Source organism: Rhodovulum sp. 12E13 (assembly GCF_003340565.1).
GTDB lineage: Bacteria > Pseudomonadota > Alphaproteobacteria > Rhodobacterales > Rhodobacteraceae > HLUCCA09.
In genome coordinates, this window is the sequence record NZ_QPLK01000015.1 from 1 (window position 1) to 106,398 (window position 106,398).

At 71.4% G+C, this 106,398-nt stretch carries 107 protein-coding genes and 2 tRNA genes; 56 read left to right on the top strand and 53 right to left on the bottom strand.

Going from position 1 to position 106,398, the window contains the following annotated elements; genetic code table 11:
* Positions 1 to 599 (top strand): IS256 family transposase (locus DLJ49_RS13355; RefSeq protein WP_115394057.1); only part of this gene is annotated, 599 nt, incomplete at its 5' end.
* A 91-nt stretch (positions 600 to 690) separates the two neighbouring features.
* Here DLJ49_RS13355 and DLJ49_RS22130 read toward each other — a convergent pair.
* The 6 genes from DLJ49_RS22130 to DLJ49_RS13375 form a co-directional block, all read right to left on the bottom strand.
* The gene (locus DLJ49_RS22130) at positions 691 to 855 is read right to left on the bottom strand and encodes a hypothetical protein (protein WP_199533373.1); all 165 of its coding nucleotides are present in this window, start codon (positions 853 to 855) and stop codon (positions 691 to 693) included.
* A 199-nt stretch (positions 856 to 1,054) separates the two neighbouring features.
* Positions 1,055 to 2,056 (bottom strand): type I glyceraldehyde-3-phosphate dehydrogenase, encoded by a 1,002-nt coding sequence (gene gap / locus DLJ49_RS13360; protein WP_115394058.1) that lies wholly within the window; start codon positions 2,054 to 2,056, stop codon positions 1,055 to 1,057.
* A 93-nt stretch (positions 2,057 to 2,149) separates the two neighbouring features.
* Positions 2,150 to 2,290 (bottom strand): hypothetical protein, encoded by a 141-nt coding sequence (locus DLJ49_RS22135; protein WP_199533374.1) that lies wholly within the window; start codon positions 2,288 to 2,290, stop codon positions 2,150 to 2,152.
* 87 nt (positions 2,291 to 2,377) lie between these two features.
* Complete coding sequence (trpE, locus tag DLJ49_RS13365) at positions 2,378 to 3,892, bottom strand: anthranilate synthase component I (protein ID WP_115394059.1); 1,515 nt, start codon at positions 3,890 to 3,892, stop codon at positions 2,378 to 2,380.
* 1 nt (position 3,893) lies between these two features.
* A complete protein-coding gene (locus DLJ49_RS13370; RefSeq protein WP_115394060.1) occupies positions 3,894 to 5,756 on the bottom strand; it encodes a peptidylprolyl isomerase in 1,863 nt (620 codons plus the stop codon).
* A gap of 30 nt (positions 5,757 to 5,786) precedes the next feature.
* Positions 5,787 to 6,989 (bottom strand): aminotransferase, encoded by a 1,203-nt coding sequence (locus DLJ49_RS13375; protein WP_115394061.1) that lies wholly within the window; start codon positions 6,987 to 6,989, stop codon positions 5,787 to 5,789.
* 83 nt (positions 6,990 to 7,072) lie between these two features.
* Here DLJ49_RS13375 and ligA point away from each other — a divergent pair, with 83 nt between their 5' ends.
* Both ligA and recG read left to right on the top strand, forming a co-directional pair.
* Positions 7,073 to 9,196, top strand: coding sequence for an NAD-dependent DNA ligase LigA (gene ligA / locus DLJ49_RS13380; protein ID WP_115394062.1), 2,124 nt, complete (start codon positions 7,073 to 7,075; stop codon positions 9,194 to 9,196).
* 19 nt (positions 9,197 to 9,215) lie between these two features.
* On the top strand, positions 9,216 to 11,306 hold the full coding sequence (gene recG, locus DLJ49_RS13385) for an ATP-dependent DNA helicase RecG (protein ID WP_115394063.1): 2,091 nt from the start codon (positions 9,216 to 9,218) through the stop codon (positions 11,304 to 11,306).
* A 401-nt stretch (positions 11,307 to 11,707) separates the two neighbouring features.
* Here the strand turns inward: recG and DLJ49_RS13390 are convergent, their stop codons facing one another.
* Complete coding sequence (locus DLJ49_RS13390; RefSeq protein WP_115394064.1) at positions 11,708 to 12,154, bottom strand: iron-sulfur cluster assembly scaffold protein; 447 nt, start codon at positions 12,152 to 12,154, stop codon at positions 11,708 to 11,710.
* A gap of 62 nt (positions 12,155 to 12,216) precedes the next feature.
* On the opposite strand from DLJ49_RS13390, the gene hisI reads away from it, so the two are divergent.
* A complete protein-coding gene (hisI, locus tag DLJ49_RS13395) occupies positions 12,217 to 12,597 on the top strand; it encodes a phosphoribosyl-AMP cyclohydrolase (RefSeq protein WP_115394065.1) in 381 nt (126 codons plus the stop codon).
* Here hisI and gluQRS read toward each other — a convergent pair.
* The 7 genes from gluQRS to purB all read right to left on the bottom strand — a co-directional run bounded on the left by gluQRS (position 12,594) and on the right by purB (position 20,005).
* On the bottom strand, positions 12,594 to 13,439 hold the full coding sequence (gene gluQRS, locus DLJ49_RS13400; RefSeq protein WP_115394066.1) for a tRNA glutamyl-Q(34) synthetase GluQRS: 846 nt from the start codon (positions 13,437 to 13,439) through the stop codon (positions 12,594 to 12,596). The two genes, hisI and gluQRS, sit on opposite strands and share 4 nt — an antisense overlap.
* Positions 13,436 to 14,047, bottom strand: coding sequence for a class I SAM-dependent DNA methyltransferase (locus tag DLJ49_RS13405; RefSeq protein ID WP_115394067.1), 612 nt, complete (start codon positions 14,045 to 14,047; stop codon positions 13,436 to 13,438). The genes gluQRS and DLJ49_RS13405 overlap by 4 nt, the downstream gene beginning before the upstream one ends.
* A 50-nt stretch (positions 14,048 to 14,097) precedes the next feature.
* Positions 14,098 to 15,447 carry a methylenetetrahydrofolate--tRNA-(uracil(54)-C(5))-methyltransferase (FADH(2)-oxidizing) TrmFO gene (trmFO, locus tag DLJ49_RS13410; RefSeq protein ID WP_115394068.1) on the bottom strand — a complete coding sequence of 450 codons (1,350 nt, stop codon included), beginning with the start codon at positions 15,445 to 15,447 and terminating at the stop codon, positions 14,098 to 14,100.
* A gap of 217 nt (positions 15,448 to 15,664) precedes the next feature.
* Positions 15,665 to 16,654, bottom strand: coding sequence for a lysophospholipid acyltransferase family protein (locus DLJ49_RS13415; RefSeq protein WP_115394069.1), 990 nt, complete (start codon positions 16,652 to 16,654; stop codon positions 15,665 to 15,667).
* A 303-nt stretch (positions 16,655 to 16,957) separates the two neighbouring features.
* On the bottom strand, positions 16,958 to 18,016 hold the full coding sequence (locus tag DLJ49_RS13420; RefSeq protein ID WP_115394070.1) for a flagellar motor switch protein FliG: 1,059 nt from the start codon (positions 18,014 to 18,016) through the stop codon (positions 16,958 to 16,960).
* A 350-nt stretch (positions 18,017 to 18,366) separates the two neighbouring features.
* On the bottom strand, positions 18,367 to 18,534 hold the full coding sequence (locus DLJ49_RS21790; protein ID WP_158547466.1) for a hypothetical protein: 168 nt from the start codon (positions 18,532 to 18,534) through the stop codon (positions 18,367 to 18,369).
* Between the two features lie 166 nt (positions 18,535 to 18,700).
* On the bottom strand, positions 18,701 to 20,005 hold the full coding sequence (gene purB / locus DLJ49_RS13425) for an adenylosuccinate lyase (RefSeq protein WP_115394071.1): 1,305 nt from the start codon (positions 20,003 to 20,005) through the stop codon (positions 18,701 to 18,703).
* A gap of 102 nt (positions 20,006 to 20,107) precedes the next feature.
* Here purB and DLJ49_RS13430 point away from each other — a divergent pair, with 102 nt between their 5' ends.
* Together DLJ49_RS13430 and DLJ49_RS13435 are read left to right on the top strand one after the other, a co-directional pair.
* Complete coding sequence (locus DLJ49_RS13430) at positions 20,108 to 20,626, top strand: DUF6314 family protein (RefSeq protein ID WP_199533375.1); 519 nt, start codon at positions 20,108 to 20,110, stop codon at positions 20,624 to 20,626.
* Positions 20,627 to 20,648: 22 nt separating this feature from the next.
* Complete coding sequence (locus DLJ49_RS13435) at positions 20,649 to 21,302, top strand: biotin transporter BioY (RefSeq protein WP_115394072.1); 654 nt, start codon at positions 20,649 to 20,651, stop codon at positions 21,300 to 21,302.
* Positions 21,303 to 21,462: 160 nt separating this feature from the next.
* On the opposite strand, the gene DLJ49_RS13440 is transcribed toward DLJ49_RS13435, so the two are convergent.
* Complete coding sequence (locus DLJ49_RS13440) at positions 21,463 to 22,059, bottom strand: hypothetical protein (RefSeq protein ID WP_147277313.1); 597 nt, start codon at positions 22,057 to 22,059, stop codon at positions 21,463 to 21,465.
* Between the two features lie 74 nt (positions 22,060 to 22,133).
* Here DLJ49_RS13440 and DLJ49_RS13445 point away from each other — a divergent pair, with 74 nt between their 5' ends.
* Both DLJ49_RS13445 and DLJ49_RS13450 read left to right on the top strand, forming a co-directional pair.
* Complete coding sequence (locus tag DLJ49_RS13445; RefSeq protein WP_115394152.1) at positions 22,134 to 22,778, top strand: DNA-3-methyladenine glycosylase family protein; 645 nt, start codon at positions 22,134 to 22,136, stop codon at positions 22,776 to 22,778.
* On the top strand, positions 22,775 to 23,440 hold the full coding sequence (locus DLJ49_RS13450; RefSeq protein ID WP_115394074.1) for an alpha/beta hydrolase: 666 nt from the start codon (positions 22,775 to 22,777) through the stop codon (positions 23,438 to 23,440). Before DLJ49_RS13445 ends, DLJ49_RS13450 begins: the two co-directional genes overlap by 4 nt.
* Positions 23,441 to 23,735: 295 nt before the next feature.
* On the opposite strand, the gene xth is transcribed toward DLJ49_RS13450, so the two are convergent.
* Complete coding sequence (gene xth, locus DLJ49_RS13455) at positions 23,736 to 24,518, bottom strand: exodeoxyribonuclease III (RefSeq protein ID WP_115394075.1); 783 nt, start codon at positions 24,516 to 24,518, stop codon at positions 23,736 to 23,738.
* A 257-nt stretch (positions 24,519 to 24,775) separates the two neighbouring features.
* Entirely contained in the window at positions 24,776 to 25,204 is a 429-nt protein-coding gene (locus DLJ49_RS13460) for an FKBP-type peptidyl-prolyl cis-trans isomerase (protein ID WP_115394076.1), read from the bottom strand.
* Between the two features lie 213 nt (positions 25,205 to 25,417).
* Between DLJ49_RS13460 and DLJ49_RS13465 the strand changes: the two genes are divergently transcribed.
* The gene (locus DLJ49_RS13465; protein ID WP_115394077.1) at positions 25,418 to 26,974 is read left to right on the top strand and encodes a BCCT family transporter; all 1,557 of its coding nucleotides are present in this window, start codon (positions 25,418 to 25,420) and stop codon (positions 26,972 to 26,974) included.
* 37 nt (positions 26,975 to 27,011) lie between these two features.
* Here DLJ49_RS13465 and DLJ49_RS13470 read toward each other — a convergent pair whose 3' ends face one another.
* Positions 27,012 to 27,329, bottom strand: coding sequence for a HesB/IscA family protein (locus tag DLJ49_RS13470; RefSeq protein ID WP_115394153.1), 318 nt, complete (start codon positions 27,327 to 27,329; stop codon positions 27,012 to 27,014).
* An 81-nt stretch (positions 27,330 to 27,410) separates the two neighbouring features.
* Between DLJ49_RS13470 and DLJ49_RS13475 the strand changes: the two genes are divergently transcribed.
* From DLJ49_RS13475 to scpB, 6 genes are all read left to right on the top strand, one after another.
* Positions 27,411 to 28,622, top strand: a complete 1,212-nt coding sequence (locus tag DLJ49_RS13475) for a deoxyguanosinetriphosphate triphosphohydrolase (RefSeq protein ID WP_115394078.1) — start codon at positions 27,411 to 27,413, stop codon at positions 28,620 to 28,622.
* 284 nt (positions 28,623 to 28,906) lie between these two features.
* Positions 28,907 to 30,652, top strand: coding sequence for an arginine--tRNA ligase (gene argS / locus DLJ49_RS13480; RefSeq protein ID WP_115394079.1), 1,746 nt, complete (start codon positions 28,907 to 28,909; stop codon positions 30,650 to 30,652).
* Between the two features lie 86 nt (positions 30,653 to 30,738).
* Positions 30,739 to 31,881, top strand: a complete 1,143-nt coding sequence (locus tag DLJ49_RS13485) for an SPOR domain-containing protein (protein WP_233489010.1) — start codon at positions 30,739 to 30,741, stop codon at positions 31,879 to 31,881.
* Between the two features lie 79 nt (positions 31,882 to 31,960).
* Positions 31,961 to 32,983 carry a glycoside hydrolase family 3 N-terminal domain-containing protein gene (locus tag DLJ49_RS13490; protein ID WP_115394080.1) on the top strand — a complete coding sequence of 341 codons (1,023 nt, stop codon included), beginning with the start codon at positions 31,961 to 31,963 and terminating at the stop codon, positions 32,981 to 32,983.
* Positions 32,964 to 33,812 carry a segregation and condensation protein A gene (locus tag DLJ49_RS13495; RefSeq protein WP_115394081.1) on the top strand — a complete coding sequence of 283 codons (849 nt, stop codon included), beginning with the start codon at positions 32,964 to 32,966 and terminating at the stop codon, positions 33,810 to 33,812. Before DLJ49_RS13490 ends, DLJ49_RS13495 begins: the two co-directional genes overlap by 20 nt.
* Complete coding sequence (gene scpB / locus DLJ49_RS13500) at positions 33,809 to 34,516, top strand: SMC-Scp complex subunit ScpB (protein ID WP_115394082.1); 708 nt, start codon at positions 33,809 to 33,811, stop codon at positions 34,514 to 34,516. Before DLJ49_RS13495 ends, scpB begins: the two co-directional genes overlap by 4 nt.
* 150 nt (positions 34,517 to 34,666) lie before the next feature.
* On the opposite strand, the gene DLJ49_RS13505 is transcribed toward scpB, so the two are convergent.
* The 10 genes from DLJ49_RS13505 to DLJ49_RS13550 form a co-directional block, all read right to left on the bottom strand.
* A complete protein-coding gene (locus DLJ49_RS13505; RefSeq protein WP_115394083.1) occupies positions 34,667 to 34,897 on the bottom strand; it encodes a hypothetical protein in 231 nt (76 codons plus the stop codon).
* 40 nt (positions 34,898 to 34,937) lie between these two features.
* On the bottom strand, positions 34,938 to 35,477 hold the full coding sequence (locus tag DLJ49_RS13510) for a hypothetical protein (RefSeq protein ID WP_115394084.1): 540 nt from the start codon (positions 35,475 to 35,477) through the stop codon (positions 34,938 to 34,940).
* Positions 35,478 to 35,634: 157 nt separating this feature from the next.
* Complete coding sequence (locus DLJ49_RS13515; protein WP_115394085.1) at positions 35,635 to 36,753, bottom strand: 2'-deoxycytidine 5'-triphosphate deaminase; 1,119 nt, start codon at positions 36,751 to 36,753, stop codon at positions 35,635 to 35,637.
* Positions 36,754 to 36,816: 63 nt separating this feature from the next.
* A tRNA-Pro gene (locus DLJ49_RS13520) sits at positions 36,817 to 36,893 on the bottom strand.
* A gap of 69 nt (positions 36,894 to 36,962) precedes the next feature.
* Positions 36,963 to 37,820 (bottom strand): MerR family transcriptional regulator, encoded by an 858-nt coding sequence (locus tag DLJ49_RS13525; RefSeq protein ID WP_115394086.1) that lies wholly within the window; start codon positions 37,818 to 37,820, stop codon positions 36,963 to 36,965.
* A 10-nt stretch (positions 37,821 to 37,830) separates the two neighbouring features.
* Positions 37,831 to 38,139 carry an integration host factor subunit alpha gene (gene ihfA, locus DLJ49_RS13530; RefSeq protein ID WP_115394087.1) on the bottom strand — a complete coding sequence of 103 codons (309 nt, stop codon included), beginning with the start codon at positions 38,137 to 38,139 and terminating at the stop codon, positions 37,831 to 37,833.
* A gap of 180 nt (positions 38,140 to 38,319) precedes the next feature.
* Positions 38,320 to 39,291 (bottom strand): beta-ketoacyl-ACP synthase III, encoded by a 972-nt coding sequence (locus tag DLJ49_RS13535; RefSeq protein WP_115394088.1) that lies wholly within the window; start codon positions 39,289 to 39,291, stop codon positions 38,320 to 38,322.
* 67 nt (positions 39,292 to 39,358) lie between these two features.
* Entirely contained in the window at positions 39,359 to 40,516 is a 1,158-nt protein-coding gene (gene plsX, locus DLJ49_RS13540) for a phosphate acyltransferase PlsX (RefSeq protein ID WP_115394089.1), read from the bottom strand.
* Positions 40,517 to 40,541: 25 nt separating this feature from the next.
* On the bottom strand, positions 40,542 to 40,748 hold the full coding sequence (gene rpmF, locus DLJ49_RS13545; RefSeq protein WP_115394090.1) for a 50S ribosomal protein L32: 207 nt from the start codon (positions 40,746 to 40,748) through the stop codon (positions 40,542 to 40,544).
* A 162-nt stretch (positions 40,749 to 40,910) separates the two neighbouring features.
* Entirely contained in the window at positions 40,911 to 41,462 is a 552-nt protein-coding gene (locus DLJ49_RS13550; protein ID WP_115394091.1) for a YceD family protein, read from the bottom strand.
* Between the two features lie 215 nt (positions 41,463 to 41,677).
* Between DLJ49_RS13550 and DLJ49_RS13555 the strand changes: the two genes are divergently transcribed.
* Positions 41,678 to 42,097, top strand: a complete 420-nt coding sequence (locus tag DLJ49_RS13555) for an outer membrane protein assembly factor BamE (RefSeq protein ID WP_233489012.1) — start codon at positions 41,678 to 41,680, stop codon at positions 42,095 to 42,097.
* A gap of 23 nt (positions 42,098 to 42,120) precedes the next feature.
* On the opposite strand, the gene msrB is transcribed toward DLJ49_RS13555, so the two are convergent.
* Positions 42,121 to 42,570, bottom strand: coding sequence for a peptide-methionine (R)-S-oxide reductase MsrB (msrB, locus tag DLJ49_RS13560; protein WP_115394093.1), 450 nt, complete (start codon positions 42,568 to 42,570; stop codon positions 42,121 to 42,123).
* A 143-nt stretch (positions 42,571 to 42,713) separates the two neighbouring features.
* Here msrB and DLJ49_RS13565 point away from each other — a divergent pair, with 143 nt between their 5' ends.
* Entirely contained in the window at positions 42,714 to 43,448 is a 735-nt protein-coding gene (locus DLJ49_RS13565) for a GNAT family N-acetyltransferase (protein ID WP_115394094.1), read from the top strand.
* 9 nt (positions 43,449 to 43,457) lie between these two features.
* Here the strand turns inward: DLJ49_RS13565 and DLJ49_RS13570 are convergent, their stop codons facing one another.
* The 4 genes from DLJ49_RS13570 to DLJ49_RS13585 form a co-directional block, all read right to left on the bottom strand.
* Positions 43,458 to 44,975 (bottom strand): tripartite tricarboxylate transporter permease, encoded by a 1,518-nt coding sequence (locus DLJ49_RS13570; RefSeq protein ID WP_115394095.1) that lies wholly within the window; start codon positions 44,973 to 44,975, stop codon positions 43,458 to 43,460.
* Positions 44,976 to 45,017: 42 nt separating this feature from the next.
* A complete protein-coding gene (locus DLJ49_RS13575; RefSeq protein ID WP_115394096.1) occupies positions 45,018 to 45,521 on the bottom strand; it encodes a tripartite tricarboxylate transporter TctB family protein in 504 nt (167 codons plus the stop codon).
* Positions 45,522 to 45,639: 118 nt separating this feature from the next.
* Positions 45,640 to 46,611: a Bug family tripartite tricarboxylate transporter substrate binding protein gene (locus tag DLJ49_RS13580; RefSeq protein WP_115394097.1), complete on the bottom strand. Its 972-nt coding sequence runs from the start codon at positions 46,609 to 46,611 to the stop codon at positions 45,640 to 45,642.
* A 191-nt stretch (positions 46,612 to 46,802) separates the two neighbouring features.
* Positions 46,803 to 47,654: a universal stress protein gene (locus tag DLJ49_RS13585; protein WP_115394098.1), complete on the bottom strand. Its 852-nt coding sequence runs from the start codon at positions 47,652 to 47,654 to the stop codon at positions 46,803 to 46,805.
* A gap of 291 nt (positions 47,655 to 47,945) precedes the next feature.
* Here DLJ49_RS13585 and purF point away from each other — a divergent pair, with 291 nt between their 5' ends.
* The 8 genes from purF (at position 47,946) to prfB (ending at position 57,434) form a co-directional block, all read left to right on the top strand.
* Positions 47,946 to 49,418, top strand: a complete 1,473-nt coding sequence (purF, locus tag DLJ49_RS13590; protein ID WP_369932550.1) for an amidophosphoribosyltransferase — start codon at positions 47,946 to 47,948, stop codon at positions 49,416 to 49,418.
* Between the two features lie 192 nt (positions 49,419 to 49,610).
* A complete protein-coding gene (locus tag DLJ49_RS13595; RefSeq protein WP_115394100.1) occupies positions 49,611 to 49,868 on the top strand; it encodes a hypothetical protein in 258 nt (85 codons plus the stop codon).
* A 25-nt stretch (positions 49,869 to 49,893) separates the two neighbouring features.
* Positions 49,894 to 50,319 carry a hypothetical protein gene (locus DLJ49_RS13600; protein ID WP_115394101.1) on the top strand — a complete coding sequence of 142 codons (426 nt, stop codon included), beginning with the start codon at positions 49,894 to 49,896 and terminating at the stop codon, positions 50,317 to 50,319.
* 189 nt (positions 50,320 to 50,508) lie between these two features.
* Entirely contained in the window at positions 50,509 to 51,183 is a 675-nt protein-coding gene (locus DLJ49_RS13605) for an SDR family NAD(P)-dependent oxidoreductase (RefSeq protein WP_115394102.1), read from the top strand.
* Between the two features lie 86 nt (positions 51,184 to 51,269).
* A complete protein-coding gene (locus tag DLJ49_RS13610) occupies positions 51,270 to 52,481 on the top strand; it encodes an N-acetylmuramoyl-L-alanine amidase (RefSeq protein ID WP_115394103.1) in 1,212 nt (403 codons plus the stop codon).
* A 122-nt stretch (positions 52,482 to 52,603) separates the two neighbouring features.
* Positions 52,604 to 53,590, top strand: coding sequence for an alpha/beta fold hydrolase (locus DLJ49_RS13615; protein WP_158547468.1), 987 nt, complete (start codon positions 52,604 to 52,606; stop codon positions 53,588 to 53,590).
* Between the two features lie 105 nt (positions 53,591 to 53,695).
* Positions 53,696 to 56,212, top strand: coding sequence for a penicillin-binding protein 1A (locus DLJ49_RS13620; protein ID WP_115394105.1), 2,517 nt, complete (start codon positions 53,696 to 53,698; stop codon positions 56,210 to 56,212).
* Between the two features lie 97 nt (positions 56,213 to 56,309).
* Positions 56,310 to 57,434: a peptide chain release factor 2 gene (gene prfB / locus DLJ49_RS13625; RefSeq protein WP_115394106.1), complete on the top strand. Its 1,125-nt coding sequence runs from the start codon at positions 56,310 to 56,312 to the stop codon at positions 57,432 to 57,434.
* A 74-nt stretch (positions 57,435 to 57,508) separates the two neighbouring features.
* Here the strand turns inward: prfB and DLJ49_RS13630 are convergent, their stop codons facing one another.
* The 3 genes from DLJ49_RS13630 to DLJ49_RS13640 all read right to left on the bottom strand — a co-directional run bounded on the left by DLJ49_RS13630 (position 57,509) and on the right by DLJ49_RS13640 (position 60,350).
* Entirely contained in the window at positions 57,509 to 58,462 is a 954-nt protein-coding gene (locus DLJ49_RS13630) for a phosphoadenosine phosphosulfate reductase (protein ID WP_115394107.1), read from the bottom strand.
* A gap of 102 nt (positions 58,463 to 58,564) precedes the next feature.
* Positions 58,565 to 59,110, bottom strand: coding sequence for a hypothetical protein (locus DLJ49_RS13635; RefSeq protein ID WP_115394108.1), 546 nt, complete (start codon positions 59,108 to 59,110; stop codon positions 58,565 to 58,567).
* 10 nt (positions 59,111 to 59,120) lie between these two features.
* Positions 59,121 to 60,350, bottom strand: coding sequence for an acyl-CoA dehydrogenase (locus DLJ49_RS13640; protein WP_115394109.1), 1,230 nt, complete (start codon positions 60,348 to 60,350; stop codon positions 59,121 to 59,123).
* Positions 60,351 to 60,512: 162 nt separating this feature from the next.
* On the opposite strand from DLJ49_RS13640, the gene DLJ49_RS13645 reads away from it, so the two are divergent.
* On the top strand, positions 60,513 to 61,274 hold the full coding sequence (locus DLJ49_RS13645; protein WP_115394110.1) for a dienelactone hydrolase family protein: 762 nt from the start codon (positions 60,513 to 60,515) through the stop codon (positions 61,272 to 61,274).
* A gap of 4 nt (positions 61,275 to 61,278) precedes the next feature.
* Here DLJ49_RS13645 and DLJ49_RS13650 read toward each other — a convergent pair whose 3' ends face one another.
* Both DLJ49_RS13650 and infC read right to left on the bottom strand, forming a co-directional pair.
* The gene (locus tag DLJ49_RS13650; protein ID WP_115394111.1) at positions 61,279 to 61,851 is read right to left on the bottom strand and encodes a TetR/AcrR family transcriptional regulator; all 573 of its coding nucleotides are present in this window, start codon (positions 61,849 to 61,851) and stop codon (positions 61,279 to 61,281) included.
* Between the two features lie 159 nt (positions 61,852 to 62,010).
* Positions 62,011 to 62,565 (bottom strand): translation initiation factor IF-3, encoded by a 555-nt coding sequence (infC, locus tag DLJ49_RS13655; RefSeq protein WP_233489014.1) that lies wholly within the window; start codon positions 62,563 to 62,565, stop codon positions 62,011 to 62,013.
* A gap of 261 nt (positions 62,566 to 62,826) precedes the next feature.
* Between infC and DLJ49_RS21795 the strand changes: the two genes are divergently transcribed.
* On the top strand, positions 62,827 to 62,964 hold the full coding sequence (locus DLJ49_RS21795; protein WP_158547469.1) for a hypothetical protein: 138 nt from the start codon (positions 62,827 to 62,829) through the stop codon (positions 62,962 to 62,964).
* A 293-nt stretch (positions 62,965 to 63,257) separates the two neighbouring features.
* On the opposite strand, the gene DLJ49_RS13660 is transcribed toward DLJ49_RS21795, so the two are convergent.
* Positions 63,258 to 64,160: a ferredoxin--NADP reductase gene (locus tag DLJ49_RS13660; protein ID WP_233489016.1), complete on the bottom strand. Its 903-nt coding sequence runs from the start codon at positions 64,158 to 64,160 to the stop codon at positions 63,258 to 63,260.
* A 292-nt stretch (positions 64,161 to 64,452) separates the two neighbouring features.
* On the bottom strand, positions 64,453 to 64,713 hold the full coding sequence (locus tag DLJ49_RS13665) for a DUF2849 domain-containing protein (protein WP_115394113.1): 261 nt from the start codon (positions 64,711 to 64,713) through the stop codon (positions 64,453 to 64,455).
* A gap of 210 nt (positions 64,714 to 64,923) precedes the next feature.
* Between DLJ49_RS13665 and DLJ49_RS13670 the strand changes: the two genes are divergently transcribed.
* On the top strand, positions 64,924 to 65,400 hold the full coding sequence (locus tag DLJ49_RS13670; RefSeq protein WP_115394114.1) for an Lrp/AsnC family transcriptional regulator: 477 nt from the start codon (positions 64,924 to 64,926) through the stop codon (positions 65,398 to 65,400).
* A gap of 88 nt (positions 65,401 to 65,488) precedes the next feature.
* A complete protein-coding gene (locus DLJ49_RS13675) occupies positions 65,489 to 66,613 on the top strand; it encodes a PQQ-dependent sugar dehydrogenase (RefSeq protein ID WP_115394115.1) in 1,125 nt (374 codons plus the stop codon).
* A gap of 63 nt (positions 66,614 to 66,676) precedes the next feature.
* Here the strand turns inward: DLJ49_RS13675 and DLJ49_RS13680 are convergent, their stop codons facing one another.
* Positions 66,677 to 67,696: a GlxA family transcriptional regulator gene (locus DLJ49_RS13680; protein WP_115394116.1), complete on the bottom strand. Its 1,020-nt coding sequence runs from the start codon at positions 67,694 to 67,696 to the stop codon at positions 66,677 to 66,679.
* Positions 67,697 to 67,892: 196 nt separating this feature from the next.
* On the opposite strand from DLJ49_RS13680, the gene DLJ49_RS13685 reads away from it, so the two are divergent.
* A complete protein-coding gene (locus DLJ49_RS13685) occupies positions 67,893 to 69,290 on the top strand; it encodes a class II 3-deoxy-7-phosphoheptulonate synthase (RefSeq protein ID WP_115394117.1) in 1,398 nt (465 codons plus the stop codon).
* Between the two features lie 491 nt (positions 69,291 to 69,781).
* Complete coding sequence (locus DLJ49_RS13690) at positions 69,782 to 70,486, top strand: DUF1194 domain-containing protein (RefSeq protein ID WP_115394118.1); 705 nt, start codon at positions 69,782 to 69,784, stop codon at positions 70,484 to 70,486.
* A gap of 6 nt (positions 70,487 to 70,492) precedes the next feature.
* Here the strand turns inward: DLJ49_RS13690 and DLJ49_RS22140 are convergent, their stop codons facing one another.
* Positions 70,493 to 71,320: a PAS domain-containing protein gene (locus tag DLJ49_RS22140; protein ID WP_233489017.1), complete on the bottom strand. Its 828-nt coding sequence runs from the start codon at positions 71,318 to 71,320 to the stop codon at positions 70,493 to 70,495.
* A gap of 299 nt (positions 71,321 to 71,619) precedes the next feature.
* On the opposite strand from DLJ49_RS22140, the gene gmk reads away from it, so the two are divergent.
* The 3 genes from gmk to DLJ49_RS13710 all read left to right on the top strand — a co-directional run bounded on the left by gmk (position 71,620) and on the right by DLJ49_RS13710 (position 74,099).
* Positions 71,620 to 72,261: a guanylate kinase gene (gene gmk, locus DLJ49_RS13700; RefSeq protein WP_115394119.1), complete on the top strand. Its 642-nt coding sequence runs from the start codon at positions 71,620 to 71,622 to the stop codon at positions 72,259 to 72,261.
* Positions 72,258 to 72,779 (top strand): gamma carbonic anhydrase family protein, encoded by a 522-nt coding sequence (locus tag DLJ49_RS13705; protein WP_115394120.1) that lies wholly within the window; start codon positions 72,258 to 72,260, stop codon positions 72,777 to 72,779. Before gmk ends, DLJ49_RS13705 begins: the two co-directional genes overlap by 4 nt.
* Before the next feature lie 105 nt (positions 72,780 to 72,884).
* Entirely contained in the window at positions 72,885 to 74,099 is a 1,215-nt protein-coding gene (locus DLJ49_RS13710; protein ID WP_115394121.1) for a trans-sulfuration enzyme family protein, read from the top strand.
* An 11-nt stretch (positions 74,100 to 74,110) separates the two neighbouring features.
* Here DLJ49_RS13710 and DLJ49_RS13715 read toward each other — a convergent pair whose 3' ends face one another.
* Positions 74,111 to 74,629 carry a hypothetical protein gene (locus DLJ49_RS13715; protein WP_147277314.1) on the bottom strand — a complete coding sequence of 173 codons (519 nt, stop codon included), beginning with the start codon at positions 74,627 to 74,629 and terminating at the stop codon, positions 74,111 to 74,113.
* Positions 74,630 to 74,824: 195 nt separating this feature from the next.
* On the opposite strand from DLJ49_RS13715, the gene DLJ49_RS13720 reads away from it, so the two are divergent.
* From DLJ49_RS13720 to phoB, 7 genes are all read left to right on the top strand, one after another.
* The gene (locus DLJ49_RS13720; protein ID WP_115394123.1) at positions 74,825 to 75,880 is read left to right on the top strand and encodes an ATP-binding protein; all 1,056 of its coding nucleotides are present in this window, start codon (positions 74,825 to 74,827) and stop codon (positions 75,878 to 75,880) included.
* A 150-nt stretch (positions 75,881 to 76,030) separates the two neighbouring features.
* On the top strand, positions 76,031 to 77,062 hold the full coding sequence (locus DLJ49_RS13725; RefSeq protein WP_115394124.1) for a substrate-binding domain-containing protein: 1,032 nt from the start codon (positions 76,031 to 76,033) through the stop codon (positions 77,060 to 77,062).
* Positions 77,063 to 77,148: 86 nt separating this feature from the next.
* Complete coding sequence (pstC, locus tag DLJ49_RS13730; protein ID WP_233489019.1) at positions 77,149 to 78,507, top strand: phosphate ABC transporter permease subunit PstC; 1,359 nt, start codon at positions 77,149 to 77,151, stop codon at positions 78,505 to 78,507.
* Between the two features lie 12 nt (positions 78,508 to 78,519).
* Positions 78,520 to 79,824 (top strand): phosphate ABC transporter permease PstA, encoded by a 1,305-nt coding sequence (pstA, locus tag DLJ49_RS13735; protein WP_115394126.1) that lies wholly within the window; start codon positions 78,520 to 78,522, stop codon positions 79,822 to 79,824.
* A gap of 16 nt (positions 79,825 to 79,840) precedes the next feature.
* Positions 79,841 to 80,638: a phosphate ABC transporter ATP-binding protein PstB gene (gene pstB, locus DLJ49_RS13740; RefSeq protein ID WP_115394127.1), complete on the top strand. Its 798-nt coding sequence runs from the start codon at positions 79,841 to 79,843 to the stop codon at positions 80,636 to 80,638.
* Between the two features lie 17 nt (positions 80,639 to 80,655).
* Positions 80,656 to 81,372: a phosphate signaling complex protein PhoU gene (phoU, locus tag DLJ49_RS13745; protein ID WP_115394128.1), complete on the top strand. Its 717-nt coding sequence runs from the start codon at positions 80,656 to 80,658 to the stop codon at positions 81,370 to 81,372.
* Complete coding sequence (gene phoB, locus DLJ49_RS13750) at positions 81,369 to 82,061, top strand: phosphate regulon transcriptional regulator PhoB (RefSeq protein WP_115394129.1); 693 nt, start codon at positions 81,369 to 81,371, stop codon at positions 82,059 to 82,061. The genes phoU and phoB overlap by 4 nt, the downstream gene beginning before the upstream one ends.
* Before the next feature lie 192 nt (positions 82,062 to 82,253).
* Here phoB and DLJ49_RS13755 read toward each other — a convergent pair whose 3' ends face one another.
* The gene (locus DLJ49_RS13755) at positions 82,254 to 83,432 is read right to left on the bottom strand and encodes an NAD(P)/FAD-dependent oxidoreductase (protein WP_115394130.1); all 1,179 of its coding nucleotides are present in this window, start codon (positions 83,430 to 83,432) and stop codon (positions 82,254 to 82,256) included.
* A gap of 65 nt (positions 83,433 to 83,497) precedes the next feature.
* Between DLJ49_RS13755 and aroQ the strand changes: the two genes are divergently transcribed.
* From aroQ to DLJ49_RS13770, 3 genes are all read left to right on the top strand, one after another.
* Positions 83,498 to 83,941 (top strand): type II 3-dehydroquinate dehydratase, encoded by a 444-nt coding sequence (aroQ, locus tag DLJ49_RS13760; protein WP_115394131.1) that lies wholly within the window; start codon positions 83,498 to 83,500, stop codon positions 83,939 to 83,941.
* A 16-nt stretch (positions 83,942 to 83,957) separates the two neighbouring features.
* Positions 83,958 to 84,548, top strand: a complete 591-nt coding sequence (locus DLJ49_RS13765; protein ID WP_115394132.1) for a hypothetical protein — start codon at positions 83,958 to 83,960, stop codon at positions 84,546 to 84,548.
* 70 nt (positions 84,549 to 84,618) lie between these two features.
* The gene (locus tag DLJ49_RS13770; protein ID WP_115394133.1) at positions 84,619 to 85,065 is read left to right on the top strand and encodes a GNAT family N-acetyltransferase; all 447 of its coding nucleotides are present in this window, start codon (positions 84,619 to 84,621) and stop codon (positions 85,063 to 85,065) included.
* Positions 85,066 to 85,113: 48 nt separating this feature from the next.
* On the opposite strand, the gene DLJ49_RS13775 is transcribed toward DLJ49_RS13770, so the two are convergent.
* Entirely contained in the window at positions 85,114 to 86,142 is a 1,029-nt protein-coding gene (locus tag DLJ49_RS13775; RefSeq protein ID WP_115394134.1) for an extracellular solute-binding protein, read from the bottom strand.
* 201 nt (positions 86,143 to 86,343) lie between these two features.
* On the opposite strand from DLJ49_RS13775, the gene DLJ49_RS13780 reads away from it, so the two are divergent.
* The 8 genes from DLJ49_RS13780 to DLJ49_RS13815 all read left to right on the top strand — a co-directional run bounded on the left by DLJ49_RS13780 (position 86,344) and on the right by DLJ49_RS13815 (position 94,005).
* Positions 86,344 to 87,522, top strand: coding sequence for a cytochrome P450 (locus DLJ49_RS13780; protein ID WP_115394135.1), 1,179 nt, complete (start codon positions 86,344 to 86,346; stop codon positions 87,520 to 87,522).
* A gap of 103 nt (positions 87,523 to 87,625) precedes the next feature.
* Complete coding sequence (locus tag DLJ49_RS13785; RefSeq protein WP_115394136.1) at positions 87,626 to 88,810, top strand: ABC transporter substrate-binding protein; 1,185 nt, start codon at positions 87,626 to 87,628, stop codon at positions 88,808 to 88,810.
* A gap of 105 nt (positions 88,811 to 88,915) precedes the next feature.
* Positions 88,916 to 89,710: an ABC transporter ATP-binding protein gene (locus tag DLJ49_RS13790; protein WP_115394137.1), complete on the top strand. Its 795-nt coding sequence runs from the start codon at positions 88,916 to 88,918 to the stop codon at positions 89,708 to 89,710.
* Positions 89,711 to 89,780: 70 nt separating this feature from the next.
* On the top strand, positions 89,781 to 90,623 hold the full coding sequence (locus tag DLJ49_RS13795) for an ABC transporter ATP-binding protein (protein ID WP_115394138.1): 843 nt from the start codon (positions 89,781 to 89,783) through the stop codon (positions 90,621 to 90,623).
* A gap of 254 nt (positions 90,624 to 90,877) precedes the next feature.
* Positions 90,878 to 91,291 (top strand): hypothetical protein, encoded by a 414-nt coding sequence (locus DLJ49_RS13800; RefSeq protein WP_115394139.1) that lies wholly within the window; start codon positions 90,878 to 90,880, stop codon positions 91,289 to 91,291.
* Entirely contained in the window at positions 91,246 to 91,629 is a 384-nt protein-coding gene (locus DLJ49_RS13805; protein ID WP_115394140.1) for a hypothetical protein, read from the top strand. The genes DLJ49_RS13800 and DLJ49_RS13805 overlap by 46 nt, the downstream gene beginning before the upstream one ends.
* A gap of 4 nt (positions 91,630 to 91,633) precedes the next feature.
* On the top strand, positions 91,634 to 92,647 hold the full coding sequence (locus DLJ49_RS13810; protein WP_115394141.1) for a branched-chain amino acid ABC transporter permease: 1,014 nt from the start codon (positions 91,634 to 91,636) through the stop codon (positions 92,645 to 92,647).
* A gap of 11 nt (positions 92,648 to 92,658) precedes the next feature.
* A complete protein-coding gene (locus DLJ49_RS13815) occupies positions 92,659 to 94,005 on the top strand; it encodes a branched-chain amino acid ABC transporter permease (RefSeq protein ID WP_115394156.1) in 1,347 nt (448 codons plus the stop codon).
* A 129-nt stretch (positions 94,006 to 94,134) separates the two neighbouring features.
* Here DLJ49_RS13815 and DLJ49_RS13820 read toward each other — a convergent pair whose 3' ends face one another.
* Genes DLJ49_RS13820 through DLJ49_RS13830 form a run of 3 tightly spaced genes read right to left on the bottom strand, consistent with a single transcriptional unit; the run spans position 94,135 to position 97,577 of the window.
* The gene (locus tag DLJ49_RS13820; protein WP_115394142.1) at positions 94,135 to 95,631 is read right to left on the bottom strand and encodes a carboxypeptidase M32; all 1,497 of its coding nucleotides are present in this window, start codon (positions 95,629 to 95,631) and stop codon (positions 94,135 to 94,137) included.
* Positions 95,628 to 96,785 (bottom strand): heme A synthase, encoded by a 1,158-nt coding sequence (gene ctaA, locus DLJ49_RS13825; protein WP_115394143.1) that lies wholly within the window; start codon positions 96,783 to 96,785, stop codon positions 95,628 to 95,630. The genes DLJ49_RS13820 and ctaA overlap by 4 nt, the downstream gene beginning before the upstream one ends.
* 24 nt (positions 96,786 to 96,809) lie before the next feature.
* Positions 96,810 to 97,577, bottom strand: a complete 768-nt coding sequence (locus tag DLJ49_RS13830) for an RNA methyltransferase (RefSeq protein ID WP_115394144.1) — start codon at positions 97,575 to 97,577, stop codon at positions 96,810 to 96,812.
* A gap of 134 nt (positions 97,578 to 97,711) precedes the next feature.
* On the opposite strand from DLJ49_RS13830, the gene DLJ49_RS13835 reads away from it, so the two are divergent.
* Complete coding sequence (locus DLJ49_RS13835) at positions 97,712 to 98,320, top strand: thiamine phosphate synthase (protein WP_115394145.1); 609 nt, start codon at positions 97,712 to 97,714, stop codon at positions 98,318 to 98,320.
* 309 nt (positions 98,321 to 98,629) lie between these two features.
* Here DLJ49_RS13835 and DLJ49_RS13840 read toward each other — a convergent pair whose 3' ends face one another.
* From DLJ49_RS13840 to DLJ49_RS13850, 3 genes are all read right to left on the bottom strand, one after another.
* Entirely contained in the window at positions 98,630 to 99,229 is a 600-nt protein-coding gene (locus DLJ49_RS13840; protein ID WP_115394146.1) for a CvpA family protein, read from the bottom strand.
* A gap of 101 nt (positions 99,230 to 99,330) precedes the next feature.
* The gene (radA, locus tag DLJ49_RS13845; RefSeq protein WP_115394147.1) at positions 99,331 to 100,722 is read right to left on the bottom strand and encodes a DNA repair protein RadA; all 1,392 of its coding nucleotides are present in this window, start codon (positions 100,720 to 100,722) and stop codon (positions 99,331 to 99,333) included.
* A gap of 195 nt (positions 100,723 to 100,917) precedes the next feature.
* The gene (locus DLJ49_RS13850) at positions 100,918 to 101,697 is read right to left on the bottom strand and encodes an SDR family oxidoreductase (protein WP_115394148.1); all 780 of its coding nucleotides are present in this window, start codon (positions 101,695 to 101,697) and stop codon (positions 100,918 to 100,920) included.
* A gap of 186 nt (positions 101,698 to 101,883) precedes the next feature.
* Here DLJ49_RS13850 and DLJ49_RS13855 point away from each other — a divergent pair, with 186 nt between their 5' ends.
* Together DLJ49_RS13855 and kynU are read left to right on the top strand one after the other, a co-directional pair.
* Entirely contained in the window at positions 101,884 to 102,924 is a 1,041-nt protein-coding gene (locus DLJ49_RS13855) for a Hint domain-containing protein (protein WP_115394149.1), read from the top strand.
* A gap of 20 nt (positions 102,925 to 102,944) precedes the next feature.
* Positions 102,945 to 104,144: a kynureninase gene (gene kynU / locus DLJ49_RS13860; protein ID WP_115394150.1), complete on the top strand. Its 1,200-nt coding sequence runs from the start codon at positions 102,945 to 102,947 to the stop codon at positions 104,142 to 104,144.
* 343 nt (positions 104,145 to 104,487) lie between these two features.
* On the opposite strand, the gene DLJ49_RS13865 is transcribed toward kynU, so the two are convergent.
* On the bottom strand, positions 104,488 to 105,372 hold the full coding sequence (locus DLJ49_RS13865) for a DUF2059 domain-containing protein (protein WP_115394151.1): 885 nt from the start codon (positions 105,370 to 105,372) through the stop codon (positions 104,488 to 104,490).
* A gap of 169 nt (positions 105,373 to 105,541) precedes the next feature.
* Here DLJ49_RS13865 and DLJ49_RS13870 point away from each other — a divergent pair.
* Positions 105,542 to 105,631, top strand: a tRNA-Ser gene (locus DLJ49_RS13870).
* A gap of 368 nt (positions 105,632 to 105,999) precedes the next feature.
* Here DLJ49_RS13870 and DLJ49_RS22470 read toward each other — a convergent pair.
* On the bottom strand, positions 106,000 to 106,398 hold a 399-nt coding region (locus DLJ49_RS22470; RefSeq protein WP_233489021.1), incomplete at its 5' end, for a cyclic nucleotide-binding domain-containing protein.

Genomic DNA, 106,398 nt, shown 5'->3' on the forward strand with positions numbered 1-106,398 from the left:
GGCGGGAGTTGCTGGTCGACATCAAGAAACGCGGCCTCAAGGTGCCACCCGAGATCGCCGTGGGCGATGGGGCGATGGGGTTCTGGAAGGCCCTCGACGAAGTCTTTCCGGGCACGCGTCACCAGCGGTGCTGGGTCCACAAGACCTCGAACGTCCTGAACAAGTTCCCGAAATCCATGCATCCGTCGGTGAAGGCCGACCTCCGGGAGATCTGGCAGGCCGAGACCCGCGCTGCCGCCGAGGCCGCCATGGACACCTTCGCGGACAAGTACGGGGCCAAGTACGAGAAGGCCGTGACCTGCCTGACCAAGGACCGTGAGGCGTTGCTGTCCTTCTACGCCTTCCCTGCCGAGCACTGGGACCACCTGCGCACCGGCAACCCGATCGAGAGCGTCTTCGCCACCGTCCGGCACCGAACGGTCCGGACCAAGGGCGCCCTGTCGCAGAAGACGGCGAAGCTGATGGTCTTCAAGCTCGTTCAGGCCGCCGCGAAAACCTGGCGCCGCCTGAAGGGCGCGAACCAGTTGCCAAAGGTCGTCGAGGGCGTCACGTTCAACGACGGCGTCGCCGCACGTGACACCGAAACCCGCGCCGCCTGATCAGGCCGTGTCACCCAAAATCGGGCATAGCTCCGTCAGTCCTTTCCTTGGGCTTTGGCCGGGGGCTGAAAGGAGATCCCCGGTCGCGGGATCAGGCGCCGTAGACGGCGCGGGCGGCAAGGCGGTCGGCCTCGGCACGGTCGAAGTCGAGGTCGAGCGCCACGTCGAGGGGCACCGCGCGCAGCTCGCGGCGGGTGCGGGCATAGCGGGCGCGGCGGTCGGCGATGTCACGGATGCGGATGATCAGGTCGGTCATTGGTCTGTCCTCACGGGCGGTGGTCAGTGCATTGCTGCGTCGCGGCATATGTTGGCGCTAACGCCCCTCGGAACAATCCCCCGATTACGTGATCCGGGCTTGCATCGACTGCATGGCTTCGACGCCGGCGGCGTCGCCAACGAGAAGCGCCGCGCTCAAGGGAGAGCGCGGCGCCGCCGTCTCGGATCGTCGCCCGAGTTCAGAGATGCTTGCCCATCTCGGCCGCGGTGTCGAGCATCCGGCAGGAAAAGCCCCACTCGTTGTCGTACCACGACAGCACGCGCACCAGCTTGCCTTCCAGCACCTTGGTCTGGTCCGTGGCGAAGATCGACGAATGCGGGTCGTGGTTGAAGTCGGTCGAGACGAGCTTCTCGTCGGTCACGCCGAGGATGCCTTGCAGTTCGCCCGACGCCGCCGCGCGGATCGCCTCGTTGATCTCGTCGGTCGAGGTCTCGCGCCCGGCCTCGAGCGTCAGGTCCACCACCGAGACGTTCGGCGTCGGCACGCGGATCGCCACGCCGTCGAGCTTGCCGTCGAGCTCGGGCATCACGAGACCCACGGCGCGCGCCGCGCCCGTCGAGGTCGGGATCATCGACATCGCCGCGGCGCGGGCGCGGTAGAGATCCTTGTGCATCGTGTCGAGCGTCGGCTGGTCGCCGGTATAGGAGTGGATCGTCGTCATGAAGCCGCGCTCGATCCCGAGCGCCTTGTTCAGCACGTAGGCGACGGGGGCGAGGCAGTTCGTCGTGCACGAGGCGTTCGACACCACGAGGTCGTCGGTCGTGAGCGTGTCGTGGTTCACGCCGTAGACGATGGTCTTGTCGGCGCCCTTCGAGGGCGCCGAGACGAGCACCCGCGAGGCGCCGTTCTCCAGGTGCACCTGCGCCTTCTCCTTGTCGGTGAAGATGCCGGTGCATTCGAGCACGATGTCGACATCCGACCACGGCAGCGCCTTCGGGTCGCGCTCGGCCGTGACGGCAATGGGCCCGCGGCCCACGTCGATGCCTTCGCCGGTGGTCCTGACCTCGAAGGGCGCGCGCCCGTGCACGCTGTCGTAGCGCAGGAGGTGCGCGTTGGTCTCGACCGGTCCGAGGTCGTTGATCGCCACGACCTCCACGTCGGTGCGCCCCGTCTCGATCAGCGCGCGCAGCACGTTGCGCCCGATCCGGCCGAAGCCGTTGATCGCCACCTTTACCGCCATCGTCGTCTCTCCCATGTCTCGCGCCGCGTCGTGCGGCCGGTCGCGGCCTTCCAATCGTCTCGCGCCGCCCGCGTCAACCGCGTGCCCTGCGGCCTAACGCCAGAAGGCCAGCCACTCGATCAGCCCCAGCAGGCGGCGCCCGAGGAACAGGTGCAACTCCCATCCGAAGAGGAAGTTCGCGGCGATCGTCAGCGCGAGCAGACCGCCGAGCCACAGCGCGATCCGGTCGGTCACGGCGCGGCGCCCCTCGCTGCTTTCTGTCGCAAATACGCGATCGCCACGGCGCCGTGGGGGGCGCCGAGTGGCCGGGGGCGGGCCGGCTCAGCCATTGCCCCGCCGCACGAAGCGGCCGGCATCCTCGGCCGCGGCGCGCAGGGCGCGGGCCTTGTTGACCGTTTCCTGCCACTCGGCCGCGGGGTCGCTGTCGTAGACCACGCCGCCGCCCGCCTGCACATACAGCGTCTCGTCCTTCACCACGGCGGTGCGCAGGGCGATGCACATGTCCATGTCGCCGTCGGCCGAGAAATAGCCGACCGCCCCGCCGTAGACTCCGCGCTTTTCCGGCTCCAGCTCGTCGATGATCTCCATCGCGCGCACCTTGGGCGCCCCGCTGACGGTGCCCGCGGGCAGGCCCGCGAGCAGGGCCGACAGGGCGTCGTGCCCGTCGGACAGCTCGCCCACCACGTTCGAGACAATGTGCATGACGTGGCTGTAGCGCTCGATCACGAACTCCTCGGTCGGCCGCACCGTGCCGATCTTCGCCACCCGGCCGACGTCGTTGCGCCCCAGATCGAGCAGCATCAGGTGCTCGGCCATCTCCTTTTCGTCCGACAGCAGGTCGGCCTCGAGCGCGCGGTCCTCCTCCTCGGAGGCGCCGCGGGGGCGCGTGCCCGCGATGGGGCGGATCGTGACCTCGCCCTCGCGGACGCGCACGAGGATTTCCGGCGAGGCACCCACCACCTGGAAGCCGCCGAAATCGAAGAAGAACAGGAAGGGGGAGGGGTTGGTGCGCCGCAGCGAGCGGTAGAGCGCGAAGGGCGGCAGGGGAAAGTGCTGCGCCCATCGCTGCGACGGCACCACCTGAAAGATGTCGCCGGCGCGGATGTAGTCCTTCGCCGCCTCGACGGCAGCGAGGTAGGCGGGGCGGGTGAAGTTCGACACGGGCTCGCCGACCTCGGCCGCCTCGCCAAGCGCGCGCGGCTCGCCCGGCACGCCGCCCTCGATGTCGCGCACCGCGTCGGCCACGCGCTCGGCGGCCTGCGCGTAGGCGGCCCGCGCCGTGAGGCCCGAGGCGGTGAAGGCCGGCGCGACGACGATCACCTCTCCCTTCACCCCGTCGAGCACCGCCACGACCGAGGGGCGCAGCAGCACCGCGTCGGGCAGGCCCAGCGGATCGGGGTTCACGTCGGGCAGGTGCTCGACCAGCCGCACCATGTCGTAGCCGAGATAGCCGAAGAGGCCGGCCGCGGCCGAGGGCAGGCCGCGGGGCAGGGCGATGCGGCTCTCCTCCAGCACCGCCCGCAGCGAGGCGAGCGGGTCGCGCGGATCGTCCACGAAGGCGTCGCCGTCGTACCGCGCCTCGCGGTTGAGCGAGGCTGTCGTGCCCCGGCAGCGCCACACGAGGTCGGGCTTGAGCCCCACGATGGAATAGCGCCCCCGCACCTCGCCGCCCGTGACCGATTCGAGCATGAAGGAGTCCGCCCGCGCGCCGCCGAGCTTGAGCATCAGCGACACGGGCGTGTCGAGATCGGCGGCGAGGCGCGCATAGACGACCTGGTTCTGGCCCGCCTCCCACCCGCGGGCGAAGTCGTCGTAGGCGGGCGCGAGCGCGACCATCCTAGTTGAAGACCTGGGAATGGACGGCATTGAGCGCGGGCTGGTCGAAGCTGACACCCTCGCGCGCCATCAGCCCCCGGACGTAGAACTGCAGCGCGTCGGTCGCCATGCCCTGCGCGGCCTGGCTCTCGAGCGCCTGCCGCAACAGCGCCACGCGCTGGTTCTCGTCGTCGGGGGGGGCGATCTCGCGCAACTCGAGCAGGTAGGCCGCGCCGTCGCCCTCCACCACCGCGCGCGCGCCTTCGTCCATCTCGAAGGCGCGGGCGATCAGCGCGGGCGGCACGCCCTCGAGCGTGGCGTCGCGCGTCACCCCCTCGGCCGTCTCCACCGCCGCGCCGGACGCGCCCAGCGCGTCGCCGCCCGCGAGATCGGCGCGCGCGTCCTCGGCCTGCGCGGCGAGGCGGCGCGTGCGCTCTGCGGCGCGCCAGTCGTCGGCCACGGTGGCGCGGATGTCGTCCAGCGGGGGCACGCGGGGCGGCACCACCTCGTCGACGCGCAGCGCGAAGAGCGACTCGTCGCCGAGGATCTCGATCTGCGGAAAGTCGCCCTCCTGCGCGGCGCGGGCCGCTTCGCGGAAGCGCTCGTAGCCCACGATCTCGCCCGCCTCGGTGCCGACCCCGGGGAACCAGTCGAGCCTGCCGACCTCCATCTCGGTCTCGTCGCCCAGATCCTTGAGCGTCGCGCCCGCGGCGAGGCGGTCGTCGAACTCGTCGACCATGCCCGACAGCATCCGGCGGGCCCGCTCGATCGAGGCCTCGCGGGCCAGCTCGTCACGCACCTCCGCGAGCGGGATGTCGCGCGCGTCGAGGATCGCGTTCACCCGGAACAGCGCGGGGCCGAGCGACGTCTCGACCGGCCCCACGACACCGGGGCCCTCAAGGGCGAACACCGCCTCGGCCGCCGCGCCCAGATCGTCGCGCGCCACGTCGCCGAGATCGACATCCTGCAGCGTCAGCCCCCGCTCGCGCACGAGCGCGCCGAAATCGGTCCCGCCGGCCTCGAGCGCCGCCGCGGCGCGCTCGGCCGCCGCCGCGCTCTCGAACACCAGCCGTTCCACGAGCCGGCGCTCGGGCTGCACGTATTCGTCGATCCGCTCCTCGTAGAGCGCCTCGACCGCGCCCTCCTCGGGCTCGATCGTGTCGGCCAGCGCCGCGGGCGTCAGCCAGGCATAGGTGAGGCGCTTGGTCTGTGGCAGGCGATAGGCGTCTTCGTTTTCCTCGTAGTGCGCCCTCAGGTCGGCGTCGGTGGGCTCGGGCAGCGGGGCGTCGAGGTCTTCGGGGCCGAAGCGCCGCCACGCGAAGCTGCGCCGTTCGCCCACGTAGGCCGTCACCGTGTCGGCAAAGGCGTCGGGCGGGGCGATGCCTCCCGCCGCGGCCGCCTGCAGGAGCGCGCGGGTCTGGTCGGCGCGCACCTCTTCCTCGTATTCGGGCACCGTCCAGCCGTTCTGCCGCAGCACGAATTCGTAGGTCTGCCGGTCGAACGCGCCGTTCGGCCCCTGGAACGCCTGCGTCTGCAGGATACGCTCGCCCACCACCTCGTCGCTGACCGACAGCCCCAGATCGGCCGCCTCGCCGTCGAGCGCCGCCTGGCCGGCAAGGCTGCCCTGCACCTCGGCCATCAGCCCAATCGCCTCGGCGCGCGCCCGCGTCACCGGCGCGCCAGTTGCCTGACGCTCGGCGCGGATCGCCTGGTCGAGCGCGCGGAAGTATTGCTGCGCCGTGATCTCCTGGCTGCCCACGCGGCCGACCGCCGTGGTCGAGCCGCCGAACGAGCCGATGCCGAAGCCCGCGAGGCCCACGATCAGCAGCGCGAGCAGGATCCACACGAAGACCTTGCTCGCCTTCTTGCCGACGCTTTCCGCCATGTGTTCCCTCCCGGCGCTGTTGGCGGCGTCCTAGACGCTGCCCGCCCGGCTCGCAAGGCGCGGGCCGGTCACGGCGCCGAGACGCTCGGCCAGTCGCCCGATGCCGGCCCGGTCGACATTGGCGAAGGCGATGCGCAGGTGCGCGCGCCCGCCGCCATCGGGCATGAACATGGTGCCCGGCAGGCAGAGAACGCCGGCCTCGCTCACCAGCCGCTTCGCCAGCGCATCCGACGGCGCGTCGAACGGGTGGCGGACATAGGCGAAATAGGCGCCCACCCCCTCGAGCCGCCAGCCCAGCGGGGCGAGAGCCGCGATCGCCTCGGCGATGGCCGCCCGCCGGTCGAGGATCTCGGCCCGCTCGCCCGCGAGCCACTGGCTCAGGTTCCGCATCCCCCAGAGCGCCGCGCGCTGGCCGATCTGCGGCGGGCAGATGGCGACCGTGTCGAGGAACTTTTCCACCTGCGCGAGCCGTGCCTGCGAGGCCACCATCGCCCCCACCCGGTGCCCGGTCAGCCGGTAGGCCTTGGAGAAGGAATAGAGCTGCAGCACCGTCTCGCCCCAGTCGTCGCGCTCGAAGAGGGCATGGGGTGCGCCGGGGCGCGAGTCGAAATCGCGGTAGGTCTCGTCGACGATCAGGGCGAGGCCCTTCGCCCGGGCAAGCTCGGCGAAAGCGGCGACCACCCCGGCGGGGTATTCCACGCCCGCCGGGTTGTTGGGCGTCACCAGCACGATGGCCCGGGTGCGGGCGGTGATCGCCACCTCGGCGTCCTCGACCCGCGGGATCAGGCCGGGGCTCGGGGGCAAGGGCACCGTCCGCACGCTCGCCATGTCGAGCCACATCTTGTGATTGAAATACCAGGGGGTTGGAAGGAGAACCTCGTCGCCCGGGCCCGCCAGCGTCGCCATTGCCGCCGCGAAGGCCTGGTTGCAGCCGGCGGTGATCGCCACCTGCGCGGGCGCGATCTGCCCTCCGTAGGCCGCCGAGAACTGCGCCGCCACCTCCTCGCGCAGCGCGGGCAGTCCCAGCACCGGCCCGTAGAGATGGGCGGCATCGTCTTCCAGCACCGCCTGCGCCATCGCCTCGCGCAGGGCCACGGGCGGCGGCTCTACCGGCGCGGCCTGGCTCACGTTGATGAGCGGGCGGCTCGCGGGAAAGGTCACCCCCTCGACCCAGCGGCGTGCCTCCATCACCGGCGGCGCCTCGCAGGCCGCCATCGCGGGGCTCACATGCATACCCGTCCCTCCGTCAAGCCGCGGCGACCCTAGGGCCTTTCGCGCCGCTGGACCAGCGCCCGCAACCGCCCTAAACCCGCCGCATGGGGCAGGCGCAGACAGACACCCGCGAGCTGACCGAGGCGGAGGCCGCCGCGGAACTGGCCGCGCTGCGCGCGCGGATCGAGCGGGCCAACGCGGCGTATCACCGGCAGGACGCGCCAGAGATCACCGATGCCGAATACGACGCGCTGAAGGCCCGCGCCCTGGCGCTGGAAGAGGCGTTCCCCGCCCTCGCCACGCCTGAGAGCCCGACGCGGCAGGTCGGCGCGGCGCCGGCCGAGGGCTTTGCCAGGGTCCGCCACCGGGTGCGGATGTATTCGCTCGCCAACGCCTTCGACGACGATGAGGTGGCCGATTTCGTCCGCTCCGTGCGGGCGTTCCTCGGGATGGGCGAGGATGCGCCTCTGGCCTTCACCGCCGAGCCGAAGATCGACGGCCTGTCGCTCAGCCTGCGCTACGAGGGCGGCAGGCTCGTGCAGGCGGCCACCCGCGGCGACGGGCAGGAGGGCGAGAACGTCACCGCCAACGCCCTGACGGTGAACGATATTCCCGAGCGGTTGGAGAGCGCGCCCGATGTGCTGGAGGTGCGCGGCGAGGTCTACATGACGCACGCCGATTTCGCCGCGCTGAACGCCCGGCAGGCGGCGCGCGGCGACAAGACCTTCGCCAACCCGCGCAACGCTGCCGCCGGCTCGCTCCGCCAGCTCGATGCCACGATCACCGCCGCGCGCCCCCTGCGGTTTTTCGCCTATGCCTGGGGCGAGGTGTCGGCGCCTCTCGCCGAGACCCAGTTCGCGTCAATTCAGCGTCTCAAGGCGCTGGGATTCCAGACAAACCCGCTGACGGTGCGCTGCGCGACGGTGCCGGAGATGCTCGATCATTACGCCGCGGTCGAGCAGCAGCGCGCCACGCTCGACTACGATATCGACGGCGTCGTCTACAAGGTCGACGACCTCGCGCTGCAGGGGCGCCTCGGCTATCGCTCCACCACGCCCCGCTGGGCCATCGCCCACAAGTTTCCCGCCGAGACGGCATGGACCCGGCTCGAGGCCATCGACATCCAGGTGGGCCGCACCGGCGCGCTCTCGCCCGTGGCGCGGCTGACGCCGGTGACGGTGGGTGGCGTGGTGGTGTCGAACGCGACGCTCCACAACGAGGATTACATCGCCGGGCGCGACGCCAAGGGCCAGCCCATCCGCGAGGGGCGCGACATCCGCGTGGGCGACTGGGTGCAGGTGTATCGCGCGGGCGACGTGATCCCCAAGATCGCCGATGTCGACCTGATGAAACGCCCGGAAGGCGCTGAACCCTACGAGTTTCCCACGCATTGCCCCGCCTGCGGCTCCGAGGCGATCCGCGAGGAGGGCGACGCGGTGCGCCGCTGCACCGGCGGCCTGATCTGCCCCGCGCAGGCGGTGGAAAAGCTCAAGCACTTCGTCTCGCGCGCCGCCTTCGACATCGAGGGTCTGGGGGCGAAACAGGTCGAGGCGCTCTACGCCGACGGCTGGATCAGGGAGCCGGCCGACATCTTCGATCTCGAAGCGAGGTACGGCTCCGGCCCCCGGCAGTTGAAGAACCGCGAGGGCTGGGGCGACAAGAGCGCGAAGAACCTCTTTCAGGCAATTGAGGAAACGCGCGAAATCGAGCTCAACCGTGTGATCTTCGCGCTCGGCATCCGCCATATCGGCGAGAGCGCCGCGCAGCTTCTCGCCCGCCACTACGGCTCGTGGGCGGCGTTCCGCAGCGCCGTCCGCGAGGCCGAGGATCGCCAGGGCGCCGCCTGGGAAGAGCTCATCGACATCGACGGGATCGGCGTGGTCATGGCCGAGTCGCTCGTCACCGCCTTCGCCCAAGAGCGCGAGCGCGCCTCGATCGACCGGCTGGCCGAGCGGCTGACCATCACCGACGTCGCCGCGCCCACGGCCGAGGGCAGCCCGGTGGCCGGCAAGACCCTGGTCTTCACCGGAACGCTGGAGAAGATGAGCCGCGCCGAGGCCAAGGCTCGGGCCGAGGCGCTGGGGGCGAAGGTCTCGGGCTCGGTCTCGGCCAAGACCGACCTCGTGATCGCCGGGCCGGGGGCGGGCAGCAAGGCGAAAAAGGCCGCCGAGCTGGGCATCGAGACGATCGACGAGGATGCCTGGCTGCGCCTGATCGGCGCCGGCTGAGCGCGCCCGCCGTGGACCAGTGAGCACGCGCCCCCCCGCCCTCTACCCGCTCTTCGCGGAGATCGAGACGCTGCCGGGGATCGGCCCGCGCCTCGCCGAGCGGCTCAAGGCGCTCGACATAACCCGGCCCCGCGACCTGCTGTTCACGCTGCCCCATTCCGGCATCGACCGCCGCCACGTTGCCTCGATCCGCGCCGTTCAGCCGCCCGCGGTCGCCACCGTCGAGGTGGTGGTCGGCCGCCACCGGCCGCCCTCGCGGCGCAACGGGCCCTACCGGGTCGAGGTGGAGGATGCGCAGACCACCTTTCAACTCGTTTATTTCAATGCCGATCCCCGCTATCTCGGGCGTCTTTTGCCGACCGGTCAGCGCCGTGTCGTCTCGGGCAAGGTCGAGCTGTTCGACGGGGTGGCGCAGATGGCCCATCCCGACCACGTCCTGCCCCCGGAGGAGGCTGGCGAGATCCCCCCCTTCGAGCCGGTTTATCCCTTGACCGCAGGGGTATCGCAGAAGGTGATGGCCAAGGCCGCGCAGGCCGCGCTCGACCGCGCGCCGAACCTCGAGGAGTGGATCGACGAGCCGTTGCGCGCGCGCGAGGGCTGGCCGCGCTGGCGTTCGGCGCTCCAGACTGCGCACGCGCCGCTGGGCCTCGAAGAGGTCGCTGCCCATGCGCCCGCCCGCCAACGCCTTGCCTACGATGAGTTTTTTGCCCACCAGTTGACGCTCGCGCTGGCCCGCGCGGGGCTGCGCCTCGGACCCGGCCGACCGACGGTAGGTGACGGCCGCCTTGCCGCCAAGATTCTGGGATCGCTGGAGTTTTCCCCGACCGGCGCGCAGGAGCGGGCAGTGGCGGAGATCACCGCCGACATGGCCGGCGACAAGCGGATGATGCGGCTTCTGCAGGGCGACGTGGGCGCGGGCAAGACGCTCGTCGCGGTGCTGGCGATGTGCGCGGCGGTCGAGGCCGGGGGGCAGGCGGTGCTGATGGCGCCGACCGAGATCCTCGCGCGCCAGCACCTCGACTCGATCCGCCCGCTGGCCGAGGCCGCCGGGATCGTCGCCGAGGTGCTCACCGGGCGCGACAAGGGGGCCGAGCGGGCTGCCAAGCTCAAGGCGCTGGACTCGGGCGATATCCAGATCCTGATCGGCACCCATGCCGTGTTCCAGGCCGACGTTACGTTCCGCGACCTGCGGCTGGCCATCGTCGACGAGCAGCACCGCTTCGGCGTGGCGCAGCGGATGGAGCTGGGCGCCAAGGGCGAGGCGGTCGACGTGCTGGTCATGACGGCGACGCCGATCCCCCGGTCGCTGGCGCTGTCGCAATATGGCGACCTCGACCTGTCGGTGCTCGACGAAAAGCCCCCGGGGCGCACGCCGGTCGTCACGCGCCTCGTCTCCACCGGCCGACTCGACGAGGTGGTGGAGCATCTGCGCAAGGCGATTACCGAGGGTAAGCAGGCCTATTGGGTCTGCCCGCTGGTCGAGGAAAGCGAGGCGACCGACCTTGTTGCCGCCGAGGAGCGCTTTCGCCACCTGCGCGCGCGGCTCGGCGAGGGGCAGGTGGCGCTGGTGCACGGCCAGATGCCGCCCGCAGAGAAGGACGCGGCGATGGCCCGCTTCGTGGCGGGTGACGTGCCGCTGCTGGTGGCGACCACGGTGATCGAGGTGGGGGTCAACGTGCCCAATGCGTCGATCATGGTGATCGAGCGCGCCGAATCGTTCGGCCTGGCACAGCTCCACCAGTTGCGGGGCCGGGTCGGGCGCGGCGCGGCGCAGTCGACCTGCCTGCTGATGTATCGGGGGCCCCTCGGCGAGACGGCCCGCAGGCGGCTGGAAACCCTGAGAGAAACCGAGGACGGCTTTCGCATCGCCGAGGAGGATCTCGCCCTGCGCGGCGCGGGCGACCTGATCGGAACGGCCCAGAGCGGGCTGCCGCGGTTCCGTATCGGCGACCTCGAGCGGCAGACCGCGCTCATGGCGATGGCGCAATCCGACGCCCGCCGCCTGCTCGCCGACGACCCCACGCTGGAGAGCGATCGCGGCCGCGCGGCGCGGGTGCTGCTGTGGTTGCTCGAGCAGGATCGAGCGATCCGAATGATCGCAGTGGGTTAGCGGCCGAGCCCCTCTCGGGACACGCTTTGTTCGCCAATGTTCTTAAAAAGTTCTTTACAGGTCGCCCGCCATATGAGAACAAAGGGGCAACTCAGGCGAGGGAGATGGCAATGCTCAACGATGTCAAGAGGATCGCTCTTTCGGGCCGCACGGCGGCCGACGCGCTCGGCGCCGTTGCCTTGATGGTGGCCCTCTATGCCGGGCTGCACCTGCCTGTCTTCGTCTGACCGGGTTTCTGCCTGCGGTCTGTCGTCCGGTCGCGCCGTGCCCCCAACCGCGGCGCCGCACCTGCCTGTCGTTCGCGCATGTCCCCGCGCGGAACGGTCGCCGGAGACGCAGATTCGCCACTTGCCGCCGCGGCCCCTCGGGCGCGGCGGCTTTTTCTTTTGGATCTAAGTCGCTTACGCGGCCTTTTCGGCCTCGGCCAGCGCCTCGCAGGCGGCATCCCACGCCAGCAGGATCGAGGGATGGCGGTTGGCGAAGTCGCGGGCCGCGACAAGCGTCTCGAGCGCCTCGAACGGGGCAGCGGGTGGCGGGGCGCCGTGCTTGAGCATGGCCGCAAGAGCGTCGCGCGCGGCCTCGATCTCGGGCCGCGTGCGGCCGATCGCGTGACGCCCGAGCACCGAGGCGGAGGCCTGGCCGAGCGCGCAGGCGCGCACGTCCTGCGCGAAGTTGGCGATGCGGCCCTCCTGCACCGTCAGGTCGACCGTCACCGTCGAGCCGCATTGCGGCGAGCGGCGGCGGGCGGTGGCCATGGGGCGCTCCAAGCGGCCGACATGGGGTATGTCGGCGGCGAGCGCGAGGATGCGCCCGGAATAGAGCTTGACGAGGTCGGTCTCGGTGGCCATGCGTCCCTCCCGCTTGCCCGCGAGAGAATAGGCGCGGGCGGCCCGATTGGAAAGGAGCGCCCATGCCTGAATCGCCGCACGGAGGCGTGTTCGATCCTGCGACGCTGGCCTGGGACGACCGCGGCCTGATCCCCGCCATCGCCCAGGACGCCAAGACGGGCGAGGTGCTGATGATGGCCTGGATGTCGGCCGAAAGCCTTCGTGCGACGCTTGAGACGGGGCGCGTAACCTACTGGTCTCGCTCCCGGAACGCCCTTTGGGAAAAGGGGGGCACCTCGGGCCACACCCAACGGCTGGTCGAGCTGCGGGTGGATTGCGACCGCGACTGCCTGCTGCTGCTGGTCGCGCAGACCGGCCCCGCCTGCCACACGATGCGGCGGACGTGCTTCTACACCTCGATCCGCGACGGGGCCGAGGTCGAGCTCATGGCGCCGGAAGCCTAGAGGCCGACCGCGCGCCGCACGTCAAGCGGCGTCCAGCCCTCGGCGCGCAGGGTAGAGAGGGCACGGGCGTCGTCGCGCTTCGCCAGGCGTTTGCCGTGCTCGTCGCGGATCAGCCGATGGTGGTGATAGGCGGGGGTGGCCAGGCCCAGCAGGTGCTGAAGGACGACGTGAATCGCGGTCGCCTCGAACAGGTCTTCCCCGCGCACGACCTCGGTGATCCCCTGCGCAGCGTCGTCGACCACAACGGCGAGGTGGTAGGCGGCCGCCCCGTCGCGCCGGCGCAGCACCACGTCGCCAATCCCCTCGATCAGGGTTTCCGGCGCGACGCTCACGGTGCCAAGGGGTGCGCGGCCTGTCTCTGAAAATCTAATTTGGCCAAGATCTTCAACGGCGTTTCTCATGTTCAGCCGCAGGGCGCCGCCGGGCGGCACCGGCCCCGCCGCGTCGGCGCGGCACGTGCCGGGATAGATCAGCCCGTCGGGCCCGAGGAGCGGGGCGCCCTCCTGCGGGGCGCCGGCCGCGGCCTCGATGTCGCGGCGCGAACAGGTGCAGGGGTAGAGCAGGCCCGCCTCCCACAGCCGCGCGAGCGCGTCGTCATAGGCGCCGCTACGCTCCGACTGGCGCATGACCGGGCGGGGCCAGGTCAGGCCGAGCCACGCGAGATCCTCCGCGATCAGCGCCTCCCACTCGGGGCGGGCGCGACTGCGGTCGAGATCCTCGATGCGCAGGAGCATCACGCCACCGGCGGCGTCGGCACGGGCGAAGGCGGTGAGCGCCGAGAAGGCATGGCCGAGATGCAGCGGCCCCGTGGGGCTGGGCGCGAAGCGCGTGACCGAGCTCACGCCTTCTCGAAGACGTAGACCGTGGCGTTGAGGTCGCGCGCCGGCAGATGGTCGCCGTACTCCTCGAAGATCGGGCGCAGGCCGCCGTCTTCCAGGGCACGCAGGGCGGCGAGGTAGTCGTCATCCGCCAGCGCATGGTCGTTGAAGGAAAAGGCGAGGCGGCCGCCAGTGTCGAGCAGTCCGGCCATGTCGCCCAGGAGCGAGGCCGGCGCCGCGCCGGGGCTGACCACGCCGGCGGCGACGATGGCGCCGTAGTCGCCGGGATTGACAGGGAGCGGCGCGGCGGGGTCGGTCTGCCAGAGCCGGCCGTAGATCTGCTTGGCTTCTGCCTCCGCCAGCATCGCGGCCGACACATCGGTCCCGTCGACGAGGGTAAAGCCGTGGGACACCAGCGCCTGCCCGGACAGCCCCGTGCCGCAGCCGATGTCGAGTACGCGCGTCTCGAGCGATGTGTCGGTTCCCGCCAGCGCGGCAGCTATTCGGTCGGGCGTGGCATAGGAGGCCTCGGCGAGCTCGGACTCGTAGGTATCGGCCCATTCGTCATACAGCTCGACGACCGCGCGCGGCCCATCGGCCGCGTAGACCTCGTCCAGAAATCTCTTGTGCATGGGAAAGCCCCTATCACGGACGCGCCGCGACAGAAACCCTTGCGCCCCGCTCAGGCCGCCGCCTGCCGGTCGGACGACAGCCAGCCCTGCCAGGCGGCCTTGGCGCGGTCGGTATAGGCGCGGTAGCGCTCGCGCCGGCCCTTGCGCCCGCCCTTCGCGTCGACCGGCGGGAACAGGCCGAAATTGACGTTCATCGGCTGGAACGTGCGGGCCTCGGCCCCCCCGGTGATGTGCGCGAGCAGGGCGCCGGTCGCGGTGACGTCGGGCACGGGCGGCAGGCTGCGGCCCTGCAGCTCGGCCGCGGCGAGGCGACCGGCCAGCAGCCCCATCGCCGCCGATTCGACGTAACCCTCGACGCCGGTGATCTGGCCGGCGAACCGGATGTGGGGCCGCGAGCGCAGCCGCATCTGGGCGTCGAGCAAAGTGGGCGAGTTGATGAAGGTGTTGCGGTGGATACCGCCCAGCCGGGCGAAGCGCGCCTCTTCCAGCCCGGGGATCATGCGGAACACCTGCGTCTGCGCGCCGTAGCGCATCTTGGTCTGGAAGCCGACGATGTTGTAGAGCGTGCCGAGCGCGTTGTCGCGGCGCAGCTGGACGACCGCCCATGGCTTCACGTCGGGTTGGTGCGGATTGGTCAGGCCGACCGGCTTCATCGGGCCATGGCGCAGCGTTTCGCGGCCGCGTTCGGCCATCACCTCGATCGGCAGGCAGCCGTCGAAATACTGGGCCGTCTCGCCGGGCTTGAAGGTCGTCACGTCGGCAGACAGCAAAGCGTCGACGAAGGCCTCGTACTGGTCGCGCGTCATCGGGCAGTTGATGTAGGCGGTGCGCTCGTCCTCGGTGTCGCCCTTGTCATAGCGCGACTGCCGCCACGCCACCCCCATGTCGATCGTGTCGGCGTAGACGATCGGCGCGATCGCGTCGAAGAAGGCGAGCGCCTGCTGCCCGGTCTCGGTGGCGATCGCCTCGGCCAGCGCGCCAGAGGTGAGCGGGCCGGTGGCGACGATGGCGGGCGCGTCGGGCAGGGCGGTGATCTCGCCCTCGACGACGCGCACGTTGGGGTGGGCACGCAGCCGCCGCGTCACCTCGGCCGCGAAGGGCTCGCGGTCGACGGCGAGCGCGCCGCCGGCGGGCAGGGCATGGGCGTCGGCCGTGTTCATGATCAGGCCGCCCGCCGCCCGCATCTCCCAGTGGAGCTGGCCGACGGCGTTGGTTTCGTCGTCGTCCGAGCGGAAGGAGTTGGAACAGACCATCTCGGCGAGGTCGCCCGTCTTGTGCGCGAAGGTGCCCACGCGGGGGCGCATCTCGTGCAGGACGACCGGCACGCCTGCCTCGGCCGCCTGCCACGCGGCCTCGGACCCGGCCATGCCCCCGCCCACGATGTGAAGCTCTCGTGTCATGCAGCGGAGGTAGCGGCCAAAGCCCCGCCTGTGAAGCCCCGGTCTGCCGCCGCCGCGTATCGCGGCCTTGCGCACCCCGGTGCCCCGCCCCGGTGCCCCGCCCCGGTGACCGTGGCCGGTGGCCCGCCCCGACGCGAGCGCCACGCCCCGGGCCAGTGCGGCGGACGCGCCGCGACGCCCTGCTTCTTTCTGGTCCAAATACGCACGAGGCGCGCGCTCAGAGGCGCGAGCGGCGGCTGGGCAGCTCGGCGGGGTGCAGGCCCGGCTCCATCCCCTCGCCGCGGTTCCACTTCCGTTTCCAGCGGCGGTGCATCCAGAACCATTGCTCGGGATGGGCGCGGATTCGCGCCGAGACGGCGTCGTTGTAGGCGCGTGTCATCTCGAGGGCGTCGGTGCGGGGCAGGGGCGCCTCGACCTCGACATCGAAGGACAGGCCGTCGGCGCGCCGCGTGCCGAAGACGCAGACCACCTCGGCCCCGGTGCGCAGCGCGATCTCGGCGGGGTGGGGAGAGGTCATGGCGGGGCGCCCGAGAAAGGGCAGCGCCACGCCCGTGCCGGTGTAGAGATCGTTGAGCATCATCGCCATGCCGCCGCGCTTGAGATGGGCGATCAGCCCCTTGGTGCCGGCGCGGCCCTGCGGAAAGATCGGGCCGCCGATCGCCTGCATCGTGGCGACGTAGTGACGGTTGACCAGCGCGTTGGCCATCGGCCTGTAGAGCCCGCCGATCACGTAGCCTTGCGCGACGAGGCAGGCGCGGGCCGCCTCGTAGTTGCCGAAATGCCCCGTCAGCAGCAGGACGGGCCGCCCCTCGTCTCGCGCCGCGGCGAGCGCCGGCAGGCCGGGGCCGGTTGGCACGACGCGGGCCATGCGCCGCGCGAGCTCGGTCGAGGAATAGTTCTCCATCAGAAGCCGCCCGGCCTGGCGGGCGGCGGCACGGGCGCGCTGCCGGCGGGCTGCGGCGGAGAGGTCGGGGTAAATGTAGGAGAGGTTCTCGTCGATTCGCGCGCCCATCCGCGTCAGCGGCGCCACGGCGCGGGCAAAGACCGCGCCGCCGAAGCGGATGCGCGCATCGTAGGGCAGTGTCCGCGCCACCCCCACGAGGGCGCGCAGCGCGAGATCCGCCGCCTGGTCGGCGGCATCGACACGCCCACCCTCGTTCTCGTCGGACGTCTGCGCGCCGCTGGCGGCGCCTGTCTGGTTTGCCATGTCCCTCTCCCGGCCGCGCAGGGGTAGGCCGGGGCCGCCGCGGGGGCAAGGGCAGGCGGGATCTCGACGGCATCGGCAGCGCGGTGCGCAGACGTCGGGCGAGAGCGTGCCGAGGCGACACGGGGGCGGGCTTGCAGGGGGCGAAACCGGAGAGGCCGGGAGCGGACGCGACGGAGGGCCACCCGCGGTGCCGGCGTAGGGTGCTATCCGGCGAAACGGCACGTCCAGGGGTGCCGGCGCGACGCCTGCCCGGGGCGGCCCCAACGCCCGAAGCGGCATCCGCGCCGGGAGAGGGGCGGGGCCTCAGCCCTCCTCGGCCACGAGCAGCAGTTCGCCCGCGTCGATCATGCGGCGGATCTCGGCGATGATGACCGCCATCGCCTCTTCGCCGGCATCGGTCGTGGGCGGGTCGGCCTCGGCCATCTCTTCGCGCAGGCCCTCGGCCATGCGCTTCGACATGTTGTCGAGCACGTAATCGCGGGCCGGCACGAGATCGTCGGACTGGCCGGCATAGGCGAGCGCGGTGCGCAGCGTGTCGGGATCGATCGCCTTGACGATGCGTGCCACATCGCGCCCGGCGATGCGGGTGCGGATGTTGGCGAAGGTGAAGATGGCACGGCGCACCTCGGCGGCGAACTCGGAATCCTGTTCCTCCAGACCCTCGAGCACGTCGTCGCGGGTCGTGGTGCGGGCGGCGTTGAGGATGTCGCCCACCTTCTGCACCGGGCCGTCGGGGAAGGCGCGCACCGGCTCGGCGTCGAGCTGGCCGGCGAGCGCAAGGCCGATCCGGCGCACCGTGTCGGGGTCGACCGCGCCCGTCTTGGAGATGGCGTAGGACAGCTCGCGCGCCCGTGGGCCCGGCAGCAGCGCGAGCAGTTCGGCCGCGCGCTTGGTCTCCAGCTTGGCGAGCAGGACGGCGCCGACCTCGGTGCTCTCCTCCTCGAGCACGGGGACGAGTCGCTCGGCCGAGAGGCCGGCGATCCGCTCCCACGGGTCGCCCTTGGCGGCGACACCGGCCTCGCGGCGCAGCCTCGCGGCCGTGGCGGGCGAGAGGTGATCCTCGAGCAGGCCGAGCGCGCCGGCCAGCCCGCCGGGAAAGTGCAGGCCGATCGAGTCGAGCTCGTCGGCGAACTCCTCGACCACGGCGCGCAGCGTGTCGCGGTCGATCCGGCGCATGGCGGCGAGCTGCGCGGTCAGCTCTCTCTGCATCTCGTCGGGCATCCGGTCGAGCGGCAGCTGCGCGCCCTCGGCGATCAGCAGGCGTACGATCACGGCGGCCTTCTGCTTCCGCGTGAGGGGGGCCGGCACGCCGTCGGGCGCGGCGGGGTCGGGAAGGGCGAGCGAGGGCAGATCCGACGGCAAGGCGACGCTCCGGGCGGTGGTCGCCCCTTGCTAGAGGGCCGGGCTTAACAGAGGGTTGGCAGGTGCCAACCTGCCGCAGCGGAACACGCCTTGACGAAGTCGCGGGTCGTGGTGGTCGCGGCCGGGCCGGGCCGCAAGCTCGGGGAATTCCGGCTGCATCCGGGTTGGCAGGCCGTGGCCGGCAGTGCGGTGGCCGCCCGGCCGCGCCGGTGTGTTCGCGGCCCGGACTGGTCGCGGCCCGGACTGGTCGCGGCCCGGACTGGTCGCGGCCCGGACTGGTCGCGGCGCGGAACGGACGCGCCCCGCCGGAGCCGACCGGCGGGGCGCTGGAAAGACTCGGTCGTGTGGCCTTACGACGTGGCCTGCGTCACGCAGGTGCCCGACGGCGCGTCGTAGGTCTGACCCTCCGGGCAGGTCGAGGCCGTCGAGGCCGGCGTCTTGTCCCAGCTGCACTGGGCGAAGCCCATCGTCGGCATCACGGCGAGGGCAAGGGCCACGGCAGTCGCTTTCAGCTTCATGGGTCGCTCCCGTTCTGTTGGCATGATGGAGGGTAGCACGCCCGCGGCACCTGCCAAGAAAGAATCTTGCTGCAGGTGCATGTCAACCGTAACGCGCGTTCAGCGACCGCCCGCTTTGCGGGCGTTTCGCCCCATGACCGGGCGCATCCTGCGCCTCGCCGCGCGGTCACTCCGGAAAGACGCGGGCGAAGATCGTGTCGACGTGGCGCAGGTGGGGGCCGATGTCGCACAGCGCGGCGAGTTCGGGGCCGGTGAACGCCGCGCTCACCTGCGGATCGGCCGAGATCTCGGTCAGGAAGTCGCCGCCCCCCTCCCAGACCCGCATCGCCGCGCCCTGCACCGCCGAATAGGCCGCCTCGCGCGACAGCCCCTTCTGCGTCAGCGCCAGCAGCACCTGCTGCGAGTGGATCAGCCCGCGCGTCGCCTCGAGGTTGCGCTTCATGTTCTCGGGGTAGATCACGAGCTGCTCGACCACCTGCGCCATCCGGTGGAGCGCGAAGTCGAGCGTCACGGTCGCGTCGGGGCCGATCACGCGCTCCACCGAGGAATGCGAGATGTCGCGCTCGTGCCAGAGCGCCACGTTCTCGAGCGCCGGGACCACCGCCGAGCGGACGAGGCGCGCGAGGCCGGTCACGTTCTCGGTCAGCACCGGGTTGCGCTTGTGCGGCATGGCCGAGGAGCCCTTCTGCCCCTTGGCGAAGAACTCCTCGGCCTCGCGAAGCTCGGTGCGCTGCATGTGGCGGATCTCGATGGCGATGTTTTCCAGCGAGGAGGCCACGACGCCGAGCGTTGCGAAGAACATCGCGTGCCGGTCGCGCGGGATCACCTGGGTCGAGATCGGCTCGGGCACGAGGCCCATCCGGTCGCAGACATGCTCTTCGACCGCCGGGTCGATGTTGGCGAAGGTGCCGACGGCGCCCGAGATCGCGCCGGTCGCAACCTCGGCGCGGGCGTCGCGCAGACGCGACAGCGCCCGGTCCATCTCGGCGAAAAAGCGCGCGAGGGTGAGGCCCATCGTGGTCGGCTCGGCGTGGATGCCGTGCGAGCGGCCGATGCGCACGGTATGGCGGTGCTCGAAGGCGCGGGCGCGCAGCGCGGCGAGCAGCCGCTCGGTGCCGGCGATCAGCAGGTCGGCGGCGCGGGTGAGCTGGACGTTGAAGCAGGTGTCGAGCACGTCCGACGAGGTCATCCCCTGGTGGACGAAGCGCGCCTCGTCGGGGCCGACGATCTCGCCCAGATGGGTGAGAAAGGCGATCACGTCGTGCCGCGTCTCGCGCTCGATCGCGTCGATGCGAGCCACGTCGAACTCGGCGTCCTTCGCCCGCCACACCGCCTCGGCGTTCGCCTTCGGGATCACGCCGAGTTCGGCCTGCGCGTCGCAGGCATGGGCCTCGATCTCGAACCAGATGCGGAACTTCGCCTCGGGCGACCAGATCGCGACCATCTCGGGGCGGGAATAGCGGGGGATCATGGCGCGCCTCTTTTCTTGCTGCGGCGTCGCTCCTAGACCGGGGGCGCGGGCACGTCCAGCGCCGCGCGGGTGGAGAGGGCGGATGCCTCCGGCGGGGATATTTTGAGCAAGAAGAAGCAGGGGGCAGACGCCGACGCGGCCGAGGCGCTGCTGGCCGCGCTCGCGGGGGCGTGGCGTCTGTCGCGCGAGATCGACGACCGGCGGGCGGGCACGGCGGGGCGGTTCGAGGGCGTGGCGACGTTCGTGCCCGACGGGGCGGGGCTGGCCTATTCGGAGGCGGGCGAGTTGCATCTGGCCGGGCAGCCACCGATGCGCGCGGAGCGGCGCTATCTCTGGCGGGCCGGCGCGGGGCGCGTCGGTGTGCTCTTCGCCGACGGGCGGGCGTTTCACGACTTCGACGCGGGGGAGCTTCAGCCCGGGGCGGTGCACGACTGCCCGCCCGACCTCTACCGCGTCGCCTATGATTTCTCCGCGTGGCCCCGGTGGGACGCCGTGTGGCAGGTGCGGGGGCCGCGGAAGGACTACCGGATGGTGTCGCGCTACGGTCGGGCCCAAGACACGGCGCTGCGGCCCGCGCTTGCGCGGGGGGCGGGTTTGCGGCAGGACACGCGAGGAAAGTGACACCGGCAAGGGAGGCGGGCCGATGGCGACCGCGACGGATCAGGGGCTTTACGGCAACATGGCGCTGGCGGAGGCGCTGGGGCCGCGGCAGGGGCTGGGGCTGCGTGCCAAGCAGGCGGCGCTGGTGGCCCTGGGCGTGGCGTTGCTGACGGTTGCCGCGCAAGTCAAGGTGGCGGTGCCGCCCTCGCCGGTGGCCGTCAACCTCGGCACCTTCGCGGTGCTGACGATCGGCGCCGCCTACGGGCCGCGCCTCGGCCTCACCACGATCCTTGCCTACATGGTCATCGGCGCGCTCGGCTTCGACGTGTTCCAGAGCTCGGCCGCCGGGCTTGCCGGCATCGACTACATGATGGGCACGACGGGGGGCTACCTCGCGGGTTACGTGCTGGCGGTGGGCGCGATGGGCTGGCTCGCCCGCCGCGGCTGGGACCGGTCGGTCCTGTGGATGGCGCTTGCCATGCTGATCGGCAACGTCGTTCTCTACGTCCCCGGCCTCGCCTGGCTCGGCCTGCTGATCGAGCAGGGGATGTTCCGTCCCGAGACCTACGCGAGCGTGTGGGAGCAGACGCTGGCCTGGGGCCTGGCGCCCTTCCTGGTCGGCGACGCGATGAAGCTGGCACTGGCCGCGCTGCTGCTGCCGGCCGCGTGGGCGGCGGTGGGACGGGCGCGCGCCTGACACGGTGCGCGCCGGGGCGCGCGCGGACGTTCGGGGAGGGGCGCGGCCGGGTGCGGCGCCCCGTCTTGCATGTCCGGGGGCAGAGTGACTGTCCGGGGTGAAGCGACTGACGGGGCCAAGCGACTGCCGGGGCCAGTGGCGACCGCGGCTCGCGCGCGCCTCAGCTCTCGGATACGCGGCGGAAGGTCAGGGTGAGAAGGCGGCCGGAGGGGAGTCCGGCAGGGTGCCCCGCGACCGTGACGTGCGGTTGCCCCCCTTCCGGAAGGCCGGTGGGCAGGATCGTGCGATCCCACGACCGGTCGAAGCGCTCGGTCAGCACCAGAAGGGAGCGGCGCGGCTGGCTGAGATGCCAGTCGCCCGAGCCCTCGCGCTTGCGGAAGCGCACCGGCAGGTCGTTGAGCAATGCCAGCGTCGCGACCGTGCGTCCCTCGCCCTTGCGCAACTGGGGGCTGGCGCCCGGCACCAGCTCCCGCACCACGAGGTGATCCGGGGCATAGTCGAACGGGGCGAGCACGTGCAGGCGGCTGACGAGCGGGGCGGCCCAGTCGGGCAGGGCGCCGAGGAAGCGGTCGGGCTGGCCCGACTGCGCCAGCAACTGCGGGCGCCACCAGCCGAATTGCTGCGAGCGGTGCCCGTCATCGCGTGCCCCGTCTTCCCACACGCCATCGTCGAGCGCCGCCACCAGGGCGGACTCCTGCTCTTCGGTGATGAGCTCGGGCAGCAGTCGGACGCCCGAGGGAAGCGCGTCGAACGCCATGACGATCACAACTCCGGTTGCCGCGTCAGGATACCACAGGCCATGACCGGTCGAAAAGGGCAGGTATGGAAACGATGCGAGAGAGTGACGGTATCGGCCGCGTGATCCGGGGACCGGCCTGCGTGGCCGAGGGGGCGGCGTGGCTCGCCGCCCGCGAGCCGCGCTTCGCCCACGCGCTTGAGAGGGCGGGCGAGGTGCCGCTGAGGCTGCGCGAGGACGGCTACGGCGCGCTCCTGTCGGCGATCGTGTCCCAGCAGGTCTCGGTCGCCTCGGCCCGCGCCATATGGGGCCGGCTCGAGGCCGCGGGGCTGACCGAGCCGGCCGCGGTGGCGGGGGCGGGCGACGACGCGCTGCGCGCCTGCGGGCTGTCGCGACAGAAGATCCGCTACGCCCGCGCGCTCGCCGAGGCGGAGATCGACTACGCCGCCCTGCGCGCGGCACCGGAGGCGGAGGTGGTCGCCACTCTCACCGCCGTTCCGGGAGTCGGGCGCTGGACGGCCGAGATCTACGCGATGTTCTCGCTCGGCCGCGCCGACGTGTTCGCCCCCGGCGACCTCGCCCTGCAGGAAGCGGCGCGGCTGCTGTTCGGGCTGCCCGAACGCCCCGCAGAGCGCGCGCTGCGCGAGATGGCCGAGGCGTGGTCGCCGTGGCGGGCGGTTGCGGCGCGGCTGCTGTGGGCGTACTTCCACGTGGAGACAGCGCGCGAGGGGGTGACATGACGCGGGACTTGCAGGCGGGGCGCCGGGGCGCGGCGGCGGGTGAGGCGCGTCAGGCGGTGGTCTTCCTGCACGGCTACGGCGCCGACGGTGCCGATCTGCTGGGCCTCGCCGACCCGCTCGCGCCGCACCTGCCCGGCACCGCCTTCTGGGCGCCCGACGCGCCCGAGCCCTGCGCGGCCGCGCCGATGGGGCGGCAATGGTTCTCGATCCCCTGGATCGACGGCTCGTCGGAGGCGGAGTCGCTGGCCGGGCTCGAGCGCGCGGCCGCCGATCTCGACGCCTTCCTGACCCATGTGCTCGAGGCGGAGGGGCTGACGGCCGACCGGCTGGCGCTGGTGGGGTTCAGCCAGGGCACGATGATGAGCCTGCACGTCGCCCCTCGCCGCGCCCGGCCGGTCGCGGCCATCGCTGCCTTCTCCGGGCGTCTGCTGGTGCCCGAGCGGCTGGGCGAGGCCGTCTCGAAACCGCCGGTGCTGCTCCTGCACGGCGACGCCGATGACGTGGTGCCCCACGCCTCGATGGACGAGGCGGCAGGCCACCTCGCGCGAGGGGGCTTCGAGACCTACACCTACACGATGCAGGGCACCGGCCACGGCATCGCCCCGGACGGGCTGGGGCAGGCCGTGGGCTTCCTTCGCGGCAAGCTCGGCCTCGAGGCCTGAGCCCGGGCCCCGCGCGGCGCCCGGGGCGTGCCCCGCGCACGCCCTGCGGTTCAGACAGGCGCAACACGGGGCGAGCCTGCGACGGAAAGACGCCAGGGCGGCGCTGCCACGACCGCGGCGGCACCCAGCCGGCGCGACTCGATCTCGATCCCCGTGCGCCGCCGGCTTCTTCTTGCTGCAAATATCCCCGCCGGAGGCATTCCCCCGCCGCAGGCGGGGCCACAAGGGGCGCGCGCCGAAGGCGCACCGTCAGAGCCGGACGGTCGCGGGCATGCGCCGTGTCGTCCCCGGCCGCTCAGGCGTCGAGCTCGATCCAGAGGGGGACGTGGTCGGAGGGCTTCTCGCCGCCCCGGACATCGCGGTCGATGCCCACACCCGTCAGAAGGTCGGCCGCCTGGGGGGTGAGAAGGGCGTGGTCGATGCGGATGCCGTCGTCGCGGTCCCACGCGCCGGCCTGGTAATCCCAGAACGTGTAGTGGCCCGGGCCCGGCACGCGGGCGCGGAAGGCGTCGGTGAAACCGAGGTTGAGCACCGCGCGGAAGGCGCGGCGGCTGTCGGGCAGGGCCAGCGCGTCTGCCCGCCACGCCTCGGGGCGGGCGGCGTCCTCGTCCTGCGGGATGACGTTGTAATCGCCCGCCATCACCGCCGGCACTTCGTCGGCCAGAAGCGCCTCGGCGCGCGCCTTCAGCCGGGCCATCCAGGCGAGCTTGTAGTCGTATTTGGGCCCCGGCGCGGGATTGCCGTTGGGCAGGTAGAGGCCGCACAGGCGCACCCGCCGGCTCTCGCCCGCCACCGTCGCCTCGATCCAGCGGGCCTGTTTGTCGGTCGCGTCGCCGGGCAGCCCGCGCGAGACATCCTCGAGCGGCCGCCTCGACAGGATCGCCACGCCGTTGAAGCCCTTCTGCCCGTGGGTGGCGACATGGTAGCCGCGGGCCTCGAGGGGCGCGGTCGGAAAGCTCTCGTCGACCGACTTGATCTCCTGCAGCAGCGCAACGTCGGGCGCCGCTGCCTCCAGCCAGTCGAGCAGCGCGGCCTGCCGCGCCTTGATGCCGTTGATGTTGAAGGTGGCGATCTTCATCGGGGCCTCCCGCGGGTCGCCCCCGTCATCCCCCGCCCGGACGGCGAGGGCAAGCCCCGGCGATCGCCGGCCCGTGCAGCGGAGCGCCTTCGGCGCACGCCTTCTGGATGCCCCGCCGGGGGCGGGGCGGTGCCTCCGGCGGGGATATTTTGCGCAAGAAGAAGCGGGGGCGGGGCGCGCGCAGGCGAGGGATCGCCGGGTGGGCGGGCCGTCGTGCCCGCGGGCACGCGGGTCGCGCTCCCGGCCCGGGCCGGCGTTCAGACCTTCTCGACCAGTTCGATGTCGAAAGTGAGATCCTCGCCCGCGAGCGGGTGGTTCATGTCGAGCACGACCGTCTCGTCGGTGACCTCGGCCACCTGCACCTGGGCGACGCGGCCCGAGCCGTCCTGCACCTGCAGCTGGGTGCCGATGTCGAGCGGGATATGGTCCGGGATCTCGCCGCGCGGGACGGACTGCATCGCCGCCGGGTCCTTCTGGCCGTAGGCCTCGTCGGCGGCGACCTCGACCTTCTTCTGGTCGCCGACCTCCATGCCCGGCAGGGCGCTGTCGAGGCCGGGGATGATCTGGCCCGAGCCCACGGTGAATTCCAGCGGATCGCGGCCCTGGCTGGAGTCGAAGGTGGTGCCGTCGGCGAGGGTGCCGGTGTAGTGGATGCGCACGGTGTCGCCTGCCTTGACGGTGGTCATGGCTGCCTCCGGTGTCTGTGGATGAGGGGTGGATTGACGCGGCCGCGTGTCTGCACGGGTGCGCGTAAGGGATGCCGTCAGCGTAAGGGCGCGGGCGGGGATGTAAACCGCGCCCCTGCGCCGCACCGTGGAGAGCGCCGTGGAACAAGGCGAGACGTGCCGCCGTTGCCGCACCCGTGCCGGACACCGGCACGGAAAGGAGGCGACGCAGGCATGGCCGATCTCGCGCGCAGACTGGTTTCGCGCATGCAGCCGACCGTGTTCTTCGGCTCGGCCGCGGTCGTGATCGCCTTCGTGGTGGCCGGGGCGGGCTTTACCCAGGCGACCGCCGCCGCGTTCGAGACCGTGCAGACGACGATCACGCGCTACGCGGGGTGGTACTATGTGCTCGTGGTCACGGGGTTCCTGATCCTGACCTTCGCGATCCTGGCCTCGCCGGCCCGGCGGATCCGCCTCGGCGGGCCGGACGCGGACCCCGAATTCGGCCGGGTGGGCTGGTTCGGCATGCTCTTCGCCGCCGGCATGGGGATCGGGCTGGTCTATTTCGGCGTGGCCGAGCCGCTCTTTCACTACCAGGATCCGCTCGAGGCGGAGCCGATGACCGAGGCGGCGGTGATCGAGGCCACGCGGCTGGCCTATTTCCACTGGGGTCTGCACGCCTGGGGCATCTACATCGTGCTCGCCCTCGCGGTGGCCTACGCCCATTTCAACCGCGGCCTGCCGCTAGCCCCGCGCTCGGTGCTGGAGCCGCTGATCGGCGAGCGCGTCCGGGGCCCGATCGGGCACGGGACGGACATCTTGTGCACCGTCGGCACACTGCTCGGGGTGGCCACCTCGCTGGGCCTCGGCGCGATGCAGATCAACACCTCGCTGTCCTCGTTCTTCGGCTGGCCCGACGACGTTCGGGTGCAGACGGCGCTGATCGCCGGCATCACAGGGCTCGCCACGATCTCGGTCGTCTCGGGCATCCATAACGGCGTGCAGATGCTCAGCCGGGCCACTCTCTACCTGATGGTCGCGCTGGGCACCTTCGTCCTGCTGGTCGGCCCCACGCTCTACGTTGTCGAGCTGTTCGTCTCGGCGCTGGGCCAGTACCTGCAGACGCTGCCGCGGATGAGCCTCTATCTCGATCCCGGTGCCGACAGCGACTGGCAGACGACATGGACGCTGTTCTACTGGGGGTGGTGGATTTCCTGGGCGCCCTTCGTGGCGATCTTCGTCGCCCGCATCTCCAGGGGGCGGACGATCAAGGAGTTCATCCTCGGCGTGCTGCTCGTGCCGGTGCTGCTCACCTTCCTGTGGTTCGCAATCTTCGGCGGCACCGGCCTCGAGGCGCAGCGCGCCGGAGACGGGGCCGACCTGATCGCGGCGGTGAACGAGAACGAGAGCGCCTCGTTGCGGGCGGTGCTGGAGACGCTGCCGCTATCCACGCTGTCCATCGCGCTCGCCACGCTGGTGATCCTGCTGTTCTTCGTCACTTCCTCCGATTCGGGCTCGCTCGTCGACGACATGGTGACGTCGGGGGGCGACCCGAACCCGCCGCGGGCGCAGCGGGTCTTCTGGGCGGTCTCGGAGGGCGCGGTGGCCGTGACGCTGCTGCTGCTCGGCGGGCTCACGGCCATCCGCAACGCCGCGATCAGCTTCGGGCTGCCGATGTCGGTGCTGCTGGTGCTCGCCTCAGCCGCGCTATGGCGCGTCCTGCAACGGGACCCGGAGGTGGTGGCGCGCAGGCGGGCCAGGCACCGGGGAACGGCGAAGGACGAGAGCTAGACGGAGAAGCGTGCGGCGCGTCCGACGCGGCGCCGGCTCAGATCGAGAAGGACGTGCCGCACCCGCAGGACGAGGTCGCGTTGGGGTTGTCGATGGTGAAGCGCGCCCCGATGATCTCTTCGGAGAAGTCGATCGTGGCGTTCTCGAGGAACGGCAGCGAGACCTCGTCGACCACCACCCTCTGCCCGTCCTTCTCGAGGATCAGGTCGTCGTCGGCCGGGTCGTCGAGCGTGATCTCGTATTCGAAGCCCGAGCAGCCCCCGCCCCGGACCGCGACGCGCAGCGCCTTTGGCGCCGCGCCGATCTCGGCCAGACGGGCATAGGCCCGGTCGGACACCTTGGGGGGCATGGTCAGCGTCAGGGACATGGCTCGCCTCGTCGCGTTCGGGTAATTGCCAAGATATATGAGGCGTGACGCGACCGAGCAAGGAGCCCCATGTCGCCCCCCAACTCGCCCCCTCCGGGCCCTGTCGGCCTGGCCCCCTATGCCTGCCATCCGGGGCGTTCGCGCGGACGGCTGCATGCCGAGCCCGAGGCCGCGTTCCGCTCGGCGTTCCAGCGCGACCGCGACCGGATCATCCATTCCTCCGCCTTCCGGCGGCTCAAGCACAAGACGCAAGTGTTCGTAGAACACGAGGGCGACTATTACCGCACCCGGCTCACCCACTCGATCGAGGTGGCGCAGGTGGCGCGCACCGTCGCCGGCGCGCTGGGTCTGAACCAGGAGCTGACCGAGGCGGTGGCGCTGGCGCACGATCTCGGCCACACGCCGTTCGGGCATACCGGCGAGGATGCGCTCGACGCCCTGATGGCGCCGCACGGTGGGTTCGACCACAACGCGCAGACGATTCGCATCGTGACATCGCTCGAGCGCCACTATGCCGGCTTCGACGGGCTGAACCTGACATGGGAGACGCTCGAGGGCATCGCCAAGCACAACGGCCCGGTCGAGGGGCCGCTCCCCTACGGGTTGGCCGGGTACCAGGTGCAGCACGACCTCGATCTCGAAACCTGGGCCTCGGCCGAGGCGCAGGTGGCGGCCATCTCCGACGACATCGCCTACAACAACCACGACCTGCACGACGGGCTGCGGGCGGGGCTGTTCACCGACGCCGAGCTCGCCGCGCTGCCGGTCGTGGGTCCGGCCTATGCCGCGGTCGACGCCGCATGGCCGGGCCTCGACCCGAAACGGCGCCGGCACGAGGCGCTCAGGCGCGTCTTCGGCGAGATGGTGGGCGACGTCATCGACACCGCCCGCGCCCGGCTCGAGGCGGCCATGCCCGGCACCCCCGATGCCGTGCGCGCGATGGGCGGGCCGGCCGTCGCCTTCTCGGAGGGCATGGCGCAGGCGGTGCAGGAGATCCGCGCCTTCCTGTTCACGCGGATGTACCGCGCGCCCCGGGTGATGGAGGAGCGCGCCCGCGTGACGGCGGTGATCGACGACCTCTTCCCCCTCTACATGCGCCGCCCCGACCTGCTGCCTGTCGCCTGGCAGGCCGACATCGCCGCCGCCCGAGGGCAGACCGCGCTCGCCCGGATCGTCGCCGACTACGTGGCAGGCATGACCGACCGCTTCGCCCTCCAGGCCCATGCCCGCCTCTTCGGAGGCGGCGCGGCGGCCGACGACGTCGCCGGCGCCCCGCGCTGACGGATCGACAGGCGGCGCCCGGGGAGCGCGGACCGCGTTCTGCGAACGACGGCCCACCCACCCCGGCATCCCTCGCCTGCGCGCGCCGTTCGCCGGCCGGCCCCGCCCCGCCCCGCCCCGCCCCCGCTTCTTCTTGCTCCAAGTATCCCGGGGGAGTCGCCGCGACTGCGGCGACGGGGGCAGCGCCCCCATCGGCCGGCGCCGATGGCGCGCATGGGCGGGGTGGTTGACCGCCTCCCCGGTCCTGCTACACCGCGCCTCGCCCTTCCATGACGAGGCCCCCCATGAACCTCTATGCAGACATCCGCAGCCTCGTCACAGACACGCTCGGCGCGATGGCGCGCGAGGGTGCGCTGCCGGAGGGGCTCGATACCGCCGCCGTCACCGTCGAGCCGCCGCGCGACCCCGCCCATGGCGACATGGCGACGAACGCCGCGATGGTGCTGGCCAGGCCGGCGGGGAGGAAGCCGCGCGAGATCGCCGAGTCGCTGGCACCTCGCCTCGCGGCCGACCCCAGGGTGGCGGCGGCCGATGTGGCCGGCCCGGGCTTCATCAACCTGCGCCTCGCCCTGCCGGTATGGGGCGACGTGCTGCGTGCCGCGCTCGCCGAGGGCGCCGGCTACGGCCGCTCGTCGATGGGGCAGGGCCAGAAGGTCAACGTCGAATACGTCTCGGCCAACCCGACGGGGCCGCTCCATGTCGGCCACACGCGGGGCGCGGTGGTGGGCGACGCGCTGGCCGCCCTGATGGCCTTCGCCGGCTACGAGGTGACGCGGGAATACTACATCAACGACGGCGGCGCGCAGGTCGACACGCTCGCCCGCTCGGTCTACCTGCGCTATCTCGAGGCGCATGGGCAGGAGGTGGCCTTCGCCGAGGGCACCTATCCCGGCGATTACCTGATTCCCGTGGGCCAGGCGCTGAAGGACGTGCACGGCGACGCCTTCGTCGGCCAGCCGGAGAGCGTGTGGCTCGACGAGGTGCGCGCCTTCGCCATCGAGAAGATGATGGAGATGATCCGCGAGGATCTCGCCGCCCTCGGCGTGACGATGGATCGCTTCTTCTCCGAAAAGTCGCTCTACGGCACCGGCCGCATCGAGGCCGCGCTCGATAGCCTGCGCGCGAAGGGCCTGATCTACGAGGGCGTGCTCGAGCCGCCCAAGGGCAAGGTGCCCGACGACTGGGAGCCGCGCGAGCAGACGCTGTTCCGCTCGACCGCGCACGGCGACGATGTCGACCGTCCCGTCATGAAGTCGGACGGCGCCTGGACCTACTTCGCCCCCGACATCGCCTATCACTATGACAAGCTCGAACGGGGCTACGACCTGCTGATCGACGTCTTCGGCGCCGATCATGCGGGCTACGTCAAGCGGATGAAGGCGGCGGTCTCGGCGCTGTCGGACGGGCGGGTGCCGCTCGAGATCCGGCTGACGCAGCTGGTGAAGCTCTTCAAGGGCGGCGAGCCGTTCAAGATGTCCAAGCGGGCGGGCACGTTCGTGACGCTGCGCGACGTGGTCGACGAGGTTGGCGCCGACGTGACCCGCTTCGTCATGCTCACGCGCAAGGCCGACGCGCCGCTCGATTTCGACTTCGACGCGGTGCTGGAGCAGACCAGGGAAAACCCGGTGTTCTACGTCCAGTACGCCCATGCGCGCGTGTGTTCGCTGCAGCGCAAGGCGCAGGAGGCGGGCATCGACGTCTCCGATGCCGCCCTCGCCGCCGCCGACCTGTCGCGCAACGCCCACGAGGCCGAGACGGCGCTGGCCGCCAAGATCGCGGAATGGCCGCGTCTGGTCGAGATCGCGGCACGCACCGGCGAGCCGCATCGCGTGGCCTTCTACCTCTACGATCTCGCCGGCCAGTTCCACGCGCTGTGGAACAAGGGCAACGACGAGCCGGCGCTGCGCTTCCTGCAGGAGGGCGACACGGCCACATCCCAGGCCAAAATCGCCCAGGCGCGGGCCGTGGCGGTTGTGATCGCGACGGGCCTGTCTATCCTCGGCGTCACACCGGTGGACGAGATGCGCTAGACGTCTCGCCGCCGCACCGAGCAGACCATTGGCCGCGGAGCAGGCCCCCGTCAGAGGGGCGGCGCGGCCGGCAGACGAGGCAGAGCATGAGCATGACCGCAGGCACCGGGCACCCGGCCGCCGTGGGGCGCAGGGCGCCCATGGCGTATCGGCAGGGCAACGACGCGCCGATCTCCGACTGGTCGGAGGCCGGCTTCGACGACACCCTCTACAGCACTGCGTCATCGCCCCGGGCGCCGATTGCGGCGGCCCTGCACGTGGGCGGTGCCATCGCCTCGCTCGCGCTTGTCGTGGGCATCGGCGTCTGGGGCTACGGGCAGGTGATGCGCGACGTCTCCGGCGTGCCGGTGGTGCAGGCGCTCGACGGGCCGATGCGCGTGGCGCCCGAGGTGCCGGGAGGGCAGATCGCCGACCACGCGGGGCTGGCCGTGAACGAGGTCAAGGCGGGCGGTGCGGCCGCGGCGCCGCCCCAGCGGCTGCGCCTCGCGCCCGAGCCGGTGACGCTTGCCGAGGAGGATCTGCCCGCGCCCGAGCTCGCCCCGGCGCCGCCTGCGCCCGGCCCGGCGACGGAGCGCGCCGCGCAAGCCGACGCGTCGCCGCCCGCACCCCGGCCCGCACCCGCGACGGCCGAAGGGCTGCCGGTGGTCGAGGCCCGTTTCGAGACCACCGGCATGTCGGAGGCCGACGCCGCCCGCGCCGCTGCGATCGTCGCCGCGATCACCGAGGAGATTGCACCGCTCGGAACCGATGGCGGAGATTCGCTGCCCGCGGCCGAGATCGGGGCCGGCTCCGACGAGGCGGCGGAGACGGTCGAGCTCGCGATGGCCGGCCCGGGCCTCGCCCGGTCGCTGCGCCCCGTCCCGCGGCCGGGCCCGCGGATGCGGCCCGCCTCGGTGCCCGCCTCATCGACCGAATCGGTCGCTCTCGGCGCCGAGGCCGCCCCCGAGCCTGCCGCGGGCGACATGGGGCCGGTCGAGCCGGGCACGCGGCTGGTGCAGCTCGGCGCCTACGACAGCGTCGAGGAAGCCCGCGCCGCATGGGGGGACATCGCCGCCCGCTTCGCCCCGATGCTCGACGACAAGGCGCGCGTTCTGGAAGAGGCCGAGGCCGGCGGCCGCGCCTTCTGGCGCCTGCGCGCGCAGGGGTTTGGCGACCTCGCGAGCGCCCGCCGCTTCTGCGCCGCGCTGGTGGCCGACCAGGCCGACTGCATCCCCGTGGTCGCCCGGTGAGGCGGCCCGGCGCCGCCCGTGCCACGCCACCTGCCGGCGCTCGCCTTTCGCCGGCACGCCCGCCCGCGGGGCGCCGGCCGTGACCCTCGCCGCCATCTTCGGCTGCGCCGGTCCGACGCTCTCGCCCGCCGAGCGGGCGCTCTTCGCCGAGGCGCAGCCCTGGGGCTTCATCCTTTTCGCGCGCAACGTCGAGACGCCGCTGCAACTCATGCGCCTGACCTCGGCCCTGCGCGAGGCGGTGGGGCGCGATGCGCCGATCCTGATCGACCAGGAGGGCGGCAGGGTGCAGCGCATGGGCCCGCCCCACTGGCGGCTCTGGCGCCCGCCGCTCGACCAGATGCGCGCCGCCACGAGCCCCGGCGCCGCGGCCCGCGCCATGACGCTGCGCTACCGCATCATCGCCGAGGAGCTGCGGGCGGTCGGCATCGACGTCAATTGCGCGCCGCTCGCCGACCTCGCCCGCCCCGACACCCACCCGATCCTGAAGAACCGCTGCTACGGCACCGAGCCTGTCGCCGTGATCGGCGCCGCCCGCGCCGTCGCCGAGGGGCTGATGGCGGGCGGCGTGCTGCCGGTGCTCAAGCACATCCCCGGACACGGCCGCGCCACCGCCGATTCCCATCTCGAGCTGCCGCAGGTCGAGACGCCCGCAGACGTTCTCGAGGCAGAGGATTTCGCCGCCTTCCGCGGCCTTTCCGACCTGCCGCTCGGCATGACCGCGCATATCGTCTATTCGGCCATCGACCCGCGAGCGCCCGCCACCTGCTCGCCCACGATGATCCGCCTGATCCGCGAGCGGATCGGCTTCGGCGGCCTGTTGATGACCGACGACATCGCGATGGCGGCCCTGACCGGCTCTCCCTCGGAGCGCGGGCATGCCGCGCTCGCCGCCGGATGCGATCTCGTCCTGCATTGCAACGGCGCGTTCGACGAGATGCGGGCACTTGCCGCCGATCTGCCGCCGATGACTGCCGGGGGCGAGGCCCGCGCCGCAGCCGCGCTGGCCGCACGGCGCCGCCCCGCGCCCGTTGACATCGCCGCGCTCGAGGTCGAACTTGACGGCCTTCTTGCAGGCGGAGCCCATGGCCGGGACCACGGATGACAGCTCTGGAGACAGCGCGGGCGGGGCAGAGGTCGTCCCCTTCGCGGGGCATGGCGGCGATGTCGCGGCGCGGCTGGCGGCCGAGACGCTGGTCATCGATGTCGACGGCTTCGAGGGGCCGCTCGACCTGCTGCTGACGCTGGCCCGCACGCAGAAGGTCGACCTGAGGCAGATCTCGGTGCTGCAACTGGCCGAGCAATACCTGCGCTTCGTGGACGAGGCGAGGGCGCTGCGGCTGGAGCTTGCCGCCGACTATCTCGTGATGGCCGCGTGGCTCGCCTTTCTCAAGTCGCGTCTGCTGCTGCCGCCCGACCCGGCCGAGGACGGCCCGAGCGGCGACGACCTCGCCGCCCATCTCGCCTTCCAGCTCGAGCGGCTCGAGGCGATGCGCGCGGCCGCGGCCAAGCTGATGGCGCGCGACCGGCTGGGGCAGGATGTCTTCGCCCGCGGCCTGCCCGAGGCGGTCGAGCGGGTGAGGCGCGTCAGCTACACCGCCACCCTGATGGACCTGATGCAGGCCTATGCCCGCATCCGCACCCGCGACGACTTCCGCCCCTACGTGATGGATCGCGAGAACGTCTTCACCATGGAGATGGCTCTGGACCGGCTGCGCGGCCTGATCGGCTTTGCCGGCGAATGGAGCGACCTGACGAGCTACCTGCCGCCGGGCTGGGAGGTCGACCCCGCGCGCCGCCGCGCGGCCACCGCCGCCACCTTCGCCGCCTCGCTGGAGCTGGCCAAGGAGGGCAAGCTGCACCTGCGGCAGGCCGACACGTTCGGCCCGATCCAGCTGCGGCGGGCCGAGCGCTCGGGGGGAGACGGGGCATGACCGACGAGACCGCGGGCGCCGAGGGCCCGCCGACGGACGACGAGCGCACGTTGTTCGAGGCGCCCCCCCTGGGCGAGCAGGAGCGCATGGTCGAGGCCATCCTCTTCGCCTCGGCCGAGCCGGTGACGGTGGCCGAGCTGAACGCGCGCATGCCGCACGGGGCCGACGCCGGCCGCGCTCTGCCCGAACTCGCGAGGCGCTACGAGGGCCGCGGCGTGCGCGTGGTTCGGGTGGGCGATGCCTGGGCGATCCGCACCGCGCCCGACCTCGGCTTCCTGATGCAGAAGGAGACGGTCGAGACGCGCAAGCTGTCGCGCGCGGCGATCGAGACGCTGGCCATCGTCGCCTATCACCAGCCCGTCACCCGCGCCGAGATCGAGGAGATCCGCGGCGTGGCCGTCTCGCGCGGCACCGTCGATCTGCTGATCGAGCTCGACTGGATCCGCTTCGGCCGGCGGCGCGAGACGCCGGGGCGGCCGGTCACCTTCGTCACGACCCGCGCCTTCCTCGACCATTTCGGGCTCGAGAGTGCGAAGGATCTGCCCGGCCTGCGCGAGCTGCGCGCCGCGGGCCTGCTCGACAACCGCCCCCCGCCGGGCATGGGGGCGGAGGACGAGGAGCGCGACGACCAGCCGGAACTGTTCGAGGACGATCCGGCCCCTGCCGGCCCGACCGCCGCGCCCGGCGAGGGGGGCCGGGAGTGAGGGCCGCGGCGCTGCCCGCCGACCGGCCGGCCTGTGGCCGCTGCCGGAGACATGCGTATTTGGAACAGAAAGAAGCCGCGCGCGCGCGAGCGGGCCGGTGAGGGGCGCGCATTGGCGGCGCCGGTGGCGCCGGTCGTGCGGGGGGCCGCCTCAGGCTGCGCGGCGCCGCGTGCGGCCTGACGCTGCGGCAAGGAGGCCGAGGCCGGCCAGCAGGGCGGGCAGGGCGCCTGGCAGCGGCACGGGCGTGATGTCGCCCAGCGTGAAGGCGACGCTGCCGCTGTCGGTCACGTCGCGCGTCGCGTTGCTCGCGGCCGCAGAGGCGCTGTTGGACAGGTTTACGAAATAGCTCTCGCCGGCTTGCAGCGTGACCTGCTGGTTCAATGCGCCGGACGTGGCCGCGCTGCCGTCGATGTCGACGAGTTCAAAGGGATTTGGAGGCATTGTTCGTGTAGCGCCCGAGCACGAAATCGAAGTAATCCACCGTGCTGATCCCCGGCAGGCCGCCCTCCCACGGACCGGCGAGAGTGACCGTCGTATCCTGGTCGACGGTGAAGTCGAATTCGAGCGTCGCCCCCATCTGGGCCGCAGGCGGGCAGGTTCCCGCGGTTTCGTTCACCACGCAAATGGCGCGGGCGAATACGGACAGGTCGATCGAGAAGCCGGTCGCCTTCAGCAGGGCCGTCAGTGCGCCCTCGACCTGGCCGGAATACTCCCGCGCAGCGCCGAGCGTGCCACCGCCGCCCGCAAGGTCGCCCACGAAGACGCTGCCCGATATGCCGCCCGCGTTCGGCGCGAGGGGGATGGTCACGGGCCCCGTGCCGGTGGGCTCTCCGGTGCTCGTCGAGGTCATCAGCGTCGCATCCCAGAAGAGCGAGCCGGTGACGTTCGAGTAGTCGAAGGTCGCCGCGGACGCAGCGGCAGGGGCCAGCCCGAAGGCGCAGACGAGGGGAACAAGACGCATCGACACGTCCTCCGTCATTCTTACCTAAAGTAACATATGCAGCCAGCGCATGGCGCTGCAAGCAGAAATGCGGCCATTGCAGGGCAGTATGGGTCATCCGCCTGGCATCGCGGCGCAGGGGACGTTTCCGGCGCCGCTCCCGGCGGGTGCGTGGCCCTTACGCGGCCCCGAAGTGCTTCGACAGCTTCAGCCCCTGGCCCTGGTAGTTGGAGGCGATGCCCTGCCCGTAGAGGCGAGCGGGCACCTCGGCCATTCGCTCGTAGACGAGCCGGCCCACGACCTGCCCGTGCTCGAGCGCGAAGGGGGCTTCGTGGCAGCGCACCTCGAGCACGCCGCGGGCGCCGGCCCCGCCCGCCGGCGCGTGGCCGAAGCCGGGGTCGAAGAAGCCCGCGTAATGCACGCGGAACTCGCCCACCATGGCGAGGTAGGGCGCCATCTCGGCGGCATGGTCGGGCGGGATATGGACCGATTCGCGGCTGACGAGAATGTAGAAAGCGCCGGGGTCGAGCACGATGCGCCCGTCCTCGGCGTGCACCTCCTCCCAGAAGTCGCGGGGTCGGTAATGGCCGATCCGGTCGAGGTCGATCAGGCCGGTATGGGGCTTGGCCCGCCAGCCGACGAAGCTGCCCGCGCCGGCGCGCAAATCGACCGAGAAGCCGAGGCCCCCCTCGATGAGCGGCTCGGTGTCGACCAGCCGCGCCGCGTCGTGCAGCGCGGCGAGCTCGGCGTCGGAGAGCACGCGCGCCCCGTTGCGCAGCCGGAGCTGCGTGAGCCGCATGCCCGGCCGCACCAGCACCGAGAAGGAGCGCGGGCAGATCTCGGCGTAGAGCGGGCCGGAATAGCCGGCGGGAATGCGGTCGAACTCGGTGCCGCCATCGGCCACGACGCGCGTGAGCAGGTCGAGCCGGCCGGTGGAGGACTTGGCGTTGGCAAGCGCGGTCAGCCCCTGCGGCAGCGCGAGCCGTTCCATCAGCGGGACGAGGTAGACGCAGCCCTTCTCGAGCACGGCGCCGCCCGAGAGATCGACGCGGTGCATCTCGAAATCCGCGAGGCGTGCGGAGACGTGGCGCCCCTTGCCCGGCAGGAACGAGGCGCGCACGCGGTAGGCCTGCGAACCGAGGCGCAGATCGAGGCTCGCGGGCTGGATCTGGCCCGGCTCGACCGCGTGCTCGGCAGCGATGGCGCCGGCCTCGACCAGCCGCTCGATCGCCTGGCAGGGCAATACGCCGGGCGCCTCGAGGCCGAGGGCAGCGGCGGCTGGCGAGGGATGAAGCATGCGCTCTCTCCGGCGCTCTGCCGCTGGGTCACGCGGCGCGCGCCGCGCGGGGGGCGGAGCGTTTGGTCGGGCTAGCAGGATTCGAACCTACGACCTCCCGTCCCCCAGACGGACGCGCTACCAGACTGCGCTATAGCCCGATGCCCGCGTCTTACCGGATTCGTGCGCGGGAGCAAGAGCGGATCGGCCCGCGGCCAGGAGGCCTACGCTCAGCGCCGCGGGTGGGCCGCCATGCGGGCGCGCAGGGCCTCGGCGCGGGCAAGGAGCGCGGCGAGCGCGCGGGTGTCGAGGCCGCCGTGGCGGCGCGCGACGATGGCCGCTGGCAGGGGCGCATCCGGGGGCGCATCCGAGTGCGCATCCGGGGCCGAACCGGCCGCCGCAGGTTCCGGCGTCGGCTCGGACGCGGGCTCGGGCTCGGGGTCGGGCGCGCCGGGCAGGGGCGGCAGGTCGCCAAAGAGGCCAAGCTGGCCGTCGGGCGCGCCCGGCAGGGGGGCGCGGGGGGGCATCGCGCGGTCGGGGGCCGCTGCAGGTGCCGCCTCCGCGCCGCCGCCGTCCGTCGCGGCCTCTGACCCGGCGGACGCCTCGACGTCGCGCCCTGCCTCTTCCGCCGTCTCTGCAGCCGGGGCGAGGGCCTCGCCACCGGGCTCGCTTTCGGCGGGCTCGCTCTCGACGGGCTCGGGCGACGGCGCCGTATGGACGGTCTCGGGCGAGATGTCGGGGGCGGCGCTGCCGGCCTGGGCCGCATCGACGTGCGCCGCCTCCTCCGCGGGCGCGCCCTCCATCCCCAGGAGCGGGGGCGAGAGGGCGGCAACGGACTTCACCCCCTTCTCGCGCAACACCTTCTGCGCGCCCTTGATCGTCAGCCCGTCCTCGTGGAGCAACTGTTTCAGCCCGCCGATCAGGGCCATGTCCTGCGGGCGGTAGTAGCGGCGGCCGCCCGCGCGCTTGACCGGCTTGATCTGGGGAAACTTCGTCTCCCAGAAGCGCAGCACATGCGACGAGACGCCGAGCCAAGCGGCGACCTCGCCGATGGTGCGGAACGCATCTGGAGATTTCCTGGCGGTCATGGGCGGCGGGTCATGCGTTCGCCTTGTTGCCCGCGGCCACCCTCTCCTTCATCAGGTGCGAGGGCCGGAAGGTGAGCACCCGGCGGGGATGGATCGGCACCTCTTCGCCCGTCTTGGGGTTGCGACCGACGCGGGCGGCCTTCTGGCGGACGCTGAAGGTGCCGAACGAGCTGATCTTGACCTGCTCGCCCCGCACCAGAGAGTCGGACATGTGCTGCAGCACGCTCTCGACGAGTTGTGCCGATTCGTTTCGCGAGAGGCCTACCTCGCGGAACACGGCCTCGCTCAGATCCATGCGGGTCACGGTGCGCTGGCCCATGCCGCCCTCCCTCGTCTCGTTGATATGCGAGGCTAGGGGAGCGCGGGAAGTCCGTCAATATCAAGGGCTTGAGCGGTGGGATTGAGGCAGGTATCGTCTGGGTGACGCAATCATGCATCACTCGCGTCACTTCAAGATCGTCCCGCAAGGTTTTGTTGTCAGGTGATTTTACCGCTTAAATCACCAGCGCAGCACGACCGATCCCCAGGCCAGGCCGCCGCCGATCGCTTCGGTCACGACAAGGTCGCCTTGCCGTATCCGGCCCTCGTGCTGGCCCACGGAGAGGGCAAGGGGAATCGAGGCGGCCGACGTGTTGCCGTGATCCTGCACCGTGAGGATGACCCGCTCCATCGGCAGGCCCATCCGCTGCGCGGTGGCCTTGATGATCCGCAGGTTGGCCTGGTGCGGCACGATCCAGTCGACATCATCCTCTGTCAGGCCTGCCTTGGCGAGCGCGGAATGAGCGGTCTCGGCGAGCTTTTCGACCGCGTGGCGGAAGACCTCGCGCCCCTGCATCTTCACCACGCCGGAACAGCCGGTCGAGACGCCGCCGTCGACGTAGAGAATGTCGCGGTGCCGCCCGTCGGAATGCAGGTCGGTGGCGAGGATGCCGCGATCGGCGGGCGTGCCGGCGCCTTCGGCGGCCTCGAGCACCAGCGCGCCCGCGCCGTCGCCGAAGAGCACGCAGGTGCCGCGATCTGTCATGTCGAGGATGCGCGAAAACGTCTCGGCGCCGATCACCATGACCCGCTGCGCCTGACCCGAGGCGATCAGCGCCTGCGCGTTGGCCAGCGCGTAGATGAAGCCGGCGCAGACGGCCTGCACATCGAAGGCGAAGCCGGTGCCCATGCCGATCTTGTCCTGCACCATCGTGGCGACGGAGGGAAAGGTCAGGTCGGGCGTGGAGGTGGCGACGATCAGCGCATCGAGATCGCCGGCCGTCAGCCCGGCATCTGACAGCGCGGTGCGGGCGGCATGGGCGGCGAGGTCCGACGTGGTCTCGCCCTCGGCGGCGAAGTGCCGCCGCTCGATGCCCGAGCGCGAGCGAATCCAGTCGTCGGTCGTGTCGAGGGTGGCCTCGAACTCGGCGTTTTCCACCACCCGCTCGGGCAGGTAGTGGCCGACGCCCCGCACCACCGCTCTGATCGTCATCTCTGCTCTGCCTGCTTCGTCATCGTTGCGCCCCTTCTGGCATCCGCCGGGGCAGAGGGAAAGGGCCTCACCCGCTCGCGCGAGAGCCCTGCGCCGCCCCCGTTGCAGCGCCCGTTGCAGCGCCCGGCGCGCCCGCCTCCGCCTCGCGCCGGATCTCCATCGCATCGGCGAGACGCGCGGCGAGACGGTCGGAAAAGCCCGCCTGGGCGAGCTGGAAGGCGAGCTTGATCGCGGCCGAGACGCCGGTCGCGTCGGCCGAGCCGTGGCTCTTGACGATGGTGCCGTTGAGCCCGAGGAACACGCCGCCGTTCACCCGCCGCGGGTCGATCCGCTTGGACAGGCGCCGCAGCGAGGTGTAGGCGAGCAGCCCCGCGATGCGCGACAGCGGCGTCTGCTTGAACGCCTCCTTGAGAAAGTCGCGGATGAGCGAGGCAGTGCCCTCGGCCGTCTTGAGCGCGACGTTGCCGGTGAATCCGTCGGTCACGATCACGTCGACCTCGCCCGATGGAATGTCGCCGCCCTCGACGAAGCCCACGAACTCGAACTCGGCCCCCGGCGCCGCCTCGGCCATCAGGTAATGCGCGGCCTTCAGCTCTGCCCGCCCCTTGTGCTCCTCGGTGCCGAGGTTGAGGATGCCGACGCGCGGTCGCTTCAGCCCCAGCCCGTTGCGGGCGTAGGACGTGCCCATCAGCGCGTATTGCAGCAGGTCCTCGGCATCGGCGCGGATATCGGCGCCCACGTCGAGCATGACGGCGAAGCCGGTGTCGGAGCGGCTCGGCCAGAGGCAGGCGATGGCGGGGCGGTTGACGCCCTCGAGCTTCTTGAGCCGCACCATGCCGAGCAGCATCAGCGCGCCGGTGTTGCCGCAGGAGACGGCGACGGTCGCCTCGCCGTCGCGCACGCTCTCGATGGCCGACCACATCGACGAGCCCTGGCCGTGCCGCATCACGCTCGACGGCTTCTCGCCCATCGTCACCACGTCGTCGGCGTGGCGGATCACGCAGCGGTCGGTCAGCTTGCGCTTGTCGATGAGCGGCGCGAGCTCGCCCTCGCGGCCATGCACGATGAACCCGATGTCGGGGTTCTTCTTTGCCGACAGAGCAAGGCCCGCCACGACCACCGCCGGCCCCTGGTCGCCCCCCATCGCATCGACGCTGATCACCGTCTTGCCGGCGAGCGCGGCGGGCGCGGAGAGTCTGGTCTCGGACGGGGGCGACGTGTCCATCAGGGGGTGGCGAAGGGAGGGGGCCTCAGGCCGCGTCTTCGTCGAGGTCGATCTCGTCGACCATCGCCACCACTTCCCGATCGGCATAGTGGCCGCAGGCGGGGCAGACATGGTGCGGGCGTTTCAGCTCGCCGCAATTCGAGCATTCCGCCGGGTTGTCGGCGGTGAGCGAATCGTGCGCCCGGCGCATGTTGCGGCGGGACTTGGTGACCTTGTTCTGGGGGACAGCCATGGTGCAACCTCGTATGGGGTGAGCCGCCGGCCGGGCCGGGGCGCGATTTCCGCGATGCGGCGCCACATACGCCGCCTGTTCTGGCCGTTCAAGCGCTGTCGGGAACAGGTCGGGCAAAATACGCCGATCGCACGACAGCGCAACCGCAAAGGCGCAAATATCTCAGCCGTCGAGCCTTTTTTTCAGCTCGGCCAGCGCGGCGAAGGGGCGCTCGGCCGGGTCGGCCTCGATGGGCGCGGCGCCGGGGGGGCGGGCCTCGATCTCGCCCAGCTCAACCCCCGGCGCGCGGGGAAAGGCGGGCAGGGCCAGCGCCAGCGCCTCCTCGAGCACGCGCATGAGGTCGACGCTGTCGGGCAGCGCCTCGGCGTCGTCATCGGCGGGCATCTCGGCCTCGGCCTCGTCGGGCTCGACCCGGTCGGCCAGGTAGCGGCGCGTCACGTCCTCCTCGATGCGCGTCGTGACCGGCTCCAGCGTCACCCCGCAAGGCTGCACGATGGTGGCGCCGAGATGCGCATCGAGGCGCCAGTCCTCGCGGCCCATGGGAGCAAGCTGCCCCGACAGGCGCACCTTGCGCAGGCCGTCGAGGCCGAGGCGCTCGCGCAGGGCCTCGAGCGCCGCGGCGTCGGGCACGATGTCGAACCCGGTCGGCTCGCGCGCGGGCAGGGCGCCGAGGCGCAGGCGGGTCGGGGTGCGTTTGCGGCCTTGTGACGTCATGATGCGATGCGTTCTGCCGGTCTCCGGGGCGGTCGCTTGCGGTGGACCATGCCATTGATATAACCGCGGGGGCAATCGTTGCCGCCGCGGTCCGTTCCGTGACTGGCGGCCAAGGTGCGGGGCAGGGCATGGTGCGTGAACGGGTCCTCGGGGCCGGGGAGAGCAGGGCGAAGGCACGGCAGGGCCGCCGGGCCTCTGGCCCGCTTGCGGTCGCGGTGGCCGCCTCGCTGGCCCTTGCCGCGTGCAGCCCGATCGTGCGCAACCATGGCTACGTCCCCCCCGACGAGGAGCTGGCCGAGATCGCCGTCGGTCTCGACACGCGCGAGACGGTCGAGGAGACGCTCGGCTCGCCGGGCGCCTCGGGTGTCATCGACGAGAGCGGCTTCTACTACGTGTCGCAGCGCATGCAGCAGCGCGGCTACCGCGAGCCCGAGGTGATCGACCGCGAGATCGTGGCGATCTCGTTCGACGCGCAGGGCGTCGTGACCAATGTCGAGCGCTTCGGCCTGGAAGACGGCAACGTCGTCGCTCTGTCGCGCCGCGTGACCGACAGCAACGTGCAGGGCATCGGCTTCCTGCGCCAGCTTCTCGGCAATCTCGGCCGGATCAACCTCGACAACCTCGGCGGCGGCTGAGGCCGGCCGCGCGGGCGGGTGACTCACGCGCCTCCGGTCTCGGGCTCGAAGCGCAGCGCCACGCCGTTGATGCAGTAGCGCAGGCCCGTGGGGGCCGGCCCGTCGGGAAAGACATGGCCGAGATGGCCGTCGCAGCGGTCGCAATGCACCTCCGTGCGTCGCATGAACCACGACGTGTCCTCGCTCTCGCCCACCGGCGCGTCTTCGCGCGGGGCATAGAAGCTGGGCCAGCCCGTGCCGCTCTCGAACTTGGTCGCCTGGTCGAAGAGCGGCGCGCCGCAGCCCGCGCAGAGGAATGTGCCCGGCTCCTTGGGAAAGTCGTCATGCGTGCCGGCGCGCTCCGTCCCATGGCGGCGCATCACCTTGAAGCCCAGGTCTCCCAGTTGCGCGCGCCACTCGGCGTCGCTCTTGACGACCTTGCCGCCGTCCGTGCGGCCCGTCCTCTCCGTCGCGGCGGAACCCGTGTCGGCCATTCGCCCTTCTCCCCTCAGTCATGCGCCCGTCACGGAGCGCGTCGCATCTTGCCGGGCGCCCTGTGCCCGCCTATCGACAGGTAGGCCGGGCGCGGCTCTCCGCCAAGGGCGGTCCGGCTGCAAGGATGAGGAGAGCGCCGCCCATGCCCGACCTCCGCCGCGGCCGCTACGCTGCCCGGTTCGCCGCGACCGCGGCCGACCGCGAGCGCTCTCTCGCGCTGCGTGCCCGCTGCTTCCGCGAGGGGGGCGACGACCGCGACGCCTTCGACGACGCCTGCCGCCACATGCTGGTGGAAGAGCCGGAAACGAAGCGGCTGGCCTGCACCTTCCGCCTGCTGCCGCTGTGCGGCGGGGGCGAGATCGGGCGCTCCTACTCGGCGCAGCACTACGACCTCGCGGCGCTCGAGGGCTTCGCGGGGCCGATGGTCGAGATGGGGCGGTTCTGCATCGACCCCGACCTGCACGACGCCGACATCCTGCGCGTGGCCTGGGGCGCGATGACCCGGTATGTCGACGAGACGGGCACGAAGATGCTCTTCGGCTGCTCGAGCTTCGCCGGCACGGAGACGGCGCGCTACCTCGACGCCTTCGCCATGCTGCGCGACCGCCACCTCGCGCCCTCGCGTTGGCTGCCGCGGGTAAAGGCGCGCGACGTCTTCCGCTTCGCGCGTACCCGCGCCGCCCCGCCCGACCCGGATGCACGGCGCGCGCTCAGGGGAATGCCGCCGTTGTTGCGCACCTACCTCGCCATGGGCGGCTGGGTGTCGGACCACGCGGTGGTCGACCGCGACCTCGACACGCTGCACGTCTTCACCGGGCTTGAGATCGCGGCGATCCCGCCCGCCCGCGCCCGCGCCCTGCGCGCCGTGGCCGGCTGAGCCGCGTGCTCACGCGGCGCGGCGTCTCGCGGCGCGGCGGCGGCGCAGAAGCTGGATCGCCGGCAGGAAGATCAGGATCAGCGCGATCACCGTGATCGGCCCCGCGATCGGGCGGGTGAAGAAGATCGACGGGTCGCCCGACGACAGCAGCAGAGACTGGCGCAGCGTCGGCTCGGCGATGGGGCCGAGCACGATCGCCAGGACCGCCGGCGCCAGCGGGTAGTCGAACCTGCGCAGGAAGAAGGCGCCCAGGCCGAAGATCACCATCAGCCAGACATCGTGCATGTCCCGCGTCGCCGCATATCCGCCGGCGATCGACAGCACGAAGATCATCGGCGCGAGGATGGTGAAGGGCATCCGCAGCATCCAGACGAAGAGCGGGATGAAGGCGAGGTTGATGATCACGGCGGCGAGGTTGGAGATGTAGAACGAGCCGATCAGGCCCCATACGAACTCGGTTTCGTCGACGAACAGGCGCGGCCCCGGCACCAGCCCCCAGATCACCATGCCGCCGAGCAGGATGGCGGTCGTGGGCGAGCCGGGGATGCCGAGCGTGAGCATCGGCAGCATCGAGCCCGTCGAGGCCGAGTTGTTGGCGGCCTCGGGCGCCGCGACGCCGTCGGGGTTGCCCTTGCCGAACTTCTCGGGCGTGCGCGACACCATCTTGGCCACCCCGTAGGACATCAGCGAGCCCGGGGTCGCCCCCGCCGCCGGCAGGACCCCCACGAAGAAGCCCAGAACAGAGCCGATCCACGTGCCCTTCCAGCCGCGGCGCACCGCCTCTTTCGTGTCGTCGACCATGCCGCGGGCCGTCATCCGCGGCGTCGTGGTGGTCACCTCGCCGCGCGATTGTTCGATCGTCCACAGCATCTCGCCGATGCCGTAGACTCCGATCGCCAGCACCAGGAAGCCGATCCCCTGCAGGAAGCCCTGCATCTCGAACAGGATCAGCCGGGGCTCGCCCGAGATCGTGTCGAAGCCCACCGAGGCGAGCACCAGGCCGAGGCAGATCGAGACGATGGTCTTGGGGATATCGTCGCCGCCGAGCCCGACGAAGGTGGCGAAGGCCAGCAGCATCAGCGCGAAGATCTCGGGCGGCCCGAACGACAGCGCGACCGAGGCGAGCGCAGGGGCGAACAGCGTGAAGAAGACGTTCGCCACCGTGCCGCCGATGAACGAGGCGAGGGCGGCGGTGACGAGCGCGAGGCTCGCCTTGCCCTGCATGGCAAGCGGGCGGCCGTCGAAGGTGGTGGCCACTGCCGTCGAGGCGCCGGGGATGCCGAGCGTCACCGACGAGATCGCGCCGCCATACATCGCCCCGTAATAGATCGCGGCGAGAAAGATGATGGCCGAGCCGGGCGGCACGAGGAAGGTGATGGGCAGCAGGATCGCCACGCCGTTGACCGAGCCGAGCCCCGGCATGGCGCCGATGAACAGCCCGACCGTGACGCCGATGAGGATGAGCGAGAGGTTGAGCGGCTGCAGCGCCAGCAGCATCCCGTCGCCGAGAAGCGCGAGTATTTCCATGTCTGCCCGATATTCCCTGGAGCCGGCGGCGTGGCCCGCCGCTCAGTAGATGATGTCGTAGAGCACGTCGAAGACCGGATCGGTGAAGGACATGCCCGACGGCATGGTGATCCGCATCGCGCCCTCGAAGAAGAAGAAGAAGGCCAGCGGCACGATCAGCGCCATGGGCAGCGTGAGCGCCCAGGAGTGGCGGCCGAGGAAGCGCATGTAATAGAGCAGGAACACCGCGATCGCCCCGTACATCGACACGACGTTGATCAGCCCCACGAACACGACGATCCCGCCGCCCACCAGCGCCAGCGTCCGCCAGCCGTAGGCGTCGAGGAGGGGCTCGTCGGATTGCGAGGGCGGCGAGGTGCCCCGCCACCAGTTGAGCGCGATCATCCCGCAGGCCAGCAGCATCACCGCCGACAGCCAGAACGGCCAGAAGCCGCCACCCGGGCCCTGGCCCGCGATGTAGCCCACCGGCAGTTCTGCCGACTTCCACATCAGGTAGAGAGAGAACAGGCCGAGCAGGCCCGCCGTCACGATTTCTCCGGTGCGCATTCCGGCCCTGCTCCGTCGTCGACGTCTTCGTGGTCAGCCTGCTGGCGGCGGCCAGCGGTCGCGGTCGCCCGCCCGTGCCGCCACGCGTGGGCCGGCACGGGCGGGGACGTGTCGGCGGTCAGCCCGCCAGGGCCGCGAGCAGCCGGCGGTGGTTTTCGACCTGCTGCTGCCAGTAGGCGCGCTGTTCGTCGGCGTCCATCCAGAGCGGCGAGAGGCTCTCCGACTCGAGGTAGCCCTGCCATTCCTCGGTCTCGTAGATCCGGGTGAACAGATCCTGATAGTAGGCCGCGGCCTCCTCCGACATGCCCGGCGCGCCCACGACGGCCCGCTGGTTGTAGTAGGAGAAGTCGTGGCCCTTCTCCTTCATCGTCGGCACGTCGGGGTAGGCGGGCATGCGCTCGTCCGAGAAGGCCAGCAGCGGCACGAAATCGCCCGCCTCGTAGAAGCCCTTGGCCTCGGCCGGGTTGTTGACCGTCGCCATGATCTGCTTGCCGGCGAGGTCCTTGGCCACGGCGCCGCCGCCGTCGTAGGGGATGTAGGTGATGTCGAGGCCGTAGGCGTCGGACATGAAGGCGATGACGATCGAGTCTTCCTGGCCCTGGCCCGTGCCGCCCATGACGTACTCGCCGCCCATCGACTTCACCTGTTCGACATACTCCTCGAACGTGGTGATGCCGCTGTCGGCGTGGACCCACAGCACGAAGGGATCGACGCCCATCATCGCGACGGGCGTGAACTCCTGGATGTCGATGCCGAGGTTCTCCTGCCGCAGCGGCGTGGTGAAGAACGAGTTGAGCGTCACGAGGATCGTGTGATCGGGGTCGCTGGCCTGGCCGACGTGCAGCAGCGCCTCGGCGCCCGAGCCGCCGCCCTTGTTGTTGGGCACAAGCGGCCGGCCCGTCATGTCGTGCTTTTCGGCCACCGACTGGATGAAGCGGGCGATCTGGTCGGCGCCGCCGCCCGGCCCGGCCATGATGACGAAGTCGATGGGGCGCCGCGGCTCCCACCCTTCGGCCGTGGCGGCCATCGGCGTCAGCGCGAGCAGACCGGCGCAGGCCGCGCCGAGCAACGATCGTTTGGTGATGGGCATGAATGTCCTCCCTGGGTCCGCCGGGCGCAGAGCGCCGCCGCGCCCTTGCGCCGCATGCGACACTTCCGCACTCCACCCGCGAGTAACTAAATTGCGTGGTGAAAAGTGCAAGGAATATTTTCTTGCAGCAACTGTTATGCTGTTGCCGTAGGGCAGGCGGCGGCAGCCCTTTGGCCGGGCGGGCGGCGCTCTCAGTGCACCAGCACGACGGGCAGCTCGGCGTGGTCGACGATCGTCTGGGTGTTGCCGCCGAACAGCGTTTCGCGCTCGTGGCTGTGGCCGTAGGCGCCCATGACAAGCAGGTCGGCGCCGACCTCGGCGGTCTTTTCCAGAAGCGCCGCGCCGGGGTTGCGCGCCTCGAAGCGCAGGGGCTGCGCGGTGACGCCCCGCAGGGCGTAGTACTCGACGAGTTCCTCGGTGGTGGCGCCGTGCGGCTCGCCCCGCCCGCCGGCGAGGATGGTCACCTCGTCGGCCGCCCCGGTGATGTCGAGCGTCAGCGCCACCGCGCGCGCCGCCTCGAGCGAGCCGTTCCAGCCCACCGCCACGCGCCCCCCGAGAGTGTCGGGCGCGCTGCCCTCGCGCGGGCACATCAGCACCGGCCGCCCGGTCTGGAACAGCGCGGCCTTGAGCGCCGAGACGCCGAGCTCGCGGTCGCGGTCGGGGCGGGCGACGACGATCAGGTCGGCCAGCCGCCCCAGATGCTTGATCGTGTCGGGCATCCGCTCCTCCTGCTCGATCACCTCCACGGTCGCCGCGCCCGCACGCGGCCCCGATTCGGCCAGACCCAGCCGACCGGCGAGGTCGTGCAGGTCGTCCCGCACCTTGCGCTCCTGCTGCTCGGCCAGTTCGTGGGCCTGCGACAGGATCGTGTCGCGCGCGAAGGCGGGCAGGAGGGTGGAATAGGGCAGCAGCTCGTCGGGCTGCGCCCGGCAATGCGCCACGACCACATGCGCCGAATGGCGCCGCGCGAGCGCCGCGGCATGGGCCAGCACGGCATCCACCAGCGTGTCGCCGCGTACCGGCACCAGGATCTTCTTCAACATTGGTCATCCCTCCCTTGGCCCGGCGGCTTGTGCCGCCGCTGTCCATCTTGCCGCGTGCGGCGGCGGCTTGGCACCCCTCTTGGAAATATTGTCGCGAGCGACCACCTCTCGCCGCCGCGGCACTCTTTCGTGACGAAAGGGTGACAGCGCGGGCACGGGGCGTTATGTCAGCCCCGCTGCCGCTGCCCCTTTCGAGGCCTGCCCATGTCTGCCGACGGTCCCGCGTTCGACGACCCCGTGCCCGACGAGTTCCTGCCCGACGACCCCGCGCCCGACGACCTGCATCGCCGCCTGCCGCCCGCCCATCCGTTCGACGATGACAAGCTGCGCGAGGAATGCGGCGTGTTCGGCGTGGTGGGGGCGGCCGACGCCGCCAACTTCGTGGCGCTCGGCCTGCATGCCCTGCAGCACCGGGGGCAGGAGGCGGCCGGCATCGCCGCCTATACCGCCGAGAGCGGCTTCCAGCTGGCGCACCGCTTCGGCTACGTGCGCGACAGCTTCACCAACCCCGCCCTGATGCGGACCCTGCCCGGAGAGCTGTCGATCGGGCATGTCCGCTATTCCACCGCCGGGTCCAAGGGGCAGACGGCGATCCGCGACGTGCAGCCCTTCTTCGGCGAATTCTCGATGGGCGGCGCGGCGATCGCGCATAACGGCAACATCACCAATGCCGCCGCGCTGCGGCGCGAGCTGATCGACCGGGGCTCGATCTTCCAGTCGAGCTCCGACACCGAGTGCATCGTGCACCTGATGGCGCGGAGCCTTCAGCGCGACGTGCCGGAGCGCATGAAGGACGCGCTGCGCCGGGTCGAGGGCGCCTATTCGATCGTCGCCATGACGCGCACCAAGCTGATCGGCGTGCGCGACCCGCTGGGCGTGCGCCCGCTGGTGCTGGGGCGGCTCGATCTGGGCGACCGCCCCGGCTGGGTGCTCTCGTCCGAGACCTGCGCGCTCGACATCATCGGCGCCGAATTCGTGCGCGAGGTCGAGCCGGGCGAGATGGTGGTGATCACGGCCGGGGAGGGGGTGCGCTCGTTCCGCCCCTTCGAGCCGCGCGAGGCGCGGTTCTGCATCTTCGAGCACGTCTATTTCTCGCGTCCCGATTCGAGCCTCGGGGGGCGGTCGGTCTACGAGACGCGGGCCGCGATCGGGGTGGAACTGGCGCGCGAGGCGCCGGTCGAGGCCGATCTCGTCTGCCCGGTGCCCGATTCGGGCACGCCCGCCGCCATCGGCTTCGCACAGGAGAGCGGCATCCCCTACGGCATGGGGATCATCCGCAACCAGTATGTCGGGCGCACCTTCATCGAGCCGACCGAGCAGATCCGCAACATGGGCGTGCGCCTGAAGCTCAACGTCAACCGCGCGCTGATCCGCGGCAAGCGGGTGGTGCTGGTCGACGATTCGGTGGTGCGGGGCACGACCAGCCGCAAGATCAAGGAGATGATCCTCGACGCCGGCGCGGCCGAGGTGCATTTCCGCATCGCCAGCCCGCCCACGGCGTGGCCCTGCTTCTACGGGGTCGACACGCCCCGGCGGGAGAAGCTGCTGGCCGCCACGATGTCGGAAGACGAGATGCGCGACCATCTGGGGGTCGATTCGCTGCGCTTCATCACGCTCGACGGGCTCTACCGCGCGGTGGGCGAGGCCGGCGGGCGCGACCCGGCGCGGCCGCGCTACTGCGACGCCTGCTTCTCGGGCGACTACCCCGTCGCGCCGTCGGACATGATCGAGCAGGGCTTCCGCCCGCGAGAGGCGGCGGAGTAACGACGGCGCCGCCGTGCGTGGGCGGCGGCCGCCTTCAAGGGCAACCGACGTTGCGTCGCGCCCCCGCAGGCGCCCCGCCGCCGATCCCGCCCGCCCTGTCGGCGGGTCGTCGCCGCGCCGCAGCGAGCCCCCTTTTCCCCGGCGCGGCCCTCCGGTAGCGGCAACGCTCGCGAAATCTCACGAGAATAGTCCATGGCCGCCACCGATACGCCCGCCGCGCCTCTGGCCACCCGGCCGGGCGCGCTCGACCTCGACCGTCTCACCGTGATCGGCGTCGCCGGCGCGCCCGGCGCGATGCGCGCGCTGGTGCGCGAGCCACGGGGCCGCGTGCGCACCGTCACGGCCGGCGACCGGCTGCGGCCGGGCAGGGTGCTGCGGGTCGAGCCCCGCGGCCTCGTGATCGAGACACGGCAGGGCCCCGCCCTGCTGCCCCTCGCCGCGCCCGGCTGAGGCGCGACGCTTGACGGAGACAGCCATGAGTACCGAAGACGACACGGCGGGGGCCGGGCGCGCCGCGCGCCTCGCCACCCTGCCGCGGGCGCTCGCCGTCGACGGCACGCACCTGATCGGCACGATGGGCGCGCCGGGGCTGCGGCGCGGGATCGTCCGCGACGAGAGGGGCACGGTGCGCACGGTTGCGCGGGGCGACATGGTCGACGGCGGCCGCATCGTCGAGGTCGAGGCCGACGCGCTGCGCCTGCACACGGGCGACCGCATCGCCCGGCTCGACCTTGCCGGGCGGGGCGAAGGTCTGGCGACCTCGCCCCGCCCGCGCGCCCGGCCCGACGCTGCGGCGAGCGAAGCGCCCGACGCCATCCCCCACACCGGGCCGGACGAGGCCCTGTCGCACGCGCGCCCGCGCCCCCGCAGGTACACCGGGCCGGACGGCACGATGGGCTGAGCCTGCGGACACTGCCCGCGCCGTGCAGGCGGATGCCGCCTTGCCCCACGCCCCCGCCAATGGGCGCAGCCCCCCGACTTGCGCGCCGCGCGAGCGGCACGGCCCGGCGAGTCGCGCCCCTCCCCCTGGGTGCCTCGCGCGCTGGCCGGCCCTTGACCTCGCCCCCGGCCCGGCGCAGGGGAACAGGCCATGACCGACACGCCTTCCTCCGCCCCCCGGCTCGCCCTTGTCACCGGTGCCTCGCGCGGTCTCGGCGCCGCGATGGCCGAGGCGCTGGCGCCCGAGCACCATGTCGTTGCCGTCGCCCGCACCGTGGGTGCGCTGGAAGAGCTCGACGACCGCATCCAGGCGCGCAGCGGTCAGGCGACGCTCGCCCCCCTCGACGTGACCGACGACGGCGCGATGCAGCACCTCTGCCGGTCGATCTTCGAGCGGTGGGGGGGCGTCGACCTGTGGGTGCACACCGCCATCCACGCCGCACCGCTGACACCCACGCCGATGATCGACGGCAAGGACTGGGAAAGGAGCTGGCAGACCAATGTCGAGGCGACACGGCGGCTGATCGCCTATGTCGCGCCGCTGCTGGTCGCGCGGCAGCAGGCGGGCGGGACGGCGCGGGCGCTGTTCTTCGACGATTCCCGCGCCGGGGCCGCCTATTTCGGCAGCTACGGCGCGACCAAGGCCGCGCAGGTGGCGCTGGTGCGGTCCTGGGCGGCCGAGACGGTGCGCACGGGCCCCGAGGTGCGGCTGCTCGCGCCGCGGCCGATGCCCACGGCCGTGCGCGCCCGCTTCCACCCCGGAGAGGACCGCGCTCCGCTCGCCGCCCCCGCCGACGAGGCCGCCCGCCTGCTCGCCGGTCTTTGAACGTCGCCCCGGCCGCCGCCGCTTTCCACGGGCGCTGCGCTCGGGTAGTTTGCGGCCAACGAGGCCGAGGTCGAGCAGGGCCCGCCATGATCCGACGCTTTCTCGCCGCGGCGCTCGCGCTGGCGTTTTCCGGCGCTGTCGTGCGGGCGCAGGATGCCGCCGCCCCGGCACGGCTCGATCCCGCACGCTCCGCGGTCACGGCCACGCAGGAGGGGCTGTCGCTCTCGCTCGGGCTGACGCGGCCCGTACCGTGGCGGGTGCGGGCCTTGGCCGACCCGCCGCGCCTGGTTGTCGACCTGCGTTCCGCCGCGCTCGACCCGCCGGACGCGGCCGCCCTCGCCGTGCCGGGGGCCGTGACGGGCCTGCGGGCCGGGCCGCTCCGGGCCGACTGGTCGCGGCTGGTCCTCGACCTCGACCGCCCGCACGAGGTGGTCGAGGCGGGCATGGCGACCGGCGACGGCGCCGCCCGCATCGACATCCGCCTGCGCCCCGCGCCGGCCGGGTCGCTGGCGGCGGCGCCCGACTGGGCGAGCCCCGCCTTCGCCGACGAGGCCGAGACGCTGGCGCCCCCGCCGCGCCGCGGCCCGGCCGACGACCGGCCCGTGGTGGTGCTCGATCCCGGCCATGGCGGGATCGACCCCGGCGCGGTGCGCGACGGCCATCTCGAGGCCGACATCACGCTCGCCTTCGCCCGCGAATTGCGCGACGCGCTGCGCCGCGACGGCCGCTTCCGCGTGGCGCTGACCCGCGACGCCGATCTCTTCGTCTCGCTCGACGGGCGCATCGCGGCGGCCCGACGGGCGGGGGCCGACGTCTTCGTGTCGATCCACGCCGACGCGGTGGCCGAGGGCGTGGCGCGCGGCGCGCAGGTCTACACCCTGTCCGACGCCGCCTCGTCGCGTGCCGCCGCCGAGCTCGCCGAGCGGCACGACCGGGCCGACCTTCTCGCCGGCGTCGACCTGACCGAGCAGGACGACCGCATCGCGCGGGTGCTGATGGACATGGCCCGCACCGAGACCGAGCCCCGCACCGAGGCGCTGGCCGGCACGCTGGTGGACGCGCTGCGCGGGGCGGGCATCCGGCTGCATGCCCGCCCGCGCGAGAGCGCCGCCTTCTCGGTGCTCCGGGCGCCCGACATCCCCTCGGTGCTGGTCGAGATCGGCTTCATGTCGACGCCTGCGGAGCTCGAAAAGCTGCTCTCGGAGGCATGGCGGCGCCAGGCGGCCGAGGCGCTGGCCGCGGGCCTCGCCGCCTGGGCCGAGGCCGACGCGGCGCGCGACGCGCTGCTGGGGCGCTGAGGCGCGTGGGGCGCGGCGTCGGCGGGGACGAGCGCGCAGGTGGCGGCTGCCGCTCGGGAACCCGGCGCCACGCGCCCGGCGGCGCTGGCGGCCGGGGCGCCGGCCCGCTAGCGTCGCCCGCGATGCGCGACGATCCCGCTCTCCCCGACCGGCCCACACGGCGCCGCGCGCTCGCCCTCGCGGCGGGCGGCGCGCTGGCGCTCGCCGGCTGCGGCGGGCGGCCCGCGCCGCTGCCGGAGCGGCCCGCGGCCGAGACACCCGCCGTCGCGATCCGCCGGGGCGCGCGCAACGTGGCCGGCGCCGACGGCACGCCCCTTGCCGCGACCGCCTGGAGGCCGGCAGGGCGGCCCCGCGCGGCGATCCTGGCGCTCCACGGCTTCGGCGAGACCGCACCCAACACCTGGGGCGCCGCCGCGCGGCACTGGGCCGCGCGGGGCATCGCGGTCGAGGGCTACGACCATCGCGGCTTCGGCCGGAATCCCTCGCGCAAGGTCTGGCCCGGGGCCGAGGCGCTGGTGGCAGACGCCGTCGCCGTCTCGCGGCAGGTGCGCGTGCGGCATCCCGACATGCCGCTCGTGGTGGTGGGGCACTCGATGGGGGGCGGCGTGGCGCTCGCCGCCGCCGCGGCCGGGCTCGAGGCCGACGCGCTGGTGCTTGCCGCCCCCGCCATAGCCGGCGGTGCCCAGATGTCGCCCGTCTACCGGCTGGGGGGCTGGGCGCTCGGCACCTTCGCGCCCGACCGGCGCTTCACGGGCGGCGACGCGGTGACGCTGGTGCCCACCGACAACCCCGACGCGCTGGCGGCGGCCGCCGCCGACCCGCTCCACTTCGCCGACGCCTCGGGGCGCGAGCTGTGGGGGCTGGTGCGGGTGTCCGACCTCGCCGCCCGCGCCGCGCCGCGTGTCGGGATCCCCGTGATGACGGTGATGGGGGCGCACGACGATTACGTGCGCGCCGCGGGCGTGCGCGCGGTGCACGAGAGCATCCCCGGCGCCGCGCGCTTCGAGTTCTACCCCGAGGGCTGGCACTGGCTGTTCCGCGACCGGCAGGCGCGCGCCGTGTGGGAGGACGTGGGCGACTTCGTGCTGGGCCTGCCCGCCCCGGCCTGACCCCCGCGCCCTCGAGGGGCCGCGCGGTGCGGCGCCCGGCCGCCCGCGCCTTTTCAGGCGTCCGGGTCAAGGGTATATTCACCACGACGCAACAGGATTCCGTTCATGATCCGCTTTCTCTTCTCGGGCCTCGGCGCCCTCTTCGCCATGCTCACGACCGGCGCGCTCTTTGCGGCGCTGATGGCACTGGCCGTCCTGTGGATGTATGGGCGCGAGCTGCCCGACCACGAGGAGCTGGCGAATTACGAGCCCAGGACGATCAGCCGTGTCTACTCGACCGAGGGGCAGATCATCGACGAGTTCGCGGTCGAGCGGCGCCTCTTCGTACCGTCGGAGGACATCCCCGATCTCGTCAAGGCGGCGTTCATCTCGGCCGAAGACAAGAATTTCTACACCCATGCCGGCTACGACCCGCGCGGCATGGTGGCGGCCGTCGTCGACATGGCGCAGGGCGGTGCGCTGCGCGGCGCCTCGACCATCACCCAGCAGGTGATGAAGAACTTCCTGCTGTCGGGCGACCGCACGGTCGAGCGCAAGCTGAAGGAGATCATCCTCGCCGCCCGCGTCGAGCAGGCGCTGACCAAGGAAAAGATCCTCGAGCTCTACCTCAACGAGATCTACCTCGGGCAGAACTCCTACGGCGTGGCCGCAGCGGCGCAGACCTTCTTCAACAAGACCCTGTCCGAGCTGGAGCCGCACGAGGCGGCCTATCTCGCCGCGCTGCCCAAGGCGCCCTCCGACCTGCACCCGGTGCGCGCGAAGGAGCGGGCGACCGACCGGCGCAACTTCGTGCTGCGCGAGATGTACGAGAACGGCTATCTCGACGCCGCCACCTTCGAGGCCGAGCGGGCGATGCCGTTGCGCTCGGTGCAGAACGGCGATTTCGACAGCTTCCGCCGGGCGCTGCCGCCGCGCGGCTATTTCACCGACGAGATCCGCCGGCAGCTGTCGTCGGAGTTCGGCGAGGAAGAGTTCTTCGGCGGGGGGCTGGCGATCCGCGCCACCGCCGATGCCGAGTTGCAGAACGCCGCCGAGCAGGCTCTGCGCCGCGCGCTGGAAGACTACGACCGGAGCCAGGGCATCTGGCGCGGCACCGGCCGGAGCCTGCCGCAGGAGGCGCTGGCGAGCGAGGCGGCGTGGCGCGCCGCGTTGGCCGAAACGGAGGTCGCCCGCGACATCGTGCTCGAGGGCAAGGCCTGGCTCCCCGCCGTGGTGCTCGACGTGGCCGAGATGGCGCTGACGCTCGGTGTGGAGGACATCGACGGCACGGTGAGCGTGCCGCGCGAGGATATTCGCTGGCTGCGCGGCGACTTCTTCGCCAATTTCGAGGCCGGCGACGTGGTGCATGTCCGCCGCGTGACCGACGAGGGCGGCCAGACCGTGCGCTGGTCGCTCCGGCAGGTGCCCGAGGTCGAGGGCGCGTTCATGGCGATGGACGTGCATAACGGCCGGGTGCTCGCCCTGCAGGGCGGCTTTTCCTACCAGCACTCCGTCTTCAACCGGGTGACGCAGGCCACCCGCCAGCCCGGCTCGGCGTTCAAGCCGCTGGTCTACGCCGCAGCGCTCGATTCGGGCTACACGCCCGCCACCATCGTCGTCGACGCGCCGATCGAGGTCGACACGCCCGACGGCGTCTGGCGCCCCAAGAACGCCTCGAACCGCTATTACGGCCCGACGCCCCTTCGCACCGGGATCGAGCAGTCGCGCAACCTGATGACGATCCGCCTCGCCCAGGAGATCGGGATGAGCACGGTCGGCCGCTACGCCGAGGATTTCGGCGTCTACGACGACCTCCAGCCCTTTCTCGCCAATGCGCTCGGCGCGCAGGAGACGACGCTCTACCAGATGGTCGCGGCCTACGCGATGTTCGCCAACGGGGGCGAGCGGGTGGAGCCCACGCTGGTCGACCGCGTGCAGGATCGCTGGGGCGCCACCGTCTACAAGCACGACCAGCGCCGCTGCCCCGAATGCGAGCTCGCCGCGCTGGCGCCGGGCGAGGCGCCGCGCATCGTGTCGGACCGCGACCGCGCCATCGACGCGATCACCGCCTACCAGCTCACGTCGATGCTGCAGGGCGCGGTCGAGCGCGGCACGGGGCGCAGCGCGGTGGGTTCGGCGGGCCTCGGCGTGCCGCTGGCGGGCAAGACCGGCACCACCAACGACGCCAAGGACGTGTGGTTCGTGGGCTTTTCCTCCAACATCGCGGCGGGCTGCTACATCGGTCACGACCAGCCGCGCTCGCTCGGCCCCGGCGCCTATGGCGGCACGCTCTGCGCGCCGGTCTTCGCCGAGTTCATGCGCGAGGCGATCGCCAAGTATGGCGGCGGCGCCTTCGCGGTGCCGCCGGGGGGCTATTTCGTCAAGATCGACCGCCGCTCGGGCGCGCGGCTGCCCGACAGCGCGTCGGGGCCCAACGTGGTCGCCGAGTATTTCCGCGAGGGCGAGCAGCCGGTCTTCGGCATCGCGCTCGACGGCGGCTTCCGGATGGGCAACGACGTGGCGCTCTTCGCGGCGGGCGAAGATCCCACGACGAGCCGCGAGGTGACCACCTCGACGGGCGAGCGCGTGCGCATCGCGCCCAAGGCGTCGTTCGGGTCGCTCTCGTCGGGCGGCCTTTACTGATCCGCGCCGCCGCCCCCGTGCCCCGCGCCACGCTTGAAGGCGCCGGGCGCGGCGCCTATACCCCGTCTCTCACCCACCCGAGCGAGGGAGCCCGACCATGCGCGCCGAGACGCAAGCCACCGTCGAGAAGGTCCGCAAGTCGCTCGACCTGCTGGGGCAGCGACTGGGGCTGGAGACGGCCGAGCACCGGCTGGAAGAGTTCAACGCCCGCGTCGAGGACCCGACACTGTGGGACGATCCCGCCGCGGCGCAGAAGCTGATGCGCGACCGACAGGCGCTGGTCGACGCGCTTGGCACCTACCGCGAGATCGCGCAGGAACTCGAGGATCAGGTCGACCTGATCGAGATGGGCGAGGCGGAGGACGACGCCGAGGTCGTCTCCGAGGCCGAAGCCGCGCTCAAGGCGCTGGCAGAGAGGGCCGCCGCCAAGGAGATCGAGGCCCTGCTCGACGGCGAGGCCGATTCCAACGACACCTTTCTCGAGATCAACGCCGGCGCCGGCGGCACCGAAAGCTGCGACTGGGCGGCGATGCTCGCGCGCATGTATGTCCGCTGGGCCGAGAAGCGCGGCTACAAGGTGGAGCTGCAGGCCGAGAGCGCGGGCGAGGAGGCCGGCATCAAGTCGGCCACCTACAAGATTTCTGGCCACAATGCCTATGGCTGGCTCAAGAGCGAATCGGGCGTCCACCGGCTCGTGCGCATCTCGCCCTACGACAGCTCGGCCCGGCGGCACACCTCGTTCTCGTCGGTCTGGGTGTACCCGGTCGTCGACGACAACATCGAGATCGAGGTGAACCCGGCCGACATCCGCGTCGACACCTACCGGTCGTCGGGCGCGGGCGGGCAGCACGTCAACACGACCGACTCGGCGGTGCGGATCACCCACATCCCCACCGGCATCGTGGTGACGAGCTCGGAGAAGTCGCAGCACCAGAACCGCGACATCGCCATGAAGGCGCTGAAGTCACGCCTCTACCAGATGGAGCTCGACCGCCGCAACGAGGCGATCCAGGAGCAGCACGAGCAGAAGGGAGAGGCCGGCTGGGGCAACCAGATCCGCTCTTACGTGCTGCAACCCTACCAGATGGTGAAGGATTTGCGGACGGGGCACGAGACCTCAGACACGCAAGGGGTGCTCGACGGCGACCTTGACGGCTTCATGGCGGCGACGCTGGCGTTGCAGGTGTCGGGAAAATCGCGCGCCGAGGCCGCTGCCGAGTAAATCCACCGCCGGTGAAGGGTCGGGGGCCTGCGCCCGCCGGTCGCCGCCGTCCGCCCATCGGGGGCCGCTATCGGTCAGCCCGTGCCGCTCTCGCGGGGCTGGCGGTGCCAGAGCGGCGGGGGCAGGGCGCGATTATCCCGCTCGAGAGTCTCTTCCGCCTCGGCCAGCGCGCGGTGAAAGGCGGGGCGGTCGATCTCCTGCAGCACGCGCCGCGCCCAGAGACCGCTGAGGAACGGACGGTCCTGTGCCGCGAGCACCCTGAGCACCGACCGCAGGTAGGGGCGGTGCCGGTGCCGCTTCCGCCAGATCCGCGCGAACGAGCGCCGGTCGAGCCGCCCCAGCGCCGCGGCACGCACCAGCGGCCAGGTCACCCCCATCTCGGCCAGCGCCTGGTCGGTCTGCCAGCCCAGATGCGCGGTGCGGAAATGCTGCGCCCGCGGCCCGAAGAGCGCGGCATGCATCGCGTCCTCGCTGACGGTCGGGTCATAGATCAGCGACACGCGCTCGGCGGCCTCGACCATCGCGGGCGCATAGCCGTATCGGCCCGTGAAATCCAGCCGCCGCGCGCCCATGAAGCGATGGTCCCACACGGCGCGGGCCGGATCGAGCGTCGCCTGCGGCCGGATCGCCAGCACCGCCGCGCCCGGGGCGGCGACCGAGAAGGCGCAGGCGGCATAGCCCTCGGCCCCGGCGCCGTAGAACAGCACGCGGTCGAACAGATCGAAGAAGCCGTCGTCCACCAGGTCGTCGAAGAAGGCATAGACCTCGGCATCGCGGAACCACGTCGTGCCCTCGGAATAGAGGCAGAGCTGCGACCAGCCCTCGCGCCCGGCCAGGCGCAGGCCGGCGGGCAGCTTCTCGCCCTCCTGCGCGCGGATGTCCTCGGCGTTCTCGAAGGTGACGAGCAGAACCTCCTGATCCTCCTCGGTGTAGAGGGCGCCATGGCGCTCGGCGAGCCGCGCGTGGAAGCCGTGCTCCATCGCGTGCTGATCGAGCCGGGAAAGCCAGGCTGCCGTCGTCGTCGTCATCGTGCCTCCGCTCGGGGTCCCTTTCACCTTACCGCGACTTGGTAAACCGGGAATGGGGCGGAATTGGGAGCGCGCGGCGGCGCGCGGGCCGCCGACGCAAGGTCATGGGCGACGAAAGACGCAGGCGCCGTCGCGCGTGAGGTCGGCGTCGGGGGCGAGGCCCGCCGCCGATGCGGCCTCGGTCACGGTGTCGGGCGGCCGGCCCGCGTCACCGCCCGCGGCGGCGAGGGCGCTGAGGGTCGGTAGCGCCGGGAGGCGGGGCAGGGGGCTGGTCGTCGCGTCGAGGAAGAGCAGGGCGGGGGCAAAGTCCGGCAGAGCCTGCGCTTCGAGAAGGGACAGGCGCGGCAGGCCGTTGAGGCGGGCGAGCGCCGCGAGATGCGCGCGGCGCTCAGGGTCCGGCTCGACGATCGCCAGATGGGGCAGGCCGAGCTTGCCCGCCAGCAGCGCCACGATGTGCCCGCATCCGCTGCCGATCACGGCCGCCCTGGCGTCTGCTCGGGCGAGGGCGAAGGCGGCCGCCGTCAGGCCGGGCTGCCACGCGCCGGCCTCGAGCGCGGCCGCCGTGCCGACGTCGATCACGCCGGTATCCCGCGGCAGGTGCAGGCCGCGCCAGCGCAGCGGCCGCGTGCCCGTGGCCTGTGCGCCCATGCGCCGGCGCTCAGCCGAACGCCTGCAGCCCGGTCTGCGCGCGCCCGAGGATCAGCGCATGGATGTCGTGGGTGCCCTCGTAGGTGTTCACCGTCTCGAGGTTGGCCATGTGGCGGAAGACGTGGAAATCCTCGCTGATCCCGTTGCCGCCGTGCATGTCGCGCGCCTCGCGCGCCACGGCGAGCGCCTTGCCGCAATTGTTGCGCTTCATCAGGCTGATCGCCTCGGGCGCGGCGGTATGCGCCTCCATCATGCGGCCGAGCGCCAGCGCCCCCTGCAGGCCCAGCGCGATCTCGGTCTGCATGTCGGCGAGCTTTTTCTGGAAGAGCTGGGTGGCGGCGATCGGCTTGCCGAACTGCTTGCGGTCGAGCCCGTAGGCGCGGGCGGCGTGCCAGCACGCCTCGGCCGCGCCCATCACGCCCCAGGCGATGCCGTAGCGGGCGCGGTTGAGGCAGCCGAACGGCCCCTTCAGCCCCTCGACGCCGGGCAGAAGCGCGTCCTCGCCCACCTCGACCCCGTCCATCACGATCTCGCCGGTGACCGAGGCGCGCAAGGACAGCTTGCCGCCGATCTTGGGGGCGGTCAGCCCCTGCGCCCCCTTCTCGAGCACGAAGCCCTTGATCTTGCCGTCATGCGCGTCGGACTTCGCCCAGACCACGAAGACATCGGCGATCGGCGCGTTCGAGATCCACATCTTGGAGCCGGTGATGCGGTAGCCGCCCTCGACCTTCTCGGCGCGGGTCTTCATGCCGCCGGGGTCGGAGCCGGCATCGGGCTCGGTCAGGCCGAAGCAGCCGATCAGCTCGCCCCTGGCGAGGCCGGGCAGATACTTCCGCTTCTGGGCCTCGGTGCCGTAGGCGTGGATCGGGTACATCACCAGCGACGACTGAACCGACATCATCGAGCGATAGCCCGAGTCGACCCGCTCGACCTCGCGGGCGATCAGCCCGTAGCTGACATATCCCGCGCCGAGCCCGCCGTATTCCTCGGGGATGGTGACGCCGAGCAGGCCCGCCTCGCCCATCTCGGAAAAGATCGACGGCTCGACCGTCTCGGCCGCATAGGCGGCGGTCACGCGCGGCTGGAGGCGCGACTGCGCGAACTCGTGCGCGGCATCGCGCAGCATCCGCTCGTCCTCGGTCAGCTGCGACTCGAGGCCCAGCGGATCCTCCCAGACGAACGGGGCGAGGTTGGGGCGGTCGGCCTCGGCGGCGGCGGCGACGGGCGTCTCGACGTTCATGGCATCTCTCCTCACGCTTGGCCCTGATCTATGGCAACAGGCGCCGAGGGGCAACGCCGGCCCGTGGCGCCACCCGCACCTACCGACGATCGGCGCGCGCGCTTGCCCCGCCCGTGACGGCGCTAGGTCATGGAGGCGCACTTACCGAAGGGAGAGAGAGAGATGACCCGCACGCCCCTCACCGCCACGCTGGCGATCGTCGCCGCCGGTACCCTCGTCACGCCGGCCGCCGCCGAGCTCGTCATGCAGGATTTCGACTACGAGGTCGGCGGCGTGCCGATGCAGGGCCACGTGGCGCGCAATACCGCCGTCGAGCCGCGCGGCACGGTGCTGATCGTCCACGACTGGGACGGGCTGACCGACTACGAGGAGACGCGCGCCGGGATGCTGGCCGCGCTCGGCTATACCGCCGTCGCGATCGACGTGTACGGGCGCGACAACCGTCCCACCTCGATGGAGGAGAACCGCGCCCGCTCGGGCGAGCTCTACGCAGACCGCGAGCTGTTCCGGCAGCGCCTGACGGGCGCGCTCGAGGCGGCGCGGGGCCTCGACGGCGTGGACGACGACATCGCCCTCATCGGCTACTGCTTCGGCGGTGCCGCCGTGCTCGAGGCGGCCCGCGCCGGCATGGACGTCGACGCCTTCGTCAGCTTCCACGGCGGGCTGCCGACGCCCGAGGGGCAGAGCTACGAGGGCGCCTCGGGGCCGGTGATGTTCTTCCACGGCTCGGCCGACCCGGTCTCGGGCCCCGGCGACCTCGCGCAGGTCATGGCCGAAATGCTGGAGGCGGGCGTCGAGCACCAGGCGCACATCTATGGTGGCGCTCGGCATTCGTTCACCGTCTGGGGGTCGAACGACTACGATCTGGAGGCCGACACCGCGTCGTGGAGCGCGCTGCAGGCATTCCTCGCCGAAGAGCTCTGAGAGCTCAGCCGCCGCCCGCGAGACGACGCGCCAGCGACTCGATCATGTCGACGGGGTCGTGCGGGGGCGGCGTTCCGGCATCCTCGGCGCGCACGAGCGTCAGGACGAGGCCGAGCACGGCGGCGTGGATCGCGGCGGCATCGGCGCTGCGCGCGTCGCTTTCGCCGTCGAGGCTGGCGGCAAGGTCGGCGAGAACCGGCGCGGCGATCCGGCCCGGCCGCGAGTCGGCCGCCCCCGAGGTGGCGGGCGGCGTGAGGTAGACGAGCCGGAATCGGTCGAGATCCTCGAGGTGAAAACCCGCCACCGCCTCGACGAAGGCGCGCACCGCCTCGGGCCCGCGCCGCCCCCGCAGCGCTGCGCGCGCCGCCCCCGCCTCGGCCGCGACGTCGGGCAGGAGGGTCTCGGCCAGCAGCGCATCCTTGGTCGGAAACCAGTATATCACGGCCTGTTTCGACTTGCCGAGGCGCCTGGCCACCGCGTCGAAGGTCAGGCCGCGCGGCCCGTTCGCGCGGAGCACGTCGCGGGCGATGCGCAGGATTCGCTCGCGCGTGTCCGCCCTGCCTGCCTCTGTCGACATGATGCGCTCCCGTGCTCGCCTACCGGCGGTAGGCTAGGCGCGCGCGCCGCGTGCGGGCAAGGGCAATGGCAAGGGCAGGCGACACGCAAAAGCCCCGTCGCGGTTGCGGCGGGGCTGGGGCTGGGCGGGCCGTGATCCGCAGGAGGCCGGCTCAGGGGGTCATTTGGCGATCGGGCCGATCATCATCACCATCTGGCGCCCTTCCATCTTGGGCATGTTCTCGACCTTGCCAAGGGTCTTCACGTCTTCGGCCACGCGTTCGAGCAGGTCGCGCCCGAGGTTCTGGTGGGCCATTTCCCGGCCGCGGAAGCGCAACGTGACCTTCACCTTGTCGCCAGCCTCCAGGAAGCGGGTGACGTTGCGCATCTTGACGTCGTAATCGTGGCTGTCGGTGTTGGGGCGGAACTTCACCTCCTTCACCTCGATCGTCTTCTGCTTCTTCTTGGCCTCGGCCTCGCGCTTCTGCTGCTCGTACTTGAACTTGCCGAAGTCCATGATCTTGCAGACGGGCGGGGTCGCGTTGGGCGAGATTTCCACCAGGTCGAGGCCCACCTGCTCGGCAAGCTCGAGAGCCCGCTCGGGCTTGACCACGCCGACGTTCTGGCCGTCCGGGCCGATCAGGCGAATCTCGGGGGCGCGGATGCGTGCGTTGACGCGGGGGCCGGTGTCGCGCGTGGGGGGCGCGTTGTGAGGTCTGCGGGCTATGGCGATCATCCTTCGGTGGTTGGGGAAAAGTGGTCGCAACATACCGTTTTCGCGGGGTCCTTTCAAGGCGCGACAGGCGACGCAGCATCCTCGTCCGACGCGGGGCCCGGGGCCGGCGTCGCGGGGCCGGCGTCGCGGGGCTGGCGCCTGACGATCGGGCGTTTCCCATGCGCCGGACCCGTGGCAAGGGAGAGGGGTGGCCCGGGCCGGCCGAGTCGCCCGTTTCTCCGGCCAGGCCGCGTTGTGTTTTCCGTCGACCGGAGGCCCGCCATGACCCGCGTGACCGCCCTCATCATAGCCCTCGTCGCCATCGCCACCGGCGCATGGCTCTACTGGGACAGCCTCGACACGGCGCCCGAGGCACCCGCAGTGGCACCAGCCGAGGCGCCCGCCACGCCGGCGGACTAGCCGCCCCCGCGCATGCTCCCGACGCGGTGACGGGGGGCGGCCGCGTGTCGGAAGCGACGGGGGTCGCGGCGCTCGGCGCGGCGACGTCACTCCCGGACGACAGCCCGCAGGAGGCGCGACTGCACACAAGGGCGATCCGGGCCGACGAGGCCCGGCCTCTCGCCTGCTTCCCCATCGTGAAGGGCGGCATCAGAGAGCGTTCGGCGGGGCCGCTGGAGGAGGGGCCCGCCACCGAGGCGGCCCGCACAGCAAGCGGCCAACGCGCCGGCCCTTTCGGGGCGGGGCAGACGATGTCAGCCGACGAAGGCCTTTTCCACCACGTATTCGGCGGGCTCCGAATTGGCGCCCTCGCGCAGCCCGTGACCCTCGAGAAAGGCCTTCATGTCGAGGTTGAAGGGCAGCGATCCGCAGACCATCGCGCGGTCGGTCTCGCGCGAGAGCCCGCCCTCGATGCCGAGATCGCGGAACACGGTGCCATCCTCGAGCAGCGTGGTGATCCGGCCCATGCGCGGGCTCTCCTCGCGGGTGGTCGTGGGGTAGTAGAGCAGCTTGTCGGCGAAGCCTTCGCCGATCAGCTCGGCCAGCACCTCGTCGCGGCGCACCTCGTCGACGAGGCGCCGGCCGTATTCCAGCTCGGCCACCTCGCGGCAGGTATGCGTGAGGATCACCTGGTCGTAATCATGGTAGGTCTGCGGCTCGCGGATGAGCGAGGCATAGGGAGCGATGCCGGTGCCGGTGGCGAAGAACCACAGCCGCTTGCCGGGCAGCAGCGCGTCGTGGACGAGCGTGCCCACCGGCTTGGGCTTGAGGATGATCTCGTCGCCCGGGCGGATGTGCTGAAGGCGCGAGGTGAGCGGGCCGTCCTGCACCTTGATCGAGTAGAACTCCAGCTCGTCGTCCCAGTCGGGCGAGGCGATGGAGTAGGCGCGCAGCAGGGGGCGGCGCTTGCCCGTCTGCGGGTCGGGCTCGCCCATCAGCCCGATCATCACGAATTCGCCCGAGCGGAAGCGCAGCGAGCGCGGCCGTGTCGTGCGGAACGAGAACAGCCTGTCCGTCCAGTGCGCCACATGGGTGACGGTGACAGTGTCGGGCCAGTCGATCGTCGCCGGATCGGGCGCCGGCGCGACGAGGCGCGGCAAATCGGCGAGGGAGGAAGAGGCGGCCGCGAGGGCCTCTGGCATCTGGTCTTCGGGCATCCCGTGTCTCGCTCGTGGTCTTCGCGCTCCGTGGCTAGCGCGCGCCCGCGATGCCGGCCTTGATCTGGGTCAGGCGGGGGCGCGCGGCAGCCCGGGCATGCGCTTGCCGTCGACTAGAGGTGACTGCACGGGCGCGGAGGGTCAAGCGCGACCCATCGCCCCCGTGCGCCGTCCGGCAGGTGCGGTGTTGCGCGATCCGGGGGCCGGAGAGCCCGCGGCGCGGCCCCGATCGGCGCCAAGCCCAGACGAGCGCCAAGGCCAGACGGGCGCCAAGGGCAGACGGGCGCCAAGGTCAGACGGGCGCGACCGCCTCCCGGATCGAAACCGGGCCGTGCGGGCCGATGCGCACCTCGACGAGCCGAACGTCGCTGCCGCGCGGCCCGGCGCCGACGCACGCGGCCTCGAGCAGACGGATGTCGCCATGCGCCTCGTCCTCGATAAGCTCCGCCTCGGCCAGGTCGGACGTCCAGCCGCCGGCCTCGGTCAGAAACACGCAGCGGCCGGCAGGACCGCCCTCGGCGACCACGACGCTGGGTCGGAAGGAATGGGGCATCGGCTCGTCTCCTCTTCGGACTGCCAAGGTCTGACCACCCGCGCCCGGATCGGCGCCGCCTGTGGCAGCCCTGCACCGGACACCCCCTGATCCGCACCCCTTATAGAACAGGTTCCTTGAGTCGCGCCAGAGCAAGCTACAAATCAAAATGCTTGTTCTGCGTTGCGGCATGATTCGGAGCGCAGGTCTAGCCCCCGGGGAGCCAGCGATATGCCCGTTCGCCTCGACGCGATGGACAGGAAGATTCTCGCCGAGCTGCAGCGCGATGCGGGGCAGTCGCTCGACGAGATCGCGCGGGCGGTGGGCTCGTCGAAGACGCCGGTGTGGAACCGCGTGCGCAAGATGCGCGAGGCGGGCGTTATCCGGCAGAACACCGTGCTGCTCGACCCCGAGGCGCTCGGGCTCGAGGCGTGCTTCTTCGTGCTGATCCGGACCGCGGCGCACGAGACGGAGTGGCAGGCGCGCTTTCTCGAGGCGTTGCGCACGCGGCCCGAAGTGCTCGAGGCACACCGGCTGGCGGGCGACGTCGACTACATCGTCAAGGTGCGGGTGCCCAATGCGCGCGCCTACGACCGTTTCTACCAGGCGCTGATCGGCGAGGTATCGATCCACACGGTGACGGCGCTGCTGTCGATGGAAGAGATCAAGGCCACGCCGAACCTGCCCGTGGTCGAGTTCGGCGGCTGAGGCCGCGGCCTCCCGTCGACAGGCAGCCTTGATCCCCAACCGGAGACGCCCATTTTTGCCCGGCTGGCCCGAAGAAGAGAGAGGTAACATGCCCGCTCGCCTCGCCCTCGCGCTCATGTTCGCCCTCGTGGCGCCCGGTCTTGCGGCCCACGCCGAGACGCGACAGACCGACGAGACCCCTGTCGAGATCGAAGCCGTCGTCACCGGGCTCGACGCGCCGTGGGCGGTGGGCTTTCTGCCCGGGGGAGGGCTGCTGATCACAGAGCGCGACGGGCGTCTGCTGCATGTCGGGCCGGAGGGCGCCCGCCGCGAGGTCGCCGGCGTGCCCGAAGTGCGGGCCTCGGGGCAGGGCGGGCTGCTCGACGTGCTGGTGCCCGCCGACTTTGCCGCGCGGCGGGAGATCTTCCTCAGCTTCGCCAAGCCTCAGGGCGGGCGCGAGGGCACCGCGGTGGCCCGTGCGCGGCTCTCGGACGACGCCGCGCGGCTCGAGGACATGACGGTGATCTGGGAAATGGCGCCGGGCTCCTCCGGCGGGCGGCATTTCGGCTCGCGCCTCGTCGAGGGCGAGGGCGGCGCGCTCTTCGTGACCGTGGGCGACCGGGGCGACCGGCCCTCGGCGCAGGACGTGCGTATCGAGAGCGGCAGCATCGTGCGCATCACGCGCGACGGCACGATCCCCGCCGACAACCCGCTGGTGGGGCGGCAGGGCGCGCGGCAGGCGCTCTGGACATGGGGCCACCGCAACCCGCAGGGCATGGCCCGCGACGGGCAGGGCCGGCTCTGGGCCGTGGAGCATGGCGCGCGCGGGGGAGACGAGGTGAACCTGATCGAGCGCGGCACCAATTACGGCTGGCCGATCATCAGCTACGGCCGCCACTATTCCGGCGCGCGAATCGGGGAGGGCACGGAAAGGGAGGGCATGGCCCAGCCCGCCCATTACTGGGATCCGTCGATCGCGCCCTCGGGCATGGCCTTCGTCACCGGCGGTTTCTTCGCCGAGGTCTGGGGCGGCGACATTCTGGTGGGCTCGCTCAATTCCGACCTGATCTCTCGGCTTGAGGTCGACGGCGAGCACGTCCGCGAGGTCGAGCGGATCGCCACGCCCGAGACGGCGCGGGTGCGCGACATTCGCCTCGGCCCCGACGGCGCGATCTGGTTTCTCTCCGAGGGCAACGGCACCCTCTACCGGATGACGCCGGCTCCCGGCGGCTGAGGGGGGCCAAATCCCTTCAGGAAGGGATTTGCAAAAGCCTTCCCGAAGGCTTTTGGGTGGCGCCTACACCGGCAGTTTCGCGCCGCCATGCGCACCGCGCTCGCGGTAGGGGGTGGTTTCGTACATCGCGCGGTAGCACTTGGAGAAGTGCGAGGGCGAGGTGAAGCCGCAGGCGAGCGCCACGTTGATCACGCTCATGTCGGTCTGCAAGAGCAGGTTACGCGCCTTCTGCAGGCGCAATTCCATGTAATAGCGCTTTGGGCTCCGGTTCAGGTAGCGCCGGAACAGCCGCTCGAGCTGCCGGGTCGAGAGGCCGACGTCGCGCGCCAGAAGCGCGGGCGAGATCGGCTCCTCCAGGTTCTGTTCCATGATCTGGATGACCTGTCCGAGCTTGGGGTGGCGGACGCCGATGCGCGAGGGGATCGACAGGCGCTGGGTGTCCTGGTCGGTGCGGATGGCCGAATAGATCAACTGGTCGGCCACCGCGCCGGCCAGTTCCTCGCCGTGATCGTCGGCGATCAGCTTGAGCATAAGGTCGATCGAGGCGGTGCCGCCGGCGGTCGTCATGCGGTTGCCGTCGATCACGAAGACCGACTTGGTGAGCGTCACCTCGTCGAACTCCTCGGAGAAGCTGTCCTGGTTTTCCCAGTGGATGGTGGCGCGCTTGCCGTCGAGCAGGCCGGCCTTGGCCAGCGTGTGGCCTGCGGTGCACAGCCCCGCCACGGGCAGCCCCCGCCGGGCCTCGCGCCTGACCCAGGAAATGACCCGCCTGGTCGTGGCCTTCTGGATGTCGAGGCCGCCACAGATCATCAGCGTGTCATCGCGCGTGATCTCGTCCAGATCGCCGTCGAGCACGAACTCGGTGCCGTTCGAGCAGCGCACCGAGCCGCCCCCTTCTCCGAGGCTGATCCACGAATAGAGGTCGCGGCCGGCCATCCGGTTGGCAATGCGCAGCGGCTCGATCGCGCAGGCGAAGGAAAGCAGCGTGAACTCCGGCAGCAGCACGAAAACGAACCGGCGCGGCTTTGCCCCGGCGCCTTTCGCGGGGACGGGCTCGGGGGCGGTGCGGTGCAGCTGGTCCATGGGTCCGCGATCATGTCTGGCGCCCAACCCAATGCAAATTCGGGACAGCGCCGCAATACCTAATGTATCACGTTCATGACGATGGAACACGCGGTGCGGCCGGGTGCTCCGCGGCGCGGCGATTTGCCGTGGCGGCGCGTGGCGCCAGCCGCTATAGAGCGCGGCGCGACCGCCACCGCGAGGGAGAGAGACCGACATGTCCGCCGCACCGCAGAACGCCCCGACAGAGACCGCCCGCTGGAGCAAGTCCGGCTGGCGTGCCAGGCCGCGGGTGCAGATGCCGGACTATCCCGACCAGGCGGCGCTGGCGCGCGTCGAGGCGCAACTCGCCCAGTACCCGCCGCTCGTCTTCGCGGGCGAGGTGCGCCGGCTGAAGGGCGAGCTCGCCAAGGCTGCCCGCGGCGAGGCGTTCCTGCTGCAGGGCGGCGACTGTGCCGAGAGCTTCGCCGAGTTCTCGGCCGACACGATCCGCGACACCTTCAAGGTGATGCTGCAGATGGCGGTCGTGCTGACCTACGGCGCCAAGGTGCCGGTGGTGAAAGTGGGCCGCATGGCCGGGCAGTTCGCCAAGCCGCGCTCGGCCCCGACCGAGACCGTGGAGGGCGTCGAGCTGCCCTCCTACCGCGGCGACATCGTGAACGAGATCGATTTCACGCCGGAGGCGCGCGCGCCCAAGCCCGAGAAGATGCTGCAGGCCTACACGCAGGCCGCGGCCTCGCTGAACCTGCTGCGCGCCTTCTCGACCGGCGGCTTCGCCGACATCCACCGGGTGCATGCCTGGACGACCGGCTTTGCCGCCGAGGACAAGGCGCAGGCCTACCGCGACGTGTCGAACCGGATCGCCGACGCGCTCGACTTCATGCAGGCCGCCGGCCTCGACGCCGACAATATCGAGGCGCTGGCCTCGGTCGACTTCTACACCAGTCACGAGGCGCTGCTGCTCGAATACGAGGAGGCGCTCTGCCGGGTGGATTCGACCTCCGGCCTGCCGGTGGCGGGCTCGGGCCACATGATCTGGATCGGCGACCGCACCCGCCAGCCCGACGGCGCGCATGTCGAGTTCGCCCGCGGCGTGCAGAACCCGGTGGGGCTGAAATGCGGCCCCTCGATGGAGACGGAGGACCTCAAGCGGCTGATGGCCACGCTCAATCCCGACAACGAGGCCGGGCGGCTGACGCTGATCTCGCGCTTCGGCGCGGGCAAGGTGGCCGAGCACCTGCCGCGCCTGATCGAGACGGTGCGGAGCGAGGGCGCCGACGTGGTCTGGGTATGCGACCCGATGCACGGCAACACCATCAAGTCGGCCACCGGCTACAAGACGCGCCCCTTCGAGCGGGTGCTCTCGGAGGTGCGCGAGTTCTTCGCCTGCCACCGCGAGGCCGGCACCATTCCCGGCGGCGTGCATTTCGAGATGACGGGCCAGGACGTGACCGAGTGCACCGGCGGCCTGCAGGCGGTCTCTGACGAGAACCTCAGCGACCGCTACCACACCGCCTGCGACCCGCGGCTCAACGCCACGCAATCGCTGGAGCTCGCCTTTCTCGTGGCCGAGGAACTGTCTCAGCGCCGCGACGCCGCCCGTGCCGTGGTCTGACCGGCGCGCAACCACAGGGGCAGGCTGACCGGCGGAAGCTGACCGGCGGAAGGGGACCGGCGGAAGGGGACCGGAGCGCCTGCGGCGCATTCCTTCCCACTGGGCCCCGCCATTGGCGGGGCCGGCCTCCGGCGGGGATATTTCGGGCAAGAAGAAGCATGCTCGTGAGCGGCCCCGGTCGCGGCACGCCGAGGAGACGGGGCGCCCAACGACAGGTCGGCGACGATCGGCTCGTCGCATCCATGGGCGCCGCGCGCCGCGATCCGGTGCGCAGGGCGATGCGCGAGCGCAGGATGGCCCTGCCCTGGACGACGCGCGACGCCGTCATGCGTCGGGTTCCTGTCACCCTCAGGGCGATGATCCTGCACGGGCCGCGCTCGCCTCTTGTCGGGACCACGGTCGCTTTCGCGTCGTCCCGCGGTGGGGCGCTCCACTTTGCCCTGCGGCAGGCGGGGGCTAGCTCCTCCTGCGGGACATCGTGGGGAGGGATCATGCGCGCGCTTCTGTTCGCCTTGGGTCTGGCGCTGCCGGGGGCGGCATCGGCCCAGGATACCGATCTCGAACTCGTGCTGCTCGCAGATGCGTCGGGCTCGATCGACAGCCGGGAATACGATTTGCAGCGCGAAGGGTATGCCGCCGCGATCGTCGATCCCGAGGTGCTGGAGGCCATCGCCAACACAGCCTACGGCTCGATCGCGGTGACCTATGTCGAGTGGGCCGCGAACCAGGTCGTGGTGGCTGAGTGGACGCGCATCGCCGACCGCGAGGATGCCGAGCTGTTCGCCGCGCGCGTGCTCGCGCCGCCCCGCCGCGCCATCGGGCGCAACGCCATCGGCTCGGCCCTCCTCGAAGGGCTGGCGCTGATGGAGGAGAACGACATCGACGGCTGGCGGCGGGTGATCGACTTTTCCGGCGACAGCGTGAACTCGTATTCGGGGCCTCCCATCGCGGCGGCGCGCGAGCGGGTTCTGGCGGCGGGGGTGACGATCAACGGGCTGCCCATCCTGCGGCCGGGCGACCCGGGGCGCGCGATGGGCGGGCTCGAGGCGCTCTTCGCACAGCGCATCGCGGGCGGCCCCAATTCCTTCGTCGTGACGGCCGAGAGCCGCGCCTCCTTCGCCGAGGCGATCAAGCGCAAGCTGATCCTCGAGATCTCGGGCGAAGTGCCGCCGCGGAGCGTCGCGGCGGCAAGGTGAGGCGCGTCACTCGTCCGTGTCGGACTTGACGATGTAGAGATGCGGCCGCCCCTCGGCGCGGGGCGGCCGGGCGGGCTGGCCCGTGCTGCCCTGGACAGGGTCGGGAACGTAGGGCGCGGCCGGATCGAAGAAGCCGGGCCGCGGGGCGTCGCCCGGCGCCCGCTGCCGGGGCGCCGGCCCCGCCCCGGTGCCGCCGCGCGAGGGATCGTCCGGCGTCGCGGAGGGGCGCCGGCCGCGCGACCAGCCGCCGATGCGCCGGTCGCCCCGATGCTCGGGCCCCGCGATGCACTCGACCTGCTCTGTCGTGATCGTGAAGCGGCGGGGCGCCCGGCCCACGGGCCCCACCGTCGACAGGCAGCCGAGCGCGCGGCTCACGTCGCCGAAATCGCTCTTCAGGGGCAGGAGCAGCAGCCGCGCGTCGAGGCCGGGCCGGCCGATGCCGGACTCGCCCGCAAGCGACATGCGCGCGATGGCGGGCGCGTCGAAGACCTGTTCGAGCGCGGCCGAGACCCGCTTGCGCGCCTCGGGCACGAAGAACGAGGTCAGCGGCATGCCCCGCACCTCCATCCCCATCAGGTCGTTCAGGTGCATCCCCGCGAGCCGGAACCGCGCCATGCCCGGCGCGATGCGCTCCAGGATGAAGGCGTATTCAAGCGCGTCCTCGATGCGCCGCGGGTCGACCTCGGAGCGGGCAGGAAGCAGCCTGTCGCCGCGCAGCCCCTGCCAGTAGCTTTCCAGATCGCCCAGAACGGGGAACCGCATGTCCTTCGCCACCTCCGCGAGCGAGACGACCTCTGCACCGTCGCGCTCGCCTTCCGCGCCCTGATCGGCCATCGCGGCCTCCTTGCCTGCTGTTCGCGCCCGCGGCCTGCACGGCCCGGCGCCTGCGCCCCCTGCCAACCGCACGTCGGGGTCGTGCGCCCCGTGAAGCGATTGGTTACCCGGTCTTTAACGTGCCAGATTCTTCATGGCTTGTGCGAAAAATCCTGCCAGAGGGTTAACGCGCCCTGCGGGCGCCGGCGCCGTCGGCGAGCCTTTGCCGAGGCCTGCCCGGGCTTGACCCCGCCCGCCCGCTGGCCCACGGAAAGAGCGGCCCGGCAGGGTCGGGAGGGCGACCGGGGAGGGGCGTGCACATGGCCGAGCGGCGGGGATTGCTGATCATCCTGTCCTCGCCCTCGGGGGCGGGCAAGTCGACGCTCGCGCGGCGGCTGATGGGCTGGGACCCGACGCTGACCTTCTCGGTCTCGGCCACCACGCGGCCGCCGCGGGCGGGCGAGGTGGACGGGTGCGACTACCACTTTCTTGCCGAGGCGCGCTTCAAGCAGATGGTGGCCGACGGCGCGATGCTCGAGCATGCCTTCGTCTTCGGCAACTTCTACGGCTCGCCCGCCGCGCCCGTGCGCGAGGCGATCGAGGCGGGGCGCGACGTGCTGTTCGACGTCGACTGGCAGGGCGCCCAGCAGATCCGCAATTCCGAGCTCGGCCGGCACACGCTGTCGATCTTCATCCTGCCCCCCTCCATCCCCGAGCTGCGCCGCCGGCTGGTGGAGCGGGGGCAGGATTCCGACGAGGTGATCGCGCGGCGGATGCAGAAGAGCTGGGACGAGATCAGCCACTGGGACGGCTACGACTACGTGCTCGTCAACGACGAGCTCGACGCGACCGAAGCGCGCCTGCGCACCATCGTCACCGCAGAGCGGTTGCGCCGGCCCCAGCAGCCGGGCCTGGCCGGCCACGTGAGAAAGCTGCAATCGGAATTCGAGGAAACGCTATGACCATCTACGCGTTCGAGGGGCAGGCGCCCGAGATCGGGGAAGGGGCTTGGGCCGCGCCCACGGCGCAGCTCATGGGTCGGGTGCGTCTCGGGGCGCGTGCCTCCGTCTGGTTCGGCGCGGTCCTGCGCGGCGACAACGAGTGGATCGAGCTCGGCGAGGGCACCAACGTGCAGGAAAACACCGTCTGCCACACCGACATGGGCTTTCCGCTCACCGTCGGCCGCGACTGCACGATCGGCCACCGCGCCATGCTGCACGGCTGCACGATCGGCGACGAGAGCCTCGTCGGCATGGGGGCGACCGTGCTGAACGGCGCGGTGATCGGGCGCAACTGCCTGATCGGCGCCTGCGCGCTGGTCACCGAGGGCAAGGAGATCCCCGACGGCTCCCTGGTGATCGGCGCCCCCGGCAAGGTCGTGCGCGCGTTGACCGCGCCGGAGATCGAGGGCCTGCGCGCCAGCGCGCTCGGCTACCAGCGCAACGCGGCGCGATTCCGCGCGGGGCTGACCGCCCTCTGACCGGGACGGACGTGGCAGGGGGCGTGGCCTTGCCTGCTTCTTCTTGCCCGAAATATCCCCGCCGGAGGCAGGCCCGGCAGGGGCCACGCATCGAAGGAGGGGACGATGAGCGAACGCCGCAACTGGCAGCCGCAGCCCGGCCGGCGGGCCGACTGGCCCGAGAGCGCGAGCCGCCCCGTGGCCACGCCGCTCCAGCCGAGCGTGGTCTATGCCGCAGAGAGCCCCGACGCGCTCGACGCGCAATACGAGGGGCGGCTTGCGGGCTGGACCTATGCGCGCGAGGGGCACCCCAATGCCGCGCAGCTGGCCGGCATGATCGACGCGCTCGAGGGCGTCGCGGGGGGCGTGATGACCGGCTCTGGCATGGCTGCGGTCGGGGCGGCCATGCTGGGGCTCGTGCAGGCCGGCGACCACGTCGTGGGGGCCGACCAGCTCTATGGCCGCTCGCTGCGGCTGCTCGCCGAGGATCTGCCGCGCCTCGGCATCGCGACCACGCTCGCCGACGCGACCGACGCGGGCGCCATCGAGGCCGCGCTGCGCCCCGAGACGCGGGCGATCCTCGTCGAGGTCGTCTCTAACCCGACGATCCGCGTGGCCGATATCGAGGGTCTCGCCGCGCTCGCCCGCGAGCGGGGCGTGGCGCTGGTGATCGACAACACCTTCACCACGCCGCGGGGCTTTCGCGCGGGCGAGGTGGCCGACGTGGTCGTGCATTCCGTGACCAAGCTGCTTGCCGGGCACTCCGACGCGACGCTGGGCTGGGTGGCGGCGCGCGACGCTGACACCGCCGCGCGCATCGCGACCGCGGTGCAGACCTGGGGGATGACGCCCGCGCCCTTCGACTGCTGGCTCGCCGAGCGCGGGCTGCATACCTTTCCGCTGCGCTACGACCGGGCCGAGGCGACCGCGGCCCGGCTGGCCGACGCGCTGGCGCGGATGGAGGGGGTGGCGCGCGTCCTCTACCCGGGCCGCGCCGAGCACCCCGACCATGCCCGCGCCGGCCGGCTCCTGCAGGGGCGCTTCGGCAACATGGTGTCGTTCGAACTCGCCGGCGCGGCTGCGGCCGGGGCCGGGCGCGAAGCGGCCAATGCGCTTGTGCGGGCCATGCCGGCGCTGCCCTTCGCGCCGACCCTCGGCGACGTGGGCACGACGCTCTCTCACCCCGCCACCTCGTCGCACCGGGGGCTGTCCGCAGAGGGGCGCGCCGCGCTCGGCATCTCCGAGGGGGTCTTTCGCGTGTCGGTAGGGCTCGAGGAGCCCGACGCCCTGATCGCGGAGTTCGAGGCCGGCGTGGCCGCCGCGCGGGCGGCGCTGCGCTGAGCTGGGCAACCCTATCCTTCGTGGGGGCCTCCGCCGTCGTTACCGTCCCAGGTATCGTTTCCGTCCTGGTCGTCGGGGCCGTCCTCGTTCCCCTCCGGCTCCGCGTCGCCGTCTCCCTCACGGCCCTCGGCACGGCGGCGAGGCGTGCCGGCCGGCCCGCCGTAGGGCGGTGGCAACTGGACGAGGGCGATGTCGAGCCCGGGAAAGTGCGCCAGAACCTCGTCGATCACCATGCCCGGACGCGGCAAAGGCGGCGAGACGATGCGGTAGGGGCCCGAGAACTCCAGGCACCACAGAAGCCGCGCGGCCTCCATCACGTCGCCGTCCTGCCAGAAAAGCGGCGAGAGCACCCCGTCAGGGGGGGCCTCGACGGCGAGCCGCGTCTCGAGGGCGCGCAGGCTGACGGGCTCTATGCCGCCCTGTGGCGGCAGGCCCGGCAACGTGCGGGTAAGCGCCGCGATCGGCAACCGGGACACCGTCTCCGACGGGCCGAGCCAGAAGAGACGTGCCGCGAAACGGCGCGCGGACAACGGCCCGTCGCGCTGTCTGAACGGTCCCTGCGTCATGCAGGGTTACGTTAGAACAACCAAAGCGCGTAAAGAAAGGGATTTGATCTTCCTGACGTAGAAACGCGCGGCAGGGTTGCCTTGGCGACCGAAAGTTGGGCATGGCCGTCGCGCCCGGGCGCGGTTGCGCCGCCCTTTCCAAACAAGGCAGTCCGGACGATGCCCGACAACGCCGCCGCTTCCCTCCTGATGGCTGTCCCGATGCCGCTTGTGCTGATCGGGCCCGACGCGCGCATCGCCGCCATGAACGCCCGCGCTCGCGCGCTGTTCGGCGCCGACGGGACGGGACGGCACCATGTGACGGTGCTGCGCCAGCCGGCGTTGCTCGATGCGATCGAGGCGGCCCTCGGGGCAGGGCGGACGGGCGAGGCGCGCTATCTCGATCCCTCTCCCGGCAGCGAGGGCGCCTACCGCGTCACGGTGGCGCCGGTCGAGGCGGCGGGGGGCGTGCTCGTCTCGTTCCAGGACGTCACCGACCTCGAGCGCGCCACGCAGATGCGCCGCGATTTCGTGGCCAATGTCAGCCACGAGCTGAAGACACCGCTCACCGCGCTGCTCGGCTTCATCGAGACGCTGCGTGGCCCGGCGCGCGACGATGCGGCTGCGCGAGAGCGCTTCCTCGCCATCATGCAGCGCGAGGCGGAGCGGATGGACCGGCTGGTGTCGGACCTGCTGTCGCTCAACCGTGTCGAGAGCGCCGAGCGCCAGCGCCCGACCGACCCCGTCGCGCTCGACGAACTGGTGGCCTCGACCGTCTCGGCCCTGCGGCCGACGGCCGAGGCGGCGGGCGTGGAGCTCGCGGTCGAGGGCGAGGCGGGCGAACGCATGGTGGTGCCGGGCGACGCGGACCAGCTCACGCAGGTCTTTGCCAACCTCATCGAGAACGGCATCAAGTATGGCGGCGCAGGCGGCCGGGTGACCGCGCGGCTGACCTATTCGCCGCGCGAGCTGGCGGTGCGCGGCCCGGCCGTGACCGTCGACGTGATCGACAGGGGCGAGGGCTTCGACCCCATCCACATCCCCCGGCTGACCGAGCGGTTCTACCGGGTCGATGCCCACCGCTCGCGCGAGAAGGGCGGCACGGGCCTCGGCCTCGCCATCGCCAAGCACATCGTGAACCGTCACCGCGGCCGCTTCCGCATCGAGAGCGCGCCGGGGCAGGGCGCGACCTTCACCGTGACGCTCCCGGCGCTGCATGGCGAGATGATGCGCTGACGCGAGGTTCCGCAGCGGAACTCGACGGCGTGCCGCGCATTGTCATGAAACCGTTACGAAAGCTTTACAAAAGGCGCATGCGGCGCGTCTAGGCAGCGCGTCGAGGCTGCCCGGGGGGGCGGCCCTGAACCCAACACCATGGAGAATCACATGTCTCTCGTGAAGCTGTCCGCCTCAGCCTTGGCGATCACCGCTCTCTGCGCGACCGCCGCCACCGCGCGCGACGAAATCCGCCGCGTCGGATCGTCGACGGTGTTCCCCTACACGCAGGCCGTGGCAGAGCAGTTCGCCAACAACACGGGCTTTCCCTCGCCAATCGTCGAATCGACCGGCACCGGCGGCGGCATGCAAATCTTCTGCGGCGGCATCGGCGAGCAATTCGCCGACATCACCGGTGCGTCGCGTCGCATGAAGCCGTCCGAATACCAGCTGTGCATGGATGGCGGCGTGACCGACATCACCGAGGCGCGCATCGGCTCAGACGGTCTTACCATCGCGGTCTCGCGCGACAATGAGTTCGCGTGGGACATGTCGCTGTCCGAGGTCTACCTCGCGCTCGCCGCGATGGTGCCGGTCGACGGCGAGTGGGCCGAAAACCCCTACACCACCTGGAACGAGATCAACCCGGACTTCCCGGAAACCGAGATCGAGGTTCTGGGCCCTCCGCCGACTTCGGGCACGCGTGACGCCTTCGTCGAACTGGCGATGGTCGCGGGCTGCATGGATCTCGACTATGTCGCGCAGAACCATGACGAGGACTGGGCCGAAGAGAACTGCGCGCGCATGCGCACCGACGGCCCGTTCATCGAGGCCGGCGAGAACGACAACCTCATCGTGCAGCGCCTGCAGGCCAACAGCGACGCGATGGGCATCTTCGGCTATTCCTTCCTGTTCGAGAACCAGGACACTCTGAAGGCCGTCACCATCGCCGGCGTCGAGCCGACGCCGGACACCATCGGCGACACCTATCCGATCTCGCGTCCGCTGTACTTCTACATCAAGAACGCGCATCGCGGCGTGATCCCCGGCTTCGAGGAATTCCTGGCCGAGTACATGTCCGAGGACGCGCTGGCGCCCGGCGGCTACCTGGAAGAGCGCGGCCTCGTTCCGCTGTCCGAAGAGCGCCGTGCCGAGCTCCGTGAGCGCGTCGAGAACGGGGTCGCCATGGAAGCGCTCAACTAAGCGCGCCTTCAACCAATGCGACCGCCCGGCCTGCTCGGGCGGTCGTTCCTTTTCCTAGGTGGTTCCCAATGACACTAGCGCCTTTCGTGATCCTGTTGCTGGCAGCCGCCGTCGGCTACGCGATCAACATTCAGGCCGCCCGGGCAATCCGGTCGAACGGCGTCCGGCTGCACTCGCTCGAGGGCTTTCACGGGCTTTTCTCGCTGTTGCTCGTGATCGTGCCGGTGCTGACGCTGGTGCTGCTCTGGCTGGCGCTGGAAGGCGGTGTGATCAATCGTCTGCTTATGGCGTCATTGCCCGACGGGGTGCTCGACGGCCTCGACTCCGGCGCGGTGCAGCTGATCGGGGCGGAAATCCGTTCCATCGCCGGGGGGCGCATCTTCGGCACGCCCGAGGACTGGAAGCTCGAGGCCGCCGACCGGCTGATTGCTTATCGGCAGACCTCGGCCTGGCTTCTGGTGATCGTCGTCGTGCTTGTTTCCGCGGCGCTCGTGTTCTTCGCGCGCGGCAAGGTCGCGGCCGAGTTCCGCGCCCGCCAGGGGGTGGAGCGTATCACCCTCGGGCTGATGGTCTTCTGCGCAGTGGTTGCGATCTTCACCACGATTGGGATCGTCGCCGCGCTGACGTTTGAGACGATCAAGTTCTTCCAGCTCGTTCCGGTCACGGAGTTCCTGTTCGGCACCAACTGGGAACCGCAAATCCCCATCCGCGAGGACCAGATCGCGGCCGAGGGTGCATTCGGCGCGGTTCCGGTCTTTCTTGGCACCATCGTGATCGCGACTGTCGCTCTGGTTGTCGCCGTGCCGGTGGGGCTGCTGTCGGCCATCTACCTGAACGAGTTCGCGCCGCACGCCTTCCGCAAGGTGGTCAAGCCCATCCTCGAAGTGCTCGCCGGCGTCCCGACCGTCGTGTACGGATTCTTCGCCATTCTCGTGGTCGCGCCGGCAATCCGGCAATTCGGGCAGTCGATCGGGCTGGACGTGGCATCGAATACCGCGCTGGCCGCGGGCGGCGTCATGGGGATCATGCTGATTCCGTTCATCTCGTCCTTCGCCGACGATGCTCTTTCGGCGGTGCCGCAAAGCCTGCGCGACGGCGCGCTGGCGCTTGGCGCGACGCGCGGTGAAATGATGATGAACGTGGTCTTTCCTGCCGCCATCCCCGGCATCGTCGGCGGCGTCCTGCTGGCCGTCAGCCGCGCCATCGGCGAGACGATGATCGTTGTGATGGCCGCCGGTCTGATCGCCAGGATGACGATCAACCCGCTCGACAGCGTAACAGCCGTGACGGTGCAGATCGTCACCCTGCTGATCGGTGACACCGCCTTCGACAATCCCAAGACGCTGGCAGCCTTCGCGCTGGGCATGATGCTGTTCCTCGCGACGCTGGTGATCAACGTCTTTGCCCTGCGCATCGTGCGCAAGTACCGCGAAATCTACGATTGAGGCCCGGCAAACATGACCGACATAACCCCCTCCGATGCCCGCCCGACGTCCCGTGGTACCGCGACCGAGGCCGTGCGCCGCAGCCTTGCCCGGCGTAATCGCAAGCAGCTTGTCCTGCAGGGGTTCGGCATCGCCGCGATCATTCTGGCAATATCGATGCTCCTGATCCTGCTGACCTCGATCATCAGCACTGGATATCACGCTTTCACGCAGACCCACATCCAGCTCGAGGTCTATGTCGATCCGGAGGAAATCCCGGCGGAGGGGCTGCCGCGGGGCGGCTTCGACGACGTGCTCGCGGCCGCGATGGGGGCGCACTTCCCCGCGGTCGACCTGACGGACCGTGCCGCCACGCGCGAGCTGACGTCGATCCTGTCGAACGGTGCCCAGTTCATACTGCGCGACAAGGTCGTGGCAGATCCGTCGCTGATCGGCCAGACCGTCACGCTTAAGGTGCCCGTCTCGGACGCCTACGACCAGCTCAACAAGGGCCTCGTGCAACGGGACACGGCCGAGCAGTTCCGCCGCGTGGACGACGCGGCGATCGCGCGCTTCGACAGGCTGGATGAGTTGGGACTCATCTCCACGCCGCTGAACACTGCGCTGATCACCAACGCGGATTCGCGCTTTCCCGAACTGGCTGGTCTGAAGGGCGCGCTGATCGGCTCGTTCTGGGCGCTGCTCACCTGCTTCCTGATCTCCTTCCCGCTCGGCATCGGGGCGGCGATCTATCTGGAGGAATTTGCGCCGAAGAACCGCTTCAGCGACTTCATCGAGATCAACATCAACAATCTCGCCGCCGTGCCGTCGGTGGTATTCGGTCTGCTGGCGCTAGCGGTGTTCATCGGCTGGTTCGGCCTTCCGCGTTCGGCCCCCTTCGTGGGCGGGCTGACCCTGGCGCTGATGACGATGCCGACGATCATCATCGCCACCCGCGCTGCGCTCAAATCGGTGCCGCCCTCGATACGGGAAGCGGCCCTTGGCGTCGGGGCCTCCAAGCACCAAGTCGTGTTTCAGCATGTTTTGCCATTGGCGATGCCGGGCATCCTGACCGGGACGATCATCGGCCTCGCGCAGGCTCTGGGCGAGACCGCGCCGCTTCTGCTGATCGGCATGAACGCCTTCATCACGTCGGCCCCCGGATCACCGTTCGACAGCGCCACGGCGCTGCCGACGCAGATCTTCATCTGGGCCGACAGCCCGGAGCGCGGCTTCGTCAGCCGGACGTCTGCCGCGATCCTTGTGCTACTGACATTCCTCATCATGATGAACGCGCTTGCGATCTTCCTCCGCAACCGCTTCGAGCGGAAGTGGTAACGTGAAAGGACGCGAAATGGACGATCTCCGTCAACACCTCCAGGTCGCCGGCGACGAGGAGGTCAAGATCTCGGCCCGCAACTGCCAGGTGTTCTACGGCGACACCCATGCCATCAAGGACGTCGACGTCGACATCCTCGACAAGACGGTGACCGCCTTCATCGGCCCGTCGGGCTGCGGCAAGTCGACCTTCCTGCGCTGCCTCAACCGCATGAACGACACCATCGACGTCGCCCGCGTCGAGGGCGAGATCCTGATGGATGGCGAGAACATCTACGACAAGAAGGTCGACCCGGTGCAACTCCGCGCCAAGGTCGGCATGGTGTTCCAGAAGCCGAACCCGTTTCCGAAGTCGATCTACGACAACGTGTCCTACGGGCCCAAGATCCACGGCCTCGCCCGCAACAAGGCAGAGCTCGACGAGATCGTCGAGCGCTCGCTCCGCCGTGCCGCCCTGTGGGACGAGGTGAAGGACCGGCTTCAGACGCCCGGCACCGGCCTGTCGGGCGGCCAGCAGCAGCGCCTGTGCATAGCCCGTGCCGTGGCCACCGAGCCAGAGGTTCTGCTGATGGACGAGCCGGCCTCGGCGCTCGACCCGATCGCCACCGCCCAGATCGAGGAGCTGATCGACGAGCTCAAGCAGAACTACTCGGTCGTCATCGTCACGCACTCGATGCAGCAGGCGGCCCGCGTCAGCCAGAAGACGGCCTTCTTCCACCTCGGCAATCTCGTCGAATACGACGACACCGGCACGATCTTCACCAACCCGCAGGATCCGCGGACCGAAAGCTACATCACCGGCCGGATCGGCTGAGCGGGGAGGGAGCACACATGAGTCAGGAACACATCGCCTCGGCCTACGATCGCGATCTGGAAGCGGTCCAGGCCATGATCATGAAGATGGGCGGGCTCGTGGAGGCCGCGATCCTGCGCGCGGCCGAGAGCCTCGAGAAGCGCGACGAGGAAGAGGCCGAGGCCGTCCGCCGCGCCGATGCCGCCATCGACGCACTGGAACAGCAGGTCAACGAGGATAGCGCCCGCCTCATCGCGCTGCGCCAGCCCGCGGCAGGCGACCTGCGCACCATCCTCACCGTGATGAAGATCGCCTCCAACCTCGAGCGGATCGGCGACTATGCCAAGAACATGGGCAAGCGCACCTCGGTGCTGGTGCAGATGCAGCCCGTAGAAGGGTCGGCCGGCTCGATCCGGCGGATGGCCAAGCAGGTCGAGCTGATGCTCAAGGACGCGCTCGACGCCTACATCCAGCGCGATCCCGAACTCGCCGAAGACGTGCGCCAGCGCGACATGGACGTCGACCAGATGTACAACGCGCTGTTCCGCAACTTCCTGACCTTCATGATGGAAGACCCGCGCAACATCACCGCCTGCATGCACCTGCACTTCATCGCCAAGAACATCGAGCGCATGGGCGACCACGTGACCAACATCGCCGAGCAGGTCATCTATCTCGTCGAGGGCGAGATGCCGGCCGACGACCGGCCCAAGCGCGACCGCACCGCCTTCGAGACGGTGGGGCCCGAGGCATGACACGGCACGAACGGCCGACCGTGCTCGTCGTCGAGGACGAGCCGGCACAGCGCGAGGTTCTGGCCTACAACCTCGAGGCCGAGGGCTTTCGCGTGGCCCGGGCCGAGAACGGCGAGGAGGCGCTGCTCCTGGTCGAGGAGGACGCCCCCGACGTGATCGTGCTCGACTGGATGCTGCCCAACGTCTCGGGCATCGAGGTCTGCCGCCGGCTCAAGACGCGGCCCGACACGCAGGGCGTGCCGATCATCATGCTCTCGGCCCGCTCCGAAGAGGTCGACCGCGTGCGCGGTCTCGAGACCGGCGCCGACGACTACGTGGTCAAGCCGTATTCGCTGGTCGAGCTGATGGCGCGCATCCGCGCCCAGCTGCGGCGCACGCGGCCCGCCGCGGTGGGGCAGCGGCTGACCTTCGAGGACATCGTGCTCGACGCCGAGACGCACCGCGTCTTCCGGTCCGACAAGCCTCTGAAGCTGGGGCCGACCGAGTTCCGTCTGCTCTCGACCTTCATGGAAAAGCCCGGCCGCGTCTGGTCGCGCGAGCAGCTGCTCGACCGGGTGTGGGGGCGCGACATCTACGTCGACACCCGCACCGTCGACGTCCATATCGGGCGGCTGCGCAAGGCGCTGTGCCAGAACGGCGGCCCGGACCCGGTGCGCACCGTGCGCGGCGCGGGCTACGCCCTCGGCTGAACATGCTTGCGCGCCCGGGGGTTCGACAGGGCGTTCGAGCTGGTTGTTAACGATCCGGCCGCGAATCTCGCGATCCTGCGTCGGCGGGACGGCGCGGGCTAAGGGCGAGAGCGCTGCCGCGCCAGCAGCCAGAAGTCCGATAATCAGTATTATGTAAAATGAACGGATGCGCCGCGGGCCAGGCGAAGGGCCTCAGACCACCGCCTTTTCCCGAACGCGCGCGCCCGTGTGCAACCGGTCGGGCGCTAGCTCCGACAGGTCGAGCGTCTCGAACCGGCCGGCGGTCAGCAACTCGGCCATGCCGCGGCCCATCGCCGGCGCCTGCTGCAGCCCGTGGCCCGAAAAACCCGTCAGCGCGTAGAGGTTGGGCCAGCCGGGCCAGCGTCCGACGAGTGCGTTCGCGTCGAGCCTGTTGAAGTCGTAGTGCCCGGCCCAGGCGCGCAGCACCTTCACGGCGGCAAAGACCGGCGCGCGCGCGTGGAGGCGCGGCCAGATCAGCTCCTCGAACTGGGCGAGATCGGGCTCGAAGTCGCCGGGCGCGCACGGCCCGTCGGCGTCGGGCACCGTGGCGGTGATCCAGTGATCGCCCTCGGGCCTGAGGTAAAAACCGCCATGGTCGACCATTAGCGGTGCGCGCGGGTGTCGCGCCTCTGGCGCGTCGATCACGAAAACCGTTCGCTTGCGGGGCTCTACCGGGCTTTCCTCACCCAATCCGGCAAGCAGCGGCGTGACCCCGGTTCCGGCAGCGAGCACCACCGCGCCGGCCGCGATCTCGGAGCCGTCGGCCAGCCGTACCCCGTGCGCCGCACCATGCCCGACCATGACCGCGACGACCTCGCCGCGCCGCGACTCGGCGCCGGCCGCCATGGCCGCGCCGCGCAGCCCCGCAAGCAGGCCCATGTTGTCGAACCAGCCCTCGTCGCGCGGGCCGAACGAGGCGAGCGCCACGTCGCCGACCGCAAGCCACGGAAAGCGCACCGCAAGATCGTCGGGCGCGAGCACCTCTGTCGCCGCGCCCTCGGCGCGCTGCATCGCCGCCGCCATGCGCAACACCTCCGCACCGGCCTGCGAGCCGGCCAGAAACAGGTAGCCCTGTTCGCGCAGACCGAGCGATGCCACACCGGAGGCGCCCGCCGCATACGCCTCGAAATTCCTCAGAAAATCAATTCCGAAGCGTGAGATCTTCACGTTGATCCGGCAGGTGAATTGCTGCCGGATCGAGGCGACCGACAGCGCCGTGGCGGCCTGCGCATGGCTCGGATCGCGCTCCACCACCGCGACGCGCAGGGCCGGGTCGCGGCGCATCAGCCAGAAGGCCGTCGACCAGCCCATGGCGCCCCCGCCCACGATCGCCACGTCTGCCGCCGTCATCCGCTTCCCCTCGACAGGCGCCCTGCCCCGCTCTATCCCCGGGCCGCGCCGCACGGAGCCCGCCCATGCCCTCGATCCTCGTCCTGAACGGCCCGAACCTCAACCTGCTCGGCACGCGCGAGCCCGGAATCTACGGCCGCACGACGCTGGCCGAGATCGAGGCCGACTGCGTCGAGACCGGCCGCGCGCTGGGGCTCGAGGTGACCTGCCGGCAGTCGAACCACGAGGGGGCGCTGGTCGATGCGCTGCACGCGGCCATGGGGGTGCAGGACGGTGTGGTGCTCAACGCCGGGGCCTATACGCACACCTCCGTCGCCCTGCGCGACGCGGTCTCGGGCACGGGTCTGCCGGTGGTCGAGGTGCACCTGTCGAACGTGCATGCGCGCGAGCCCTTCCGACAAGTCAGCCATCTCGCCCCCGTCGCGCTGGGGGTGATCGCGGGCTTCGGGCCGGCGGGCTACCGGCTGGCCCTGCGCGCGCTCGCCGGCCACCTCGACGCCCGCGGCTGAGGGCGGCGGCGCGGGCATGGAGCGCCCCGTCCTGACCTTTCCCGACGAGGTGGCAGAGCGCGTGCGCGCCGAATATGCCCGCGCCTCGGTCGTGCTCGAATACGGCTCGGGCGGCTCGACCGCGCTCGCGGCCGAGACGCCGGGGCTGACCTGCTTTTCCGTCGAGAACGACCTTGCATGGGCCCGCGCGATGGCGGCGTGGCTCGCCGCGCACCACCCCGCGGCCGACGTGCGCCTGCACCGGGCCTGGATCGGACCGACGAAGACATGGGGCCGACCGCGCTGGCCGCGCCTGCCGCTGCTTTATCCGCTCTTTCGCCGCTACCCCGCCGCCGTCTGGGCGCGGCGCGACTTCCGCGCGCCCGACCTGATCCTCGTCGACGGGCGGTTCCGCGTCGCCTGCTTCCTGACCGCGCTGATGCATGTGCGCCGCCCGACGCGACTGCTGTGGGACGACTATACGAGGCGCCCCGACTATCATGTTGTCGAGCGCTACTGCGCGCCCGTCTCGGTCGTGGGCCGGATGGCGGTGTTCGACATCACGCCGACAGGGTTTTCGCCTGCCGAACTGGAGCGGCTGCGCGCGGCGATGCTCGACCCTGAATGACCATTGCAGGGGCTTCCCCTGCCGGCGGGCCGCGCTTACCCATGGTCGGCACGCGACGAGGACCCTCGAGATGCCCGATACCTTTTCCATACGCGCCCTGACGCAGGACGACGAGGCCGCATGGCGCATCCTGTGGGAAGGCTATCTCGCCTTCTACGAGACGGAGGTGGCGAAGTCGGTGAAGGACGAGACGTTCCGCCGGCTCCTCTCGCCCGACCATGCCGACCAGAACGCGCTTGTGGCGGCCGACGCGACGGGGCCCATCGGCCTCGTCCACTACATCTTTCATGCGCATTGCTGGCGGATCGAGCCGGTCTGCTACCTGCAGGACCTGTTCACCGCGCCTCAGGCGCGCGGCCAGGGCGTCGGCCGGGCGCTGATCGAGGCCGTCTACGGTGCCGCAGATGCGCGCGGCGCGCCGTCGGTTTACTGGATGACCCAGCATTTCAACCACACGGCGCGCCGGCTCTACGACGATGTCGGTCAGCTGACGCCCTTCATCAAGTACGTCCGCTGACCGACGGTCGGGCGCCGAACACCGCGGTGCCCGATCCCCGGCAAGGGATCACTCCCACCCGGCCTCGTTGAGGATCCGCGTGGCGGTGTCGACGTTGGCCGCGATGTCGGACAGGTCGATCGTGTCGGGCCGGAAGATGCCGAGCTCGGCCACCGAGGGGGCCAGACCCACGCCCGGCACCGCCGGATACTCGTCGTTGCCGGCCGAGAAATACTCCTGCGCCTGGTCGGAGGCGAGGTATTCGAGGAAGCGCACCGCATTGTCGCGGTTGGGCGCGTTGGCCGCGATGCCGCCGCCCGAGATGTTCATGTGGGCGCCGATGTCGTTCTGGTTGGGAAAGACCCAGCCGATGTTCTCGAGCTGCTCGGGCGTGATCTGCTCGTCGCCCTTCCGCACGATGCGGGCGTAGTAATAGGTGTTCGACATCGCGACGTCGCACTCGCCCGATGCGATGCCGCGCAGCTGGTCGGTGTCGCCGCCCTGCGGGCTGCGCGCGAAGTTGCCGACGACCTCCTCGGCCCACTCCGCCACCAGCTCCTCGCCGAGATGGGCGACGAGCGCCGCGACGATGTTCTGGGTGTAGACGTTGGTCGACGAGCGGATGCACACCATCCCCTCGTATTCGTCACTGGCGAGATCCTGGTAGGTCTGCGGCGGGTTCTCGACGTCGCTCTTGTCGTAGAACAGGATGCGCGAGCGCTGCGAGAAGCCGAACCACTGGTTGTCGTCGTCCTGCAGGTAGGCCGGGATGCGGCGCTCGAGCACGTCGCTGTCGACCGACTGCAGCAGGCCGAGTTCCTTGGCGCGGGCGAGTCGCACGGTATCGACGGTGAGGAACACGTCGGCGGGACTGTTGGCGCCTTCGGCCTCCATCCGGGCGATCAGCTCGTCGGCGTTGCCCTCGATGCGGTTGATGGTGATCCCCGTCATCTCCTCGAAGTCGGAGTAGAGCCGCTCGTCGGTGTCGTAGTGGCGCGAGGAATACAGGTTGAGCTCGTCCGCGAACGCGGGAACTGCGGGCAGCGCGACCGCGGCGGCGAGGCCTGCGGCGAGCAGCTTGGATGTGGGCTTCGGCATGGATCACTCCCTATCGGCTTTCGTCATGCGACGGTTCGGTCATTCCTGACCTGTTCGCTCAACTACCCGATCACGCCTGTGGGTCAACCCATTTCCGACAGAAATACTCGGCCAAGATGTCGCTCGCCGTCGCGGGGCCTGCCGGCGGCGCGTCTGCGCCGGGTCTTGCCGCGCGCGCGCCGGCGCGCGATGAGGCGGGTCATGGAGCGCCTGTCGCAATCGCCCGCCGAACCCGCCTTCGTGCAGGATCCCTATCACTTCTACGCCCGCGCCCGCGCAGCCGGCGACCTGGTGTGGTGGCAGGACTACGGGATGCCGGCGGCCACGACCGACCGCGCGGTGAACGCGATCCTGCGCGATCGGCGCTTCGGCCGCGAGCCGCCCGAGGGCGCGCCCCGGCCCGAGGCCCCGGCCCGCCTCGCCCCCTTCTACGCAGTCGAGGCGGATTCGATGCTCGAGGCCGAGCCGCCGCGCCACACCCGCCTGCGCGGCCTCGTCCTGCGTGCGTTTACCACCGGTCGGGTGCAGGCATTGGCGCCGGGGATCGACCGGCTGGTGGCCGAGCTGATCGCGGCCTTCCCCGATGGCCCGTTCGACCTGCTCGACGCGCTGGCCCGTCCCTTGCCGGTTACCGTGATCGCCCGCCTCATCGGCGTGCCCGACGCCCGCGCGACCGACCTGCTGGCCTGGTCGAACGCGATGGTCAGGATGTATCAGCCCGGCCGGACCCGCACCGACGAGGATGCCGCGGTAGCCGCCACGCGGGCCTTCACCGCCTTCCTCGACGAGGTGATCGCGGCGCGGCGGCGCGCGCCCGGCGACGACCTGCTCAGCCAGCTGATCGCGGCCGAGGCCGCGGGCGACCGGCTGAGCGCCGAGGAACTCGTCTCGACCGTTATCCTGCTGCTGAACGCGGGCCACGAGGCGACGGTCCACACGCTGGGCAACGGCGTGAAGGCGCTGATCGAGACGGGCACGCAGGACGCGCTCGCCGACGACCCTGCCCAGGCGGTCGAGGAGATCCTGCGCTTCGACCCGCCGCTGCACGTCTTCACCCGGATCGCGCGGCAGGAGGTGGAGGTGTTCGGCCACCGCTTCGCGCCGGGCGACGAGGTGGCGTGCCTGCTCGCCTCGGCCAACCGCGACCCGGCGGCCCATGCCGACCCAGACCGCTTCGACCCGACCCGCGCACCGAAGCCCAACGCCAGCTTCGGCGCCGGCATCCACTTCTGCCTCGGGGCACCGCTCGCGCGGCTGGAACTCGCCCGCGCCCTGCCCGCCCTCTTCGCCGCGCGGCCCGGCCTGCAGCTGGCAGAGCCGCCCGCCTATGCCGACATCTACCATTTCCACGGGCTGGAGCGCCTGCTGGTGACCGACTGACCGCCGGTAAGGAGCCGCAAGGCGCCCCCCAAGCCCGCTTTTCAAAGGCGCGCGCCAACATTAGGGTCGCGCCGGGACGAACAACCCAACAGGGAGATTACCAATGAAAAAGCTGCTGCTCGCAAGCGTGGCCGCGCTCGCCGCCGGCCCGGCGCTGGCCCAGGAAGGGATCAAGATGGGCGTGATCTTGGGCTTCACCGGCCCGATCGAATCGCTCACGCCCGCCATGGCCACCGGCGCCGAGATGGCGATGGAAGAGGTGACGGAATCGGGCGGCCTGCTCGACGGCGCCACCGTCGTGCCGGTGCGCGCCGATTCGACCTGCGTCGACAGCGCCGCCGCCACCGCCGCCGCCGAGCGCCTGATCACGGCAGAGGGCATCAGGGGCATCATGGGCGCCGACTGCTCGGGCGTGACCGGCGCCGTTCTGGCCAACGTCGCGGTGCCGAACGGCATGGTCATGATCTCGCCCTCGGCCACGTCGCCCGCCCTGACCGACGCCGAGGACAACGGCCTGTTCTTCCGCACCGCGCCCTCCGATGCCCGGCAGGGCGAGGTTCTGGCCAACGTTCTGATGGACAAGGATATTTCCGAGGTCGCCGTCACCTACACCAACAACGATTACGGCAAGGGCTTCGCCGACGCGTTCCAGGCCGCCTTCGAGGGGATGGGCGGCACGATCACGCTGTCGGCCAGCCACGAGGACGGCAAGGCCGACTATACCGCCGAGGTCGGCGCGCTGGCCTCGGCCGGCGGCGACGCGCTGGTGGTGCTGGGCTATGTCGACCAGGGCGGTGCCGGCGTCATCCAGGCCGCGCTCGACACCGGTGCGTTCGACATGTTCGCCTTCGGCGACGGCATGATCGGCGACGCGCTGACCGACAATTTCGGCTCCGACATCGAGGGATCGGTCGGCACCGCGCCCGGCTCCGACAACGAGGGCGGGGCGATGTTCGCTGAGATGGCCAGCGCGGCGGGCATCGACGGCACCTCGGTCTATGCCGGCGAAAGCTACGACGCGGCGGCGCTGATGCTGCTGGCGATGCAGGCGGCCGGCTCGACGGTGCCCACCGACTATGCCGGCGAGATCATGGACATCGCCAACGCGCCCGGCGAGCCCATCCTGCCGGGCCAGCTCGGCATGGCGCTCGAGATGATCGCCGCGGGCGAGGACGTCAACTACGAGGGCGCGACCGGCGTCGAGCTTGTCGAGCCGGGCGAGGCTGCCGGCTCCTACGCCGAGTTCGTCGTCGAGGACGGCGCGCTGAGCATCGTCGGCTACCGCTGATCCCCGCCGCCCGACGGCGCGACGACACCGGACCGGCCCGGGGGGCTTCCCCGGGCCGGTTCTTTGCTTTATGCGCCCTTGTCCAATGGGTGTAAGGGGCGGGCGATGATCGAGGTGCACGACCTGCACAAGCATTTCGGCGGCTTTCACGCGGTCGACGGCGCGAGCCTGCGCATCGAGACGGGCTCGATCACCGGGCTGATCGGGCCGAACGGTGCCGGCAAGACGACGCTGTTCAACGTGATCGCCGGCAACCTGTCCCCCACGTCGGGCCGCGTGACGATGGCGGGCGAGGACATCACCGGCCTGCCCCCGCACGAGCTGTTCCACAAGGGCCTGTTGCGCACCTTTCAGATCGCGCACGAATTCTCGTCGATGACGGTGCGCGAGAACCTGATGATGGTGCCGCCCGGCCAGTCGGGCGAGCGGCTCTGGAACGCCTGGGTCGGCCGCCGCCGGATCGCCGAGGAAGAGCGGGCGCTGGCCGCGCGGGCCGACGAGGTGCTCGAGTTCCTGACCATCGACCACCTCGCGGACGAGCGCGCGGGCAACCTCTCGGGCGGTCAGAAGAAGCTGCTGGAGCTCGGCCGCACGATGATGGTCGACGCGAAGATCGTGTTTCTCGACGAGGTGGGCGCGGGCGTGAACCGGACGCTTCTGAACACCATCGGCGACGCGATCCTGCGGCTCAACCGCGAGCGTGGCTACACCTTCTGCATGATCGAGCACGACATGGATTTCATCGGCCGGCTCTGCGACCCGGTGATCGTGATGGCCGAGGGCCGGGTGCTGGCCGAGGGCACGATCGACCAGATCAAGGCGAACGAGCAGGTGATCGAGGCCTATCTCGGCACCGGGCTCAAGAACAAGACGGCCGCGCAGGCCGAAGCGGCGCAGTAGGGGGCGCTGCCCCCGTCGGCCGTTCCGGCCGACTCCCCCGGGATATTTGCAGCAAGAAGAAGAGGCGGGCGTGGGCGAGGATCGGTACGAGGCGCTGAGAGACGACCGTGGCAACAAGGACCGGTCGATCGCCCGTCCGGGCGGCGGGACGCTGGCGTCGGCGGGCACCGAGACCGAGGCGCGCGCCGTGCCCGGGCACGCCGGAGAGCCGATGCTGATCGGCGACGCGATGACGGGCGGCTACGGGCGGGGCGCCGACATCCTGACCGAGTGCACCATCGCCGTCGACCGGGGGAAGATCAGCGTGATCGTGGGGCCGAACGGCGCCGGCAAGTCGACGGCGATGAAGGCGGTCTTCGGCATGCTCGACGTGCGCGCGGGCCAGGTGCGGCTGGGCGGGCGCGACATCACCCGGCTGACGCCGCAGGCGCGGGTGGCCGCCGGCATGGCGTTCGTGCCGCAGACCTCGAACATCTTCACCTCGATGACGGTCGAGGAGAACCTCGAGATGGGCGCGTTCCTGCGGCGCGACGACATCGGCGAAACGATGGAGCAGGTCTACGACCTGTTTCCGATCCTGCGCGAGAAGCGGCGGCAGGCGGCGGGCGAGCTGTCGGGCGGGCAGCGCCAGCAGGTCGCCGTGGGGCGGGCGCTGATGACCAGGCCCACCGTGCTGATGCTCGACGAGCCGACCGCGGGGGTGAGCCCCATCGTGATGGACGAGCTGTTCGACCGGATCATCGAGGTGGCGCGCACCGGCATATCCATCCTGATGGTCGAGCAGAACGCACGGCAGGCGCTCGAGATCGCGGATACGGGCTACGTGCTCGTGCAGGGGCGCAACGCCTATACCGGGACGGGCGCCGAACTGCTGGCCGACCCGGAGGTGCGCCGGTCTTTCCTGGGCGGGTGAGGCGATGTCGTCCCGCGTGATCGACACGATCTGCCGCCGCCCGGGGCGGCGGCGCGCCGGGCGCCCGATTTGCGGGCGCTTGCTGCGCCCGGCGCCGGGAATGATGCAATTTCTCCACGTTCGGCACGCGGTATCCATGCCTCCCCTGCAATTGTTCCTTCGCGATGCCCGGATTCGGCCACAGGCTGCTCGGGCCGGCGCGGCGGCGGGCAGCCCCGCCCCCTGCCCCGCCGGCGGGGATCGAGGGGACCGCCATGATACTGCCGATCGTGATGTCGCTCGCGCTGGCGACGACTGCCGAGATGGAGCCCAGCCGCAGCTTCTGCGCCTTTCCGAACGGGTCTGCGGGTGGGGACGCCGCGGCCGGGGAGATGCTGCAGGTCAGCCTGGAGGCCGACCGCGCCCGACCACGCAGCCGGCTGGTCTGGCTGGAGGTGGGGGCGCACCGCATCCGGGGTCGCTCGATGCCGCTCAGGGCGGGGGAGATCGACGGCGCGGCGAGCCTCGTCATCCTGTCGGAGGAGATCGCGGGCGAGCTGACGATCCGGCTCTCGGCCAACGGCAGCGCGGTGCTCGTGATCCTGCCCGAGGGCAGCGACGCGCCGATCGAGCGAACGGGGCGTTGCGGCGGGGTCTCGTCGCTCATGGCGGCACTGTCGTCGCGCTGATCGCGCTGTCGATCGGGGCGGCCGGGGCCGCCACGGCCGGCACCTATTCCTGCGCCTTCACGCGCGAATGCGTCGACGCCACGCCCTGCGCCGCGACCGACTACGCCTTCGCCGTCGAGACCGAGGAATTCGCCGCCCGCCTCGTGACGCCCGCCGAGACGGTGCGCGGCTCGCTCGGCCTGACGCCCGGCGGCGCGACCTTCGTGCTGGGCATCGCCGAGGGCGGCGTGCACCTGCTGACCGTGATGGACGCGGCCGGCACCGCCCGCTACACGGTGCACCTGCCCGCCCCGGGCCTTTCCATCACCTATCACGGCACCTGCACCGCGTCGGAGTGAGCGCATGGACCTGTTGAACGCCTTCGTCGCCTTCGCCAACTTCGTGCTGATCCCGGCAACCGCCTATGGCGCGCAACTGGCGCTGGGCGCGCTGGGCGTGACGCTGATCTACGGCATCCTGCGGTTCTCCAACATCGCCCATGGCGACACGATGGCCTTCGGCACGATGGTGACGATCCTCGTGACCTGGGGCCTGCAGGGCATGGGCATGGACGGGATCGGGCCCCTGCCCACGGCGCTGCTCGCCCTGCCCGTGGGCATCGCCGCCTGCGCGCTGTGGCTGCTGGCCACCGACCGGGTCGTCTATCGCTTCTACCGGGCGCAGAAGGCGGCGCCCGTGATCCTGGTGATCGTGTCGATGGGGGTGATGTTCGTCACCAACGGGGTAGTGCGCTTCGTCATCGGCACAGACGACCAGCGCTTTTCCGACGGCGAGCGCTTCATCATCTCGGCCCGCACCTTCCGCGAGATGACCGGGCTGGAGGAGGGGCTGGCCTTCCGCACCAGCCAGGGCCTCACCATCGTGGTCGCGGCGGTGGCGGTGGCGCTGCTGTTCTGGTTTCTCAACCGCACGCGCACGGGCAAGTCGATGCGGGCCTTTTCCGACAACGAGGACCTGGCGCTGCTGTCGGGCATCAACCCCGAGCGAGTGGTCATGGTCGCCTGGCTGATCACGGCGGCGCTGGCGACGACGGCCGGCGTGCTCTACGGCCTCGACAAGTCGTTCATGCCGTTCACCTATTTCCAGCTTTTGCTGCCGATCTTCGCGGCGGCCGTGGTGGGGGGCCTTGGCAGCCCCCTCGGCGCCATCGCGGGCGGCTTCGTGATCGCCTTCTCCGAGGTGACGGTCACCTACGCCTTCCGCAAGGTGGTCAGCTATCTCGGCCCCGAGGAGTGGAGCCCCGACGGCCTGCTGCAGCTTCTGTCCACCGACTACAAGTTCGCGGTGTCCTTCGCGATCCTCGTGATCGTGCTGATCTACAGGCCCACGGGCCTCTTCCGGGGGAAAGCGGTATGAGCGAGGCACGCATGGGCGGGGCCGCGTCGCAGCGGCAGGCACCGGGGCTGCTGGCCGAGGGGCCGGCGCGCACGGCGCTGCTGTTCGGGCTCGTGGCCGTGCTGTTCGTCGGCACCGGCCTCACGCAGTCGTGGAACACCACGCTCGCGATCTTCAACATGGGGCTGGTCAGCGCGATCATGGCGCTCGGCGTCAACATGCAATGGGGGTACGCGGGCCTGTTCAACATCGGCGTGATGGGCTTCGTCGCGCTGGGAGGGCTGGCGGCAGTGCTCGTCTCGATGCCGCCCGTCCCCGGCGCGTGGGAGGCGGGCGGACCGCGGATGATCCTCGCGCTTCTGTCGGGCGCGGCCACGGTGGCGGCGGCCATCGCCGTGCAGAAGCGGATGCCGCCGGGCAAGCTGCGCGCCGTCGCGGTGGCAGCGGTGCTGGTGGGCGGCTTCGTGCTCTACCGCGCGCTCTTCGACCCGGCGCGCGACGCGATCGAGGCGGTCAACCCGGCGCAGGCGGGCTATCTCGGCGGCCTCGGCCTGCCCATCGTGCTCGCCTGGCCCGTGGGCGGGCTGATCGCGGCAGGCGCGGCCTGGATCGTCGGCAAGACGGCGCTGGGCCTGCGCTCCGACTACCTCGCCATCGCGACGCTGGGGATCGCCGAGATCATCATCGCCGTGCTCAAGAACGAGGACTGGCTGGCGCGCGGGGTCAAGAACGTGTCGGGCCTGCCCCGGCCCGTGCCCTACGAGGTCGACCTGCAGCAGAGCCCGGCCTTCGTCGAGCGCGTCTCGGGCTGGGGCTTCGACCCGGTGATCGCCTCGTCGATCGCGGTCAAGCTCGGCTACGCGGGGCTGTTCATCCTGGTGCTCGTGGTGCTGGTCGCGGCGGCGCAGGCGGCGCTCAACTCGCCCTGGGGGCGGATGATGCGCGCCATCCGCGACAACGAGACGGCGGCCGAGGCGATGGGCAAGGACGTCACGCGCCGCCACCTGCAGATCTTCATCCTCGGCTCGGCGATCTGCGGGCTGGCCGGCGCCATGATGACGACGCTCGACGGCCAGCTCACCCCCGGCTCGTACCAACCGCTGCGCTTCACCTTCCTCGTCTGGGTCATGGTGATCGTCGGCGGCTCGGGCAACAACCTCGGCGCGGTGCTCGGCGGCTTCCTGATCTGGTGGCTCTGGGTGATGGTCGAGCCGCTGGGCCAGGGCCTGATGGGCATCGTCACGGCGCCGATGCCCGACGGCTCGTGGCTCAAGGCGCACCTGCTCGACTCGGTGCAGTACATGCGCCTGTTCACCATGGGCCTCGTGCTGCTGCTGGTGCTGCGCTTCAGCCCGCGCGGGCTTCTGCCGGAGCGCTGAGCGGGCGGCACCCGCGCGCCGTTTGCGTATTCTTAACAGAAAGAAGCCGGGCACGGTGCGCCACCCACGGCTTCTTTCTGTCGGAAATACGCATCTGCCGGCCGGCACGGCCGGGCGCGGCTTCGCGGGTCAGAGCCCGTAGAGGCGATGGAACTTGTCCTCGAGGTAGTCGAGCAGCGGCCCCTCGGAGACCGGCGCGCCGGTGGCGGCCTCGACCGTCTCGCGCGGCGGGCGCAGGCCGCCGTGGCGCTGAAGGCTCTCGCGCAGCCAGGCGGTGGCGCGGGTCGCCTCGCCGCGGGAGAGCGCCTCTTCCCAGTCTGGCACGGCGCTGCGCAGGGCGGCGAAGAGACAGCCGGCGTAGACGTTGCCGAGCGCGTAGGTGGGGAAGTAGCCGAACAGGCCGACCGACCAGTGCACGTCCTGCAGGACGCCGTGGGCGGCGTGGTCCACCTCGATCCCGAAATCGGCGGCGAAGCGGTCGTTCCACGCCGCCTCGAGATCGGCCGCCTGCAGCTCGCCCGCGATGAGCGCGCGCTCGAGGTCGAAGCGCAGAAGGACATGCAGGTTGTAGTGCACCTCGTCGGCCTCGGTGCGGATATGGCCAGTCTCGACGCGGTTGACGGCGCGGGCGAACTCTTCCGCGCTGCCGATCCCGATCTCGCCGAAGGTCTCGCGCATCCGCCCGTAGAGCCAGCCGCAGAAGGCAGGGGATCGGCCGAGCTGGTTTTCGTAGAGACGGCTCTGGCTCTCGTGGACGCCCATCGAGACGCCCTGCCCCAGCGGCGTGAGCAGGTAGGCGCGGTCGATCCCCTGTTCGTAGGCGGCGTGGCCCACCTCGTGGATGGTCGAATAGATCGCCCCCAGCGGATCGGCGGCGCTGGTGCGCGTGGTGATGCGCACGTCGAGGCCGGACCCGCTGGAGAACGGGTGCACCGCGGTGTCGATCCGGCCATGGGCGAAATCGTAGCCGAAGGCCCGGGCGATCTCCTCCGTCAGCCGCATCTGCGCGGCCTCGTCGAAAGGGCCCGAGAGGCGCGGCGCCTCGCCCTCTGCGTCGAGAACGCAGGCACGCAGGTCCACGAGACGCGGCCGCAGCGCGCCGAACATCGTTTCGAGCTCGGCCGCCGTCATGCCCGGCTCGTAATCCTGCAGGAGCGCGTCGTAGCGGCTCTGGCCCGCCTCGCCCGCGCGCAGCGCGTCGGCCTCCTGCCGACGCAGTTGAAGCACCTGGTCAAGAACGGGCGCGAAAGCGCTGAAATCGCGGTCGGCGCGCGCCTCGGCCCATTGCCCCTGCGACAGAGAGGTGACGCGCGCGATCTCGGCGGCGAGATCGGCCGGTACCTTGACGTTGCGGGCATAGTCGCGCCGGATCAGCCGCAGCTGCGCCTGCCCTGCCGCGTCGGGCGCCTGGGCCGCCGCCAGCCATTCGCCGATGCGCGGGTCGGTGCGGCGGGCATGCAGCATCGACTCGAGCGCGCCCATTTCCTCGGCCCGCTGGGGCGCGGCGCCGCGGGGCATCATCGTCTCCTGGTCCCACGCGGTGCGGCCGGCGACGGCCGACAGGGCCATCGTCTGCCGGGTGAAGGACATCAGCGCGTCGAACGCCGCCTGACCCGTGCCTGTCATCGTGCGCCGCTCCTGACCGACTCGGCCCAGGGGTAGCCTGCAAGGAAGCGCGCCCGCAGGATCGCGACCCAGAGCGCCACCGCCGTGACCTGGTGCAGGATCGCCAGCTGCCAGGGCGCCGAGTTCATCACCGTGACGATGCCGAGCACCACCTGCACCAGCATCAGAGCCGCCACGTCGCCGAAGGCCCGGCGCGTGGCCCGATGCACCGACCGGCGCCCCACGGCCCATGCGGCGAGCCCGAGGATCAGCAGCAGGTAGCCCGCGATCCGGTGCATGAATTGCACGAGGCCGTCGTTTTCGAAGAAATTGCGCCACACGGGCTCGAGCGCCAGCGGCCCCGGCGGCAGGATGCCCCCGGCCATCAGAGGCCAGTCGGTATAGTTTCGCCCCGCGTCTATGCCCGCGACCAGAGCGCCCAGCAGGATCTGCAGGAAGGCGAGGTGCATGACGCCCGTCGCGATCCCCCAGCGCCCCCGTTCGCGCGCGCGCTGCGCCTGGAGCAGTTCGGTCTGCGCGCGCCCGAGGCGGAAGATGTACCACGCCAGCAGCCCGAGGATGACGAAGGCGAGGCCGAGGTGGATCGCGAGGCGGTAGGAGGCGACGTCGAGCATGCCCGGCGCGAGACCGGAGGCGACCATCCACCACCCGATCGCCCCCTGCAGACCGCCGAGCACGCCGAGGCCCAAGAGCCGCCCCGTCCACCCTGGCGGGATCTTCCGGGCGACAAGGAAGAAGAGAAAGCCGACGGCCCAGACCAGCCCGATGAAGCGGCCGAGCTGGCGGTGCCCCCATTCCCACCAGTAGATCACCTTGAACTCGGCGAGGCTCATGCCGCGGTTCTGCAGCTGGTATTCGGGGATCTGCCGGTAGGCGTCGAACTCGCGCTGCCAATCCTCTGCGTTCATTGGGGGAATCGCGCCCGAGACAGGTGCCCACTCGGTGATCGAGAGGCCCGAGTCGGTCAGCCGGGTCAGCCCGCCCACGGCGATCATCACCACCACGAGCGCGAACAGCACCATCAGCCAGACGCGGATCGCGCCGCGCGCGCCGGTGCGGGCGGCCCGGTCGATCACGCCGGTCTGGCGGGGGGCGGTGCGGTCGGGCCCCTCGGTGCCGACCTCCTCGAAGATGCTGCGGGGTTTCTGCGCCATGGCCTGTCCTTCTTTTCCCGCGAGCTAGGCGGCGCCCGGCCCGCGGTCGACGTCGTCGATGTCGCGCCCCGCCGCTCCCGCCGGATCGCGGCGCGTGAGTTGCCGCAGCACCCCGTGCAGGATGCGCACGTCGCCGGGGGTCAGCGCGAGGCGCGAGAACATCGCCCGCAGGGTCTGCTTCATCCCCGGCGCCTTCTCGGGCGGGAAGAAGAAGCCTGCCTGCGCAAGCTTGTCCTCGTAATGGTCTGCGAGCCTTTCGATTTCCACCGCCTCGGCCCGGTCGGGCTCGACCCGCGCCGCATCGCCCCCCTTCTGCCGGCGCCACCCGTAGGCCATCAGCAGCACGCATTGCGCGAGGTTGAGCGAGAAGAACGCGGGATTGACCGGCACCGTCACGATCGCGGTCGCCCGCGCGATGTCGGCGTTCTCCAGCCCCGCGCGCTCGGGGCCGAACAGCACTGCCGGCCTTGCGCCCTCGGCCGCGAGAGCACGGGCCTCGGCCATCGCCTCCTCCGGGGTCAGCACCGGCAGGGTGATCTCGCGCGAGCGCGCGGTCGTGGCGTAGACGTGGGTGCAATCCGCCACGGCGCTGCCCACGTCGTCGAACAGGCCGGCGCGGTCGAGCACCTGCCCCGCGCCCGAGGCCATGGCGACGGCCTTCGGGTTCGGCCAGCCGTCGCGCGGGGCGACGAGCCGCATCCGCGACAGCTCGAAGTTCCACATCGCGCGCGCGGCGGCGCCGATGTTCTCGCCCATCTGCGGGCGCACAAGGATGAAGGCGGGCTCGGCCATGGGGCTCCTGCACATGTCGCGCGCCTGATACGCAGGGCGGAGGGGCGCCGCAAGCCGGGGCGGGAGCGCGCCCCCATGGTGCTCGCTGTCGCCCCGCGCTAAGGAGCGGCCCGCACCGCCAGGGAGAGGACGCCATGGCCGAGCCGGACGCGCCGCAGATCTACCTCGTCAGCCCGCCCGAGATCGACGCGGGCTTTCCCGACCGCCTCGCCGCGCTGCTCGACGCCCGCCCCGTCGCCTGCCTGCGCCTCGCGCTCGCCACGCGCGACGAGGATACGCTGACCCGTGCCGCCGACGCGGTGCGCGGCGTGACCGAGGCGCGCGACGTGGCCCTGGTGGTCGCCGAGCATGTCGCGCTGGCCGGGCGGCTGGGCCTCGACGGCGTGCATCTGGCGGGCGCGCGCGGGGTGCGGGCCGCACGCAAGGCGCTGGGGGCCGACGCGATCGTGGGGGCCTTCTGCGGCGCCTCCCGTCACGACGGGATGAACGCGGGCGAGGCCGGGGCCGACTATGTCGCCTTCGGGCCCTGCTCCGGCGCCGGGCTCGGCGACGGCCAGATCGCCGGGGCCGACCTTTTCGGCTGGTGGTCCGAGATGATCGAGGTGCCCGTCGTGGCCGAGGGCGGCCTGACGGAAGACGCGGTGCGCACCCTCTGGCCGATCACCGATTTCCTCGCGTTCGGCGAGGAGGTCTGGCGCGCGGACGATCCAGCCGCTGCCCTCCGCGCCTTGCTGCCCGGCTGAGCGCGGCGCCGCGCCGGCCTCGACCGGTCATCGACCGGCCCGCAGGACGGGCGCCCCACCGATTGCACCGCCCGCTTGCCCCGAGGGGCCGGGCGGATCACGCTTGCCGCCGCCCGCGAGGGCGGCTTTCTGGGGGTCTGCCCCGCTCCGCACGGCGCGCGAGGGGCTGTCGGGCTGTCCACCAGGGCTGCGGTCGCGGGGTGCGGGGCCGCGCCACGGTCGCTGCGCCCGCGCGCGCGGGCGCCGGGCCCAACGGAGCAAGGCGCGCACGCGCCGCGCGGAGGCGGGAGCGCCCCCGGGCGATCCTGCTCAGCCCTCGGTGGGCGGCGTCGTGCCGGTCTCGAGCCTGCCCGTGCCGCAGGCGCGGGCGATCAGGCTCTCGAAGCGCTCGGTCAGCCAGTTGAGCGCCTGCTCCTGGTCGGCGATCTCGCCCGAGATCTGGTCCTGCAGCGAGGCGAAGACCTGGGCCGAGCGGCTCTGCTCCACGATCGCAAGGCCCTCGGTGCCGGCCACGAAATCGTAGATGATCAGCGCGATCACCACGAGCAGCATCCCCCTGAGCGCCCCGAAGAGGAAGCCCAGCCCCTGGTCGATCGCGTTGAGCGCCGAGCGCTGCACGATCGAAGAGAAGAGCGGCGTGAACAGGGCGAACACGATCAGAACCACCGCGAACACGCCGGCGAACGCCGCGATGGTCGAGGCCGCGCAATTCTCGAGAAAGTCCGACACGACCGGGATCTCGGCCACCAGAGGCTCGGCCCGGGGCGCGAACATGTAGGCGAGCACCGCCGCCGCGACCCAGCCCGCGATGGCCAGCGCCTCGCGTACGAAGCCGCGCGCATAGGCCAGGATCGCCGAGACCACGATGACGACGGCGACGCCCGCGTCGACCAGAGTGAAGCCTTCCATGCCTCTCGCCTTCCTGCCCCCGCACCGCCCGCCCGCTGGCGTGGCCGCGCCCCGAACTGCCCAAGGGTCTCCACGAAACGGCAGGGACCCGTCGCGGCGCCTCAACCGGCGCCGAACATCTCGCCCACGAAGGCCGTGAGATCGGCCATCCCGCGGACGCTCATTCCCCCCGGCGCCGGCCCCGCCCCGCCGCCCGAGAGAGCTCCGGCGGCGCGCGCCGGCAGCGCCGCTTGCGAGAAACCAAGTTTGGCGGCCTCTTTCAACCTGTTTTCGGCCTGCGACACGGGGCGAAGCGCCCCCGACAGGCTGATCTCGCCGAAAATCACCATGTCCTGTGGCAGGGCTGCATCTTCCCTTGCGGAAAGAAGCGCTGCCGCCACCGCCAGATCGGCCGCAGGCTCGGTGATGCGCAGGCCCCCCGCCACGTTGAGATAGACATCGAGCCCGGCGAAGGGGATCGCGGCGCGCGCCTCGAGAACGGCGAGGATCATGGCGAGCCGCCCCCCGTCCCAGCCCACGACCGTGCGGCGGGGCTGCGCCTGGGGCGTGGGCGCCACCAGCGCCTGGATCTCCACCAGCACCGGGCGCGTGCCCTCGATGCCGGCGAAGACGGCCGCGCCCGGCGCGCGTGCCTCGCGGTCCGACAGGAACAGCGCCGAGGGGTTGAGCACCTCGGCCAGTCCCTGCCCCGTCATCTCGAACACGCCGATCTCGTCGGCCGGCCCGAACCGGTTCTTCACCGCGCGCAGCAGGCGGAAGGGGTGGCCGCGCTCGCCCTCGAAGTAGAGCACCGTGTCGACCATGTGCTCGACGGTGCGCGGGCCGGCGATCTGCCCCTCCTTGGTGACGTGGCCCACCAGGATCACCGCCGTCCCCCGCCGCTTGGCGAACTGGGTAAGCTCGTGGGCGACGGCGCGCACCTGGCTGACCGAGCCGGGCGCGGCCTCGACCGAATCGAGCCACATCGTCTGGATCGAGTCGATCACCACGAGGTCGGGCCGTTCGGCGTCGAGCGTCGTCAGGATGTCGCGGAGATTGGTCTCGGCCGCGAGCGCGACGGGCGCCTCGGCCAGCCCGAGGCGGGCGGCGCGCAGCCGCACCTGCGCGGCCGCCTCCTCGCCCGAGACGTAGATCGTCGACAGGCCCGAGGCGGCGAAGCGGGCCGCGCCCTGCAGCAGAAGCGTCGACTTGCCGATGCCGGGGTCGCCGCCCACGAGCGTGGCGGAGGCCTGCACCAGCCCGCCGCCGAGCACGCGGTCGAGCTCCGACAGGCCAGAGGTCGCGCGCGCGGGCGGCGCCTCGGCCTCGGCCAGAGAGGCGAGCGGCACGGTGCGCCCGCGGGCCGGCCCCAGCCGCGCCTTGCCCGGCCCCTGCGAGAGCGGCGCCTCCTCGGTGATGCTGTTCCACGCGCCGCACGCGTCGCAGCGGCCGGACCACTTGGTCTGGCGGGCGCCGCATTCCGTGCACCGATAGGCGGGGGGAGCCTTGGCCATGCCTGCGCTCATGCCCTGCCCGCGCGCGGGCGGCAAGGGCGGGAGCGGGGGCCAGCCCCCGCACCCCCGGAGTATTTGCGCCAAGATGATGGGGCAGCGGCCGGAAGGGCCGTGTGGGCGAGGTCGCCAGGTGACGCCCCGCACGGCCCTGCCGGGAGCGGTCACGGCGCCGGGCCGATTGCGGGCGCGGTCCGCTCAGATCGTGGCGTTGGTCGCGCCGCCGTCGGCGAGGATGTTCTGCGCCACGATGAAGCCCGCATGGACCGAGCAGAGGAAGGCGCAGGCGGCGCCGAACTCTTCCGCCGTGCCGTAGCGGCGCACGGGGATCGTGGCCTCGCGCTTCGCCCGTGCCTCGTCGATCGTGATGCCCTCGCGCTCGGCAACGCCGCCGTCGAGCGACACGGCACGGTCGGTGGCGTGGATGCCCGGCAGCAGGTTGTTGATCGTCACCCCGTGCTGCGCGACCTGCCTTGCCGTGCCGGCCACGTAGCCCGTGAGCCCCGTGCGCGCGGCGTTGGACAGGCCGAGTGCAGGGATCGGCGCCTTGACCGACTGCGAGGTGATGTTGACGACCCGGCCCCAGCGCCTGTCGATCATCTTCGGCAGCAGCTCGGTCATCAGGGCGATGGGCGTCAGCATGTTGGCGTCGAGCGCCTTGATGAAATCCTCGCGCCCCCAGTCGGACCAGACGCCCGGCGGCGGCCCGCCGGCATTGGTCACGAGGATGTCGACGTCGCCGGCGGCCGCCAGCACCTCGGCGCGGCCGTCCTCGGCGGTGATGTCTGCGGCGACGGTCGTGACGGTCACGCCGTGGGCGGCGCGGATCGCCTCGGCGGTCTCCGTCAGCGCCTCGGCCCCGCGGGCGTTCATCACCAGATCGACGCCTGCGGCGGCGAGCGCCTCGGCGCAGCCGCGCCCCAGCCCCTTGGACGAGGCGCAGACGAGCGCCTTCCTGCCGGCGATTCCGAGATCCATGTGCGTGCTCTCCCTGTTGCGTTCGCCGTGCGCCTTAGCACCGGGGCGCCCGGGCGGGAAGGCGCGTGGCCGCTCCGCGCCCGCGGGAGCCGCCTTCCCGTTGCCCCGCGCCCCCGCGGCGGCTATCGGAGGGCGACGCGAAGGCACGGGGACACCCCGGGAAACGGGGAGGCACGGGAAGGGCCGATGACGGGCGAGCCGACGACGCGACAGCCGAGCTATACCTGCCGGGTGCTGCCGGGCACGGCGATGCGGGCGGTGGCCGGCGTCAACCAGGGCGACGCCGTGGCCACGGCCGAGCCGCTCTGCCCGGGTGACGTCTATCGTCTCGATGCCGGGGCGGAGCCGCTCGACCTCGCCATCGCCGATGCGGGGGTGGCGGCGGGGGCCTCGGGCGGCGTGCCGGTGCTCTGCCCGGGCGCGGCGCATGCCGTGGCCGAGGGGAGCGCGGCCGGCCCACCCGGCGCCGCCCTGCGCCTGGCCGCGCGGCTCACCTTCCTCGCGCCCGACGGACATTCGCTGGACGTGATCCTGATCGAGGCGCAGCCACCCGACGGGGAGGCCGAGGCCCTGCTGTTCCCGCTCGGCCCGGTGGAGGCCGGCCTCGACTACGTTCTCGCCGGCGCGAGGATGGGCACGGCAGAGGAAGTGCGGCTGGCCGAGGTCGTGCCCTTCGCCTTCGCCGCCGGCACGCGCATCACCGCCGCCGACGGGCGCATGGTCGAGGTGGAGCGGCTCGCCCCCGGCGACCTCGTGCTCACCCGCGACGGCGGCAAGCGGCCCGTGCGCGCGGTGCTCCCGCGCACCGAGCGCGCGCTCGGCGCTCACGCGCCCGTCGTGATCCCGGCCGGCACGCTGGGCAACGCCGGCGACCTCATCCTGAGCCAGCACCAGCGGCTGCTCGTCTATCAGCGCGGGCCCGACCGGCTGACCGAGACCCCCGAACTGCTGGTGCGGGCGGGCGATCTCGTCGACGGCGAGACGGTGACGCTGCGGCGCGGCGGCTTCGTCGACTACGTGAGCCTTGCGCTCGACCGCCACGAGATGCTCTTCGCCGAGGGGGTGGCGGTGGAGAGTCTCGAGGTCAACGCCGCCACCCTGCCCCGCCTGCCAGAAGCGCAGGCGCAGGCGGTGGCCGGCCTCGACCACGCGCCCCACCATGGCACCGAGGCGGGCCGGGCGCTCGCCGCCGAGGCGCGGGCGCGGCTCTTCGGCGGCAAGGCGTGATCGCGCGAGAGGAGACAGGGATGCAGACCGACTTCGACTGGACGCGCGCGCAGTTCCACCTGCCCGAGGGCGTCACCTATCTCGACGGCAATTCGCTGGGCCCGCTGCCCCGGGCCGCGGCGGGGCGGGTCGCGCAGGCGGTGGAGGCCGAGTGGGGCGAGATGCTGATCGGCGGCTGGAACCGGGCGGGCTGGATGGCGCAGCCCGACCGGCTGGGCGACCGGATCGGCCGGCTGATCGGCGCCGAGCCCGGCCACGTCACGGTGGGCGACACGCTCTCGGTCAAGGTCTACCAGGCGCTCGCCGCGGCGCTCGCCCTGGCCCCGGAAGGTCGCAGGGTGGTGCTGTCGGATACCGGCAACTTCCCCACCGATCTCTACATGGCCGAGGGCCTCCTGCGCGCGCTGGGGCGCGGGCACGAGCTGGTCACGGTCGCCCCCGAGGAGGTGGAGGCGCGCATCGGCGATGATATCGCCGTGCTGATGCTCACCGAGGTCGACTATCGCACCGGCCGCCTGCACGACATGGCCGGGCTGACCGCCCGCGCCCATGCCGCCGGCGCGCTGACGGTCTGGGATCTCGCCCATTCCGCCGGCGCGATCGAGGTGGATCTTGCCGGGGCGGGGGCCGATTTCGCCGCCGGCTGCACCTACAAGTTCCTCAACGGCGGACCGGGCGCGCCCGCCTTCGTATACGTCGCGCCGCGCCACGCCGAAAGGGCGGAGGCGACCCTGCAGGGCTGGCTCGGCCATGCCGCGCCCTTCGCCTTCGAGCCGGGCTATCGCGCCGCGCCCGGCGTCGCGCGGATGCGCGTGGGCACGCCGCCCGCCCTGCAGATGGCCGCGCTCGAGGCCGCGCTCGACGTGTGGGAACGGGTCGACATGGCCGAACTGCGCGCGCGCTCCATCGCCCTGTCCGAGCGGTTCCTCGCCGGGGTCGAGGCCGCCTGCCCGCAGCTGGCGCTCGTCTCCCCCCGAGACCCCGCGTGCCGGGGCAGCCAGGTCTCGTTCCGCTTCGAAGAGGGCTATGCCGCGATGCAGGCGGCCATCGCGGGCGGGGTGGTGGGCGATTTCCGCGCGCCCGACATCATGCGCTTCGGCATCACGCCGCTCTACCTGTCGGAGGCGGACATCGACCGCGCCGTGGCGGTGCTGGCCGAGGTGATGGCGAGCGGCGCGTGGGACCGGCCCGAATTCCGCGCCCGCGCCGCCGTGACCTGACGGAGGCCCCCGCGGCGCAGGCCGCGAGTGGCGTCTGCGATCGGAAGCCTGAGGGCTGAACATGCCGCGTGGGCCGTGTCACGCAAAGCGTCGCCAGCGGGGTCAGGCGGCCGGGGCGTCCGGCGCCCGGCGCGACGGGCGCCGCGGGGCGGCCACCATCCCCATGCCCGCGACCGGCAGGCCGAGCGCGCCCGGCAGCGACACCGGCGCGAGCGAGCCCGGCGAGCCGTGGAACGTGGCGTGGCTTGTGGGCGAGGCCCGCGACCGTGCCCGTGCACTCGGTGACCGTCGCGGCTGCCAGACGACCTGTGCGCCGCGCCGTCCCGGTTCGGCAGACAGGGTGTCAGATATCCTCGCCCGCCATGAAGGTGGCCGCCGCCAGCCCGAGCTCGCGGCTGATGCGGGTGAACATCTCGTCGAAGGCGGCGAAGAGCGCCGCGTTCAACGCTTCGCCCTCCGGCGTCTCCGACAGCGCTGTATAAGCGGCCAGTTCGTCGTCGGAGAGCGGCTGATAGGCCATGCCGAGATAGGCGTAGACCCAGTCGCGCGTCTCGGCGCGGATCTGCTCCTCCTGGGCCCAGACATCGGCCAGCATCTGCTCCTCGGTGAGCTGCCCGTCGAAGGCGCCGCCCGCATCGAGACCCTGGTAGAAGGCCCAGTTGGAGTTGAGCGCGCCGACCACGTTCATCTCGACGAGATCGTTGGCCTCGACGAACGACCGCAACAGGTCGAATCGCGGATCGCCCGAAGCCTCGAGCTCGGCGGCGGCCTCTTCCGACGCCTCCTCGACGCCCGGATCGAGCAGCGCACGCCGGGCCGACAGCTCCAGCCCCACGATGCGCCGGCCCAGATCGCTCTCGAAGAACTGCAGCAGCGCGTCGATCGTGCCCGGCTCCAGCCGCGCGGCCATCCCCCGCTGCATCTCGCGGCGCATCCGGTCGGTGTCGTAGATGCGCGCCACCTGCGCGGTCCAGCGGGCGCCGCCCCGGCCCGGGAACATGTCGCGCGCAAGGTCGGCGCCGTAATCCAGCCCCTCGTCGCGCATGATGGGCATGAGCTCGTCGATCCCCAGCGCCTCGGCGAGGGGGGCGACCTGCTCGACCGTCACGGCGCCGCTCCCGTCCGGCGTCGGCTGACCGGTCTGGGCCGCAAGCGGCCCGGCGGCGAAGTGCGCGACGCCGGCGGCAACGGCGACGACGAGGGCTGCGAGCGTGCGGGCGCTGGTCATGACATCTCCTGCGGTTTCTCTCCGATTAAGCGTGCGGCGAGTGTTTTCCAAGGGTGCTGGCGCGACCCTCCGTCTCCGCCTGTCCGGTGCAGCGCGGCCGCTGCGCGGCAGGGGTTGCACCCGCCGGCCTGCCCCATTATGCAACCGCCACCCCGGCCACGGGGAGCGCGGAGGGGTGCCGGAGTGGTCGAACGGGGCGGTCTCGAAAACCGTTGTAGGGGCAACCCTACCGAGGGTTCGAATCCCTCTCCCTCCGCCACTATCACCCTTTCGAACCTGTTCAGGCCGCCCGTCCGCGGCGAATTTTCTTCTGTTTTCAAAGGGGTTTGCCCGATGAGTGCGAACTGCTGAGACGCGGGGCCGCGGCGATTTCCGTCTCTGAATGGCCTCTCGTCTCTGGTCGGGCGAACCGCTCCGATTTCGGTTCGGTCGGAAATTTCCTCGCCTTTACAATGGTCTGACTCTCAACGCCGCCAAAACTGCGCGCCTTGTTTCCATCGCTATCGAGCGAAACAGAGACCGAACATGCAGGAGGCGTATCCAATAGGTGCGCTGGCCGAATAGCGCGTAGCGATGGCGGTGTTGCCATGAGACCGATTGCTCTTGGCCATCAGATCCCGACAATGATCAGGTTTTCGTCTTCCCGGCTCGGCGCCGCGCCAAATCGCGGTAGAGCGCCTCACGGGTGATGCCGAGTTCCGCGGCCACCTCCTGCCAGCGGCCCCTTTCCGGCAGGCTTTGACCGTCGGCAAGCCACGCGTCGAGGCGGTCGGCCACGCGTGGCAGCGAACGGATTTCGGCCCTGAGACGCGCCGCCTGAACCGTGCGCGCCAGGTTTTGTGCCCAACGTTCGGCAAGGCCGGCGTCCGACTTCAGCCGCGTACGGAATACCTCGCGCGGGGCGGTGTCAGCAAACCGTGTTGGCGCGTGGAGCTGAGGCGAGCAGCGTCGTGAGGACGTTGAGGTAACTCGTGGCTCCGTTTTCTCGGGCGGCGTGCCATCGACCGTAGGCGGCGAGGTTCTTCG

Coding starts and splice junctions, on each gene's coding strand:
- prfB (WP_115394106.1), top strand. CDS start 56,310: ATGCGCGCCGAGACGCAAGCCACCGTCGAGAAGGTCCGCAAGTCGCTC.
- DLJ49_RS13685 (WP_115394117.1), top strand. CDS start 67,893: ATGTCCGCCGCACCGCAGAACGCCCCGACAGAGACCGCCCGCTGGAGC.
- trmFO (WP_115394068.1), bottom strand. CDS start 15,447: ATGACACGAGAGCTTCACATCGTGGGCGGGGGCATGGCCGGGTCCGAG.
- DLJ49_RS21795 (WP_158547469.1), top strand. CDS start 62,827: ATGACCCGCGTGACCGCCCTCATCATAGCCCTCGTCGCCATCGCCACC.
- DLJ49_RS13765 (WP_115394132.1), top strand. CDS start 83,958: ATGGAGCGCCCCGTCCTGACCTTTCCCGACGAGGTGGCAGAGCGCGTG.
- DLJ49_RS13580 (WP_115394097.1), bottom strand. CDS start 46,611: ATGCCCATCACCAAACGATCGTTGCTCGGCGCGGCCTGCGCCGGTCTG.
- DLJ49_RS13790 (WP_115394137.1), top strand. CDS start 88,916: ATGATCGAGGTGCACGACCTGCACAAGCATTTCGGCGGCTTTCACGCG.
- DLJ49_RS13785 (WP_115394136.1), top strand. CDS start 87,626: ATGAAAAAGCTGCTGCTCGCAAGCGTGGCCGCGCTCGCCGCCGGCCCG.
- DLJ49_RS13630 (WP_115394107.1), bottom strand. CDS start 58,462: ATGACGACGACGACGGCAGCCTGGCTTTCCCGGCTCGATCAGCACGCG.
- DLJ49_RS13650 (WP_115394111.1), bottom strand. CDS start 61,851: ATGTCGACAGAGGCAGGCAGGGCGGACACGCGCGAGCGAATCCTGCGC.
- DLJ49_RS13510 (WP_115394084.1), bottom strand. CDS start 35,477: ATGCGTCTTGTTCCCCTCGTCTGCGCCTTCGGGCTGGCCCCTGCCGCT.
- DLJ49_RS13665 (WP_115394113.1), bottom strand. CDS start 64,713: ATGCCCCATTCCTTCCGACCCAGCGTCGTGGTCGCCGAGGGCGGTCCT.
- DLJ49_RS21790 (WP_158547466.1), bottom strand. CDS start 18,534: ATGAAGCTGAAAGCGACTGCCGTGGCCCTTGCCCTCGCCGTGATGCCG.
- DLJ49_RS13435 (WP_115394072.1), top strand. CDS start 20,649: ATGGCGACCGCGACGGATCAGGGGCTTTACGGCAACATGGCGCTGGCG.
- DLJ49_RS13440 (WP_147277313.1), bottom strand. CDS start 22,059: ATGGCGTTCGACGCGCTTCCCTCGGGCGTCCGACTGCTGCCCGAGCTC.
- DLJ49_RS13550 (WP_115394091.1), bottom strand. CDS start 41,462: ATGACGTCACAAGGCCGCAAACGCACCCCGACCCGCCTGCGCCTCGGC.
- DLJ49_RS13840 (WP_115394146.1), bottom strand. CDS start 99,229: ATGGAAGGCTTCACTCTGGTCGACGCGGGCGTCGCCGTCGTCATCGTG.
- DLJ49_RS13800 (WP_115394139.1), top strand. CDS start 90,878: ATGATACTGCCGATCGTGATGTCGCTCGCGCTGGCGACGACTGCCGAG.
- aroQ (WP_115394131.1), top strand. CDS start 83,498: ATGCCCTCGATCCTCGTCCTGAACGGCCCGAACCTCAACCTGCTCGGC.
- DLJ49_RS13830 (WP_115394144.1), bottom strand. CDS start 97,577: ATGGCCGAGCCCGCCTTCATCCTTGTGCGCCCGCAGATGGGCGAGAAC.
- DLJ49_RS13690 (WP_115394118.1), top strand. CDS start 69,782: ATGCGCGCGCTTCTGTTCGCCTTGGGTCTGGCGCTGCCGGGGGCGGCA.
- hisI (WP_115394065.1), top strand. CDS start 12,217: ATGCCTGAATCGCCGCACGGAGGCGTGTTCGATCCTGCGACGCTGGCC.
- DLJ49_RS13720 (WP_115394123.1), top strand. CDS start 74,825: ATGCCCGACAACGCCGCCGCTTCCCTCCTGATGGCTGTCCCGATGCCG.
- radA (WP_115394147.1), bottom strand. CDS start 100,722: ATGGCCAAGGCTCCCCCCGCCTATCGGTGCACGGAATGCGGCGCCCGC.
- trpE (WP_115394059.1), bottom strand. CDS start 3,892: ATGGTCGCGCTCGCGCCCGCCTACGACGACTTCGCCCGCGGGTGGGAG.
- DLJ49_RS13415 (WP_115394069.1), bottom strand. CDS start 16,654: ATGGCAAACCAGACAGGCGCCGCCAGCGGCGCGCAGACGTCCGACGAG.
- ihfA (WP_115394087.1), bottom strand. CDS start 38,139: ATGGGCCAGCGCACCGTGACCCGCATGGATCTGAGCGAGGCCGTGTTC.
- DLJ49_RS13475 (WP_115394078.1), top strand. CDS start 27,411: ATGTCGCCCCCCAACTCGCCCCCTCCGGGCCCTGTCGGCCTGGCCCCC.
- msrB (WP_115394093.1), bottom strand. CDS start 42,570: ATGGCCGACACGGGTTCCGCCGCGACGGAGAGGACGGGCCGCACGGAC.
- DLJ49_RS13820 (WP_115394142.1), bottom strand. CDS start 95,631: ATGACAGGCACGGGTCAGGCGGCGTTCGACGCGCTGATGTCCTTCACC.
- scpB (WP_115394082.1), top strand. CDS start 33,809: ATGACCGACGAGACCGCGGGCGCCGAGGGCCCGCCGACGGACGACGAG.
- DLJ49_RS13585 (WP_115394098.1), bottom strand. CDS start 47,654: ATGTTGAAGAAGATCCTGGTGCCGGTACGCGGCGACACGCTGGTGGAT.
- DLJ49_RS13705 (WP_115394120.1), top strand. CDS start 72,258: ATGACCATCTACGCGTTCGAGGGGCAGGCGCCCGAGATCGGGGAAGGG.
- pstB (WP_115394127.1), top strand. CDS start 79,841: ATGGACGATCTCCGTCAACACCTCCAGGTCGCCGGCGACGAGGAGGTC.
- phoB (WP_115394129.1), top strand. CDS start 81,369: ATGACACGGCACGAACGGCCGACCGTGCTCGTCGTCGAGGACGAGCCG.
- rpmF (WP_115394090.1), bottom strand. CDS start 40,748: ATGGCTGTCCCCCAGAACAAGGTCACCAAGTCCCGCCGCAACATGCGC.
- DLJ49_RS13495 (WP_115394081.1), top strand. CDS start 32,964: ATGGCCGGGACCACGGATGACAGCTCTGGAGACAGCGCGGGCGGGGCA.
- DLJ49_RS13660 (WP_233489016.1), bottom strand. CDS start 64,160: ATGCCCGAAGACCAGATGCCAGAGGCCCTCGCGGCCGCCTCTTCCTCC.
- DLJ49_RS13645 (WP_115394110.1), top strand. CDS start 60,513: ATGACCCGCACGCCCCTCACCGCCACGCTGGCGATCGTCGCCGCCGGT.
- DLJ49_RS13620 (WP_115394105.1), top strand. CDS start 53,696: ATGATCCGCTTTCTCTTCTCGGGCCTCGGCGCCCTCTTCGCCATGCTC.
- DLJ49_RS13670 (WP_115394114.1), top strand. CDS start 64,924: ATGCCCGTTCGCCTCGACGCGATGGACAGGAAGATTCTCGCCGAGCTG.
- DLJ49_RS13450 (WP_115394074.1), top strand. CDS start 22,775: ATGACGCGGGACTTGCAGGCGGGGCGCCGGGGCGCGGCGGCGGGTGAG.
- pstA (WP_115394126.1), top strand. CDS start 78,520: ATGACCGACATAACCCCCTCCGATGCCCGCCCGACGTCCCGTGGTACC.
- DLJ49_RS13815 (WP_115394156.1), top strand. CDS start 92,659: ATGGGCGGGGCCGCGTCGCAGCGGCAGGCACCGGGGCTGCTGGCCGAG.
- DLJ49_RS13575 (WP_115394096.1), bottom strand. CDS start 45,521: ATGCGCACCGGAGAAATCGTGACGGCGGGCCTGCTCGGCCTGTTCTCT.
- DLJ49_RS13780 (WP_115394135.1), top strand. CDS start 86,344: ATGGAGCGCCTGTCGCAATCGCCCGCCGAACCCGCCTTCGTGCAGGAT.
- DLJ49_RS13535 (WP_115394088.1), bottom strand. CDS start 39,291: ATGACGATCAGAGCGGTGGTGCGGGGCGTCGGCCACTACCTGCCCGAG.
- DLJ49_RS13855 (WP_115394149.1), top strand. CDS start 101,884: ATGACGGGCGAGCCGACGACGCGACAGCCGAGCTATACCTGCCGGGTG.
- DLJ49_RS13675 (WP_115394115.1), top strand. CDS start 65,489: ATGCCCGCTCGCCTCGCCCTCGCGCTCATGTTCGCCCTCGTGGCGCCC.
- DLJ49_RS13460 (WP_115394076.1), bottom strand. CDS start 25,204: ATGACCACCGTCAAGGCAGGCGACACCGTGCGCATCCACTACACCGGC.
- DLJ49_RS13725 (WP_115394124.1), top strand. CDS start 76,031: ATGTCTCTCGTGAAGCTGTCCGCCTCAGCCTTGGCGATCACCGCTCTC.
- DLJ49_RS13375 (WP_115394061.1), bottom strand. CDS start 6,989: ATGCATGTGAGCCCCGCGATGGCGGCCTGCGAGGCGCCGCCGGTGATG.
- xth (WP_115394075.1), bottom strand. CDS start 24,518: ATGAAGATCGCCACCTTCAACATCAACGGCATCAAGGCGCGGCAGGCC.
- DLJ49_RS13775 (WP_115394134.1), bottom strand. CDS start 86,142: ATGCCGAAGCCCACATCCAAGCTGCTCGCCGCAGGCCTCGCCGCCGCG.
- DLJ49_RS13755 (WP_115394130.1), bottom strand. CDS start 83,432: ATGACGGCGGCAGACGTGGCGATCGTGGGCGGGGGCGCCATGGGCTGG.
- DLJ49_RS13610 (WP_115394103.1), top strand. CDS start 51,270: ATGATCCGACGCTTTCTCGCCGCGGCGCTCGCGCTGGCGTTTTCCGGC.
- plsX (WP_115394089.1), bottom strand. CDS start 40,516: ATGGACACGTCGCCCCCGTCCGAGACCAGACTCTCCGCGCCCGCCGCG.
- purB (WP_115394071.1), bottom strand. CDS start 20,005: ATGATCCCCCGCTATTCCCGCCCCGAGATGGTCGCGATCTGGTCGCCC.
- DLJ49_RS13615 (WP_158547468.1), top strand. CDS start 52,604: ATGCGCGACGATCCCGCTCTCCCCGACCGGCCCACACGGCGCCGCGCG.
- gap (WP_115394058.1), bottom strand. CDS start 2,056: ATGGCGGTAAAGGTGGCGATCAACGGCTTCGGCCGGATCGGGCGCAAC.
- DLJ49_RS13635 (WP_115394108.1), bottom strand. CDS start 59,110: ATGGGCGCACAGGCCACGGGCACGCGGCCGCTGCGCTGGCGCGGCCTG.
- DLJ49_RS13595 (WP_115394100.1), top strand. CDS start 49,611: ATGGCCGCCACCGATACGCCCGCCGCGCCTCTGGCCACCCGGCCGGGC.
- DLJ49_RS13370 (WP_115394060.1), bottom strand. CDS start 5,756: ATGGCGGAAAGCGTCGGCAAGAAGGCGAGCAAGGTCTTCGTGTGGATC.
- ligA (WP_115394062.1), top strand. CDS start 7,073: ATGGGGCAGGCGCAGACAGACACCCGCGAGCTGACCGAGGCGGAGGCC.
- DLJ49_RS13600 (WP_115394101.1), top strand. CDS start 49,894: ATGAGTACCGAAGACGACACGGCGGGGGCCGGGCGCGCCGCGCGCCTC.
- DLJ49_RS13445 (WP_115394152.1), top strand. CDS start 22,134: ATGCGAGAGAGTGACGGTATCGGCCGCGTGATCCGGGGACCGGCCTGC.
- DLJ49_RS13810 (WP_115394141.1), top strand. CDS start 91,634: ATGGACCTGTTGAACGCCTTCGTCGCCTTCGCCAACTTCGTGCTGATC.
- DLJ49_RS13390 (WP_115394064.1), bottom strand. CDS start 12,154: ATGGCCACCGAGACCGACCTCGTCAAGCTCTATTCCGGGCGCATCCTC.
- DLJ49_RS13565 (WP_115394094.1), top strand. CDS start 42,714: ATGCCCGACCTCCGCCGCGGCCGCTACGCTGCCCGGTTCGCCGCGACC.
- DLJ49_RS13710 (WP_115394121.1), top strand. CDS start 72,885: ATGAGCGAACGCCGCAACTGGCAGCCGCAGCCCGGCCGGCGGGCCGAC.
- DLJ49_RS13835 (WP_115394145.1), top strand. CDS start 97,712: ATGGCCGAGCCGGACGCGCCGCAGATCTACCTCGTCAGCCCGCCCGAG.
- infC (WP_233489014.1), bottom strand. CDS start 62,565: ATGATCGCCATAGCCCGCAGACCTCACAACGCGCCCCCCACGCGCGAC.
- DLJ49_RS13570 (WP_115394095.1), bottom strand. CDS start 44,975: ATGGAAATACTCGCGCTTCTCGGCGACGGGATGCTGCTGGCGCTGCAG.
- kynU (WP_115394150.1), top strand. CDS start 102,945: ATGCAGACCGACTTCGACTGGACGCGCGCGCAGTTCCACCTGCCCGAG.
- DLJ49_RS22130 (WP_199533373.1), bottom strand. CDS start 855: ATGACCGACCTGATCATCCGCATCCGTGACATCGCCGACCGCCGCGCC.
- DLJ49_RS13680 (WP_115394116.1), bottom strand. CDS start 67,696: ATGGACCAGCTGCACCGCACCGCCCCCGAGCCCGTCCCCGCGAAAGGC.
- DLJ49_RS13770 (WP_115394133.1), top strand. CDS start 84,619: ATGCCCGATACCTTTTCCATACGCGCCCTGACGCAGGACGACGAGGCC.
- ctaA (WP_115394143.1), bottom strand. CDS start 96,785: ATGGCGCAGAAACCCCGCAGCATCTTCGAGGAGGTCGGCACCGAGGGG.
- DLJ49_RS13865 (WP_115394151.1), bottom strand. CDS start 105,372: ATGACCAGCGCCCGCACGCTCGCAGCCCTCGTCGTCGCCGTTGCCGCC.
- phoU (WP_115394128.1), top strand. CDS start 80,656: ATGAGTCAGGAACACATCGCCTCGGCCTACGATCGCGATCTGGAAGCG.
- gmk (WP_115394119.1), top strand. CDS start 71,620: ATGGCCGAGCGGCGGGGATTGCTGATCATCCTGTCCTCGCCCTCGGGG.
- DLJ49_RS13525 (WP_115394086.1), bottom strand. CDS start 37,820: ATGACCGCCAGGAAATCTCCAGATGCGTTCCGCACCATCGGCGAGGTC.
- DLJ49_RS13405 (WP_115394067.1), bottom strand. CDS start 14,047: ATGCACAAGAGATTTCTGGACGAGGTCTACGCGGCCGATGGGCCGCGC.
- DLJ49_RS13515 (WP_115394085.1), bottom strand. CDS start 36,753: ATGCTTCATCCCTCGCCAGCCGCCGCTGCCCTCGGCCTCGAGGCGCCC.
- DLJ49_RS13485 (WP_233489010.1), top strand. CDS start 30,739: ATGAGCATGACCGCAGGCACCGGGCACCCGGCCGCCGTGGGGCGCAGG.
- DLJ49_RS22140 (WP_233489017.1), bottom strand. CDS start 71,320: ATGGCCGATCAGGGCGCGGAAGGCGAGCGCGACGGTGCAGAGGTCGTC.
- DLJ49_RS13605 (WP_115394102.1), top strand. CDS start 50,509: ATGACCGACACGCCTTCCTCCGCCCCCCGGCTCGCCCTTGTCACCGGT.
- argS (WP_115394079.1), top strand. CDS start 28,907: ATGAACCTCTATGCAGACATCCGCAGCCTCGTCACAGACACGCTCGGC.
- DLJ49_RS13465 (WP_115394077.1), top strand. CDS start 25,418: ATGGCCGATCTCGCGCGCAGACTGGTTTCGCGCATGCAGCCGACCGTG.
- DLJ49_RS13640 (WP_115394109.1), bottom strand. CDS start 60,350: ATGAACGTCGAGACGCCCGTCGCCGCCGCCGCCGAGGCCGACCGCCCC.
- DLJ49_RS13850 (WP_115394148.1), bottom strand. CDS start 101,697: ATGGATCTCGGAATCGCCGGCAGGAAGGCGCTCGTCTGCGCCTCGTCC.